This is a genomic window from Oxyplasma meridianum (assembly GCF_038024865.1).
GTDB classification, from domain to species: domain Archaea; phylum Thermoplasmatota; class Thermoplasmata; order Thermoplasmatales; family Thermoplasmataceae; genus Oxyplasma; species Oxyplasma meridianum.
In genome coordinates this window covers 1-115,343 of record NZ_CP133772.1, presented here as the reverse complement: position 1 = coordinate 115,343, position 115,343 = coordinate 1, and the positions used below count along the sequence as shown (strand labels likewise).

118 protein-coding genes, 1 tRNA gene, 1 other RNA gene, 5 pseudogenes and 1 CRISPR repeat array (1 of these 126 running past the window's edge) are annotated in these 115,343 nt (G+C 39.8%); of the genes and pseudogenes, 46 read left to right on the top strand and 79 right to left on the bottom strand.

The genetic code is table 11. The annotated features are described in order from the left end of the window. Nucleotides 1-2,230: a CRISPR direct-repeat array (repeat unit 31 nt; unit sequence GTCAGAAATTTACTCTATAAGAGATTGATAC); it reaches 2,907 nt to the left of the window's first position. A 4-nt stretch (nucleotides 2,231-2,234) separates the two neighbouring features. The 7 genes and pseudogenes from OXIME_RS00625 to OXIME_RS00595 form a co-directional block, all read right to left on the bottom strand. Next, nucleotides 2,235-2,354, bottom strand: a pseudogene (locus OXIME_RS00625) (DUF488 domain-containing protein); the annotation flags it as partial. Nucleotides 2,355-2,424: 70 nt separating this feature from the next. Then, a complete protein-coding gene (locus OXIME_RS00620) occupies nucleotides 2,425-2,787 on the bottom strand; it encodes a hypothetical protein (RefSeq protein WP_393971559.1) in 363 nt (120 codons plus the stop codon). Further along, nucleotides 2,784-5,363, bottom strand: coding sequence for a penicillin acylase family protein (locus OXIME_RS00615; RefSeq protein ID WP_393971558.1), 2,580 nt, complete (start codon nucleotides 5,361-5,363; stop codon nucleotides 2,784-2,786). The genes OXIME_RS00620 and OXIME_RS00615 overlap by 4 nt, the downstream gene beginning before the upstream one ends. Before the next feature lie 248 nt (nucleotides 5,364-5,611). Then, nucleotides 5,612-6,487 (bottom strand): fumarylacetoacetate hydrolase family protein, encoded by an 876-nt coding sequence (locus OXIME_RS00610; RefSeq protein WP_393971557.1) that lies wholly within the window; start codon nucleotides 6,485-6,487, stop codon nucleotides 5,612-5,614. 58 nt (nucleotides 6,488-6,545) lie between these two features. Next, nucleotides 6,546-7,472: an alpha/beta hydrolase gene (locus OXIME_RS00605; protein ID WP_393971556.1), complete on the bottom strand. Its 927-nt coding sequence runs from the start codon at nucleotides 7,470-7,472 to the stop codon at nucleotides 6,546-6,548. A 101-nt stretch (nucleotides 7,473-7,573) separates the two neighbouring features. After that, nucleotides 7,574-7,915 (bottom strand): hypothetical protein, encoded by a 342-nt coding sequence (locus OXIME_RS00600; RefSeq protein ID WP_393971555.1) that lies wholly within the window; start codon nucleotides 7,913-7,915, stop codon nucleotides 7,574-7,576. A 99-nt stretch (nucleotides 7,916-8,014) separates the two neighbouring features. Next, nucleotides 8,015-8,269 carry a hypothetical protein gene (locus tag OXIME_RS00595; RefSeq protein WP_393971554.1) on the bottom strand — a complete coding sequence of 85 codons (255 nt, stop codon included), beginning with the start codon at nucleotides 8,267-8,269 and terminating at the stop codon, nucleotides 8,015-8,017. A gap of 271 nt (nucleotides 8,270-8,540) precedes the next feature. Here OXIME_RS00595 and OXIME_RS00590 point away from each other — a divergent pair, with 271 nt between their 5' ends. The 4 genes from OXIME_RS00590 to OXIME_RS00575 all read left to right on the top strand — a co-directional run bounded on the left by OXIME_RS00590 (nucleotide 8,541) and on the right by OXIME_RS00575 (nucleotide 9,864). After that, nucleotides 8,541-8,705, top strand: coding sequence for a hypothetical protein (locus tag OXIME_RS00590; RefSeq protein WP_393971553.1), 165 nt, complete (start codon nucleotides 8,541-8,543; stop codon nucleotides 8,703-8,705). Nucleotides 8,706-8,720: 15 nt separating this feature from the next. Next, nucleotides 8,721-8,846 carry a hypothetical protein gene (locus tag OXIME_RS00585; protein ID WP_393971552.1) on the top strand — a complete coding sequence of 42 codons (126 nt, stop codon included), beginning with the start codon at nucleotides 8,721-8,723 and terminating at the stop codon, nucleotides 8,844-8,846. 193 nt (nucleotides 8,847-9,039) lie between these two features. Beyond that, entirely contained in the window at nucleotides 9,040-9,273 is a 234-nt protein-coding gene (locus OXIME_RS00580) for a hypothetical protein (RefSeq protein WP_393971551.1), read from the top strand. A 30-nt stretch (nucleotides 9,274-9,303) separates the two neighbouring features. Further along, on the top strand, nucleotides 9,304-9,864 hold the full coding sequence (locus OXIME_RS00575; protein WP_393971550.1) for an OsmC family protein: 561 nt from the start codon (nucleotides 9,304-9,306) through the stop codon (nucleotides 9,862-9,864). Between the two features lie 509 nt (nucleotides 9,865-10,373). Here OXIME_RS00575 and OXIME_RS00570 read toward each other — a convergent pair. From OXIME_RS00570 to OXIME_RS00555, 4 genes and pseudogenes are all read right to left on the bottom strand, one after another. Then, nucleotides 10,374-12,014 carry an APC family permease gene (locus OXIME_RS00570; protein ID WP_393971549.1) on the bottom strand — a complete coding sequence of 547 codons (1,641 nt, stop codon included), beginning with the start codon at nucleotides 12,012-12,014 and terminating at the stop codon, nucleotides 10,374-10,376. A 106-nt stretch (nucleotides 12,015-12,120) separates the two neighbouring features. Continuing rightward, nucleotides 12,121-12,545: pseudogene (locus tag OXIME_RS00565) on the bottom strand (transposase). Between the two features lie 75 nt (nucleotides 12,546-12,620). Beyond that, entirely contained in the window at nucleotides 12,621-12,773 is a 153-nt protein-coding gene (locus OXIME_RS00560) for a hypothetical protein (protein ID WP_393971548.1), read from the bottom strand. A gap of 84 nt (nucleotides 12,774-12,857) precedes the next feature. Continuing rightward, a complete protein-coding gene (locus tag OXIME_RS00555; protein ID WP_393971547.1) occupies nucleotides 12,858-13,022 on the bottom strand; it encodes a hypothetical protein in 165 nt (54 codons plus the stop codon). Between the two features lie 456 nt (nucleotides 13,023-13,478). On the opposite strand from OXIME_RS00555, the gene OXIME_RS00550 reads away from it, so the two are divergent. The 4 genes and pseudogenes from OXIME_RS00550 (at nucleotide 13,479) to OXIME_RS00535 (ending at nucleotide 15,949) form a co-directional block, all read left to right on the top strand. After that, the gene (locus tag OXIME_RS00550) at nucleotides 13,479-14,474 is read left to right on the top strand and encodes a proline racemase family protein (protein ID WP_393971546.1); all 996 of its coding nucleotides are present in this window, start codon (nucleotides 13,479-13,481) and stop codon (nucleotides 14,472-14,474) included. Nucleotides 14,475-14,812: 338 nt separating this feature from the next. Further along, nucleotides 14,813-15,502, top strand: a pseudogene (locus OXIME_RS00545) (transposase). Beyond that, the gene (locus tag OXIME_RS00540) at nucleotides 15,417-15,626 is read left to right on the top strand and encodes a hypothetical protein (RefSeq protein ID WP_393972272.1); all 210 of its coding nucleotides are present in this window, start codon (nucleotides 15,417-15,419) and stop codon (nucleotides 15,624-15,626) included. Before OXIME_RS00545 ends, OXIME_RS00540 begins: the two are co-directional and overlap by 86 nt. 89 nt (nucleotides 15,627-15,715) lie before the next feature. Next, on the top strand, nucleotides 15,716-15,949 hold the full coding sequence (locus tag OXIME_RS00535; protein ID WP_393971545.1) for a hypothetical protein: 234 nt from the start codon (nucleotides 15,716-15,718) through the stop codon (nucleotides 15,947-15,949). Nucleotides 15,950-15,955: 6 nt separating this feature from the next. On the opposite strand, the gene OXIME_RS00530 is transcribed toward OXIME_RS00535, so the two are convergent. Next, on the bottom strand, nucleotides 15,956-17,200 hold the full coding sequence (locus OXIME_RS00530) for a nitrate/nitrite transporter (RefSeq protein ID WP_393971544.1): 1,245 nt from the start codon (nucleotides 17,198-17,200) through the stop codon (nucleotides 15,956-15,958). Nucleotides 17,201-17,506: 306 nt separating this feature from the next. On the opposite strand from OXIME_RS00530, the gene OXIME_RS00525 reads away from it, so the two are divergent. Beyond that, nucleotides 17,507-18,046: a hypothetical protein gene (locus OXIME_RS00525; protein WP_393971543.1), complete on the top strand. Its 540-nt coding sequence runs from the start codon at nucleotides 17,507-17,509 to the stop codon at nucleotides 18,044-18,046. A gap of 119 nt (nucleotides 18,047-18,165) precedes the next feature. Here the strand turns inward: OXIME_RS00525 and OXIME_RS00520 are convergent, their stop codons facing one another. Next, nucleotides 18,166-18,675, bottom strand: coding sequence for a DUF4382 domain-containing protein (locus OXIME_RS00520; protein WP_393971542.1), 510 nt, complete (start codon nucleotides 18,673-18,675; stop codon nucleotides 18,166-18,168). A 229-nt stretch (nucleotides 18,676-18,904) separates the two neighbouring features. Between OXIME_RS00520 and OXIME_RS00515 the strand changes: the two genes are divergently transcribed. Next, nucleotides 18,905-19,831, top strand: a complete 927-nt coding sequence (locus tag OXIME_RS00515; RefSeq protein ID WP_393971541.1) for a DNA adenine methylase — start codon at nucleotides 18,905-18,907, stop codon at nucleotides 19,829-19,831. A gap of 85 nt (nucleotides 19,832-19,916) precedes the next feature. On the opposite strand, the pseudogene OXIME_RS00510 reads toward OXIME_RS00515, so the two are convergent. After that, nucleotides 19,917-20,350: pseudogene (locus tag OXIME_RS00510) on the bottom strand (DpnII family type II restriction endonuclease). Nucleotides 20,351-20,412: 62 nt separating this feature from the next. Here OXIME_RS00510 and OXIME_RS00505 point away from each other — a divergent pair. Then, nucleotides 20,413-21,586 (top strand): annotated as a pseudogene (locus OXIME_RS00505) (IS256 family transposase). 280 nt (nucleotides 21,587-21,866) lie between these two features. Here OXIME_RS00505 and OXIME_RS00500 read toward each other — a convergent pair. Next, a tRNA-Val gene (locus OXIME_RS00500) sits at nucleotides 21,867-21,939 on the bottom strand. A 56-nt stretch (nucleotides 21,940-21,995) separates the two neighbouring features. Further along, complete coding sequence (locus OXIME_RS00495) at nucleotides 21,996-22,604, bottom strand: hypothetical protein (RefSeq protein WP_393971540.1); 609 nt, start codon at nucleotides 22,602-22,604, stop codon at nucleotides 21,996-21,998. A gap of 381 nt (nucleotides 22,605-22,985) precedes the next feature. Here OXIME_RS00495 and OXIME_RS00490 point away from each other — a divergent pair, with 381 nt between their 5' ends. From OXIME_RS00490 to OXIME_RS00470, 5 genes are read left to right on the top strand one after another with little or no spacing between them, the layout of a single operon-like run. Then, nucleotides 22,986-24,074 (top strand): site-2 protease family protein, encoded by a 1,089-nt coding sequence (locus OXIME_RS00490; protein WP_393971539.1) that lies wholly within the window; start codon nucleotides 22,986-22,988, stop codon nucleotides 24,072-24,074. Nucleotides 24,075-24,131: 57 nt separating this feature from the next. Further along, entirely contained in the window at nucleotides 24,132-25,175 is a 1,044-nt protein-coding gene (locus tag OXIME_RS00485) for a DNA double-strand break repair nuclease NurA (protein ID WP_393971538.1), read from the top strand. Next, a complete protein-coding gene (locus tag OXIME_RS00480) occupies nucleotides 25,156-26,688 on the top strand; it encodes a helicase HerA-like domain-containing protein (protein ID WP_393971537.1) in 1,533 nt (510 codons plus the stop codon). Before OXIME_RS00485 ends, OXIME_RS00480 begins: the two co-directional genes overlap by 20 nt. A 1-nt stretch (nucleotide 26,689) precedes the next feature. After that, complete coding sequence (locus OXIME_RS00475) at nucleotides 26,690-27,832, top strand: metallophosphoesterase (protein WP_393971536.1); 1,143 nt, start codon at nucleotides 26,690-26,692, stop codon at nucleotides 27,830-27,832. Further along, entirely contained in the window at nucleotides 27,829-30,534 is a 2,706-nt protein-coding gene (locus tag OXIME_RS00470) for an AAA family ATPase (RefSeq protein ID WP_393971535.1), read from the top strand. Before OXIME_RS00475 ends, OXIME_RS00470 begins: the two co-directional genes overlap by 4 nt. Nucleotides 30,535-30,657: 123 nt before the next feature. On the opposite strand, the gene OXIME_RS00465 is transcribed toward OXIME_RS00470, so the two are convergent. Then, the gene (locus OXIME_RS00465) at nucleotides 30,658-31,320 is read right to left on the bottom strand and encodes a TIGR00266 family protein (protein WP_393971534.1); all 663 of its coding nucleotides are present in this window, start codon (nucleotides 31,318-31,320) and stop codon (nucleotides 30,658-30,660) included. Nucleotides 31,321-31,444: 124 nt separating this feature from the next. Between OXIME_RS00465 and OXIME_RS00460 the strand changes: the two genes are divergently transcribed. Continuing rightward, nucleotides 31,445-32,143: a glycosyltransferase family 2 protein gene (locus OXIME_RS00460; protein WP_393971533.1), complete on the top strand. Its 699-nt coding sequence runs from the start codon at nucleotides 31,445-31,447 to the stop codon at nucleotides 32,141-32,143. A gap of 23 nt (nucleotides 32,144-32,166) precedes the next feature. On the opposite strand, the gene OXIME_RS00455 is transcribed toward OXIME_RS00460, so the two are convergent. From OXIME_RS00455 to OXIME_RS00425, 7 genes are all read right to left on the bottom strand, one after another. After that, on the bottom strand, nucleotides 32,167-32,937 hold the full coding sequence (locus OXIME_RS00455; protein WP_393971532.1) for a hypothetical protein: 771 nt from the start codon (nucleotides 32,935-32,937) through the stop codon (nucleotides 32,167-32,169). 6 nt (nucleotides 32,938-32,943) lie between these two features. Beyond that, nucleotides 32,944-33,660, bottom strand: coding sequence for a hypothetical protein (locus OXIME_RS00450; RefSeq protein WP_393971531.1), 717 nt, complete (start codon nucleotides 33,658-33,660; stop codon nucleotides 32,944-32,946). Between the two features lie 225 nt (nucleotides 33,661-33,885). Then, complete coding sequence (locus OXIME_RS00445) at nucleotides 33,886-34,248, bottom strand: hypothetical protein (protein ID WP_393971530.1); 363 nt, start codon at nucleotides 34,246-34,248, stop codon at nucleotides 33,886-33,888. Between the two features lie 158 nt (nucleotides 34,249-34,406). Then, nucleotides 34,407-34,637 (bottom strand): hypothetical protein, encoded by a 231-nt coding sequence (locus OXIME_RS00440; protein WP_393971529.1) that lies wholly within the window; start codon nucleotides 34,635-34,637, stop codon nucleotides 34,407-34,409. Between the two features lie 245 nt (nucleotides 34,638-34,882). Continuing rightward, nucleotides 34,883-35,875 carry a BadF/BadG/BcrA/BcrD ATPase family protein gene (locus tag OXIME_RS00435; RefSeq protein WP_393971528.1) on the bottom strand — a complete coding sequence of 331 codons (993 nt, stop codon included), beginning with the start codon at nucleotides 35,873-35,875 and terminating at the stop codon, nucleotides 34,883-34,885. A gap of 114 nt (nucleotides 35,876-35,989) precedes the next feature. Continuing rightward, nucleotides 35,990-36,838 carry an SMP-30/gluconolactonase/LRE family protein gene (locus tag OXIME_RS00430; RefSeq protein ID WP_393971527.1) on the bottom strand — a complete coding sequence of 283 codons (849 nt, stop codon included), beginning with the start codon at nucleotides 36,836-36,838 and terminating at the stop codon, nucleotides 35,990-35,992. 1 nt (nucleotide 36,839) lies between these two features. Next, the gene (locus OXIME_RS00425) at nucleotides 36,840-38,006 is read right to left on the bottom strand and encodes a mandelate racemase/muconate lactonizing enzyme family protein (RefSeq protein WP_393971526.1); all 1,167 of its coding nucleotides are present in this window, start codon (nucleotides 38,004-38,006) and stop codon (nucleotides 36,840-36,842) included. Between the two features lie 560 nt (nucleotides 38,007-38,566). On the opposite strand from OXIME_RS00425, the gene OXIME_RS00420 reads away from it, so the two are divergent. Further along, a complete protein-coding gene (locus tag OXIME_RS00420; protein WP_393971525.1) occupies nucleotides 38,567-38,911 on the top strand; it encodes a hypothetical protein in 345 nt (114 codons plus the stop codon). A 76-nt stretch (nucleotides 38,912-38,987) separates the two neighbouring features. Further along, entirely contained in the window at nucleotides 38,988-39,359 is a 372-nt protein-coding gene (gene sepF / locus OXIME_RS00415; RefSeq protein ID WP_393971524.1) for a cell division protein SepF, read from the top strand. On the opposite strand, the gene OXIME_RS00410 is transcribed toward sepF, so the two are convergent. The 5 genes from OXIME_RS00410 to fdhF all read right to left on the bottom strand — a co-directional run bounded on the left by OXIME_RS00410 (nucleotide 39,343) and on the right by fdhF (nucleotide 45,541). Next, a complete protein-coding gene (locus OXIME_RS00410) occupies nucleotides 39,343-40,701 on the bottom strand; it encodes an MFS transporter (protein WP_393971523.1) in 1,359 nt (452 codons plus the stop codon). The two genes, sepF and OXIME_RS00410, sit on opposite strands and share 17 nt — an antisense overlap. Before the next feature lie 122 nt (nucleotides 40,702-40,823). Further along, nucleotides 40,824-41,183 carry a hypothetical protein gene (locus OXIME_RS00405; RefSeq protein ID WP_393971522.1) on the bottom strand — a complete coding sequence of 120 codons (360 nt, stop codon included), beginning with the start codon at nucleotides 41,181-41,183 and terminating at the stop codon, nucleotides 40,824-40,826. Between the two features lie 168 nt (nucleotides 41,184-41,351). Next, entirely contained in the window at nucleotides 41,352-42,200 is an 849-nt protein-coding gene (gene fdhD, locus OXIME_RS00400) for a formate dehydrogenase accessory sulfurtransferase FdhD (RefSeq protein ID WP_393971521.1), read from the bottom strand. Beyond that, the gene (locus OXIME_RS00395; RefSeq protein ID WP_393971520.1) at nucleotides 42,181-42,594 is read right to left on the bottom strand and encodes a DUF1641 domain-containing protein; all 414 of its coding nucleotides are present in this window, start codon (nucleotides 42,592-42,594) and stop codon (nucleotides 42,181-42,183) included. The genes fdhD and OXIME_RS00395 overlap by 20 nt, the downstream gene beginning before the upstream one ends. 4 nt (nucleotides 42,595-42,598) lie before the next feature. Further along, nucleotides 42,599-45,541, bottom strand: a complete 2,943-nt coding sequence (gene fdhF, locus OXIME_RS00390; RefSeq protein ID WP_393971519.1) for a formate dehydrogenase subunit alpha — start codon at nucleotides 45,539-45,541, stop codon at nucleotides 42,599-42,601. A 480-nt stretch (nucleotides 45,542-46,021) separates the two neighbouring features. Here fdhF and OXIME_RS00385 point away from each other — a divergent pair, with 480 nt between their 5' ends. After that, nucleotides 46,022-46,576 carry a molybdenum cofactor guanylyltransferase gene (locus OXIME_RS00385; protein ID WP_393971518.1) on the top strand — a complete coding sequence of 185 codons (555 nt, stop codon included), beginning with the start codon at nucleotides 46,022-46,024 and terminating at the stop codon, nucleotides 46,574-46,576. Between the two features lie 689 nt (nucleotides 46,577-47,265). On the opposite strand, the gene OXIME_RS00380 is transcribed toward OXIME_RS00385, so the two are convergent. The 9 genes from OXIME_RS00380 to OXIME_RS00340 all read right to left on the bottom strand — a co-directional run bounded on the left by OXIME_RS00380 (nucleotide 47,266) and on the right by OXIME_RS00340 (nucleotide 52,929). Then, nucleotides 47,266-47,844, bottom strand: a complete 579-nt coding sequence (locus tag OXIME_RS00380; protein ID WP_393971517.1) for a hypothetical protein — start codon at nucleotides 47,842-47,844, stop codon at nucleotides 47,266-47,268. Between the two features lie 281 nt (nucleotides 47,845-48,125). Then, a complete protein-coding gene (locus OXIME_RS00375) occupies nucleotides 48,126-48,611 on the bottom strand; it encodes a MogA/MoaB family molybdenum cofactor biosynthesis protein (RefSeq protein WP_393971516.1) in 486 nt (161 codons plus the stop codon). After that, the gene (gene moaC / locus OXIME_RS00370) at nucleotides 48,611-49,054 is read right to left on the bottom strand and encodes a cyclic pyranopterin monophosphate synthase MoaC (RefSeq protein WP_393971515.1); all 444 of its coding nucleotides are present in this window, start codon (nucleotides 49,052-49,054) and stop codon (nucleotides 48,611-48,613) included. Before moaC ends, OXIME_RS00375 begins: the two co-directional genes overlap by 1 nt. Before the next feature lie 2 nt (nucleotides 49,055-49,056). Continuing rightward, nucleotides 49,057-49,302 (bottom strand): MoaD/ThiS family protein, encoded by a 246-nt coding sequence (locus OXIME_RS00365; RefSeq protein WP_393971514.1) that lies wholly within the window; start codon nucleotides 49,300-49,302, stop codon nucleotides 49,057-49,059. Continuing rightward, on the bottom strand, nucleotides 49,250-50,233 hold the full coding sequence (gene moaA, locus OXIME_RS00360; protein ID WP_393971513.1) for a GTP 3',8-cyclase MoaA: 984 nt from the start codon (nucleotides 50,231-50,233) through the stop codon (nucleotides 49,250-49,252). Before moaA ends, OXIME_RS00365 begins: the two co-directional genes overlap by 53 nt. 89 nt (nucleotides 50,234-50,322) lie before the next feature. Next, nucleotides 50,323-50,727, bottom strand: a complete 405-nt coding sequence (locus OXIME_RS00355) for a molybdenum cofactor biosynthesis protein MoaE (RefSeq protein ID WP_393971512.1) — start codon at nucleotides 50,725-50,727, stop codon at nucleotides 50,323-50,325. A gap of 79 nt (nucleotides 50,728-50,806) precedes the next feature. Beyond that, entirely contained in the window at nucleotides 50,807-52,063 is a 1,257-nt protein-coding gene (gene arsB / locus OXIME_RS00350; protein ID WP_393972225.1) for an arsenical efflux pump membrane protein ArsB, read from the bottom strand. A 56-nt stretch (nucleotides 52,064-52,119) separates the two neighbouring features. After that, entirely contained in the window at nucleotides 52,120-52,542 is a 423-nt protein-coding gene (locus OXIME_RS00345; protein WP_393971511.1) for a low molecular weight phosphatase family protein, read from the bottom strand. 3 nt (nucleotides 52,543-52,545) lie between these two features. Further along, nucleotides 52,546-52,929: an ArsR/SmtB family transcription factor gene (locus OXIME_RS00340; RefSeq protein WP_393971510.1), complete on the bottom strand. Its 384-nt coding sequence runs from the start codon at nucleotides 52,927-52,929 to the stop codon at nucleotides 52,546-52,548. Between the two features lie 130 nt (nucleotides 52,930-53,059). Here OXIME_RS00340 and OXIME_RS00335 point away from each other — a divergent pair, with 130 nt between their 5' ends. The 3 genes from OXIME_RS00335 (at nucleotide 53,060) to OXIME_RS00325 (ending at nucleotide 56,617) form a co-directional block, all read left to right on the top strand. After that, nucleotides 53,060-53,605 (top strand): cysteine hydrolase family protein, encoded by a 546-nt coding sequence (locus OXIME_RS00335; protein WP_393971509.1) that lies wholly within the window; start codon nucleotides 53,060-53,062, stop codon nucleotides 53,603-53,605. Nucleotides 53,606-53,907: 302 nt separating this feature from the next. Continuing rightward, nucleotides 53,908-55,809 (top strand): AMP-binding protein, encoded by a 1,902-nt coding sequence (locus OXIME_RS00330; RefSeq protein WP_393971508.1) that lies wholly within the window; start codon nucleotides 53,908-53,910, stop codon nucleotides 55,807-55,809. After that, nucleotides 55,796-56,617 (top strand): MBL fold metallo-hydrolase, encoded by an 822-nt coding sequence (locus tag OXIME_RS00325; protein WP_393971507.1) that lies wholly within the window; start codon nucleotides 55,796-55,798, stop codon nucleotides 56,615-56,617. Before OXIME_RS00330 ends, OXIME_RS00325 begins: the two co-directional genes overlap by 14 nt. Here the strand turns inward: OXIME_RS00325 and OXIME_RS00320 are convergent. After that, nucleotides 56,614-57,591, bottom strand: a complete 978-nt coding sequence (locus tag OXIME_RS00320) for a PhoU domain-containing protein (RefSeq protein WP_393971506.1) — start codon at nucleotides 57,589-57,591, stop codon at nucleotides 56,614-56,616. The genes OXIME_RS00325 and OXIME_RS00320 overlap by 4 nt on opposite strands. Before the next feature lie 122 nt (nucleotides 57,592-57,713). Continuing rightward, nucleotides 57,714-57,899 carry a DUF1059 domain-containing protein gene (locus OXIME_RS00315; RefSeq protein ID WP_393971505.1) on the bottom strand — a complete coding sequence of 62 codons (186 nt, stop codon included), beginning with the start codon at nucleotides 57,897-57,899 and terminating at the stop codon, nucleotides 57,714-57,716. 135 nt (nucleotides 57,900-58,034) lie between these two features. Between OXIME_RS00315 and OXIME_RS00310 the strand changes: the two genes are divergently transcribed. Together OXIME_RS00310 and OXIME_RS00305 are read left to right on the top strand one after the other, a co-directional pair. After that, nucleotides 58,035-59,492: a cobyric acid synthase gene (locus tag OXIME_RS00310; RefSeq protein ID WP_393971504.1), complete on the top strand. Its 1,458-nt coding sequence runs from the start codon at nucleotides 58,035-58,037 to the stop codon at nucleotides 59,490-59,492. Then, nucleotides 59,489-60,430 (top strand): cobalamin biosynthesis protein, encoded by a 942-nt coding sequence (locus OXIME_RS00305; protein WP_393971503.1) that lies wholly within the window; start codon nucleotides 59,489-59,491, stop codon nucleotides 60,428-60,430. The genes OXIME_RS00310 and OXIME_RS00305 overlap by 4 nt, the downstream gene beginning before the upstream one ends. Nucleotides 60,431-60,448: 18 nt before the next feature. Here OXIME_RS00305 and pyrF read toward each other — a convergent pair whose 3' ends face one another. Continuing rightward, nucleotides 60,449-61,105 (bottom strand): orotidine-5'-phosphate decarboxylase, encoded by a 657-nt coding sequence (pyrF, locus tag OXIME_RS00300; protein WP_393971502.1) that lies wholly within the window; start codon nucleotides 61,103-61,105, stop codon nucleotides 60,449-60,451. A gap of 40 nt (nucleotides 61,106-61,145) precedes the next feature. Then, the gene (ftsZ, locus tag OXIME_RS00295) at nucleotides 61,146-62,291 is read right to left on the bottom strand and encodes a cell division protein FtsZ (protein WP_393971501.1); all 1,146 of its coding nucleotides are present in this window, start codon (nucleotides 62,289-62,291) and stop codon (nucleotides 61,146-61,148) included. 151 nt (nucleotides 62,292-62,442) lie between these two features. Between ftsZ and pyrE the strand changes: the two genes are divergently transcribed. Beyond that, the gene (gene pyrE, locus OXIME_RS00290) at nucleotides 62,443-62,940 is read left to right on the top strand and encodes an orotate phosphoribosyltransferase (RefSeq protein WP_393971500.1); all 498 of its coding nucleotides are present in this window, start codon (nucleotides 62,443-62,445) and stop codon (nucleotides 62,938-62,940) included. On the opposite strand, the gene OXIME_RS00285 is transcribed toward pyrE, so the two are convergent. The 8 genes from OXIME_RS00285 to OXIME_RS00250 form a co-directional block, all read right to left on the bottom strand. Further along, a complete protein-coding gene (locus OXIME_RS00285) occupies nucleotides 62,941-63,594 on the bottom strand; it encodes a translation initiation factor IF-6 (RefSeq protein ID WP_393971499.1) in 654 nt (217 codons plus the stop codon). A gap of 2 nt (nucleotides 63,595-63,596) precedes the next feature. Further along, nucleotides 63,597-63,872 carry a 50S ribosomal protein L31e gene (locus OXIME_RS00280; RefSeq protein WP_393971498.1) on the bottom strand — a complete coding sequence of 92 codons (276 nt, stop codon included), beginning with the start codon at nucleotides 63,870-63,872 and terminating at the stop codon, nucleotides 63,597-63,599. 10 nt (nucleotides 63,873-63,882) lie between these two features. After that, nucleotides 63,883-64,038, bottom strand: coding sequence for a 50S ribosomal protein L39e (locus OXIME_RS00275; RefSeq protein ID WP_393971497.1), 156 nt, complete (start codon nucleotides 64,036-64,038; stop codon nucleotides 63,883-63,885). Next, nucleotides 64,035-64,385, bottom strand: coding sequence for a DNA-binding protein (locus OXIME_RS00270; protein ID WP_393971496.1), 351 nt, complete (start codon nucleotides 64,383-64,385; stop codon nucleotides 64,035-64,037). Before OXIME_RS00270 ends, OXIME_RS00275 begins: the two co-directional genes overlap by 4 nt. Before the next feature lie 10 nt (nucleotides 64,386-64,395). Next, nucleotides 64,396-64,848 (bottom strand): 30S ribosomal protein S19e, encoded by a 453-nt coding sequence (locus tag OXIME_RS00265; RefSeq protein ID WP_393971495.1) that lies wholly within the window; start codon nucleotides 64,846-64,848, stop codon nucleotides 64,396-64,398. Nucleotides 64,849-65,041: 193 nt separating this feature from the next. Then, complete coding sequence (locus OXIME_RS00260) at nucleotides 65,042-66,655, bottom strand: hypothetical protein (RefSeq protein WP_393971494.1); 1,614 nt, start codon at nucleotides 66,653-66,655, stop codon at nucleotides 65,042-65,044. Between the two features lie 6 nt (nucleotides 66,656-66,661). Then, nucleotides 66,662-67,438: an ABC transporter ATP-binding protein gene (locus tag OXIME_RS00255; protein WP_393971493.1), complete on the bottom strand. Its 777-nt coding sequence runs from the start codon at nucleotides 67,436-67,438 to the stop codon at nucleotides 66,662-66,664. Nucleotides 67,439-67,485: 47 nt separating this feature from the next. Beyond that, complete coding sequence (locus OXIME_RS00250) at nucleotides 67,486-68,475, bottom strand: VIT1/CCC1 family protein (RefSeq protein WP_393971492.1); 990 nt, start codon at nucleotides 68,473-68,475, stop codon at nucleotides 67,486-67,488. Between the two features lie 124 nt (nucleotides 68,476-68,599). Here OXIME_RS00250 and OXIME_RS00245 point away from each other — a divergent pair, with 124 nt between their 5' ends. After that, nucleotides 68,600-69,973, top strand: coding sequence for an acetyl ornithine aminotransferase family protein (locus tag OXIME_RS00245; protein WP_393971491.1), 1,374 nt, complete (start codon nucleotides 68,600-68,602; stop codon nucleotides 69,971-69,973). Between the two features lie 2 nt (nucleotides 69,974-69,975). Here OXIME_RS00245 and OXIME_RS00240 read toward each other — a convergent pair whose 3' ends face one another. Continuing rightward, nucleotides 69,976-70,494: a hypothetical protein gene (locus OXIME_RS00240; RefSeq protein WP_393971490.1), complete on the bottom strand. Its 519-nt coding sequence runs from the start codon at nucleotides 70,492-70,494 to the stop codon at nucleotides 69,976-69,978. A 180-nt stretch (nucleotides 70,495-70,674) separates the two neighbouring features. Between OXIME_RS00240 and OXIME_RS00235 the strand changes: the two genes are divergently transcribed. Beyond that, nucleotides 70,675-71,271, top strand: a complete 597-nt coding sequence (locus tag OXIME_RS00235) for a hypothetical protein (protein WP_393971489.1) — start codon at nucleotides 70,675-70,677, stop codon at nucleotides 71,269-71,271. Nucleotides 71,272-71,284: 13 nt separating this feature from the next. Here OXIME_RS00235 and OXIME_RS00230 read toward each other — a convergent pair whose 3' ends face one another. Further along, complete coding sequence (locus OXIME_RS00230; protein WP_393971488.1) at nucleotides 71,285-72,100, bottom strand: MqnA/MqnD/SBP family protein; 816 nt, start codon at nucleotides 72,098-72,100, stop codon at nucleotides 71,285-71,287. Nucleotides 72,101-72,244: 144 nt separating this feature from the next. Here OXIME_RS00230 and OXIME_RS00225 point away from each other — a divergent pair, with 144 nt between their 5' ends. Continuing rightward, nucleotides 72,245-73,180 carry a carbamate kinase gene (locus OXIME_RS00225; protein ID WP_393971487.1) on the top strand — a complete coding sequence of 312 codons (936 nt, stop codon included), beginning with the start codon at nucleotides 72,245-72,247 and terminating at the stop codon, nucleotides 73,178-73,180. 3 nt (nucleotides 73,181-73,183) lie between these two features. On the opposite strand, the gene OXIME_RS00220 is transcribed toward OXIME_RS00225, so the two are convergent. Both OXIME_RS00220 and OXIME_RS00215 read right to left on the bottom strand, forming a co-directional pair. Continuing rightward, nucleotides 73,184-73,828 (bottom strand): phosphoribosyltransferase, encoded by a 645-nt coding sequence (locus OXIME_RS00220; protein ID WP_393971486.1) that lies wholly within the window; start codon nucleotides 73,826-73,828, stop codon nucleotides 73,184-73,186. A gap of 161 nt (nucleotides 73,829-73,989) precedes the next feature. Further along, complete coding sequence (locus OXIME_RS00215) at nucleotides 73,990-74,517, bottom strand: methylated-DNA--[protein]-cysteine S-methyltransferase (RefSeq protein ID WP_393971485.1); 528 nt, start codon at nucleotides 74,515-74,517, stop codon at nucleotides 73,990-73,992. Between the two features lie 291 nt (nucleotides 74,518-74,808). Here OXIME_RS00215 and OXIME_RS00210 point away from each other — a divergent pair, with 291 nt between their 5' ends. Further along, nucleotides 74,809-75,627, top strand: coding sequence for an SPFH domain-containing protein (locus tag OXIME_RS00210; RefSeq protein WP_393971484.1), 819 nt, complete (start codon nucleotides 74,809-74,811; stop codon nucleotides 75,625-75,627). Here the strand turns inward: OXIME_RS00210 and rsmA are convergent. The 12 genes from rsmA to psmA all read right to left on the bottom strand — a co-directional run bounded on the left by rsmA (nucleotide 75,620) and on the right by psmA (nucleotide 83,527). Beyond that, entirely contained in the window at nucleotides 75,620-76,354 is a 735-nt protein-coding gene (rsmA, locus tag OXIME_RS00205; RefSeq protein ID WP_393971483.1) for a 16S rRNA (adenine(1518)-N(6)/adenine(1519)-N(6))-dimethyltransferase RsmA, read from the bottom strand. The genes OXIME_RS00210 and rsmA overlap by 8 nt on opposite strands. Continuing rightward, nucleotides 76,351-76,899 carry a DUF655 domain-containing protein gene (locus OXIME_RS00200; protein WP_393971482.1) on the bottom strand — a complete coding sequence of 183 codons (549 nt, stop codon included), beginning with the start codon at nucleotides 76,897-76,899 and terminating at the stop codon, nucleotides 76,351-76,353. Before OXIME_RS00200 ends, rsmA begins: the two co-directional genes overlap by 4 nt. Before the next feature lie 17 nt (nucleotides 76,900-76,916). After that, the gene (locus OXIME_RS00195) at nucleotides 76,917-77,222 is read right to left on the bottom strand and encodes a hypothetical protein (RefSeq protein WP_393971481.1); all 306 of its coding nucleotides are present in this window, start codon (nucleotides 77,220-77,222) and stop codon (nucleotides 76,917-76,919) included. A 6-nt stretch (nucleotides 77,223-77,228) separates the two neighbouring features. Then, nucleotides 77,229-77,525: a 50S ribosomal protein L21e gene (locus OXIME_RS00190; RefSeq protein ID WP_393971480.1), complete on the bottom strand. Its 297-nt coding sequence runs from the start codon at nucleotides 77,523-77,525 to the stop codon at nucleotides 77,229-77,231. Further along, nucleotides 77,526-78,689 (bottom strand): tRNA pseudouridine(54/55) synthase Pus10, encoded by a 1,164-nt coding sequence (locus OXIME_RS00185; protein WP_393971479.1) that lies wholly within the window; start codon nucleotides 78,687-78,689, stop codon nucleotides 77,526-77,528. 4 nt (nucleotides 78,690-78,693) lie between these two features. Continuing rightward, on the bottom strand, nucleotides 78,694-78,825 hold the full coding sequence (locus OXIME_RS00180; protein ID WP_393971478.1) for a DNA-directed RNA polymerase subunit P: 132 nt from the start codon (nucleotides 78,823-78,825) through the stop codon (nucleotides 78,694-78,696). After that, nucleotides 78,818-79,075, bottom strand: a complete 258-nt coding sequence (locus OXIME_RS00175; RefSeq protein ID WP_393971477.1) for a 50S ribosomal protein L37ae — start codon at nucleotides 79,073-79,075, stop codon at nucleotides 78,818-78,820. The genes OXIME_RS00180 and OXIME_RS00175 overlap by 8 nt, the downstream gene beginning before the upstream one ends. Before the next feature lie 6 nt (nucleotides 79,076-79,081). Further along, nucleotides 79,082-79,864, bottom strand: a complete 783-nt coding sequence (gene rrp42, locus OXIME_RS00170; protein ID WP_393971476.1) for an exosome complex protein Rrp42 — start codon at nucleotides 79,862-79,864, stop codon at nucleotides 79,082-79,084. Then, nucleotides 79,865-80,605, bottom strand: coding sequence for an exosome complex exonuclease Rrp41 (gene rrp41, locus OXIME_RS00165; protein ID WP_393971475.1), 741 nt, complete (start codon nucleotides 80,603-80,605; stop codon nucleotides 79,865-79,867). It lies immediately after the preceding gene. Continuing rightward, nucleotides 80,605-81,276 carry an exosome complex RNA-binding protein Rrp4 gene (rrp4, locus tag OXIME_RS00160; RefSeq protein WP_393971474.1) on the bottom strand — a complete coding sequence of 224 codons (672 nt, stop codon included), beginning with the start codon at nucleotides 81,274-81,276 and terminating at the stop codon, nucleotides 80,605-80,607. Before rrp4 ends, rrp41 begins: the two co-directional genes overlap by 1 nt. Nucleotides 81,277-82,058: 782 nt before the next feature. Next, nucleotides 82,059-82,757, bottom strand: coding sequence for a ribosome assembly factor SBDS (locus OXIME_RS00155; protein ID WP_393971473.1), 699 nt, complete (start codon nucleotides 82,755-82,757; stop codon nucleotides 82,059-82,061). 68 nt (nucleotides 82,758-82,825) lie between these two features. Then, on the bottom strand, nucleotides 82,826-83,527 hold the full coding sequence (gene psmA, locus OXIME_RS00150; RefSeq protein WP_393971472.1) for an archaeal proteasome endopeptidase complex subunit alpha: 702 nt from the start codon (nucleotides 83,525-83,527) through the stop codon (nucleotides 82,826-82,828). Nucleotides 83,528-83,951: 424 nt separating this feature from the next. On the opposite strand from psmA, the gene OXIME_RS00145 reads away from it, so the two are divergent. Further along, complete coding sequence (locus OXIME_RS00145) at nucleotides 83,952-84,803, top strand: TatD family hydrolase (RefSeq protein ID WP_393971471.1); 852 nt, start codon at nucleotides 83,952-83,954, stop codon at nucleotides 84,801-84,803. 280 nt (nucleotides 84,804-85,083) lie between these two features. Then, the gene (locus OXIME_RS00140) at nucleotides 85,084-85,743 is read left to right on the top strand and encodes a hypothetical protein (RefSeq protein ID WP_393971470.1); all 660 of its coding nucleotides are present in this window, start codon (nucleotides 85,084-85,086) and stop codon (nucleotides 85,741-85,743) included. A 15-nt stretch (nucleotides 85,744-85,758) separates the two neighbouring features. On the opposite strand, the gene OXIME_RS00135 is transcribed toward OXIME_RS00140, so the two are convergent. Beyond that, complete coding sequence (locus tag OXIME_RS00135; protein WP_393971469.1) at nucleotides 85,759-87,573, bottom strand: hypothetical protein; 1,815 nt, start codon at nucleotides 87,571-87,573, stop codon at nucleotides 85,759-85,761. 206 nt (nucleotides 87,574-87,779) lie between these two features. Between OXIME_RS00135 and rnpB the strand changes: the two genes are divergently transcribed. Next, nucleotides 87,780-88,089: RNase P RNA component (gene rnpB, locus OXIME_RS00130), an RNA gene on the top strand. A gap of 12 nt (nucleotides 88,090-88,101) precedes the next feature. Here the strand turns inward: rnpB and OXIME_RS00125 are convergent. Further along, nucleotides 88,102-88,731, bottom strand: a complete 630-nt coding sequence (locus tag OXIME_RS00125; RefSeq protein WP_393971468.1) for a helix-turn-helix transcriptional regulator — start codon at nucleotides 88,729-88,731, stop codon at nucleotides 88,102-88,104. A gap of 104 nt (nucleotides 88,732-88,835) precedes the next feature. On the opposite strand from OXIME_RS00125, the gene OXIME_RS00120 reads away from it, so the two are divergent. The 3 genes from OXIME_RS00120 (at nucleotide 88,836) to OXIME_RS00110 (ending at nucleotide 91,474) form a co-directional block, all read left to right on the top strand. Then, on the top strand, nucleotides 88,836-89,027 hold the full coding sequence (locus OXIME_RS00120) for a hypothetical protein (RefSeq protein ID WP_393971467.1): 192 nt from the start codon (nucleotides 88,836-88,838) through the stop codon (nucleotides 89,025-89,027). 13 nt (nucleotides 89,028-89,040) lie between these two features. Continuing rightward, nucleotides 89,041-89,829, top strand: a complete 789-nt coding sequence (locus OXIME_RS00115; RefSeq protein ID WP_393971466.1) for a glycosyltransferase — start codon at nucleotides 89,041-89,043, stop codon at nucleotides 89,827-89,829. 85 nt (nucleotides 89,830-89,914) lie between these two features. After that, entirely contained in the window at nucleotides 89,915-91,474 is a 1,560-nt protein-coding gene (locus OXIME_RS00110) for an ABC1 kinase family protein (protein ID WP_393971465.1), read from the top strand. Between the two features lie 19 nt (nucleotides 91,475-91,493). Here OXIME_RS00110 and hsp14 read toward each other — a convergent pair whose 3' ends face one another. From hsp14 to OXIME_RS00080, 6 genes are all read right to left on the bottom strand, one after another. After that, nucleotides 91,494-91,874, bottom strand: coding sequence for an archaeal heat shock protein Hsp14 (gene hsp14, locus OXIME_RS00105; protein WP_393971464.1), 381 nt, complete (start codon nucleotides 91,872-91,874; stop codon nucleotides 91,494-91,496). A gap of 441 nt (nucleotides 91,875-92,315) precedes the next feature. After that, nucleotides 92,316-92,504, bottom strand: coding sequence for a hypothetical protein (locus OXIME_RS00100; RefSeq protein WP_393971463.1), 189 nt, complete (start codon nucleotides 92,502-92,504; stop codon nucleotides 92,316-92,318). A 142-nt stretch (nucleotides 92,505-92,646) separates the two neighbouring features. Continuing rightward, nucleotides 92,647-93,588 (bottom strand): methylmalonyl Co-A mutase-associated GTPase MeaB, encoded by a 942-nt coding sequence (meaB, locus tag OXIME_RS00095; RefSeq protein ID WP_393971462.1) that lies wholly within the window; start codon nucleotides 93,586-93,588, stop codon nucleotides 92,647-92,649. 9 nt (nucleotides 93,589-93,597) lie between these two features. Beyond that, on the bottom strand, nucleotides 93,598-94,047 hold the full coding sequence (locus tag OXIME_RS00090; protein ID WP_393971461.1) for a cobalamin B12-binding domain-containing protein: 450 nt from the start codon (nucleotides 94,045-94,047) through the stop codon (nucleotides 93,598-93,600). Beyond that, complete coding sequence (locus tag OXIME_RS00085) at nucleotides 94,016-95,734, bottom strand: methylmalonyl-CoA mutase (RefSeq protein WP_393971460.1); 1,719 nt, start codon at nucleotides 95,732-95,734, stop codon at nucleotides 94,016-94,018. Before OXIME_RS00085 ends, OXIME_RS00090 begins: the two co-directional genes overlap by 32 nt. 296 nt (nucleotides 95,735-96,030) lie before the next feature. Next, nucleotides 96,031-96,525, bottom strand: coding sequence for a hypothetical protein (locus OXIME_RS00080; protein ID WP_393971459.1), 495 nt, complete (start codon nucleotides 96,523-96,525; stop codon nucleotides 96,031-96,033). Nucleotides 96,526-96,982: 457 nt separating this feature from the next. On the opposite strand from OXIME_RS00080, the gene rpe reads away from it, so the two are divergent. Continuing rightward, entirely contained in the window at nucleotides 96,983-97,642 is a 660-nt protein-coding gene (gene rpe / locus OXIME_RS00075) for a ribulose-phosphate 3-epimerase (protein WP_393971458.1), read from the top strand. Nucleotides 97,643-98,016: 374 nt separating this feature from the next. On the opposite strand, the gene OXIME_RS00070 is transcribed toward rpe, so the two are convergent. Beyond that, complete coding sequence (locus tag OXIME_RS00070; protein ID WP_393971457.1) at nucleotides 98,017-99,000, bottom strand: alcohol dehydrogenase catalytic domain-containing protein; 984 nt, start codon at nucleotides 98,998-99,000, stop codon at nucleotides 98,017-98,019. Nucleotides 99,001-99,150: 150 nt separating this feature from the next. On the opposite strand from OXIME_RS00070, the gene OXIME_RS00065 reads away from it, so the two are divergent. The 3 genes from OXIME_RS00065 to xerA all read left to right on the top strand — a co-directional run bounded on the left by OXIME_RS00065 (nucleotide 99,151) and on the right by xerA (nucleotide 102,346). Further along, on the top strand, nucleotides 99,151-99,882 hold the full coding sequence (locus tag OXIME_RS00065; protein ID WP_393971456.1) for a hypothetical protein: 732 nt from the start codon (nucleotides 99,151-99,153) through the stop codon (nucleotides 99,880-99,882). Nucleotides 99,883-100,114: 232 nt separating this feature from the next. After that, a complete protein-coding gene (locus OXIME_RS00060) occupies nucleotides 100,115-101,374 on the top strand; it encodes an RNA-guided endonuclease InsQ/TnpB family protein (RefSeq protein ID WP_393971455.1) in 1,260 nt (419 codons plus the stop codon). A gap of 126 nt (nucleotides 101,375-101,500) precedes the next feature. Further along, entirely contained in the window at nucleotides 101,501-102,346 is an 846-nt protein-coding gene (gene xerA, locus OXIME_RS00055; protein WP_393971454.1) for a site-specific tyrosine recombinase/integron integrase, read from the top strand. On the opposite strand, the gene OXIME_RS00050 is transcribed toward xerA, so the two are convergent. After that, nucleotides 102,343-103,392, bottom strand: coding sequence for a polyprenyl synthetase family protein (locus OXIME_RS00050; protein WP_393971453.1), 1,050 nt, complete (start codon nucleotides 103,390-103,392; stop codon nucleotides 102,343-102,345). The two genes, xerA and OXIME_RS00050, sit on opposite strands and share 4 nt — an antisense overlap. Before the next feature lie 110 nt (nucleotides 103,393-103,502). Between OXIME_RS00050 and rnhB the strand changes: the two genes are divergently transcribed. From rnhB to rimI, 5 genes are all read left to right on the top strand, one after another. Beyond that, nucleotides 103,503-104,156: a ribonuclease HII gene (gene rnhB / locus OXIME_RS00045; RefSeq protein ID WP_393971452.1), complete on the top strand. Its 654-nt coding sequence runs from the start codon at nucleotides 103,503-103,505 to the stop codon at nucleotides 104,154-104,156. Between the two features lie 47 nt (nucleotides 104,157-104,203). Beyond that, nucleotides 104,204-104,902: a tetratricopeptide repeat protein gene (locus OXIME_RS00040; RefSeq protein WP_393971451.1), complete on the top strand. Its 699-nt coding sequence runs from the start codon at nucleotides 104,204-104,206 to the stop codon at nucleotides 104,900-104,902. A 35-nt stretch (nucleotides 104,903-104,937) separates the two neighbouring features. Continuing rightward, complete coding sequence (locus OXIME_RS00035; RefSeq protein WP_393971450.1) at nucleotides 104,938-106,803, top strand: ATP-dependent DNA helicase; 1,866 nt, start codon at nucleotides 104,938-104,940, stop codon at nucleotides 106,801-106,803. 68 nt (nucleotides 106,804-106,871) lie between these two features. Continuing rightward, the gene (locus OXIME_RS00030) at nucleotides 106,872-108,668 is read left to right on the top strand and encodes a chloride channel protein (protein ID WP_393971449.1); all 1,797 of its coding nucleotides are present in this window, start codon (nucleotides 106,872-106,874) and stop codon (nucleotides 108,666-108,668) included. A 49-nt stretch (nucleotides 108,669-108,717) separates the two neighbouring features. After that, the gene (gene rimI, locus OXIME_RS00025; RefSeq protein ID WP_393971448.1) at nucleotides 108,718-109,176 is read left to right on the top strand and encodes a ribosomal protein S18-alanine N-acetyltransferase; all 459 of its coding nucleotides are present in this window, start codon (nucleotides 108,718-108,720) and stop codon (nucleotides 109,174-109,176) included. Nucleotides 109,177-109,186: 10 nt separating this feature from the next. On the opposite strand, the gene OXIME_RS00020 is transcribed toward rimI, so the two are convergent. Continuing rightward, the gene (locus OXIME_RS00020; protein WP_393971447.1) at nucleotides 109,187-110,392 is read right to left on the bottom strand and encodes a methionine adenosyltransferase; all 1,206 of its coding nucleotides are present in this window, start codon (nucleotides 110,390-110,392) and stop codon (nucleotides 109,187-109,189) included. 166 nt (nucleotides 110,393-110,558) lie between these two features. Between OXIME_RS00020 and purH the strand changes: the two genes are divergently transcribed. Further along, nucleotides 110,559-112,061: a bifunctional phosphoribosylaminoimidazolecarboxamide formyltransferase/IMP cyclohydrolase gene (purH, locus tag OXIME_RS00015; protein ID WP_393971446.1), complete on the top strand. Its 1,503-nt coding sequence runs from the start codon at nucleotides 110,559-110,561 to the stop codon at nucleotides 112,059-112,061. Nucleotides 112,062-112,094: 33 nt separating this feature from the next. Here the strand turns inward: purH and OXIME_RS00010 are convergent, their stop codons facing one another. Together OXIME_RS00010 and OXIME_RS00005 are read right to left on the bottom strand one after the other, a co-directional pair. Next, nucleotides 112,095-112,985 carry a presenilin family intramembrane aspartyl protease PSH gene (locus OXIME_RS00010; protein ID WP_393971445.1) on the bottom strand — a complete coding sequence of 297 codons (891 nt, stop codon included), beginning with the start codon at nucleotides 112,983-112,985 and terminating at the stop codon, nucleotides 112,095-112,097. Further along, entirely contained in the window at nucleotides 112,963-115,263 is a 2,301-nt protein-coding gene (locus tag OXIME_RS00005) for a DNA topoisomerase I (RefSeq protein WP_393971444.1), read from the bottom strand. The genes OXIME_RS00010 and OXIME_RS00005 overlap by 23 nt, the downstream gene beginning before the upstream one ends. Between the last annotated feature and the right edge of the window lie 80 nt (nucleotides 115,264-115,343).

Here is a 115,343-nt window from a genome sequence, read left to right as displayed (position 1 = left end):
AAGAGATTGATACACAATCATCGAGAATTAAAACACAAATATGGCCATCGTCAGAAATTTACTCTATAAGAGATTGATACGTCTGTGAGCCTGCGGGAGCAAGCGCCAGAATCGTGGTCAGAAATTTACTCTATAAGAGATTGATACGCATACTGAGTTATCAAACCTGCTCCCGCCAGCAACGTCAGAAATTTACTCTATAAGAGATTGATACCCTTGTGGTCAAAGGTTTCATCAGGGCTTTTACTCTGTCAGAAATTTACTCTATAAGAGATTGATACGCAGCGTGGCGGGCTCTGTCATAGGAGACATCGGAGGTCAAAAATTTACTCTATAAGAGATTGATACCTGAAGGACCTCACTTTCATATCCTGGGATTCGGTTGGGTCAGAAATTTACTCTATAAGAGATTGATACAAAATTAGAGTTTGATCACTTACACGGCCTCATGTTGTCAGAAATTTACTCTATAAGAGATTGATACTGATCAAACCACCTCTCTAATTTCACACAATTTATCGTCAGAAATTTACTCTATAAGAGATTGATACTGAAAAAAGATTTAGAAAATCCTGTCATAGGAGGGATGTCAGAAATTTACTCTATAAGAGATTGATACTTTTTCCTTAATTCCTTTAGTATAAATTTAGCATACGTCAGAAATTTACTCTATAAGAGATTGATACGTTGTATCATTCATAAGTATATATAACATTATTGGTCAGAAATTTACTCTATAAGAGATTGATACCAATATTGTGCAGGAATGCGGTTGGGTGCATAAGGGTCAGAAATTTACTCTATAAGAGATTGATACTTGTTTCAATGGATCTAAAAGATATGATAGTAGAATGTCAGAAATTTACTCTATAAGAGATTGATACTAATAATTTCCTTTATAATCCATATCATGTTTTATTGTCAGAAATTTACTCTATAAGAGATTGATACCCTATTACAATCACAAATATTATAACAGCAAATAAAGGTCAGAAATTTACTCTATAAGAGATTGATACAAAATCAGTGTGTTTAAAATCAGTGTGTTTTAATTCGTCAGAAATTTACTCTATAAGAGATTGATACTTATATTTTAATGATCGTGTAATTTCCAATTATAATGGTCAGAAATTTACTCTATAAGAGATTGATACATTTTACACGTGAAGTTGAAAATGAAATAGAACGATGTCAGAAATTTACTCTATAAGAGATTGATACAATGAATTTGTTAATTCCAGATGCACAAATATATCTGTCAGAAATTTACTCTATAAGAGATTGATACACCACTACCACCAGTGCCACCACCACTACCACTACTTGTCAGAAATTTACTCTATAAGAGATTGATACATGTTATCACGCCCACGGCTAACGTTGTTGTCAGCGGGTCAGAAATTTACTCTATAAGAGATTGATACTGCTTTTTCTCTCATCTTTATGAATTTTTTTAATGTGTCAGAAATTTACTCTATAAGAGATTGATACGTATCAAATTTAACTTTCTCGAATACAACTAATCCGTCAGAAATTTACTCTATAAGAGATTGATACATTTATTAGTTCATTTTTATATGGCACATAGCCATATGTCAGAAATTTACTCTATAAGAGATTGATACAAACCTCCCGCACTATTTTTCTTCTTAACGGTTGAAAGTCAGAAATTTACTCTATAAGAGATTGATACGGAGGATCTAAAAGATAGTTTAGTGTGGGGGATCGAGTCAGAAATTTACTCTATAAGAGATTGATACATAACTCTGAAGAGGTTAAAACAATGAGTGCAAAAGTCAGAAATTTACTCTATAAGAGATTGATACAGCAAAACATTCCGATGAGATTGCAAGAACTCTATACGTCAGAAATTTACTCTATAAGAGATTGATACTATTTTACTATGCCATTACATTTACTAACGGGGATATGTCAGAAATTTACTCTATAAGAGATTGATACCAATAATCGAAAGTACAATCGCTTGTAATCGGGATCGTCAGAAATTTACTCTATAAGAGATTGATACGATTATGAAAAAGTCTTAGATTATCTATTGGATAATGTCAGAAATTTACTCTATAAGAGATTGATACTAATCAAATTTTATTAAAAAATCATCCAGCTGGAAGGTCAGAAATTTACTCTATAAGAGATTGATACTAATCAAATTTTATTAAAAAATCATCCAGCTGGAAGGTCAGAAATTTACTCTATAAGAGATTGATACTTATCCAGAGATCTATATGTGCTTTGCTCTTTGAAATCCCCCTGGGCCATAGTCTTTCCACGAGTAACCGGTAGCCATCAGTTTCAGAGTAGATCTCATATATTCTTTTCATTAGAATATTCATTATTTAATAAAATGTTCAAACAGATAAAGGTTTGGGATCATCCTAATTTTTATTCTGAACTAAATAGATCTCACCTTTTATGTTCATCCTTGGTAAAAGACCCACCGAACATGGCACCAAATACGCCTAAAATAAAGATTACAATAATGGTCATGGCCAGTGGGATCAGATACCCCCCAGGAAAGCCTATAATCCCTGCAACCAGATTTCCGTTTCCCATTCGATATCCAGCGTCGTAAGAGAAGATTGCAGAAAGCATACCGATTGCAGAGAAAATCCCAGCCAAGATATAGAGTGATCTTGATCTGAGCGTGAAGAATCCAAATGCTGCAGCAGGTATGGCCTGCAAATACCAAAGTCCCGTGAAAGCAAGCAAAAACGATGTTACAATGAGAATAAGAAGGGAGAATATGATTTTATAAGAGGAACTCATGGGCCTGCGCCTCCTGCATACATATAGAGAAACTGTTTTGGTGCGTTGACAGGAATAAGAGTGTAGTATGTGCCGTCATTCCATGCTACAAATGTGTTGTCGTAATACTTGCTCAGAGGATTTTCGGAGATTCCCCCGGGATATATTCCCATTGCCGTTTCAGGATGGCTCAGGTTTACAACCATTCTCCATGATGGGCCAAAATCTGAAATGGTCCCGTACGCTGCATTTATAGTATTTCCATCACCTGCTGCAGGGAGTTCTTCTGTATTGTACTGGCTTATTCCAAAAAGGCTTGAGAGGTATCTTTTATGAATGTTTCCCCATTCCCATGCATTTGAATAATTTCCGTATTTTTCATCCAGATATGACACGGTCTGGGTAAATGCTTCCAGCGAAACTGTTGTAAGGTTCCTTGTCTGATTATTCAATGGGTTGTCAAACCATGAGGAGTTTGGATCTGTCATTGTCCAATTTATGAGGTCTTCTATCAATGGACCATGATAGGTTGAATCTGAACCTAAGAAGAATGCAGTCTGGTTGAGGCCTTCTGATGCATTGATACCATACTTCTGGAGATATGGCATGAAAACATCCCTCAATATGTTCTGTTGCCAGTAGTAATATATGGTTGCGGCTGTGGAGTTTGTTGTCATATTGCCATTCCATGTACTCAGTACCTTATACGCTCCGGTGTTCTCAAGATCACCAAATTTAAGTGACTGGATCAGTGCCGGAAGAAGTATATTGGTTGTGAAATCATGTATGGTCAGTTGAATGCTTTCCATTTTTTCAGTGTTAATTCCATGTGTATCATTCAATAAGGTGTATATTTCATCCGCCCTGTAACCGGATTCGTAGTCCCAACCAATGTAGTATGGGTAATTGTCTGAAACAGTTATCTGATTGGCAGAAAACACAAATCCTCTGGTGGGATCGTAGAGGTGTGGTTCCTCTGAAATGGGAACAAAACCGATCCAGTTATATGCACCTGTTCCTGGCAGTATTCCTCTTGGATCCCCCTCTTTTATGATGGGATAATCGCCGTATGGAAAAATACCAATGTTGCCCTGTGAATCTGCTACCGCCCAGTTCTGTATTGCAACCTTAAAGTAAGCTGTGAGATTTGACACAAACTGACATACTGTTGAGGCGGTATTTATGTGAAGGAAGAAGCTCAGTTCATATGATGGTCTCAGCCCAGTCCAGTCCATTGCTATGGTGACGTTATTTGAGTTTTCAATAACAACTCCGTTATCTGATCTCTCCACTGTGATCACCTTAGGAGATTCACCCTTAACCGGAATTGTCTCATTTATGGTCTGGAAATGTTGCCATGTACCATTTGACAGATACTCATACCTGTCAGTTGCATTGACTTTTTCAGCGTAGAAATATGTTTCCTGAATCTGGCCATTTGTTGCTCCCCATGCTATTTTCGAATTGTGCCCCAATACAATTCCCGGGAAGCTTGGAAAAGTAACCCCTATTGCATTTTCTCCCGGAGATACCAGCTGAAAGCCCATCCAGATTGATGGTACAGTGGTGGTAAGGTGTGGATCATTGGCCAGCAGTGCTGACCTGTTTGATGTTTTTACACCGTTTACGGCCCAATCGTTACTGAAGTCCCTTGAATCCTGTTCTGACATTGAGAAAACAGTCCTGCTGTTATCTGCCCCAAGAATTGATGCAGTTTCTCTTCCTATGGAGTTGTAAGTTGAGAGGAAACTTGACACAGATGACTCTGCTGAAACGTTGGGGTATTCATATGATGGAGTGTAAAGGGAAAGATTTGAAATGTCCCCGGACACATTGTAAACAGAAGGATCAAGTGAGTTGGGTACAATTGGATTCTGGATACCAGCTGGGTATGCCGGATAAAGTGCCTTTATTACTTTCTCTGGCATCTGCTGCAGGGCGTAGTTGAAATAAAGAGGATCTGTACCTCCTGCGCTATTTTCCCAGATGAAAAGCTGCTGTATGGCAAAAATATCGGTTATATTCCAAGTAAGGGGAGTGAAATCTAATACCTTGAAAAGAAGCGGCATATTGGCCTGACTCAGATTTGATATATAGGCGTTAATTCCATCAACGAACTCTGTTGTAGCTCTGTAAGTGAGTCCGGTTTTTGAGAGATTTGCTACCTCTTGCTGGGCTATCTGGAAATCCTCAAGCTGTCTGAAAAATATATCCGATGACAGTTCCGATGCACCTATGAGACCTGAAAGTGTTCCAAGGGCTTCCCGTTTTATAACCTCCATCTGAGCTAAACGATACTGTGCTTCAAGATACCCCTGTTCATAATACATTCCCCAGGTGGTGTTTGAAGCAATGCCTATAAATCCGTCAGGCTCATTGAATACTGTAACTGAAGATCTGGATCCGTTTTGCGTGATATTAATTTCATGAATTCCAGTGGCATAGGGAGATATGTTTGGAGCCCATATTCCTGTGGCCGGATTCAGGAGTTTTTCAAGTGGTGGAAGAGGACCGAAAGGAACGCTAATAAGAACAAAAGCAACTGCAAGTACAAAAACAGAGATTATGAGTCTCTTTTTTGAAGCGAAAACTGACATCCAGAAAGATATAGAAGAGATTATTTAATAATTTGTTTGGTGAGAAAATTAAATGTTTGAAAGAGAGGATGCAAAGCTACGGATGATCTGAAAAGAGGTCTTTTAAATTGAGAATTCGTATTTGATGGATCTCAAGGGCTAAAATCTTTAGGAAATTGGTTGAAACCCCATCAATACGGTTAAAATGTCCTGTTTATAAATTGTGTAATTAATACTTTTATAAAAATATAATTTGAAACTAAAAAGATTCACTTTACAAATCTGTTTCTGATTTTTCCGATCTTCTCAATCTCAACTTCAACAACATCTCCATCAGATAGCCACACCCTTTTCTCCTCAGGAAAGCCTGCAATTACGCCGTCTGGTGTGCCCGTAGATATGACGTCCCCAGGTTCAAGTTTCATGTACTGAGATATATAGCTTATAAGATTCTTGCAGGAAAAAATCATGTTTGATGTATTGGAATTCTGCCTTATTTCACCATTGACAGTTGTCTTTATGGAGAGTTTTTGTGGTTCTGGTATTTCATCAGCTGTAACTATACATGGACCGGTTGGGAAGAATTTTTCACATGTTTTCCCAAGAAGCCACTGTGAGGTCTTACGCTGAAGATCCCTTGCAGAGACATCGTTTCCTACGAAGTAACCAAAGACATGCCCCAAAGCCTGGTTTTCAGGAACCATGTATGCCTCCTTGCCGATTATTAAGCCAAGCTCTCCCTCGTAATCCACCTGGTTTGAGTTAACAGGTAGGGGGATGTCCTCCTCATGTCCGGCAATGGAGTTTGTGAATTTGCTAAATATAACCGGGAATTCAGGAGGTTTGTCATTTGTCTCCTCTATGTGGCTCTTGTAGTTGAGTCCAATACACAGTATTTTCCCAGGTTTTCCAATCGCAGGAGCATATCTGAACTCACCCTCCTTCAGTGTCTTCAGTTCCGGTCCCCTGATGTTTATTTCAGTTTTCAGGGTTTTGAGATTCTCCCAGTTTCCAAGAAAACTGTTTATCGATTCAGAGTAACCCAATAGATCACTATTGCCCATAAGTGATAAAGGTGCCATACCTTTTTCCGTACTTACAGCCAACTCGGTTCTATTGTTCCAGAAAATTGTGGAAAGTTTCATTATTTGTCATTCTCTTTTTAATAATATGTTTTGTCATATATGATACAGAGCTTAATTATCAGGAATTAATTTTATTTCCGGCAAGATTCCACACCATGGTAACGATATTTTCTGCAGCTGGAATCATTGAAAAGAAGCTTGCAAAGCCATGTATCATTCCCCTGGCCCTTATGCCCGTTGCCTTTACTCCGGAGTTATACAATGTTGACAGGTACATCTCACCCTGATCTCTTAGGGGGTCATGCTCTGCAGTTACTATGATTGTCTCGGGGAGTTCTTTGTGATTCTTTTGAAGAATAGGAGAAAAATAAGGATTGAGGGAATCATTAACGGTATTCATATAAGCGTTTCCAAAAAATTCCATCTGTTTGGAAGTTAGGAAGTATCCTTCACCGTACTCTCTTAGCGATTCAGTGAAGAAATCAGGTCCCAGCACAGGATAGAACAATACCTGAAGTTTTGGGGGAGGTACATTGTTGTCCCTGATCATAAGACAAACAGAGGCGGTGAGATTTCCACCTGCGCTGTCTCCTGCAATTGCAATATTCTGGGGATCTATTTCCAATAATCCTGCGTTTTTTCGAACCCACAAATATGACTGATATGCATCTTCTACTGCCGCAGGGAACTTATGTTCAGGTGCAAGCCTGTATTCCACAGATAAAACTTTGCAGCCAGATGAATTGGCAATTTTCCTGCATAGTGGATCAAAAGATTTTATATTGCCGAAGACAAAACCTCCGCCATGAAGATAAATTATAAGGCCTTTTCCGGCATTTTTTGGAATGTAGAATCTCAAGGGAATTTCAAAACCGTCATGAATGAATGACATGTCCTTGACCGCAAGAACATCTTCGATTTTTGTTGGAAGAGGGTTCTCATCCATCATTTTCCTGATCTCCTTTATATCCATTTTTTCATAGTCAAATTCTCCCAATGAATTCATCATTTCAATAATCTTTTTTATATCTGGATCTACAACCATGATTATCACATTAGCATTGAATAAAGATTTAAAAGTTTATGCAGGCCTCATTTAAAAAGGCATTACGATTATTAAATAAAAAAGTATAAAAATGCATTAACTCAGAAAACAAGCGGCACATAGTCGTCGTTTACAAGTGCTGCCAGTCTTTCGCCACCGGGTTTGAGTTCCACACCTCTCTTGATAATTGGATCGGATATGTTCATTTGCTCTGCAATAAATTTGCAGGCCGAATCTATGTTATGGTTTTTAATGAGAAAATCTATATTATCCTTTATTTCAGGGTTCTCATCAAGAAGTAGTTTCTCACTTGGTCCCTGAAGAATTACCTTTACATCTTGGAATCTCTTAAATTCTGCTGATCTTCTGGCAACCATTAAGGCCATTCTTGCTCTATCCATTTCTCCCGTTATTATATAAAATACTGTTTTTTTCATTTCCATTATGGCATATTCTTTAAAGGCTTAAAACTTTGATGCTATTCACCTTTAAACATCATTACCATATGGATTTTCTTTATGAACATTTAAGGATTATATACTTCACTGACCGTTTTCTTTCAACTCTTTTAGAAATTTGGCATATTCTCTGTCGTTGAACTCAAAAATAACCGGACCGACGTATCCGCACTGATTACATTTATATTTCCCTGTAATGAAGCCGACTTCAAAAACCAGGTTTTCTGATCCACAACCTGGGCATGCCTTGTGAATTCTCCCAGTATCCGGAAATGATCTTTTTGATCCTTTGTTGGATCCATTTCTGTTTGCATTTTTATCTGGTAAATAGTCACTCAAACCCATCACTCAACTTTTAAAATTTATGCTTATGGGATAATTGTTTTTATGCCTTTATTGATTAAAAACTTTCCCATGAATCTTTTGTAAAATCTCTATCTGATCAAGTTGTTTCAATCAAAGCCCTTCTGTTGAAAATTTTGTTGACAATCACCATGATATCCTGAATAGTGACGCAGCCATAATGGAAGGAAGCACTTTAGGCAATGATGGAGGGCCTGTTCTATCGCTGGTTGTTAAAAGACTTCTCTATGCATAATTAAATGAAGAAGTGTCGTCGTCAGATATGCATTCCTCAAATGCTGCAATTGTTCCCAATTCTGCATGGAATTTAATTCTGGCTGATGGAAGGCTATACGAAGGATCCATGGGTAAAATACCTGGCTTTTATAAAAAACTCAGGCCTCTGACAGAGATAGAGAAAATGATTCTCTAGGAATGCCCTTTCAATGTGCAAGAGTACATGGGATCATTTGGGCTTAAATATCTCAGAAATGAGAATAGAGATGATCTGGTAATGGCCCTATTCGGAAACCCAACTTTCAATGTTGACGGCTTAATGGCAGATTATACCTGAGAAGGCAGTAAAACGGTAATTCCCACAAAAACAATTGCCAACATGGATTTTCACCTGGTGCTTATCGGGACCCTAAGGAAATTTTCACCATTTTGAGAAATCTTTAAGGGACACGAGATTCAAGGGAGAAATTATTCCAATAAGTCTTAAATACCATGTAAGAACTTCAAAAAAATCGGTTCTTGCCATATCTATGATGGCCTCAGCAAAACTGGTTTATGGGAAAAATCCAATTGCCATGATCAACAGACCTGGTACTCAACCCATGGATCTTTTTACCAGGAATCTTGGGATAAAGGAAGCTGTTAGTGCGATAGGCGTCGGAGACCAGCATTCAGGATTGCATTCACCAGGTGAGATGGTAAGCATCGATAATTTCTTCAGAGGGGTGAAACACACATACAGTTTCCTGAAACAATTCACATAGCGGGTCAAATTGTTTCTGCAAATTTTAGAAATGGGTGAAACTGAAAACGTTAAATCAAAACATCATATGCTATCTGGAATTATTATGGGAAAGAGAGTAAACAATGTAGATCTTGAATTATTAAAAGCAAATGCAGCAAAAGCATCAGAAAAAGAGGGGCATTTTGATATTGAAAAACAGATCAATGGAGACTTTCACATGAATGGAAGCCCTATGTTCACTGCTGAACTTATGTCTGAAAATGCAAAATTCATAATGGGTGCAGATGAACCAACTGTTCTCGGCGGTATGGGCATACATGCGACCCCCCTCAATTACCTCATGTTCGGGGTTATGTCCTGTTTTGCCTCCACAGTTGCAATTCAAGCTGCCAGAAAAGGAATCACCCTGGAGAGGTTAAAGGTGAGAGGACATTTATATTATGACATCGGGCCAGTGTTGATGGACTCAGATTATCCCATAATTAAGGCAATGAAGCTGGAAATTGATTCGGACAAAGATCTGCAAGAGGTCATAAAACTTTCAGTAAAGGTTTGTCCTGCACTGTTTGCAATAGCAAATCCCATTAAAACAGAAGTTGTACAGATCTGATCATTTCTGATCATTTATTGGAAGATCAGAGATAACAGCTTAACTTAAATGCCGGGGCCTAAAGTCAACATTGTACTATTGATTCTGGTTTCTTCATAGGCTGTATAATCATTGATTCCTAATGATTAAATATATATGTTCCTATTTTTTAGACTGTTTTCGTATTGGGAATCATGTTTGAATAAATCGACATTCTCAATTTTAGTTGACATCATCAATATATCTAAGGTTTTAGTCTCCTTGGGGTTTATCCGCCTATAAATTACTTTCAACAAAATATGGCAATTAAATATAGATGAGACATTTGCTGTTTTTGATTCCTTCTCTCCCATAATGCTTTTCCTACTGGGTCATTTCAATGTCAGAATAGGATATATCGTTCCGCAGCGATTTACTTTAAATTAAACATTTCACGCAGTCCTTCTGTTTAATGAGGATTCAATTTAATCATCAGAGATAAAAATATTTTATGGGGTTTTATCAATTCACCCCCACTTTTCTTATCTTTTTTAAAGCAATGGTTCCTCCTTTGGTGCATTTGCTATGAGGGATTCCATGTCCCCAACGGGTGTTTTTGGGGCCATAATCTGTGATATGAACCAGAATATAACACCATAGACAATAACAACAAACGCATCCACAGGGAAATGTAGTATCCCCAGACCTCCGGTAGCTATGGAACCAATATAGGAAAGGATGAGTAATCCAATTAAATAGAATGGAATCCATATGGAGTTTCTCAACCCCAGGTTTTTCCATTTAGCCTTATATGCCTGATATAAGAATATTATACTTCCCACAAGCGTTGCCGTAATTGCGTAGAGGGTGGTAGGATATGTGGCCCAGTAAACAAGGAGAGAAGATACAACAAATGCGATGAGAGACCATGCCCTGAAAAAAGGAACCTTAAATGATCTCTCTATGTTTGGGTGCAATCTTCTTATAATTGGTATTGAAGCGGCCACCAGAGCAAAGTTGACAACAGCTGCAACAACAACAAAATTCACCAGAGATTCCCAGCTTGGAAGCGGGATTAGGAATAAATCACCAACAATTGCAACGAGAACTATTGCGTACACCGGCACCCCTCTTTTATCGGTTTTTCCCAGTTTTTCGGGTATTGCCCCCTCTCTGGAGAATCCAAATATGATCCTTGAGCTTCCAGTGAGATAAACACCAAAAGTTCCCAGTGGGGAATATATTGCAAAGAGTAACGCAAGGAATATGAGACCTGAAATTATTAGGGCTGGATCTCCTGTAAGCGAAGCCAGGTTCTCTTTCATTAGATCTGCAAGGGGTGAAGATAGATTAGAAACTGCGCTCCAATCACCAGGAGCAACACCAAGTGAGCTCCAATTCACGGAACCAACTATGACAATGGACATGAGTATGTAGAATATGCTTTGAACTGCAAGTGTTACCCCTATTGCAATTGGCAGATTCCTTTTTGGATTCTTGATCTCACCTGCCATGTCAGCAACCTGCCTGTAACCTCCAAATGAGAACAGTATTCCTGTCGCCGGTATCGCAATAAAAATCCCCTTCCAACCGGTTGATGGTATGAATGATGGAATGGTAAAATTGGATGGGTGAAAGATTAAGAGAGGCACCATTATAATTAGAATTATAACGCTGGCGATCTTTACCCAGGTTAGTGCGCTGTTGAATTTCCCCATCTTTGAAATTCCGGCGAGATTTATGAAAACAAAGATTATTGTGATGAGGATAGAGAGGCCTATACCGTACGGCGTAAGGAAGCCTTTGCTGTAGAGTGCAGGGATGTAATAGGCTGCGTATTCCGAAACGGCAACTGCCTCAATTGGTGGAATCATAACTGCCCATAAAAACAAAGCCCAGCCTGAAAGAAAACCACCATATGTCCCATATGAGTAGTAAGAGATCCTTGCGCTTATTCCTCCACGGGGAGCCATGGATGAGAATTCTGCATATGGAATCGTAACTATAACTATCATTACTGCAGCAATAAGCCATGATATTATTACCGCAGGACCAGCATAGGCAGTACCATAGGCAGCTGCGAATAGAATGCCTGAACCAACTGCACCACCTATCCCAAACAGGGCGGCGTCGAAGAGAGAGAACTTTCTTTTTAATACTGATCCTTTTTCAATATCGACCTCATCAGTCATGTTTGTATTAAGAGAACACCATACTTAATATTTTTGAACCTCTTCAACGTTATGGAGGTAATTTCAATCCACCTGCAACCAGATTGAGGATGGTGTCCCTGTATCTCTAATCTTTGAATCCATAATAATTTTTGAACACTGTCTTGAACTTGTTATTCAGGCCTTCCGCAACAGAGGAATTTATTTCTGATATCATTACCCCAAGAATGCCATATATGCGTCGCTTTATAATCTTTCCCGACTTCTCTATATTTGGCATCCTTAATCTGTATGCCAATGATATCAATTCTATATGATAGCTTTTAGCGATGGCTACATTCACTTGGTCTAATTTATGCAGGAAAATCATGATATGATAAGCATGAGATGTCTGGGGATCAAAGGATTTCACCACATGAGTAGATTCTTCTCTTTCTCTGAGAGATCAGGGGAATTCTTCCACCATTCATATATTATATGCTTGAGCATCTTATTATTTCCTGCTTCCCTCTGCCTTATTCTGTCCCGGGTGACATTCAATGTCCTGATCATGTGGAAATGATCAAAAACTATTGATTACTCATGGAAATACTCTTTAGCACAGGATGTGTACGATGGGTGCATATTCTAGGTTACGCGTTCAATGTTCTTCCCATGGATGGAAGGATGCTTCACCATAAATTTTCCAGATACACTGGAACTTTTTCCTTCTTCTATTGGAATAACCCTGCTATTTTTTATGTCGTAAAAGAGAGGGACGTATACATGATGCTTCTCCATAAAGAATTAGTCTATTTCAGGAACATTAATTTTTAAAAAATTCTTATTCTTCCCAGCCTCCTCCACATAATGTTTGAGAATTCTTCAAACCCCTCCTTCCACTTTTAGGAAAAGTTCCTTCCATCTGTGGAAATGCGCCACAGATTCACTATGCTTCCTCCACAGTTCTGCAATGTTTGTTGCTTTGAACGATTCCAGTACTATCTGTTCCTTCACCTGAATTGTGAATTTCTCAGGCCCTTTATGCACCACTCCCTCCGGGATTTAGGAGGAAATTTGTAAAACACATCTGGAATCACCCTATATCTCTCCAGCAGTAAAATATATCTCTCGTAAGTGTCTAATAAATAAGGGTAGCACATCAAGTTTATATGACAGTGCAATTGGCCTGAAAGCAATTGCATACAACCTAATGGTGATATCCAACATTTAATTGAGAAATGGAGTTAGGGAGATAATGACAATCGTCACTTTCTAAAACACGAGACACCCGATTATTTAATAATTGTAACTATTGTTACATTTATTGCGAGTTTTATACCTATTTTCATCACCAGTAAGAATATATTTTAATTTTTATATATATTAACATATTCATATTTTAGCAACATAATAAAAAGGATCTATCATAAACCTTCCAAAACCATCAATACATTTAATTGCATAAACCACAAAATATATTCAGTTTGATTTTATAAATAATATATGAACACAGTTTTTAGCAAAGCATTCGATGTTATTGATACCCATACAGAAGGTGAACCTACAAGAATCATGTTCTGGAATGAACCAATCGGGAAATATAAAAACGCCCTTGAATTAAGAGAAAATTTTAAAAGAGAACATGACAATGTTAGGAAACTCCTGATGCTTGAACCGCGAGGACATATTGACCAATTTGGAGCAATAATCTTTCCTCCAATTTCAGAAGAAAATGATTATACACTTTTATATATCACCAATGACGGGTATCTGGATATGTGTGGACACGCAACTATTGGTGTCAGCACTGTTTTAGCATCCCTGGGGTATGTCAAAGTTTCTGAACCTGAAACAGTCATAAGGTATGATACTGTATCAGGGAATGTTGAAGCACATGTGCATATAAATAATAATAATGTAGAATCGGTCTCAATAATAGATGTGAATTCCTATTATGTGGGTAATGGAAACATAGACATAGAAGGTAAAAGAATAAGGGTTGACATTGCATATGGGGGGAACTATTATGCCATAGTTAATTCAAAGGACATAAAAATTCCAGTAGAAACTGAAAATATTGAAAATCTTATATCAACGGGAAATGAAATCAGAAAACAAACGTACCATATTATTAAAGATATGGTTCCAGACAATGGAGAAAATCTTTACCCACTTGCCATGATAACTGATGATAAAAAGGAGTACAGGGCTGTTGTGATATTTTCCAATAAAAGCTTTGACAGGTCTCCATGTGGCACAGGTACAGCTGCCAGAGCTGCACTGTTGCATGAGAAAGGAATACTGAAGGAAGGAGATTCTTATGTACACAGATCAATAATAGGAAGCCAGTTCCAGTGCAAGATTATATCCGTAAAAAGAGAGGGAAATAAAAATTTAATAATTCCAGAAATAACAGGAAGTGCCTGGATAACTCAGTTCACAAAGATTGTTGTATCGCCTGATGATCCATTTCAATCTGGATTTATGCCAAAAAAGTGAAAGTTATTCAATAATGTTTAATGTAATGATAAAAATATATCTTGGATATAATTTTAATAAGAGTTTTTGGCGTATGGGACTTTTATGTGTGTAATTTAATCTAACATTTATTTATATTTTTTCATGTGTGATTGCCAGAGGTATTCTGCACTACTTGGATTGAAGGTTTCATGTAAAATGGAGAGATCCCATCTCCATTCAACGAAGAAGACTGTAAAGATATGAATAATTCATTAAAAGGGATGGAAACGCACCTTTCCGGAATGCCAGGGGCAATGCATGAGTATATGACCATCTGCATGAAAGAATATGAAGAGACCTAGAATTTGGTGGAATTCATGGCATTCATCCATGCATTCCATCCTAGAATATCCTGTCAGAAACATGGCATAAGAGAGGCCATGCTTTCATGGACAGAGAGGATATTTAGATTCTCATTGAGATTTGAAACAAGGCCCATAAAAATTCTGCAGAATCTGGATGTTCTCAATTTCACTCATATAACGAAAATATCATGGAAACCGGCATGGAAACCAGCATGGAACACCATTGATCATGCAGTCAAACGGGGAAGAACAAGGAGGATCAACCATCAATCAGTAGTTGGCGTAGATGAGAGGTCTTACAGGAAAAGACATAAGTATATCACACTGGTCTGCGACATGGAAAAGAATGACGTTGATTACATTACATTTGAAAGGAGGATGAAATCACTTGATGAGTATTACCATACGCTGACAGAAAAGCAGATTTCATCAATAACTGCAATTTCAATTGACACGTAAGGCTTTTTCATATCCTTCAATGAGAAACAGGTTACTGATGCAGATTCAAAGATGGTGTTTGATCGGTTCCATGCGATGAAGCATATGGATGAGACGTTTAATGCAATAAGAAAAGATGAGAACAGGGAACTGTTGAAGTCTGGTGTGATGGACCTCAATGGAACAATGTATATATGGCTGTATTCAGGGGAAAATCGCCAGAGAAATAAAGGGAAAGAGATACAACAGGATCAGGTATTCTGATCTTAAGACTGGAAAAGCATATTACATGAAGGAGAACATAAGGAATCTCTGGACATTGCCCTTTGTGAAAGATGGGGGAAATACTGGGAGACCTGCTATAACTGTATCATCCACTCATCCATAGATTCAATGAAGTATGTTGCAAGGATGATGAAGGTTCATATAGGGAGAACTGAACTATTTTGTTCAGAGGATCACAAAGGAACGTGCCTAATGGATCAACTCCAGGATCTATCTAATAGAGAAGATGGCATTATGGTACAGAAACATGGAACACCTGAAGACTGTAATATATTTCAGATGCTGGAATTTAAAGATCTACTCATCAACCCACATGAAAGTTCCATGAGACATATTTTTAATATTGTCGTTGGAATAACTGCAAGATCCCCGAGGATAAGTTCATTGTTTATACCGGAATCATTTTTTCTGAGTAAAAGTTCATAGGGGCACTCAATTGTCTGGGATCTTTAACCTTGATTTTGAGAGAAGAATATTCATTAAAATGCCGAAGAGTGAAAGACCAAGCATTATGATAAAAACTCCATTCCAGCCAAGGTCAGATATGAGTGAAGACGTTACCAGTGGACCTATTGCATCAGCTGAGTTGGAAATGAGGCCCATCCCAAAAGCACCAGCACTGACTATTGCCAGTGGAAATATGTTTCCAGGAAGAGCCCAGTAATTTGGTGGAAACATCATTAGAAAACCATTAATCACCGCGGCAAAAACAAGATCATAAAAAGAAAAACGACCAATAGTGATCATTAGAATTATGCCTGCTGCCATGAGAATGTCCGCAATGGTCATAATTAAAAGTCTTGAATTCAAAATATCACGATTAGATGTTTTTCCTTTTGAAAGATGATCGCCCAGAACAGATCCAATAAAGGCTGCAATAAAACCTGACAGCCCCCATGCCACTATGAGGGTTCCTGTTAGCCCTGTGGAATATCCCAGATGATAAGAGTATGAAGAAAGATATCCCCCTATGCTGAATAGCACCCAGCTCAATGGAAGCTGAATCAATCCCATAATTATGACCAGGGGATTCTTAAGTGCATTGGCATGTTTCGATCCTTCTGCCCGGGCAATTGCTTTCCTCTGTGATTTTGAATCCTTTGCAAATATGAGATATAAAGCAGCCCCTGCCACCATTATGATACCGGTAATGTAGTAAGATTGTTGCCATGTGAATGATTTCAAGATTTCAGATAAAAGGCCACCAGCAGCGCTTCCCAGGCTTATCGCCCCAAGCGCGAATGCCAGGGATCGCGCCCTTTCGTCTGGAGGAAACCACCCCTCCAGTTGTATAGAGAAAAGTGCTAGCATCATGATCATTAGACCCTGGAGGAAACGCAATGCAATCAGGATGATGAGATTATAAAAAACAGGTATCAGGAACTGCGGAACTATAAGGAATATCTGAGCAACCAATACCCCTGTCTTGAGGTGTGTATCAAATATTCCCCCATGCCCCAGAAAAAAAGCAACAAAAAGTCCTATAGAAAAAGAATCGATTCCCAGAACAGTTAATGTGCTGGAACCGATACTGAAAGAAGATGCCATCTTTGCGGAAAGAATTCCAAAGGAAGTCAGCGAAATGAAACTTGTTGTCATTAAAAGGCCGGCCAATCCTGCCATAACCCACCTGTATGGAGATTTTTCCTCAGGAGTCAGTGATATATTATTTGACAACTGTTTTGCATATGCCCAACATATTTAATGATATTGAGCAGGAAAGCCCCTTCCAGAGGGTAGAGGATGAAAGCGGAATCCGCGCATGTGGAGATTCCACCAGCAACCTTTGAAGCAGAATGCCCCTTTAGTGAGAGATTAGGTGTCAATAACTGTTAATCGCCATTACATGGCAAAGATTCTTTCATCCACGCTAACTTATAAATAAAACATTAATTTTCCCCCGCATATTTTGGCTGTCTGCAACCGAAAACAACTGAACGCATGCAGGGTAATTTTATAAGGAGTTCTTCTTTTTATGTATTCATGCCAGAACCAGAATCTGAGGATCAGGGCAATAGAGTCATGGTCACCGGCTTTGACGATATAATTTATCAGTTCGAGAAGTACACAAAAACATCATCCACAATAACTCTATCAAACAGTATTGGATACAGTGAAAGTTGGGATGCAGCCAGGAATGGAGACGAGATAGTTTATGGAACTGAATCCAGACAGAATCAAATCTTCAGATCGCACCTGCTTGATTTTATTTTGGGATCTAAGATTGTATCAATTATACTTAGAAGTTTCACGGATGTTAAGGACAGGAAAACAGGGTGGCCGTATAAGGAACTCCGCGGTTACTACATAACTCATAAAAAACACAATGGAAATGAGAGGATCATCATAAGACAGCTTACTGCACAGGAAATGTTCAGCGCAAGCAACACGGATTACAGGACAGGGGAAATCCTGAAACCTGAGGACTCTGTTATTTACTGTGACAGTCAACGATGCATAGATTCTGATCAGAAACCTGTTATGATCATAGGGCTACTCAACATCAATGAAGAAGATGACTAAGCCTTTTGTTGTTGAATATCCAGATATGGGGTTAGAAATGACAATCCTAAACGCATAAAAATAAAGATGGCAGAAATATTTGGGAGTTTGTATCATATTTTAAAAAATAAATTAATGGATTAATTCATCACGAACCCCACACTGGGTGTGAATATCTTCGAGTTGAGGTTCAGATCCTGATTCAGGTTAAAGTCTATTACTATGCCTGTGGTTGAATGAGAGCTCACAGTGAATGGGTGATTTATAAATGCGAACTTTGATGCCAGTGTGAAAGTAACATTTGAACCCAGAACCTCAACTTTAACGTTGTTTATGAACAGCCTTATTGTTGTATATGTTCCGGAATGAAGTGTTATGTTGGTAAGCAGAGATGCATTTGTTGTTTTCAGGCCAAGTATGTTTATTGTGGTGGAAGGGACCGTGTAGTTGGTCCATCCAGATGTGTTGCTGTGCATTTCAACTGCACTGAATGAGATATAAACCCCTGTCACTCCGCTTAGCATAGGAGCATCGGCAACATAAACTGCCATATGGCCATCCGATGTTGTATTTTTGTAGTAGAGGAAACCTCCAATACCTGCCGCTAGTATTACTATTATTACTATTGATATAGCAACTTTAATTGACATATTCATTCATAGATCAGTTGTTTTTAAAATATTTGGTACAAATGATCATTTTTGTAGGAAATTTAGGCTTATCCTTCGTTAAATTATTTTTTTAGACATTCTTTCCAGTATTCTTTTTAGAATCCCTAGAAATTTACAGCAATTTAAGTACACGATCGGATAAATAGTTTAATAAAATTTAGATAGCGTTAATAAAAATATTTAAATATAAAATAATTATGATTAAATAATGTTTATTCAGAATACGATAGATAATAATATAGATGCAAAACCATTTTTAAAATGGGCAGGAGGAAAATCACAATTACTTAATGTCTTAAATAAAGAGTTTTCAACAATAATCAATAAAAATTATGTTATTGATAGTTATGTAGAACCATTTATTGGAGGTGGTTCTCTATTTTTCTTTTTAAAATCAAAATATAAAATAAACAAATCATATTTATTTGATATAAATTCTGATTTAGTATTATCATATAATGTAATAAAAAATTATCCTTATGATTTAATAGAAACATTATCTAATATCAAAAATGATTATAATAAAAGTAATAATAAAAAAGATTTTTATTATAATATAAGAGAAAAATTTAATATTCAGGGAAAAAATTTTTCTTATGATAAAGAAAATTCTATATTAAGAACTTCATATTTGATTTTCCTTAACAAAACATGTTTTAATGGACTATTTCGACAAAATAATAAAGGTGAATTTAACGTTCCATATAGTAAGTATAAAAATCCTGAAATTTTTAATATAGATAACATTTTAAAAGTAAATAAAGCACTAAAAGATGCAGAAATAATAAATAATGATTTTGAAAAATCATTAGATTATATAAATAAAAATACAATTGTTTATTTTGATCCACCATACAGACCATTAAATAAGACATCAAATTTTTCATCTTATTCAAAATATGGATTCAATGAAAATGATCAATTAAGATTATATGATTTTATAAACAAAATAAATGATAAAGGTGCTTATATAATTTTAAGTAATTCTGATCCTAAAAATGAAAATAATAATGATAATTTCTTTGATGAATTATATAAAAATTATACTATAAAAAGAGTAAATTCTAGAAGGGTTATAAATAGTAATGGAAATAAAAGAGGAAATATAAAGGAATTAATAATAACAAATTTTTAAAATATATTTTTCAATAAATTTATCATTTTTGTATTTATAACATAATCAAATTTATTTATATTTTCAATCATTTTATTTTTATTTGTTAACCGGTAATATCCATCTGTAACCATACAAATTGTATATTATTTTTTATATAAGTATCATTCATTGGTATATAACTTTCCATTATTGAAATAGGCTTGCTTCCATTTGTATTATAAAAATTTGATTCTATAACAATATATGGAATATTATCTTTATAAATTATAAAATCGTGTATTTTATCCTTTAAAATTTTAGTTCTTGCTTGTTTTTTTATTGTATATTTTTTATTATCAATAATGCTTTTAAGTTTTTTGTATATAATTTTTTCGTATATTGTTCCGCTTCTGTTTTTTTTGCATTTGAATCCATTCCTACCTGCACACCAAAAAAATATGCATATAAATCTGATGTTAAATCAAAAATATTTAAAATTCCGGTTTTATCACAAAATTTAACAATTTTATGGATATTTTCATTATCGTTATTTCTGATAGTGTACAGATTTTGCTGTAAATTTAAAACGGTCTTGTATAATTATGTTGAAGGTGATAAAAATACAAGACCAAGAAGTAATAATGCAAGGACTCATAAATAGTTACTTATATGACGGAAAAGAAGGAAAAAAGAAATTCATTACATGGGTTTTAAACAATGTAATGGATGAAGAGGCTAATCAGATGATAAAGGCTGAATTGTATGAAAGATCTGAGAATAGAAAAGCATATAGAAATAAAAAGAAGAAGATCACTGAATACAATTGACGGAAGAATAATATTAGAAAAACCACAGATAAGGGAATTTCTTTTAAAAAAAGTATTTGAAAGATATTCAAGAATAGAAGAAGCAATGAAATCAGTAATATCAGTAATATTAGAATCTTATATTAATGGTGTATCTACAAGGAATGTTAAGAAAGTAATAGAATCATTAGGTGTTAGTAATATATGGGCATCATATGTATCTTCATTAACATCTAAAATTGATATAAAGGTAAAGGAATTCTTGGAAAAGAAAATAGCATCAGAATTTAAATTTTTATAATATAGATGCTACTTACTTTAAGATAAGGGAAGATTCAAAATATAAAAACAAAGCATTATATGTTAATAGAATAAGCAATGAAGGCTATAGAGAGATATTATCATTTAAATATTATCATTTAAATTTTCAAATTATATGATTCTCAATCATACATTCAATGGGAATCATTCTTTGATGATCTGAAACTAAGGGGATTAAACAATATAGAGATGGTAATATCAGATAAGCATAAGGGCATAAGGAAAGCAGTAACTAAATCATTCATAGGTTCATCATGGCAATATTGCCATGTACATTTTATGAGGAATATAATGAAATTAATACCTAAAAACAGATATGATGATGTATCATTGATAATAAAAAAGGTTTAGATAATGAATATTTAATATCAACAGCGCAGGATAAATTAATAGAGAATGGACTTAATAAAGCAAGTGATATGTTTGAGAAATACCATGATTCTTTATACAATTATCTTTATTATCCTAAAAATATGCAAAAGAGGTTAAGAACAACTAATGTAATAGAAAAATAATAGAAAGATTAAATGAAAGAATTCAAGAGACGAACTATAAAAATAAGGGATTTCCATGAGATAATTCTGTACTTAGATTAGTATATTCAATTATAATGGATATAAATGAGGAATGGTTAACAAGAAAATATATAAATATGGAAATAATGTAATTTTGTATAAGACCATTTCAAATTTACAGCAATTTATGTACACTATCTATTAAATTTTTACCTTATCAATTTTTGCAATTAATTTTATCTTTTTTACCATCTAGTTTTATATTTTTTATTTTTTATTTTATCCATTTTATACTTTTATTTTTTACTTTTGCTAATTTTATATTAGAAGTGGTATAGTTAATCCAGTTATATGATTTATAGTTTATTATTTATATATTAATTGTAAATATCACAAAATAAGAAGTTGTTATCTATATCCCCAAATGTTAAATGGGCTTGGCCGGATTTGAACCGGCGGCCTCCGCTGTGTGAGAGCGACGTCATAACCGCTAGACCACAAGCCCATAACCACTGATCGTTTAAGTTTTAATAAATAGTTTGATCAGTCAATGTCAAAAGATCAGCACTTTCCTTCTTTTATTACGTCAGCGAATAGTGTTACATAACCTGTATCTGCCACTGCCGTAGCAGATTTGAACACCGATGGATTTGGGCTGTAGCCAGTAAGGGTTGTACCTGTCTGCTGATCCCAGTCCGTTACCTGAGTCTGGTCGTATTCTATGCAGTATTCTGCCGAAGGTTTTACCGAAACAATACTTGCAGAGAAACCGCTTGGTTGGAAAGATTCGGAAAAACCGCCCTCTAGCATTGACCATTCCTGACCGGGAGAAAGGGTAAAAATGAAGCATACTATCTTCTTTCCGTCCTTAAATTCTGCAATGCAAAGCGGAGCTGAGTTATTGGCTGTCCCTTTGTCTGGAAGGGGAGAAACGGAAACTGCAAATTTTTCATTGAACTGAGGATTATTAATATATACTGGCCAGAAGGCGTTTCCAAAATAGTATGAGTTACGAAAAAGGAGGAATGATTTTGTAGTTGTGAAGTAATTTTTAAAAGACCATTTTACAGTTCCTTGCGTTACGTTATACCATGCCCATGAAACATTTACATTTTCGCTGTTTATTCTAATTTCATCGGTTAAGAGTATTCCACCATGGAATCTTTTCATCAATGAATGTAGATTATTTTTAGATAAATTCTTATCGGTTCAAATTTGTTTGAAGAGAAATAGAATGTTATTTAAAAAAAGAGGCAGGTTTTTTTAAAATAAATATTAAACGAATACATTTTCTTGGATTTCTAAAAGTTTAAGATATAATTTTCACTTTCACCTTGTCCTGGTAAATAGTATACGTGATTCATGAACATATATGACGAAACAGGACTAAAAATTGCTTATCCATGGGCCTCGGATACAGTATATGGCGTGTCACCTTGCAGTGAATATCCGATCAGCGGAAAGCAAAAAACTCCCCAGTGGGTCAGTGGAATCCTGAAACGTGATTGATTCCCGTTAAACTGGGGAAAAGTGAATATTAAGGGGAATATTATGGATTCAACTCAAGAGAATATCAGAGTTCAGAGCGATGACTTGTCTTATGTTGTAGGCTTTGTCAAATCAAAGGTCAACACCTACGATATTCAGGCAGGTCCAATGGACATTAAATTCTATTACTTTGAGAGCGACAACCCCAACATAGAGAAAGCTTTCGATGAAATAAGGACTGAACTTGTTGATAGGGGTTATATACCTTTTCTTTCACATGATGGAGAAAATTTCATCGGCGTGACCAGAAAACCCAATGTGAAATACAGGGGAACAATTGTAAATATAGTAATGCTTGCGCTTACACTGGCTTCAACAATATATGTTGGATCAGTTTATTCAGCTGCATTTGTTGCCCCTTCCCCAAATGCCGAGTACATTAGACTGTTGTACGGACTTGTGTTTTTCTCGCTCCCGTTAATGGGCATACTGGGAATTCACGAACTGGGCCATTTCATTGTTGCCAAAAGGCATCATGTAAAAGCCTCACTGCCGTTCTTCATACCTTTCCCTGTGGGTCTTGGAACATTTGGAGCATTTATATCGCTCAGAGATCCAATACCCAACAGAAGAGCCATGACAGAAATAGGGGCAGCAGGGCCAATATTTGGCTTTCTCACCGCTCTTCCACTGATCTTCGTTGCACATTATGTAGGGACTCTTTTCCATCCAGTTGCCAATGCGGTTATCCCTTTTCAGATTAGATATCCACTGGTATATAATCTCTTCGGTCTTGTACCCACATCGTCACATCCTATCTTTCCAATGGTATTTGCAGTCTGGGTTGGAATGTTTGCAACAGCAATGAATCTCCTCCCTGTTGGCCAGCTTGACGGTGGTCATGTTCTAAGGGGAGTCATGGGGAGGAGTGCAATATACGTGGATTATGCGTTCCTTGCGTTTCTTTTTGGACTTGGTTTTCTATATACCGGATGGTGGCTTCTTGCCATATTCGTTCTGATTATAGGTATTTCACATCCACCTGCACTTGATGACTATTCCAAACTAAGGCAGAGAGACATTCTCATAGGGGTATTTGCGCTTGCAATGTTTATATTGACCTTTACTCCAATACCTCTTCTGGCATCCTGACAACAATATGCAAAATAATAATAGGGAGCTTTTTCTAATTGTTTCTGGAATAGACAGATGGATGATACATACGGACAATTCCTGGACTACCTGAAGAAAAACAGCAGCAAAATAAGATCTTCCATGATTCTTGATGAGAGCAGTGATCTCAGAAAAAGACTGGAACCCATGTTCCACGAAATGTACCATCATCCGCCCCCCTATAGTTTTAAGCCCTTGAAAGTTGCAGCCACCGACAGCAGTGAATTTATCAGGGAGCTTTATAACGGCAAGAAAATCTTTCTCATAAGGAGCTTTACGAAAATGGGAAACCGTGTGTGGAATCACTTCATCTCTGAGGTAATTGACGTGGATAGAGAAGTTTTGAGAAACTTCACAATACTGCTTATGGAACATTCAGAACACCTGTCAACTCTCAAAATGATGGGGGAAGATAGACCGGATTACATACTTCTTGACGGTTCCCTGGTTGGCAGAATGAGGCACAGGAACCAGAGAATCAAGGCAGAAAATTATGAGGATTTCATGGAAGAGTATTTCGAAACACTTTCGAAACTAGTGGAATCCTGCATAAATAGAAACATTCCGCTGATTTTTGTGGCAAAGAGTTCAGAATCCAGAATACTTAGGGATTTTATAATTAAGAAAGCTTTCCCGGGGGGAGAGGTAAACCATTTGATGACAATGACAGATCATGTGATTGTCAGATCCCTTTCAAAAAGAGTTGGTTTTACTTCCCCCATTAAAATAAGCTTAGGCAATTCCGGATCAAAGGCAGGTAAGAAGATTGGAATTGCAACTTTTCATATAATGCCTCATCTCAGGGATGTGCCTATAAAAATTGATATAGTTTTGCCGGAACTTCAGAATGATCTGCATCAGGAACCGGAGATTGTTCATCTTCAAAGTGATCTAATAGGATTTCTATTCTGGGGTTATTCCGGACTGAAGATTCATAATATCTGGCTTGCAGAGGTTGACAGAAGCGTGAAATTCAATCACAGGGAAATTGAGGATCTTTACATGAAAACATTCGAAAGGGAGGTTGGCATAGAGTTCTATGAGACCAGGGGTGAGAGACGTGCACGAATCAGGATCTGAACTTGGGTATACGGTAGGTGAAAACAGTTCCGAATATTTTCAGTTTGTTTTGAAACCGGGATGCGCCATCAGGAGATGGGAGTATGTGGAGATAAGCTACCCGGATCACTCAATTGTCGGAAGGGTGGAACGTATAGCTTCCAGGAGCGATCTTCTCAAGGATAACCTTGGCTATGAAGGTGTTGAACGCTATGTTAAAAACGACATAAACGAGATTGTGGACATATGCACTGGTTCAACCTTGGGTACGGTGGAAAATGGAAAGCTTACTAAATCCAGGTATCTAATAAGACCGGGCACACTTGTGAAGAGAGCCGGGGTCAAAATACTGACTGAAATTTTCAATCCCCCTGAGGAAGGTGCCCTCAATGTGGGCACCCTTATTGGCAGAGAAGATGTCCGTGTATCGGTGAATGTGAACGGATTGCGAAGACATCTGGCTATTGTTGCCCAGACAGGAGCCGGGAAGAGTCACTCAGCAGGTGTAATAATGGAGGAACTGATGAAGAAGGGTGCTTCTGTCATAGTCCTTGATCCACATGCTGATTACGTCCTCATGCGGCAGGGAGAAGGTGGCAGGTCATACTCTCCATTCATAAGGATATTCAGGACACCACTCAGCACAGGTAGATACTCCCGGGACAATGTTGGAATTGTTGAAGACTTCACCCTCAGATTCTCGGATCTGGAACCTGATGAAATATCCGACATAATGGGCATAAAGGAAAACTGGACAAACCTGAGAAAGATAGTTGAGGATATGCATTCGTCCATGAAGGGACTTAAAGACCTTGAGGATTTCATGATGTCAACAGAGAAAATACCTCCAGAAGACAGGAAGAAGATCTCAGCCAGGATAAGATTCATAAAAAAGATAAAGAGCATATTTTCAACACGAACAACGGGATTAAAGGATTATGTTTCACCAGGACAGCTTTCCATAATGGATCTTTCCGGAATGGATCAGTATCTTGCCAACTACTTTTCTTTCAGAGTGATAAATGAGATAATGGATGCAAAGGTCTCCTATGACTATGAATATCCAGTTTTCATCTTTATTGAGGAGGCCCATAACTTCATTCCACCCGGAACAAACACAAAAATATCCCAGACCATAAAGAGAATTGCTTCGGAGGGAAGAAAATTTGGAGTATTTCTGGTTGTGATAACACAGAGACCTGGAAAAATTGATCAGGATGTCCTGAGCCAGTGCAATTCCCAGATAATTCTCAGGGTTACCAATCCTCTAGACAAAAAGGCTCTGATGGATTCAGCAGAGAGCATAAGTGATGCAATAATAGAGGACCTTTCTTCTCTTGAAACAGGAGAGGCAATACTTGTAGGGGAATTTGTGAGGATTCCAATTATTGCAAAGATAAGGGAGAGGGAAACAAAGGAAGGTGGGGGAGATGTTGACATTGCATCACTCCTCATCAGAGCCAGAGAGGAGAGAGACAGGAACATCAGCATAGAGGGAGACAGGGAACGTGTGAAAAACATTTTTGGAGGATGATATGGTAAGATTCATGCATTTTTCCGATACTCATATAGGCAACAGGCAGTACTATATGGAGGAGAGGGAGCAGGACTTCATGGATTCATTCTCGGAAGCCGTTTCAATAGGTCTGAAGGAAAAAGTGGATTTCTTTATCCATTCAGGCGATCTTTTTGACGTATGGAATCCAAGCAACCGTTCGCTCGCCTTTTTGAGGGATTCAATGATAGAACTCAAAGAGAAGGGGATAAAAGTTTACATGGTACTGGGTGATCATGACAGGCCTAAAAGAGTGGATTACCCTGCCGCTGAAATATTCGATTTCCTCGGGATAACTGTTCTGGGGAAGGATGGATTTCAGGGCATGGATCTTGAAATAAATGGTGAAAGCCTCTTTCTGGGAGGTATTTCAAACATGAAGGGCATAAGGAGAGACCGGTTGCCTGAAGAGTACAGGAAAGCTTCCTCAGCAGCGGAGGGGAAGAAGAATTCAGTACTCATATCTCACCAGGGAGTAACTGGATTTGGGCTTATAGATGAAGCCTGCGAAATAAAGAAAGAGGAGATACCTGGCAATTTTTCATATCTGGCATTCGGCCACATACATGAGGGTGCAACTTCAAGGATAGGAAACTCACTATTCTCCTATGCCGGATCTTCTGAGATATGCAGCACAAACGAGATCCAGTCCTTCCTTAAAAGGGGGAAGGGCGTTAATCTGGTTGAGATAAGCGGAGGAGAGGCTGAACTGGACCGAATACCTCTGAATTCTGTCAGGGTACAGGCGTCCATAAAGGCTGATGGAAACGATTATATGGACAGGATAGTGAAATTTCTTGACGGTTTTCAGAATAAAATCAAAAACAAGAGGCCCATAATATCAGTTGAAATATCAGGGGATGTAGATCGTGGCCATGTGAAAACGGATCTTGATTCACTTTCAGAAAGGGCCATAATAAGAAAGCCGGTTTTCCAGTCATTGGAAATGCATATGGAAAGGAGGCCGGATCTCACCATGATCGATGACTACTTCAAGGCATATTTCAGGGATGATGAGATGGCTCTACTTGCAAAGAAGATTTTCGAGAGCACACAGTCAGAGGACAAGGAACAGACATTGAAACAGATACGTGAACTTTTTGGGATTGGCGGTGCACAGTGAGAATAGACAGAATTATCCTGAATAATTTCATATCTCACCAGGCGACAGATACGCCTTTCTATGATGGGATCACCATGATAACAGGCCATAACGGTGCTGGAAAATCCAGCATAATAGACGCAATTGTATTTGCACTTTTTGGCCCGAAGGGCGAATATGTCAGGGGAAAAAAGGCAGAGGACCTGATAAAAAAAGGTAAAATGTTTGCATCGGTTGAACTCCATTTCAGCATGGGAGAGAACAGGTACACCGTATTCAGGAGAGTTTCCATGAAGAAGAACGATAATGCTGCCTATCTGGATCATAACGGAAGTCGTATTATTGATACCATCTCAGGAGTGGACCAGGAGATAGAGACAATACTTGGAGTGAGCAAGGAAATCTTTATGAATTCGGTCTTTGTGAAACAGGGTGAGATGGACTCCCTCATTGATGAAGATCCTGCAAAAAGGAAGGAACTCTTCAGCAAACTCATAGGAATCGACAGACTCACAAAAAGCTCCAGGATTGTTGGGGATCTGGTCAAAGAACTGGAATATGAACGGGCAATTCTACAGGAATCGGTTAAGAATATAGATCCCATCAAAAACTCCATTAAAGAGATGGAAAGGCAAAAACATGATCTGTATGGAAGCCTTGCCGTGATCAGAGAGGATCTTGATGATGCACGAAAAATATTCTCCGGTATTGATGCCAAAAGAACTGAGTTGCTGGGAAAGCAGGCAGAACTCAATTCAGCCAGGTTGGAACTGGATAAGATCAACTCTGAAATCAGTGAAACAGAGATAAGGTTGAAGCATGCAGTATCAGAAATAACCAGGCTTGAAAGTTTGTTGAAAAACCAGGAAACAATTGCGAAAGACCCCCTGTATGCAAATCGTGAACTGGTATCCCGTTATTTTATGATTCAGAGCAAACTGCAGCCAATAAAGAGGGAACTTGACAAGGCTGAGAAGGATAAACAGGAACTGCGGGAAATAGAGAAAAAAATATCAGGCCTTAGGAAAGATCATGAGGAATTTCTGCGAATCTCTTCAGAAATAGAGAGAATACGGAATGAAGTTGAGAAGAGGGAGGGGATAAAAAACGATTTTATTCACTATTCAAAACAGTTGGAGGAGGCAAAGAAGGATCTGGAGATTCAGACAGCGAAGATGGATGAACTGAGGAAAAGCCTTGTATCTAAAATTGAAAATTTGGAGACCCTGAAAGATTCCACCATGGTCAATGAACTGAGAAAAAATGTCACAAAGCTGGTTTTTGAAAAAAAGTCTTTGATTCAGCAGGAAGAAAATACCATCAGAGATGCCAGGGCAAGAATGGAGGAACTACAGAAAAACAGATCTATGATTGAGGGCAAAAGTGTATGCCCTGTTTGCAAATCAGATCTTGACCAGGAACATTATAACAGGTTGAAGGATGAGTATGAACAGAAAGATAGAGAATACAGAATTATTATTGTAGATTCAGAGAAAAGGCTGAAAGTACTCGATTCAGAATTGGATGCTCTTAAGAAATATGAATCTGTGGTTCTATCCAGAAAGCTGGACGAATTTTCAGCATTACTTTCAGGAATAGAGAAAAACAGTGAGAATGCAAAGAACCTTCAGATGAGGATAAACCTCATATCTGGGGATTACGGAGAATATCTGAAGTTGAAAGCACAACTGGATGAGGCAACACTGAAACTGAAAAATTTAGCGGTTTCAGAACAGAGTTATTCCAACTATGATGCCATGATCAAGAGGTATGATCCTTCAGCACTTGATAATATTATAGCATCTGATCAAACTGAGGTAAGATCAATGGAGGGGGAGTTGGGAGTTATATTAGAGACCATTGGATTCATGCCTCCTGAAGATGCCCTGCAGAAGATAAGGGAAATCGATATGGATTACAGGCGCTTTGAAGGATACCGGCAACAGATGGCTGCTGAAAAGGCCACGGAAATGAGTATCACCCATACCTTGAAAACACTTGGTGAAAGATCAAAGGAGAAAACTGAAAAAATTGATTCCTTAAGAAATGTTACACTGGAACTGCAGGATATTGAGAAACGCAGAAAGAGTGCATGGGATTCTGTGGATGAACTTATTAGAAGGGAATCCGGAATAAAATCAGAAATTTCATCCCTGGAGAAAAACATTAAAGATAAAAATGACAACCTTGCGATTCTGGAGGAATCAGAAAAAAAATATGGAAAGATTTCTTCAGCTGTAACAAAGCTTGCGCGGATAAGGGATGCCTTCGGTAAGGACGGCGTCCAGGAGATAATGAGAAAGGATTCTGCGGAGAGGATAACCAACCGTGCAAGAAGTTATGTGAGCTCCTTTGGACTGAACATAGATGACATGAAGATTGATGAGAACTTTGACATAAGTGTTACACAGAATGGGATGGATCAATCCCTTAACACCCTGAGCGGAGGGGAAAAGACATCTCTTGCCATCGCTGTTAGATTGTCAATAGCACGTTATTTAACCGGAACTATAAGCACAATAATAATGGATGAACCCACCACTTACCTTGATGAAGAAAGGAGAAAAGACCTCAAGGACATAATACAGTATTCCCTGAAGAATGAGAACCTTGTCCCTCAGATGATCATAATAACCCATCACAGCGATCTTGCTGCTGTGGCAGATGCATCTTACGAGATCACAAACCGGGGTGGAAATTCTTTCATAAGGGAGATGGCATAATCTTTTTGTGATTTAACCAAAAGTCCTGATTCTGCTAAATTTTAAATTATGCAATCCATCCATATCCCAGAAAATAGCCAGTATGGTGTTAGAGGATAAAAGTTGGAATGTATGAAAGTGAGGCTACCTTCTGACAACCATCTTTGCCGCCAACTGCTGCAGGGATATGGTATGCAGCCATACTCTTCCTGGCCCACGCATTGTTGCAAAGAAGAGCCCTTCGCCCTCCATTCCGGCAAGCACCATGGTTTTTAATCCACCTATCCTGGAGACTGAATACTGAACGGTTTCATCAAAGGCAAGCACATGGCTCATTTCAGCTTGGATTTCCTCACCATCTGCAAGATCCATTTTCAGCACATGTCCATGCCCGTGAAGCATAAGAGATCCGGTTCCGCTGAACCGTTCTAAAAAGAGGCCTTCACCGCCCACCATACCCTGCCAGATGCCAGCAAACTTGGATGAATATGATATGGTTGAATCCATGCAGAGAAATGCGTTGAATTCTGCAAGAACACTGTTTCCTGTCAGATCTATCCTGAGTATCTTTCCAGGAAGAAAACCCGCCGATCCAAAGCTTCCGGGGCCTTCCACCTTGAGTAGAAATACTGCCGAACCTGCCAGCATGTGTGAAAACGCTCCCCTGAGACCTCCACTCTTGGTATCTAGCCTGGTGCCGGGTGTCCTGAATATGAGATGACCTGGTTCTACGAAAGCAGATTCTCCTTCTTTTAGCTTAACTTCAAGATACTGTACCTCGTTTCCAATGATTTCATAATCTGTCATTATTTTTGGTAAAATACTATATTATTTAAAACTTGGTTGAATCTCCATTTTGAGCTTATGCACCCATGTGAACCTGGTTCGTGAAGAGATTAATATATGCGTGATTTAATTATGTTGCGTATAAATGATAGATGATACAGGTACCGGAAACTACCCATTCAATTTCAAGCTTAGCGCCGTGATTCCCACCATAAACGAGGAGAGCACCATAGGGGAGATCATAGACGATCTGAAGAATTCAGGGGTACTTGAGATAATAATAGTGGACACAAACTCCACTGACAGAACAAGAGAAATTGCAAGAGAGAGAGGGGCAAAGGTCATTGATCAGCCAAAGAAAGGTTATGGTAGGGCATACAAGACTGGACTGAAGGAGGTGACAGGAGACATAATAATCTGCATGGATGGAGATGGCACATACCCGACGAATATGGTTAGGCCATTTGTTGAGATTCTTGTTTACGATAAAGTCGACTTCATTTCAGGAGACAGGATGAAGCTCAGGACAGATAAGAATTATACAACGTTGCACTACGTTGGAAACAGCATACTTAACAGAGTTGCAGGACTGCTTTTCAAAATCTCAATTAATGACTCACAGAGCGGCATGTGGGTTTTCAGGTCTGAACTCTATAAAATGATGGGGAAGCTCAGCGACAAGATGTCTTTTTCCGAGGATATAAAGATTGAGGCAATCAGGCTAGGGACATTTATAGAGATACCTATCAGGTACGGCGTGAGAATAACAAAACCTAAACTTAAGACCTGGAGGGATGGGTTTTCCAATCTGTTCAACCTTTTTGTGAAGAGGGTTAACACCTAGTATTATATATAAATGAAGATGATTCAGTAAGGCTTTTCAAAATTTATTGATTTCAGGGCATCCTTCACCTTGTTCCCGTCAACCGGAACCTGCGTATAAGCATCTTCCTTTATTTTTTTGAAGTTTGCAATGAACTCCTGATCTGTGGTGAAAAAATTAATGCATATGTATTTTTTTCCTGCTGAATTTCCATAAAGGATTAGACTTATGAGATTTGCAAGGGTTAATCCATTTTCTCCCACATCTTTTGAGAAATAACCATGAAGTTTCTCTCTTATTTTTACAACGTCCTCACCATCTGCAGAATTCACAGGCACCAGATATGAAAAATTTTCCTTTATCTTGGTACTCAGGAAGTCTGTGAGAGAGGCAGGAATAATCTGAAGATACTGCCTTATATGAACGCTGTCCATCAGCAAAATGTAAGGTTTTGCCCGTTCAATAAATGAGAGGCTAAAACTTCTGTAACCGCCGTCATTCGGGAAGGTGGATTCTTCAATTTTTTCCTTAAAGCGTTCAAGGAGTTTACCCCTTTTTTCTTTGTCTGCCTGATCCCATATGGTTGAACTGCCAGGATTCTCAATATTTCTAAAAAACATTGTTCCAAAATCCTTTGAAAATTTGCCCGCATTTTTTAAGATCTTTCTTTGACACATCCTGTTAACGTTGCTTTCAAGTGCCAACCCTTGTTTACCGTATCTGTTAAAGAACTCCATTGCATTATTGTGCATTGGTCTGTCCCCATAAATGATGTCCAGAAATATTTCAGCATCAACTATGTTAGCTATATCCATTCCGGATCACTTCCGGTCTGGATATATAGATACAGACTTTGTAGCTTCAAGCGCTTTTCTTATTCTTCTGGACCATCCTATATTGAATGTTCCTGAAAATGTTGCCAGATGAGACATCTTTTCCAAAATGTCATCATATTCCAGGACACCTTCCATATATGCAAGGATTATCCCACCGTAGGCAACAGATACCAGTCCGGTCATTGAAATGAGATTCCTTGACTTTTCCACAGTCTCGTGGGATATGGCTATAACCATTCTGCTCATTACATTTATGAACATGTTGAAATATGAATAGAAAAGAGCGTCTGCTTCAGTCCAGATATCTTTGTCTAGCATATCACGGAGGACGTTAAATCTGTTGATCCATAGAGTCTTGACAGTACGATCATAACAGGCAACCATTATGGTCTTGACTTCGCTTGCTTTGATCGTTGATATAAAATCAGAGATTTCCCTGAACCTGTGATCGATTTCATTTATGGATTCCTGGAGTTCTCTGCTGTCATCCATGGTGAAATCATAAATATTCTTGGAAATCTTTATTTTGCTGAAAATTAGATCTGCCATTCGTTCATAATCGGTTCCAGATTTGAGGATATACTTATTGTAAAGTTCTTCTGCAGTTCCCGTCCATCTGCTGTGTCTTTTTTTCAGACTCTTCTTTAGATCGAGAAGGGGGACAGGGACAAAGATATTCTCCTCCAGGTTGAAAGCAGCCATGAAGTCTAATACACATATGGTTAAAATTATTTCCTGAAAAGTGATACTAAATGTTAATATATGCCATGGTTAAAAGTAGTTTATTAATAAGAATGCCAGAAGGCTGATCTTTACTAAGATAATAGTTCAGAGAAGCAGAAAGAGAAAGAAGACCATACAGGGATTTGTCATAGGGGTAATTACGGTACATGTGCCATTTGGTCTTGAACCTGCTGATAAAAAATCTCAGGTTGACGAAATGGTGAATAGGCTTGAGAAAATGATTATAAGAAAAGATGAAAAGTTTAAAAATTCCCCGTTACCTCTGTAATCTGTCAGGAAGTGGTTAATGGTGACGCCTGGTGCATAGTAGGCAGGTGAGAGAGTTGGGTCACCTTCTGGGAAGCTGTAGTTGACGTTCACTGCCACCTGGCTTATCACCGCGTTTGCAATCGGAACCCCATTAAGCATAACGGTTGCAGATGGGAACAGATTATAGTTGCCTGTGGTGTGTATGGTGAACATTGGAATCTGCTCAACGGATGTCTCAAGATTCCCGTAGGCACCTGTGACACTCAGAGTGAGTTTTTCGACGTTTTCTGGAGCCATTACTGCATACTGGGAGAAACCCCATGGTGCTGAGATAGATCCGGATGGGTCAGTTACATAGAAGTATTCAAGTTCACTGCCTCCAGTTGCGGGACTTTACTGAATAAAGGATGGATGGTATGTGAACATACCCGAACTGTTGGCCTGGAATGTTTTTATCATCTCCCGCTGTAAACAGTCACGTCATATATGCCACCTGTGCTTCCATATTGCCTAAATATCTGGAATGTATATGAGGTGCCATTGTAAAGAGTGTAGAAAGAAATGAGGGCGATAAGATCAGGTGTCACTGTCATTGACCCAATCTGCTGAGACGAACCGTTAAATGCTGCTCCCTGCACGCTCTCAAGACTTCCCCAAGGAAATGTCTGGGAAGAATCTGCTGCCACGAGTGTATACGACCCCTGAGAACTGAAAACTATTCCAAAAAAAACAGAATCATTACCGCTGCAACGATAACTGTCACCATACTTCTGATATTCGTTTGATCACCAGAAAAAGATACGTCCATGTGGAATTTATGTAGTTGGAAACAGTGTTAAGTAACAGTGTTTCTTTTTGTGCAGTACAATTTCAGATTGAATTTTAGGTCTCACAGTAGCATCTGTTTCCGTGAATGAAAATATTGGAGACTTTAGATAAAGCCAAGCGAGTCACGGAGGAGTTCTGCTGGTTTCCTCTTTATATCAGCTTCCAGCTGTGATATGATGAAATCCCGGTCCTTTGCAGTCAACTGCAACCCCATCTCTCTGGAACCTATCACAATTCCACCCACGCAAACATGGTAACCGTAAAAGAACTTGGGCCTGCACCTTGAATTTGCTGTTATTGTATTTGTGAAAAATTTTCCTGACCTTACAGTCCCGCCCAGAACCGACACCTCCGGGCACACCCTGAAGTTAACCATTGCTGCATTGATCACTGAGGCTGCATATTCGCCTGCCTCCTGCAGAATTGAAAGAGCGGTCTCGTCTCCGGAAGATGCCATCGTGGATATACGGGGGGCAAGGAGTGCTATGTGTCTCTTGTCTTTCTTGCCTTCCAGTGAACCCATTACATCCCTGAAGTCGTTCTGGAAATATTCCTCTACCAGTTTTACAAGGGAGTCGCCCTGCAGAATGCCATCCTTTTGTCTCTGAGCAAGTGTGATGCACCTCTTTGCCATCCAGGAAGCTGAACCCTCGTCTCCAGCAAACCATCCCCATCCACCTATTCTGTTTATTTTGCCTTCCTTCTGATAAAATCCAACACTTCCCGTCCCAGGGGCAAAAATTATTCCATCCTGGAACATGTTGCTCATTCGGTAAGCTAAGTATCCATCATTCTCCAGTGTGTATGGATGATTACCCATTACGTTCCTCACTATTCTGTTGCCCAGCGCTGTGGCTTCCTTTGAATCACCTGCACCGGCTATACCCAGTATGACATACCTGACCTGCGACAGATCCATGCCTGCCTGGGTCAGCGCCTGATCCATTGCATCATTTATATTATCCTCTGAGACATCCTGAGAGACTGTAAGGAAATTGGATGGACCGGAAATGCCTGAAGAGAGGAATGTTTTATCCGCTTCATCGAAGAGGATTGCACATGTCTTTGTTGCTCCGCCGTCGATTGAAAGAATCATATGCCGATTTCATATCAAGCCCGTATTTAAAAACTGTGCGGGCAAAAAAGATTCATGAATGAAATTTTTGTCCCAGAACTGTTTGATTATTTTGATTATTATATAATACAGATATTAAAAATCCTCATCCAGAGAAAAAACAGAACCACCCATATCATCCGTCAGAGGATTCCCGGATGTCCTGGCGGTGGTAACAAACAGTCTATCCATTTCCGGCCCCCCAAATGCACATGAAGTTACATTTTTTGCAGGAATTTTTATGGTCCTGATCCTTTCTCCCTTTCCCGGATCCCATTTTGAAATGCAACCTCCGCCCCAGTGCGCTACCCACAGGTAACCTCTGGAATCTATTGTCATACCATCCGGTTTTCCTGAAAGAGGGCCGAGATCCACTGCTGTCCGTCCATCCCATATTTCAAATTTTCCCGGGGAATAGTCATAAACATCAACTTTCCTTGTTGGAGTATCTATGTGATAGAACAATTTCTTATCAGTATCCCAGCAGATCCCGTTTGATATTGTGAGATTTTCCAGCAGAATCTTTACTTTTCCATGTCTGTCCATGGCGTAAAGTTTTCCAATTTTTTCCTTTTCTCCTATATCCATTGTTCCTGCCCAGTAATTTCCGTATGAATCGCATTTCCCGTCATTGAATCTGACCTTCTGTCCTGCAATGTCGATTTTTGCCATGGTTGAAACTGATCCATTTTCAGGATCCATCTTTATAAAACTGTCACTGCTTGTTCCCATAAATCCACCCTTACCGTCCGGGTACAGTGATGTCACTATGTCAGTGGTTTCCACGGTACTTATTAAGCCGCTTTCCCAGTCCATATAGTGGAATCTTCTGGCCGGGATATCCACCCAGTATAGCCTTTCTCTTCCTGCATCCCAGCTCGGGCTTTCTGCCAGAGTGTCCATTTTCTGTGTTATGTTTTTCAGCATGGGTTCTTCTCCAGTCAATTCACCTAAAGCCTCTCTTTTCCCATCCCTCAGAGAAGAGATTGAAATCCCTGTCCTGCTCCTCTGCTATATACTCCTTAACCTTCTCCTTTATTCCAATGCCTATTCCAGGCCTGTTGCTGACTTTTTCATACCCATTTTTCACTTCAGGTCTGTTATCCACTATGTCCCATGCCCAGTCAGGATAGGCAAACTCATCGAACATCTCCTGTATTTTCAGGTTTGGAAGAGTGGCATCCAGCTGCATGGTGATAAACGTATTGATTGGACCTTCAGCCTGATGGGGGGCCACAGCTATATTGTAGGATTCTGCCATTGCCGCTATCTTCTTAGTTTCAAGAAGCCCCCCTGTGTTTATGACATCTGGCTGTGCAATATGTAGAGCACCAATTTGGAAGGGGCGGGTGAAATCAAATCTAGTTATAAAACGTTCTCCTGCAGCAATTGGAACACTGGTAGATCTGGAAAGTATTGACATGCCCTCTACATCTTCTGGAATAACCGGTTCCTCAAACCATCCTATGTTCTCAAATTTTTCCAGGTATTTTGCAATTTTCAGTGCTGTGGATCGGTTGAATCTACCATGCCCTTCTATTAAAAGTTCAGTTTTATCTCCCACAGCAGAATGTACGGATTCTATTATCTGTTTTGATGAATTGAATTCATCCTCGCTGAGGAAACCTGACCCTGCACCAAATGGATCGAACTTGAGTGCCCTGTATCCCTTGCTTACAGCATTTCCGGCAAGCCTACCCCAGTCTTCAGGCTTCTGTGCAGATGTGTACCAACCGTTTGCGTATAACTTTATTGAATCTCTAATTTTGCCTCCAAGGAATGTATAGACCGGTGCACCGAAGTGTTTTCCCATCAGATCCCATGATGCAACTTCAATGCCACTCATAAGACCTATGCTTACCAGATCCTTGCTTCTGTTGAATGTCCTGAGCATCCAGCGATTAATGAATTTCTCAATCTCCAATGGATTTGATCCAATGATCATGTCGCCAAGATCCTTCAGCCTTTCCTTAACCGAGAACTGTGCGCTGTATACTGTGGCTTCACCTGTTCCAATTGAACCATCGGGAGTTATAATTTCCAGAAATACCCATTTCTTCCAAGGATTTTTCACAATGTAGGTTCTCACTTCTGATACTTTTGGTTCATACATAATTGGTATTCCTTTGAGAGATTATAGATTTACTCTCCTAATATCATGAAATCCATGGAAACTTGGAATTTTTCCATTTTAGGAATTGTTATTATGACCTGAAAAATTTATGTCAAGATTGCCCTAAGATTCCATCTTTCTGATTGATACATTTATATCTTACACATTAAATTCCTAAGGATGCGACTTCAGGTTATGGCAGTCTAGAAGGTGGTGTTCAATGATATTCAGAGAAAAAAAACCATTACCGTATAAGCCAGAATAAGCTAGCTGATGTAGAAAAGGATTTTTATCCTATCTCTTTGTAGGGAGGTACCATATAAGACTTTGAAGAGATGGATATGAAGGCTTGAAAATAATCAATCCGCAATATAATTTGATAAGATAAAACCAACCTTTTTCCTGAAGCACATCTTTTTAAAGTTTTTCCCAGATGCCTAAATACCTTCCTTCAAATAGATAAATGGAATTTCTAATTTAAATTCTTTTCTTAATGTGTATGAAATTCTTCGGTAAAACAGTATAATAAACTATAAATTACGTTTAGGTATAGTTGAATTATGCTAGAAAAATACCTTATAATTATACTGTCTGGACTTGATCAGAAGGGTAAAATGATTGTAGGCCTAAATTTTGCAAAGAATGTTTCCAGGAAAAAACTGGCTGATGATGTTAAAGTGGTATTTTTCGGTCCAAGTGAAGAGGCGCTTGCAGAACATGATCCGGATGTGGACAACCTGATGCATATGCTTACTGATCTGAATGTTATTCAAATTGCCTGCAACGGATATGCTGCTGCAAAAAATGTTACTGAGGACATAGCAAAGATAGGAATAAGACTGGAAGACGTATCAGATACCATTACCAGATATGCAGAACAGGGTTACAAGATCATAACATTCTGATCCCTGTTTAATTATTTACAATAGATCAGATAAAAAAAGTTTATATCTATTATAAATATGTTTCAAAGAATAATAAATGGCTCTTCTGAGAAAAAAATCGCAATCGGGTTCTGATCGAGGAAAAATCGAAGGAAGAAAGTTTATTGATCTGAATAATTTCAGGTTTTCAGATGAAAAACCGGACGTAACAACGACCCTTAAGGTTGCAGAAATTTACCGCTTTGAGGACGTAAGGCGGATAACTGACCATGTTTATGGAGGCAACATAGTTCTGCTTGACTGCAGCAACATTTCAAATGATGACTTACTCATGAGAAGGGTGATCGAGGAGGTCAAAGCAATTGGAAGGGAAGCTAATGGCGATGTTGCTGGTTTGGGTAAAAATATAATTGCAATAACTCCCAAGGGAATTGTAATTGACAGGAACCGTATCAGGGCACCTTACTGAGTGATTTTCCAGTTTCATATCCCTTCCCAAGTTCTGGCGTATGGAGTTGAAATACTGAGATCAGGAATCCTCCAACAACTATAACTATAGCAGCAGTAATAAAATCGAAACCATACCCTATTTCCAAGGCAACAAATCCAGAAATAGCTGATCCAGCTATCTGCCCAATTCCAAGAAATGAGTTGTAGAGACCGATTGCTTTCCCCCTGTTTTCCGGAAGGGCCAGCTTTGAAATTGATGTGACCCAGGCTATGCTTATGAAACTCCAGAAAAATCCCATGAAACCGTAGAGAAATATTGAGATATATAGCAACGGACCAATTGGCAGTACAAGAAAGGTAAGAACCGATGCAATTGATATTATGGTTATTCTGGACAGAAGAGAGAATGATATGGTGGCCCTGAGTCCCATGACCCTTACTGATGCCCCAGCAAACTTGAATGCAATTGTAGAGAATATATTGTTCAACAGATACATTATGAATATTTCCATCTCCGATGCCTTCAGCTTATCTATTAAATAAACCGGAAATGGGACAAAAAAAAGCTGGAAACCTAACATAAGAATACACGTCAGAAAAATGTAGTTCCTTGTTCTTGGAAGTAGAGGCTTCCCCCTCTTCATGTTTTTGAACTTGAAAATATGTATCACATTTGAGGGGAAATACCTAAGCCTTTCAACCATCCTGAAAGAATATATATTGTTCAGCCTGGATCTTCTCAGCTTTCTTATGGATTCTGGAAGGATTATCAGGGCAGTGATTCCCGCCGAGAGATAGACAAAAGCTGAAATGACATAAAAAAGCGGGAGTATAATCATTGTGAATGAGGCAAAAACTGTTATGATGACTGTGCCTGCCAAAAGCCCAATAACAAGACCGATATAAGAAACGGTATTGAATCTGGCCATGACCGTGGGCCATTCTTTCTCCTCTGAATTTTCCAAAATCAGAAGTGTTGAAACCGGTGTGGCTGCCATTGCCACAATCTGGAAGATTACCAGCATACCGATGTATGTCCAGAGCATATGTGCAAAAATTACCAGAAGAAGTGCGAAGAAAGAACCTATGAAACCTATAACAATGAATATCTTCCTCTTGCCCAGGGAATCCGAAAGATTTCCCCAGAATATGAGTGCAGGAACAGATGCAGACGAAGATATTGAAGATGCGATGCCTACAAATTCAACATTTGAGTGAAGATATATTACAACGAAAAGAGGAATCAGCGGCGATGTCAACCCCCCAGAGATATTGGACAGAAGATAACTCAGAAACCATAGGTACTTGGGTTTGGCCTTTTTCACAACAGCCGTATTCACATTACCAACTGAGCTCCCCATGGATCCGATCCACCAAATTTCCAAGCAATGTCAGACGAACTATTTAATTTTCTTTATGCTGAAGACCGAAAGTGAAAATTTTAGATCTGAAATGACCCGTTCATTACTTTGATCAATTTCCTTTACAGTGTTTTTTTCTCTCCATCCTTAGGCTTGTTTCCCCGTGTATGGTTATAGTAGAGACGCCCCATTGCAGAGCTAAGGTAATAGCCAACAAGTATCAAAGTAAAATAAACGAAAACATTCAATGAAATTATCCGAGATATTGCCAAAATAGATGCATAATATGCCGCTAGAAACCCTATGACAACATAAGTGGATTTTTTCCTCCGATTTATCTCTTCCTTGGTTTCCCGATTTTCCAGGTTTAACTGAGATACTTCAATGTAACCGAGTCCCCAGCACTTTTCGCAAACGTCAAGGTGGTCATCTTTATCCTTGACCCATCCTTTACCTCCGCAGGCATCACATATCATCCTCATGTTGCCTCACCGGTTAATAATGTCAATTATATATCTAAACTATTCGAATTTAATTTATATAGAATAAATAGTTAAGTAGAAATTCAAAGTTATGAGAATACCTTCTAACCCTTAACATAGATGAAGCGGGGAAAACTTTTTTTTTCCTAACAAGCATGGTTATTGGGTTCATATTCTGGATACCCTGTTTTTGTGAGTATAGATATTGAATCTGTTCTCTCTCACAAAACATATTAGTGTGATTCCGAAAGTTTCCGCTGTCTCCACAGCAAGGCTAGATGGCGCAGAAACCGAACTTACCACTGGTATACCGGCTATTGCGGCTTTCTGAACTATTTCGAATCCCGATCTTCCACTTATCTGCAATATGTGGCATTTTTCCAGATTGCCTTCCAGGAGAGATTTCCCAATGACTTTATCAACTGCATTATGCCTTCCAACGTCCTCTGAAGTGGCAATCATTGTTCCATCTTCATTGAAAAGGGCTGCACCGTGTATCCCGCCGGTTTCGGTAAACATTTTCTGGCTTGAATGCATCTTGCCTGGAAGGGAGAGAATCAGGTTGGGCGTCACAGAATTGAAGCTGTGCTGAATTCTGGCTCCCTTTATAAAAACCTGATCTATGCTTGTTTTACCACACAATCCACAGCTGGAATATGAAGGGAAAAATCTATCACCATTCAGTTCAAAAGATATTCTGGAAAGCCACACTTCCAGTATATTTGATTCAATTTTTCTGAATTTTTGAGTATCAAAATCAGATAGACTGTTAATTATTCCCTCCGTATAGAGGAGACCTGCAGCAAGATATTCATCTTCCCCAGGAGTCCTCATTGTGACAGCAAACCTGGAACATTTTTTGGATTTGCCGCTGCATATCATTATTTCAAGGGGCTCCTCTGCAGTTATGGAATCTTCTGATTCCAGGAATACGCCTTCCGAAAACTTTGTTATGGATACTTTACCAGGCCTAAATATACCATTTTCATTAAAAAAATTACTTCTCATCTTCACCATGGGGCGCCAGCACGGAAAGCAGTTTCAGGGCAACTTTCAATCCCGTGTTTATTTCAGGATCTTTTATTATTTTGAGAAGTCCCATCATCCCTGTAACATTTCTGTCAGTATCAGGGATTTCCTTAATCTTTGATGCAGATCTTTCCAGTGTTTCTGAAAGCCAACTGGAATCCATGTTAGAAAGAAATTTGTATATGCTTCCAAAATTGTTCACCAGATTCTGGTTTTTTTCTGTCTGCATAATTTCTGTGAGTACTGAGAATACTGCTTCTCTATGTTCCATCAGTGACCTGATGAAAAGCATTGTTGTTTCGTATTCAGTTTTATCCTTTTCCTTTGCTGAATCTGAAACAAATTTCTCATCTTCCTGAACGTAGTTTAACTGTTTGGCCATTTAATCAGTCCTCCACAATTTGTTTATAATCTTTCCTTTGCCATTTCTTCTCTACTGCCACCCCATCCTGGGGATTTGGGTGCCCAAATCTCGGATTTGTTCTGGGAAGAGGAGAACCTGTCCCTTTGTCTTTTAGTTTTTCTATCTTTACGTAAAGGTCCTTGTATGAGGGAGTATGCGAATCTGGATCCATAGTTCTTCCCGTAAGTATGTTAACTCCCTCATCCCCTATTGCATTCATTGGCATGTATAGTTCTTTGCCTGAGACCCTGTCAGTAACAAGAACCCTTTTCTTTACTGAACCGTACTTTGAGGTCACCCTTACATAGTCTCCTGTCTCAATGCCTCTCTCCCTAGCAAGTTCAGGTGAAACCTCCAAAAAGGAAGATGGAACTTTCTCAGAAATCCCAGGGCTCTTGTAGGTTTCATTGCCTTCATGGAAGTGCTCAAGAATCCTGCCGTTATTCAGGTGCAGGTCAAATTCTGCCTCCACTGTAACCATGGGCCTCCATTCAAGAGGATAGAGAAAAGCCTTTCCGTCCGGGAAATGAAAATCTTTGAGGTAAAGGATAGGTGTATCTGTGCCGTCTTCATTCATTGGCCACTGGAGAGATTTAAAACCCTCAAGTCTGTCATATGATACATGCTGGAATATTGGCGCAAGCGATGCGGCTTCCAACATAATCTCTGATGGATGTTTATAATTCCAGTCTGCCCCAGCAAGCCTTGCAATATCCTGAACAATCTCCCAGTCCGGTCTGCTTCCCTCCACTGGTTCAAACACTTTGTAAAGTCTCTGAATCCTTCTTTCTGTATTGTCAAATGTCCCCTCCTTTTCCAGGCTTGCGGCTGCAGGAAGAACAACGTCTGCATAACTGGCAGTTTCAGAGAGGAATAAATCTTCCACAACTAGAAAATCCAATTCTTCAAGTCTCTTTCTGATGAAGTTGGAATCAGATCCAGTTTCAACAAGTTCTTCCCCTATTACATACATCCCTTTGATGTTGCCATTTTTCACTGCCTCCAGGCATGTGTTGTTGTCGAAACCTGGTTTTGAAGGAAGTTGGGTGTTCCATGCTATTTCGAATTTTTTTCTTGCGGAATCGTTATCAACTCTCTGGTAACCGGGGAAATAAGCATTCATTGCACCGAAATCGCTTGCCCCCTGCACATTGTTATGCCCCCTTAGAGGGTATGAACCGCAGCCCGGCTTGCCATAATTCCCTGTGACAAGAAGGAGATTTGATATGGCAGTGGATGTATCGCTCCCATAGTCCTGCTGGGTGACACCCATAGCCCAAAGTATACACATTGTCGGAGACTGATGAATGGTTTCTGCAACCTTAATGAGTAAATCCTTCTTTATTCCAGTTGTCTTTTCGGCAAATTCCATAGTGAATCTGTCAAGACTCCTGTAATACGCCTCAAAATTGTTAACTTTTTCTTCTATAAATTTAGTGTCGTGCCATTTATTGTCTATTATATATTTTGTTATTGCAGATATCCATACAAGATCAGTTCCCGGCGCAGGATGCAGGAAGATGTCTGCCCTGTTTGCCATTTCGTGTTTTCTAAGATCAGCAACAATCAGTTTCTGGCCATTCATCTTGTGTGCCCTCTTCACCCTGGTGGCAATGACAGGATGGGATTCTGCAGTATTGGATCCCACAATAAGGATGAGTTTAGATTCATAAATATCCCTCATTGATCCTGAATCCCCTCCATATCCTACTGTTCTCCAGAGACCTGTAGTGGCTGGGGCCTGGCAGAATCTTGAACTGTTGTCAACATTGTTTGTATGAAATATCTGCCTTGCCATCTTCTGAACGAGATAGCTCTCCTCATTTGTCCCCTTTGATGATGCAATAAACATTAGAGAATCTCCGCCATATTTTTCTTTAATCTCTGTGAGTCTGGATGCAACTTTAGATAAGGCCTCCTCCCATGTTGCCTTTCTGAATTTCCCATTCTCCCTTATCAGGGGAGTGGTAAGTCTCTCTTTGCTGTTTACAAAGTCCCAGCCGAATTTACCCTTTATACAGGTTGATATTCCATTTGCGGGAGATTCTGGCGAAGGCTGTACCTTCAGTATCTTTCTCCCCTTCGTCCACATTTCGAAGGAACACCCCACTCCACAGAATGTACATACTGTCTTTGTCTTCTTGATCTGTGATTCTCTCAGTTTTGATTCTATGTTGCTTATTCCCATTATGGGACCCATTCCAATGAAAGGCTCCAGAGACTTTACAGACTTTATCATCATCTGTTTCGTGTTGTCAGAAAATGATGTGAAGAAGCCAGCCTCCCCCAGCATAGGCTTCTCCATCAGTGCATTTACCGGGCAGACTGTTACACAGTGTCCGCAAGATACACAGGATGAATCGTTTATGGGAACATCGTTGTCCCATATGACTCTTGGAATTTCCCTGTTCCAATCTATTGAAAGTGTTTCGTTAACCTGAACTTCCTGACATGCCTCCACACACCTTCCACACAGTATGCACTGGTTTGGGTCGTATCTGTAGAATGGATTTGTTTCATCGACTTTGTAGGGTTTTTCTTTAAATGGATATTTCTGAATGTCCATTTTAAGTGAAAGCACCGTATTGTGGAGATCGCAGTCTCCGTTGTTGTTCTCGCATATTGTGCAGTAAAGATCATGATTTTTAAGAATAACGTTGGTTGCCTCAATCTGTGCCTCTTTTACTCTTCTTGAATCGGTAACTATTTTCATTCCATCCACAGGTTTCAGTGAGCATGATCTTGTAAGCCTCCCTTCTGCCTCCACGATGCAGACATCACAAGTCTCTATGGGTCCAAGATTCTCTTGGTAACAGACATGAGGCACTTTGATGTTGTTTAATTCCAGAAATTTTAAAAAGTTAACATTTTTATTTATCGAGTAGTCCTTTCCATCTATATTCACTTGCACATTATTTTCATCCATAGAAATCCACCTTCAATATTTACAGACAAAATGCTGCAAAGCTACAGGATTCAACTAATAAACCAGTAGATTATTGTATTTAGATTTTGTTATGCCTTATTTTGGAAGGAAAATATTTATTAAATACCATAAATAAGATTTAAGTGACAGGATGCTACAATTAAATTATCCAATTGAAGTTTCATGACATATTTTTCAATCAAATCTTCTGCTTCAAATAGAATGTATGGATACAATAGATGCTAAGGAAAACTGTTCTTTTTTATATTCCAGGTTTAATGATGAGAAATTTCAGGTTTGTCCGTAGATTTGAAAAACATACATATGTTGAGTAATCTAATACTTCATTCATATATACGGATAGAGATTTCTATTATACCATGATTAATTTAGTTATCTTATAGATATGAAACCACTTTGGGTGAGAACGGTTAAGTTTTTTTGCAAACCATAAAAGGAACTATGAGATTCTCATGTGGAATGAAAGCTACTGTTTTTGTAAAGATGAGTGAACGATTTCCTGGAAAACACAGGTTTCTTGTCAGAGGCAAGCAGATCATTGACTATGAACTTGAAAAGATAAGGCTTTCCGGTTGCTTTAATGAAGTTATTGTGATTTCAAAGGACAGATACCTGACAACAAAAAATGCCAGAATTATTAATGATACCACAAATGGTACACTCATCAATTCCCTCTTATTTGCCCTTGAAGAGGAGATGGATTTTATGGCCTTCGCGGGAGACATGCCCCTAGTCTCGCCTGAATTCATCAGGAAAATGTGCGAAGTATATAATGGAAGACCAGTTGTGCCCCGCTGGAAAAATGGCAAAATTGAGCCCATGATGGCTATTTACAACAGAACCATAGTTCAGGATTTAAAAACTTACATAAATTCCGGGAAAAAAAGCCTCCGTGAGTTTATACTCAATTCAGATTTTGAGACAATAGATATACCTCAGACAAAGGAAATGGAGTATTGTTTCTTCAATGTGAATTACCCCGAGGACCTTATGGAAGTTGAAAATCTTCTCTGAAATTTTGTGCCATTATTCAATACATAGAAGGAAAGTATCTCTTTATAAAATAGGTCGACATAGGCTGATTACAAGATAATGAAAATTTTGTTCAACCAGATGGAAATATTCTTAGATTAAAGCTGCTTTAATCATTTGTTAAGGGCAACTTGAAAAATATTCAGAGGAGGACACTTTTTAAATTATCCAAGATATCAAACATTAACAGCCACAGATTGCCCCAAGCAGGTGATGAAGGCAAAACATTTATTATTCATGTAGGATCTTTTTTTATGCCATCCTTGGTGATGTTCGCGACCACTTGATACCCTTAATTGGCATTTGGAATATATCATTCTGGGATGTCTTATGACCCGTTGATCAAATATTACAAAAATACTTTCATCGCATGTAATGATGACCTAAATTAAAGAGGAATAGTTGAAACAAACCTGTAGACATTTTAGAATGGCAATAAAGGAGGCTTTTAAATTGACAAACGGAATAATCAGTGCTTCATTTTTTAGTTTTACTTCATTCCTCCATCCTGTTTTCCCATCTATATTAATGCCAAATAATCAATCCCGAGATCATAATTGGCTTTTCTAATTTTCTCTTCTATAATAAAATTTTCCACAACAGATATAAGCGGAATTACAATAACTTATCTGAATTTTATAACAAAAAAAGAATAATTAAAAAAAAATAGATTACAGTGGTAGTGACATTCCTAGAGCAAATGTCGTCACTGCTGCAAACATAAGGTACATGAGCCATGTTCCAGTGACTAGGTGCCAGAATCCCTTTATCCTTGTCCAGCTGGCAGATTTCAGCAGGCTGGCTGGTATGTCAGATATGTACACTAACGCCAGAAGAACGAAAAGGATTCCAACAGGTATGTCACCAGCCTTGAAGAATACGAAAGCTCCTGTTATGGAGATCCACAGGAAGGCAATAGCCATATACCCATCTACCGTAGTATCTCCACCATAGTACCTGTTGATACCAAGCGCAAACCAGTGAACACCGTATGCAGTAAAGGCTGTAGCCGCCATATACAGAACTGGACTCCCCTGAAAAGCATTAAATACAGTCAACCCCAGAAACAGATATGTTCCGGCAAGAAACTGCATAAATCCGGGCATCCAGACCCCCCATTGACCAAGAACCTTGCTTACCTTATCGCTCATTTCCCGCGGTATCCTAAAGAATTCCCATCCTCCATAGATAAAATAACCTGTCCCGAGGCCGAAGAATCCTATTGCCAAAGGTGGTAATGCTCCACTCATAAGGTTATAATCTATAGAAATATTTTAATTTAGCTATTTAAAGCGACATGATAGTTTTGTGAGGCATTTTTTCCACAGGATTATTCATAGATCTTTTTTGTGATCTTTTCTATTTTCCAAGTGATCTGGTCTTCCCATTTCTAAAAATCAGCTATAATCTTCTGAACTTCGGGTTAGATCAGATGCTTTACTCTTTATAACTCTTAAATGCCTCAATAAATTGGTTTTTCGTTTTGCAGCCCATATCTTGATGAACTCCAGATCACTTAACACTTATTCCTTTATTTTCGGTGCATTTCGGAATAAGCATGATCGGAAATTGAAAGGATTAGATCATTTGCGATCTTCTGGGCATCAGGTGAACCTGGAACAACATAAACCAATTTTTTATTGATGATGAAGAGAGATGCATCTGAAAGGATTGTAAGAGGCCCAGACATTTCATAACTCAGCCTCCTGAAGGTCTCGCCAAATCCCTTAATCTCCCGATCGCACTGTTTTCTCATCACATTGGCGGTCATATCATACTCTGTGAGACCTGTGCCTCCTGAGTAGACAAAAACATCAAATTCTCTGAAGTTGTCTGTGAAAGCCTTAAGGATCTCCGCCATGTCGTCCCTGACTATAGATCTTTTGCATTTCCTGCCTTTTGCTTCAAAAAGACTCTGCATCAGTTTCCCTGTTTCATCGTTTTCAAAAGTTCTTGTTGTGGAGACTGTAACCAGAAGATAGGAGAGGTCCTTTATATGAATGTCCTTATGGACCATCACTCTTCACCGGAAAGTGGCGTTTTCTCTTTCATCTCCACCATAATACTGCTTAATTGTGTGTGGGGATACTGACCCTTACTGTCCTTTTCCATATACTTCACCATATCCCATATTGTGAGTAGAGAGGCAGACACACAATTCAAAGCCTCCATCTCCACACCTGTTTTATACCTGGCAGAAACTACGCATGTGCATTTCACACCCTCTTCTTCAATGGTGAATTTTGAATCTGCATGCTCCAGTGCAATAATGTGGCAGAAAGGTATTGTGTCCGGAGTGTGCTTTGCTGCCATTATTCCGGCAGATCTGGCCGTGCTCAGAACGTCCCCCTTCTTCACTTCTCCTTTTTTGATTGCATCCAGAGTCTCCCTTTTGAGCTTAATAAAACCTGATGCCGTTGCAGTTCTTCTCACAATTTCTTTTTCGCCGATGTCGATCAAAATTAACCACCGCTCACTGGCGGGAAAATGGCAACCTCATCCCCGTCCTTCAGTTTGAATTCATGAGTTGCAAAGTTCCTGTTGACTGAAACCAGTATATCCCTTTTTGTCCTCTCAAAATCAGCGTATTTTTTTCTTATTGTTTCAAGAAGATAAGAAACAGGTGCACTCTCTTCAATAACAAAAGTTTCCTGATCAGTTCCCGTTATATCCCTGAACAGTGCGAAGTACCTTACCACTATTTTCATAATTCTCCTTCCAGTATGGTTCCCTGCTCCTTACAGCTTTAAGGTATATATCTGTAAGCTTTTCCTCTGAATTTTCATTTTTAATTTCCTTGAGTATATCTATGTAGTTGTCACTTCTCATAAGGCATGGTTTCAGAAGGCCGGTGGATGTTACCCTTATTCTTGTGCAGTGGTTGCAGAAATCAGAATTCATCATGGGCTTTACAAATTCCACGTCTGCATAGCCATTCTCTGTTTGGACAATATATCTTGGCCTGTTATGCAGTATATTATGTTTTATCTCCACAGCACTTTTGCTGATCTCATTCTCAAAAGGATTGAGATCAATATGATATCTCTGAAAATCTTCTGAATTTATCCCCTCTCTTGTTGTTTCATACTCTATGAACTGAACCCTCACCCCGAGTATTGCAGAGATGTTTACAAGCCTCTGAACCTGGTCTTCGTTTACACCCTTCAAAACAACAAAATTCAGCTTTATGGGATCAAAATGGGCTTTTTTTGCTGCCTTTATACCCTCTATGACCTTATCCATGGAATCAGTGCCTGTTATGAACTGGAAACTTTCTCTCTCAAGAGAGTGAAATGATATATTGACCCGATCCAGTCCTGCAGCCTTCAATGCCTCTGCATAAACAGGGAGCATGAAACCGTTTGTGGTCATGGATATGTCGCCATCTATGTGCTTTCTTGTCCTCCTCACTATTTCCACAATATCATTCCTGAGAAGAGGTTCCCCTCCGGTGAATTTTATCTTGTTGACACCCATCTTGTGGCCAATTTCAACAATTCTTTCTATCTCATCAGGTGTCATTTTCTCTGAGTGAACGCCCGTCCCTTCCATATGGCAGAAGAAGCACTTGAAATTACAGGTTGTATTCACCTGTATCCTCATGCTTGTTACAGGTCGGCCGTAATCATCAGTAATCATAATACAACTATTTTAGAATCCTTAATAACCTTTGTGTGACTGAAAAGATCAACATAATAAGCTTCGAGGTTTACAAAGTTGAAAGAGAATTAATGCCACTCCTTTTCTCCCTGTGCAGTGATATCCATTTTCCATATAGGCGCACGTGTCTTAATCTCATCGATTATGAACTGGCATGCCGTGAAAGCCTCTTTCCTGTGTGGGGAAGACACGCATATTGCCACACTGTCTTCTTTGATGCCCAGCCTTCCAAGCCTGTGCACAAGATTGACATCAGTTATTTGATAATTTTTAGTTGCCTCTTTTACGATCCTGTCCAGCTCTTCAACTACCATCTCCTCATATGCCTCATAAAAAAGCCACTGAATCTCCTTTTCTTCTGAATTCTTCCTGACAGTTCCAAGAAAAATAACTATAGCCCCAGCCTCTGGATTTCTTGTGTTTTCTATCAATTCATTGACATCAATTTTTTTTCTCTGGACCGAGCATTTCAAATTACCACCAGACCTTTAACATGATTCATACTGTGTATATAGTTAATTAATTTGCCCATGAGTTTTATGCGAAATTGACTCAAATCGCCGTTTCCACCCAAAGCGAGAGAAGAGTCAGTGTCAGCACCGGAAGTGCAATTATAAACCCAACTTTCATATAATATGCATAAGTGATTGTGACCCCTTTTTTCCTGTTCAGGGCATATAACCATAGGAGAGTGGCCAGTGATCCAATGGGTGTAAATTTTGGCCCAATGTCGTTTCCGATCACATTGGAGTAAATGAGTGACGACCCGCCGTGGATTGCTGCTATGCTCAGCGCCCCTTGCATAACGGAAGGTAGGTTGTTCATTCCGGCCGCCATGGTTGAAAACAGGTATCCTGACAGTATAATTTTCAGGGGACCTGGCAGTGCGGATATGTGAATCAGCAGAACCGATATGAGAAATGTAAATCCCTCCCTTCCAAGCCCAAAAACAACAAGATACATGCCAAAGGAAAACAGGACAATCTGCCACGGAGCTTCCCTGATAACCTTAAAGAGATCTATATTGGATCTGAAGTGGGAAAGCAGGAGAACCAGCATGGCAGCAGACATAGCCACAAATGCAATGGGTACGTTATAATAACCGCCGATTGAGTAGGCAGCAATGAGCACTATTATTGTTGGAAGCGCTATTTTGAATATATGCGGTTCTCTAACAGCTTTCCATGGATCCTCCAGGTCTTCCGCCTCATATTTGGAGGGAATTGATTTTCTGTAGTAAAGCCAAAGGATCAGGATGGACGCAGCTATTGATACCAGATCTGGGATGATCATCTCTCTGGCATAGCTGTTGAAGCTAATTTTGAAATAGGTGGTGCTGACAATGTTTACAAGATTGCTTACCGGCAGGGGAAGGCTTGCAGAATCTGCTATGAACCCTGTTGCCATTATGAATGGGATCACTGTCTTTTTGGGAAATTTAAGACTGGTGAGTATTTCATAGACGATGGGAGTGAGAATAAGCGCGGTTCCGTCATTTGCGAAAATGGCCGAAATAGCTGAACCCAGAATGATTATTGAAAGAAACAGTTTGACGCCGTTGCCTCCTGCGAACCTTGCAATCTTCAGAGCTGCATACTTGAATACTCCAGCCTCATCAAAAAGAATGGATATGATTATTATTGCGATGAATGTGAATGTTGCATTCCAAACTATTCCCCATACAATTAGAACACTTTCCAGATCAATTGTCCCCAGTGCAAGACTCACAACAGCACCGGCTATGGCAACGTATCCTATTCCAATGTTTTTAGGCCTTTTAAGAACCAGCACAAGTGTTGCCGCAAAGATTATTATGGAAACTGGAAACAGTATTCCCGGGTTAAACAGAATATTCAGCCCTTAAATTATTTCTTCCTATTAATCTGGGCTACTTCACCAGCAAGTTGTAGGACCTTTTTCTCTATGGTATCTCTGATTGATCTCACCTCATCCATGGTCTTTCCTTTTGGATCAGGGATATTCCAGTCCACGATTTTTTTTTGCATGGCAGCGAGAACCGGTGCAGGACATGCATCCTGCAGTGAGCAACCCATTATTATAACCATGTCTGCCCAGTTTATCAAATTATCGTCAAGCATCACAGGCCTGGAGTCCGTGAGATCAATTCCCCTTTCTTTCATAGCCTGGGCAACCATGCTGTTCACAGAGGATGATGGGATGGTTCCTGCACTCTTCGCGTTCATGCCAATATGCCTTGCAAATGCCTCAGCCATTTTGCTCCTTCCTGCATTTTCCACGCATACAAAAAGATAATTTTTCTCTTTCAAGTATTATTCAACTCCACAGGTTCTTTTCATGAAATCTCCAAAATTGCTGTCATTGATGCTGTAATATACCCATTTCCCTTTTTTTCTCTTCCTGATTAGACCGGAATTCTCCAGTATACCCAGGTTCCTGGATACTGTTGACTGCGGTATTTTAAAAAGATATTCAATTTCACAGACGCACTTCTCCCCTCTCAGGATGAGAAGAAATATCTTCAATCTTGTTGCGTCTGAAAGAGCTTTAATCTTCTTTTCAGTGTTTCTTATTTCATCTTCCTTAACAGGATCTTCAAATGTTCTGAGAAGTTTGCTTGATCCCTCTAAGTCCGCCTTGGAACATATACCAGCCTGAAGAATATGATCAAGTAACTGTTCTGTGGAATTATGCATGAAGTGTGATTGATTTCTTATAATTAAATATTTATATATCTGGATATACTGATTTGTAATAATTTTAATTGAAATTAAATTTTTACCCTAACCCAGGAAAACTAGATAAAACAATTGCGAATGGTCTGTTATGCCCCAAACAGCACTGGTTATAGTTGATGTACAGAAAGCCATGTTCCCTCCGGAAGATCCAGTCTTCAGTGGTGAGGAGGTTGTTTCAAGAATTGCCGATTTTGCAGGAAAGGCCAGAGAAAAGGAGATACCCGTAGTTCTTGTTCAACACTCAGGCCCGCCCGGGAGTTCCTTCGAACCAAACTCTGAAGGTTGGCACCTGAGAGATGAGATTCTTTCCGGTGAGTCTGAACCGGTTGTTCACAAGGACACTCCAGATTCCTTTTTCAACACTGACCTTGATCTCATTCTGAAAAGCATGGATGTGAAACGCATTATAATATGTGGGATTCAGTCAGAGTTGTGTGTTGACACTACCTGCAGATCGGGTTTTTCGCATGGATACAAAGTTGTTCTCCTCTCTGACTGCCACACAACCTGGAAGAGGGGTGATTTGGAACCTGAACAGCTTATTTCAAACACAAACAGCATAATTTCAGAATGGTTTGGTGAAGTTATGACTGCAACAGACGCAGAGAAGAAAATTCTTGATGTGACGGCATAAGGGGTCTGCTTATTAATAAATATTTCATATTTCCAATCTTTCAAGACAGAATGCCAGGCAGACACCGCATTACTTTGGATAACCCCAGGATTAATTGCCCTCTCTCGTTATGAATATAGTTAACTTTCCTGATTACAGTGTTATGGGATTTGATTTACACACATGCCGTTTAAGCATCGGAAAGATGATAACCTCCAATGGAGTCTGTTGCCATTGTTGATGGATTTCATATTTTTCTAAACCCCTGTGTGAATTCCAAACACTTCTAAAAAAATTAAGTATGTTTACAATATATTGAGATTATGGATGGCAACTATTCCTATATGCCTTCAAAAGATACTGTTGAAAATACCAATATCAACCATCTTATGAAGAGGTATGGATTCAGTACTGTAAAGGAACTTTACGACTGGGCTGACACCAACCGCAAAGAATTCTGGGATGCAATGGTTAAAGAATTGAATATAGTATTCTTTAAAAATTATAAAAGTGTTTTTGATGATTCCGGAGGGAGGGAGTGGACAAAGTGGTTCACTGGAGGTTCAGTGAACATTGTTTATAACACTGTTGAAAAATGGAAGAACAATGAAGGATATGCCATAAAGTTTGAAGATGAAAAGGGGAGAAAACGGCATATAACTTTTAAGGAAATGGATGAACTTACCGGAAAACTTGCCGGAAGCCTCCTTGATCTAGGTGTAAGGAAAGGTGACAGGGTAGGTATATACATGCCATTAAATCCGGATTGTGTGATTGCTTTCTATGCCATAATGAGAATAGGGGCAGTTTCTGTTCCCATATTCTCAGGCTATGGAAAGGATGCACTTCAGACCAGGATTGATGATGCAGGGATTGAATATCTTTTCACCTCAGAAAGCTATATGAGAAAAGGTAAGGAGATACCAATGGCAGATACTGCCAGATCTGTCAAAAATGTAAAGCTTATAATTTCAGAACCGGCAGATCTGAAAGAAGGTGAGGTCTCCTTTGCGGCACTTCTTGAAAGTGGAAATTATACAGGTTCTGTACACACTGACAGTGAGGACCCTGCAATAATGCTGTATACCTCTGGAACGACAGGTAAACCTAAGGGGACGGTACATGTCCACGGAGGAACACTGGTTAATGTTACAAAGGAAGTCAAGTACTATATGGACCTGATTCCGGGTGATACTCTTTTCTGGATCACAGATCTGGGATGGATGATGGGTCCATGGGCCATAATAGGATCAAACTGTCTGGGATCGTCAATATTCCTCTATGACGGTGCAATTGACTTCCCCAACCCTGACAGGCTATGGGATCTGATAGACGGAAACGGGATTACTCTTCTCGGCGTTTCTCCAACGTTGATAAGAAATTACAAGTTCAAAGGTATATCCAGAGAACTGAAAGGCATCAGAGTGTTTGGTTCCACGGGAGAGCCATGGGACGAGGAAAGCTGGTCATACCTTTTCAAGGTGCTTGGATCTGGAAAAGTCCCAATTGCAAATGTGTCAGGTGGAACAGACATTATGGGGTGTTTCCTTGCCTCAACTCCAGCTATTCCACTTAAACCCAGATGCCTTTACCGGGGGCTTGGCATGAATGTTTCTGTATTGGACGAAGGTGGAAATGAGATAATTGACCGCATAGGTTACCTTGTAGCCAGAGAACATACCCCATCCATGACCAGGGGCATCTGGAATCAGCCTGAAAGATACCTTCAAAGTTACTGGTCAAAATACCCAGGCCTATGGAATCAGGGTGACTGGGCAGAGATGGATGAGGAGGGCTATTTCTATCTGTACGGCAGGGCTGATGAAGTTATTAAGACCTCAGGAAAGAGGATTGGACCCAACGAAGTGGAAGATTCAGTTCTCAAGGTTCCGGATGCAAGTGAAGCTGCTGTGATAGGTATTCCCGATGCGGTAAAAGGTGAAGCCATTGTCGTTTTTTATACAGGCAAAGAGGGAGATGATACCATCACACTTATAAAGCGTCAGGTTGAGAAGAGCTTGGGCAAGTCTTTTTCTCCGAAATACATAATAAATCTTCAGAACCTTCCGAAAACCAAAAACGGCAAAATACTCAGGCGGGTTCTCCGTACAACGTTTCTTGGACAGGATCCTGGCGATATAAGCAATATTGAGGATAAATCTGTTATAGAACAGATCAAAGAAAAAGCTGCAGAGTTTAGAGGTACAAAAAATGGAATCGCCTGAATTTGATATTAAAATTCTTTCTGACGGTTCTTTTTCCCTTGATCCTGGAGCATTTTTCGGAACTGTGCCAAAATCCATCTGGAACAGGCATTTTTCTCTCAATACAATGGAAAGAGTGAAGCTGGCACTGAACATCCCATTTTTCATGGGGAGAAGGTATTCATTCCTCATAGATTCTGGAATCGGAAACAACTTTGATCCAAAGAAGGCTGAAATTTTCCAGTTCACCAAAGAATCAGATCTTCCTCAACAGGTGGGTAAATTCTCCTCTCCTGAAAAAGTTGACTTCATAATTCATTCACATTTGCACTTTGATCATGCTGGCCACTCCGTCTCCATGGAAAATGGAAAGAGACATTTTCAAAATGCAAGAATAGTGGCACAGAAAGAAGAGATCCATAATTTGAGAAATACAAACGAGATAACTAGATCCAGTTATGGAATGACAATGAACAGGTCTGACAGCAGGTACCTCTCTCTTATTGAGGGGAGCAGAAATATTAAGAGAGGCATAAGAGTACTCAGAACTGGTGGGCACACTTCAGGACATCAGGTTATTTTCGTTGAAGACGGGGCATTAAAAATAATGTACCCTGGAGATCTCATACCCACGGCCTTCCATATCAGGCCAAACTACATAACGGCAATTGACACTTTTCCTCTGGAGACCCTCAAGATGAAGAAGAAGATCATTGATAAAGCCATAAGAGAAAATTATGTATGTATTTTCAACCATGATGTGAATATACCAGCCGGGCGAATTACTGGAAGCGTTTCAAGGCCGGAAGTTATACCTGTGGACATCTAGATCTTTATACTGTCCTGTTCCGAGAGAATAAGATCCATGGCGAGTTCTGCGATATCAGTGGCGTATAGGCCAATTCTTGATATTTCTTCCAGGGTTGCTGCCTTTGTATAAATGTCCTTTATTGATCTGTCCATGAGCAGATCACTTCTCAATTTCAGAACCTCGTCCTTCCTGTTAATTATGCTATTAAGATTTGCATAGGTTCTTGAATAGAAGGCGGTTATTGCATCCATGTACATTGCCTGTACAGTCCCAAGGAAACGGGTTATTCCCTCTATTCCATCTTCCACATTCGCTGCAGCAACCTTCCATATTTTTGAAAGGTTTACAGCATGATCTGCTATCCTTTCAAGTATCCTGGAAAGTATGAGGGAAAAAGTTCTGTTTGTATCTGACCCCCCCTCCTTGATCACCTCTCTGTATATGTACCACTGGTACCTGTCAACATCATCGTCCCTTTTTTCTATGCTTTCAAGCAGTTCCTGGTCCTTCTTCCTTATCCCTTCTATGACGTCGGCAAGCATTGTTTCTACATTCAGGGACATCCTTCTCACCGAATTGTTAAGAGGAAATGTGGATGAATCCAGTACATTCTGAAGAACTATTGTGTTAGCGGACTCCTCGAATATCTCAACGCCCATAACAACCTTGGAAAATCTTCTTATCTCTTCCCTGAGATCCGGTTTCATATGTCCCTTGGTCCTTATGATCAGTGTTTTAAAATTGGAGATATAAAATGAAGTCATGGTTCTCTGCAGCAGATTCCCATCCTTTACCTCGTCTTCAATATTTATTGTTTTGACAATTTCTCTGTGTTCAAAAGATTTGCCGCGAATGATTAGGTTTCCATCTTCTTCCTCAAGTACAAGTTCAGACCCTCTTTTGAGTCCATTCTCTTTAGCCCACTTGGTCGGGAGGGATACTATAAATGTTGATCCTCCAGTCTGCTGCACTTTTCTTGTTACTGTCACCATAATTCAAAAGGCAAATAATATATATTTTATTTATTGTTTTAAAAAAATAGGTTTTCTATAAAGAATTATTATTTCATAACTTGTTTGTGGGAGGATATCCCCCATCCCTCTTATTCAAAGAATTAGAAGAGCTTCTTTCTTATGACGCCTGTGATCTTCTGCTTGAGTTCCGGAGAAACTTCCTGAATATTATGTGCCGCCTTTGCGTGATCAGATATTTTCATAAAGAGATCGTCATTGCTTTTTGACGAGGTTACAAAATCACAGTCCATGCCTATATCCTTACATTTGAAATGATAACTTGCCATTGTTCATCAACAATATACAATAAATAAGATCAACTTAAACCTTACCATCGTGGACCCATGCGAAATTTGTCACTGTTCTCTTTATGACCATAAAAATTTAGATATGCTGCATACATATTTTCTGTAAGATTTGAAATGAAAGATCCAGTTACCGGAAAAAGTGTGATACAGGTGCTTGGAACATCTTCCAACGCAGGAAAATCCACTGTAACCCTGGCAATATGCAGATTTCTTAGCAGAAAGGGTTATCGGGTTGCACCTTTCAAATCCATGAACATGTCTCTAAACTCAGTTGCAATAGAAGGGGGCTATGAGATACCAAGATCTCAGTGGCTTCAGGCCTTTGCGGCATCCACACCGCCATTAAAAGAGATGAGTGCCATACTGCTTAAACCTGAGGGAAAAAATGGTTCTCAGGTCATTGTAAACGGAAAAAGCATGGGAGTCATGTCAATAGACGAATATTACAGATATCTCGTTGGGAATGGAAAAAAAGTTGTGAAAGATTCCCTTGATTTTCTGTGTGACCGGTTCGATGTGGTAGTGGCTGAGGGGGCAGGTTCACCTGCGGAAATAAACCTGATGGACAGAGATGTTGCCAACATATATGTATCCACCATATACAATACACCTGCAATACTTGTGGGAGATATTGAGAGAGGTGGCGTTTTTGCTTCACTATTTGGTACAATGGAGATCATGCCCAGATCAGATCTTGTGAAAGGCATGGTCATTAATAAGATGAGAGGTTCAAAGAGTCTCCTTAATGATGGTATTGAGAAAATAGAGAGAATGACAGGGATTCCTGTGCTAGGTATACTTCCATACGTTGATGGCGTTTTTCTTCCAGGAGAAGATTCACAGGACTATGATTGTAATAAGCTTGAAAACCGTAAGATCTGCCTTATAAGGTATCCAAAGATGGAAAATTACAGCGATACTGATCCCTTCATCATATACGGGCTTGGATATCACAATGTTTCGGCATCCAATATAAATGATCTGGACATTGCAGAAACTATAATCCTCCCTGGATCAAAAAATGTGGAAAGTGATCTGAAATACATAATTGATTCCGGAATCGTAGAAAAATTGAATTTTGCCAGGAAAAGAGGGGTAACAATAGTGGGTATATGCGGAGGATACCAGATGCTTGGAAAGATCATTTCAGATCCAGAGAAGAATCAGATAAGGAGTGGAAGAATTGAGGGGCTTGGTTTCCTTGACCTTACTACGGAATATTCAAGGGAAAAAATAGTGGATTCAGTTGAATATTATCTGGAATATTGGGGAATTCCCGGTTCTCCAAAAGGAAAAGGTTATGAGATACATTATGGAACTGTTTTTTCAAATGAAAAACTGCATCTTCTCAATATAGGCGGCAGGAGGGAAGGGGCTGTGTCCCCAGACGGAAAGATTATTGGAACCAATGTTCATGGAATTTTTGAAAACAGGGATTTTATTCATTACATAACCGGCGAAAAAGTTCCTGATGTGAACTACAGTGAAGAACTTATGAGAAGGGTAGATATCATCACAAATTCTTTTATTGAAAACATGGATATGAGTTACATAGAGAGACTTGTAAAATGACTTTGAATTCACTTGAAATTAGCCTGTCCGTCCTGGTTGGATCACTGCTGTTGGATTTCCTCTTCGGGGAACCCAGGAGCTATATCCATCCAAATGTTGTAATAAGGAAGATAGGTGCATTCTTTGATCAGTTCTTCAGAGTCTGGAAGAACAAAGCAGCAGCAGGTTTCATTTACCTAATCTTTCTTTCTGCACTCTGCCTTACTCCGGTTCTGGCAGTTCTAAAAGTTCTGAGCCTGTTTTCAGTTATCTATGTCGTGGCTGCAATTATCGTGCTTAAAAGCTCTTTTTCCATAACAGTAATGGGCGAGGACGTAAAGCCCATCATAAGATCCCTGGACGATGGCAGCCTGGATGAATCCAGAATATACCTATCAAGGCTGGTTAGAAGAGATACTTCCAATCTGAAAGATTCAGAGGTGGCCTCAACAACTATTGAGTATATATCAAAGGGAATAGTGGATGATGTTTTCACCCCACTCATGTTTTTTGCAATCTTCGGCATCATTGGAGCCCTGTTCACCAGAGTAGTCAATGTTCTTGACAGCCTTGTTGGATTCAAGAACAGAAGAAACCGAGAATTCGGGAAATGGACTGCCATCACAAAGACGCTGGTGAATTACATACCTGCAAGAATAGGGTCATTTATAATATTCTTCAGTTCAGAAATGCTGAACTACAGGGTTCAGGGCGTATCTTCAAGGAAGGTTGCATGGATAGTTGACAGCGCAAACAATGGCTGGCCAATTGGGGCCTATTCCAGTGCTCTCAATTTACGAATTGAAAAAAGAGGTTCATATATAATAAATGAAACTGGTTATGAAGCCACTTCAGGAGACATTAAAAGGGCGTTGAAAATCTATTACCTCTCATTCTATGTTTTTCTTATAGTATTCGTTGTTCCAGTTATGGTTCTTCTATACCTTGCACACCTTTGAATGTTAAACCCTAAAAAACTAGGATGATCTATGGATCACAGATGATACAGCACTGTTGATCCTGCGAACTTCACCGAGGGGGTCTTCCGAATTATATATGGACCGTCCTGCGATTACATAGTCGGATCCGTTTCTTATGGCATCTGCCGGATTTCCACCCTGGACACCTATGCCGGGGGATAGAATCATGAGTCCTTTGCCAGCATTTCTTATTCTTCTCAGCATTACCAGATCATTGCCTGGTGCAATAACTCCGCTGATTTTTTCCTTCATCGCCATTTCAAGAAGATCCATGCTCACTGAGTTTATGAACTGGTCTGATCCGGGATGAGACATAGAAACAACGGCAAACACCTTCATCTCACCAGCAGCCTCAATTACAGCAGCTAATGAATCGGAACCGGTGAATGCGTGGGTTATTATCCCCCATCCTCCGTTTTCCTTGACGTTTGATGTTATGAGAGAATTTGTATTTGGTATATCCGCTATCTTGAGATCACAGATCACCCTCCCGTATGAAGATAGTTCCCTGATGATTCCAACTCCAGCAACCATCAGAAGAGGCCAGTTTATTTTAATGGCAAATATTTCCCTGTGAATTTCCCTGGCAAGTTCCATGGCCTTATCCGGGACTTTCAGATCCAGGGCAACAATCAGCCGGGAGTTATCAGTCATCTGTATGTTATGTTATTGAAGCATAAAAAAGATTGTGGAATCAGGATACCATATCCAGCCCGTCTTCGCTTGAGTAGGGGCTGAACATCTTCCCAAGATTTCTAGCCTGTGTCTTTCCAGAAATCATGTAGGGTGATTTCACACCTGTTATGAGCACCAGGACCTTGATCTCATCCCCCATGTTTTCGTTCACATTGGCACCCCATATTATCCTGGCATCCTGGTCGATCTTCTTCTGTATCTCGCTCACTGCGGTTTCAGCCTCGCTGACTGTCATGTTTGGTCCGCCAATCACTCTTATTAGACAGTTTCTTGCCTCAGATATATCAGCTTCTACTAGAGGTGACTTTATGGCATCATTAACTGCCTGCAGAACACGATCCTGCCCACCGTTGGAGGTACCGATCCCTATCATGGCTACCCCTCCGTCCTTCATAATTGTCTTTATATCTGCGTAATCAAGGTTTATTATTCCTGTTTTCGTTATGAGTTCTGTTATGCCCTTTATGGCTTCTGAAAGTACAGAATCTGCGTAACCGAACGCCTCTTCTATTGGTCTCTTTGGGACCTCTTTCAGAAGTTTGTCGTTTGGTATGGCTATGACAGTGTCAGAATACTGCGATACCTTTTCCAATCCCCGAAGGGCATTCTCCATCCTGAGGCTACCCTCTGCACTGAATGGAAGTGTTACAACGGAGATTACAAGTGAACCTGCGTCTTTGGCACATTTTGCAATTATGGGAGCGGATCCTGTGCCTGTTCCACCCCCAAGTCCGCAGGTAACGAAGGTTATATCGTTCTTTGCCACCATGTTCTGAATTCTTGGGAGGTCTTCCATAGCCGCCTCTTCACCAACTATGGGTGAGGCTCCAGTCCCTCTTCCTCCAGTGCGTCTCTTGCCGATTAGAAGTTTACCCTTTGATTTTATAGTCAGAAGATGAGCAGCGTCAGTGTTTATGGCCATTAAATCCGCGCCGTCTATTCCGATTCTCGACATCCTGTTAATTGTGTTGGAACCTCCTCCTCCACAACCTATTATCTTAATCCTGACGCGAAGCGCATGGGCTATTTCAGCTATTTCAAGATCTTCAGGTGAACTGTATTCACCCATTACTTTACTGTTGCTGTTTTCGTTGATTTCGTCATCCATTGCCGTCTTAAACAAAAGATCAATTTCGTTCCCCATATGTCTGATAAGATATCATTGCTAATATATATTTTTTTTCCATAGTGGAGTTAATGAACAATGCTGTCTTAAAAAGATGCTTATTATAGAAAATTATGTCCATCAATGTCGGACTCAGATATTATTTATACACTTTTGGCATAAAACGGCAATGATAAAGGATACATTGCTTAAGTGCGGAGCCATAAAGACAGGAGACTTCACACTTACTTCTGGAAAGAAATCAAAGTATTACGTTGACATAAAGGAATCAGCAACTGACCCTGCAATTCTTGCTGAAATCGCAGCAAAGTTCGCCTCACTTATAAAATCTGAAATTATAGGCGGAATGGAACTGGGCGCTGTTCCCCTCACAGTTGCAACCGCTCTGGAAACTGGTAAAAGATATGTTATAATAAGAAAGGAGAGAAGCCATGGGACAAAAAAGCTGTTGATTGGAACATTCAAACCTGGAGAGATTATAGATCTACTGGAAGATGTGGTGACTACGGGAGGATCTGTTCTAAAAGCTGCACAGACACTTAGGGATGCCGGGGCTGTAGTTGAAAGATCAATATGTGTGGTTGACAGGGAAGAGGGTGCATGGGATATGCTAAAAGAAAATGGCATTGAACTGATATCCATGGTTAAGATATCAGAAATACTCTGATCATGACAGTATGTCGTCAATCCTGCCGATTTCTATAGGTGTTGTATCTTCTCCCACAAGGACTCCTTTGCTGTTTGCAACAATTGATGAACCTACGTAGAGGTTCCCGAAATTTGCTGTTCCCGATTTGGCAGGAACCTTGAAGAAATTTGACAGAAATTTTATTTCATCATCTGATACTTCGGGAGTGGTGAGAAGACCCTTCTGTGTTAAAACTGCCGAACTTCCCACTGTTTTTATATCTCCAATAGTACCTTTGATAACCTCAACACCCAACGTATCTGAGATTTTTTTGACCGCTGCTGCGGTAAAGCTTTTATGAACCATTGCTCCATGATCGTTGGCCAGGATATCGTTTCCCACTGCATTCATCTTATCCTTAAGTGAGAGGAAATTCCTATCACCCACCGTCATTGTTGAACCGTCGTCAAAGTCGTTCTTGCCAATAATGATGCCGTTGGAGTTAAGAACCATCATTGTGCCGATCAAGGGGCTGTTATTTATAAGAATCTTTCTTGTTTCAACCCCGAGAATATCCTCAAAATCCTTTTCCACAAAATCTTCCGCATTGAATGGAAGGAAAGCTATATCCTCCCAGACCCTTGAATAAACTCCGATAAAATTGCTTCGAAGAATTGATATTTTTTTAATCATAATTATGGCAAAAGGACCTCTGTTGTGCCCTCCTGTAATTTTATAATCTTGAGTTGAAGGGAGGACGGAACCTTTTTTCTTCCACGTGACCATATCATTTCATTAACCCTGTTATCAACCCATATTTTTTCCCTTGTTGTCTTTGCGTGTTTTGCCACGTGTTCAATTATAATCTGAATTGCAGTATCAGCTCTTCTGTCCATCCTAACCAGTCTGGCTTTCCTGAGCGGTATTGTCATCATTATTTCACTGCTAACCTGATCCTGATTCTCAACCATGATATATCACCTAAAGTTTAAGTCCCCCTCTTCTCCAGTTTCTTCTCTTGGGGTTCTGGGTTACCTTTCTTGCGGTTTTGATCATTACCCATCCCGGAACCCTTCGGTTTTCCTTTATCTTCTTCATTAATCTTATCTTTCGACCAAGCTCTTTGTTTCTGCTCATTTACTTCTCCTCTCTATCTTTGTTTCCCTTTTGTTTTCCTGAAATTTTCCCAATATGTCTCTTATGTCCTTATCCGTGAGCAACCTGTTTATCCTTCCCATTCCAGCAAGGGATACAAGCTGATTTTCAACGTTCTCTGCAAGATCAGGCCTTACTAGCCTTACATTGGCCAATCTTTCCCGTGCATCAGGTGCAAGTATCTGCCTCAGTATCTGCTGTTTTCTTGCCCTTTCTGCTTCCTGCTGTGCACGGACCTCCTCTTCCCTGCTTCTCTGTGAGGAAAGGTTGCCCTGCATTTCCTCTAATTTCTTTCTTCTTAATTCTTCTAGTTCATCATCACTATCCATTTCATCTCACTTACAGGAATTTTTCAAAGGTTTTGTCTTTTTCGGAAAGCATGGTCAGTGTTTCCTTTGAAATTTTGTCTAGAAGAGAGTTGCCTTCTGGAGAAATGATTCTTCCTTCTTTTACCTTCTTAACCAGTCCCAGTTCTTCAAGTGTCTGAAGCATATGTCTCACAATGGATCTGCTTCCTTTGGCTGGATGGTATCTCTTGGACCCTCTGTCAACTCTCCCACCGTATTCTTCGCTCAATTTTGAAATTCCAATCGGCCCCTTTATGAAAACCTTCCTGAGAGTTGAAGCTAGCCTTGTGTAATACCAGTCAGGCTGTTCCCATGCCTTTTCCTTGTGTATGCCAGCCTTTGCGAATTCAACCCATTCTGGCAACTTAATTTTCTTGTTGTTCTTGAAGCCTTCTGCAAGATTTTTAAGCAGGACATCTGTTGGTACTTTTTTAACATCTACCATTTATCATCACGAGTGCAAGGTTTATTTATAAAGCATTTATAAGATTTATGCAAAGCCGACATGTTCAAAAGTTAGTGGATTTTATCCCGATTCTCCTGCTGCCTTTGTGGTGGAAATGGCATAACGGAGGATTTTATTATATTTCTGATTGCCTCCACGTCCGAAAGGATTGAAGGTGCCTTTCTGAAACTACCTATGGAGTTATACTGACAGTTCTTGCTGCCATGAGGAGACCCACAAAATTAACAGAACCGTTTATTGAGTAAAACACAACCGGATGCCCCATATAGGATCCAAAAAGTTCGTAAGTTCCTGCTATTGATATTGCAACAGGCAGCATGATGAGTATTATAGTGAATGCAAAAAGAATTGCCAGTCCCATATTTCCGCCAAAAGAATAGAAGTTCACAGTACTGGATCCATCTGGAATTTTTCTGTACAGGCGACGCATATTGAACAGTGAGGAGAATATATATGCTGACAGAAGGTCTAATATAATGATAAAATAGAGGTAAAGAGGAGAACCTGAATAAAAAAGTAATACAACAGTTATTGGTACGACGATAAAAATGAACACAGTTAGCCCCACGATATTTTTTGCGAATATTATCTGCCCGGTTTTTATAGGAAGGGATTTTAAAACATCAATTCCACTACCTTCTGAGATAACCATTACGAGAGAATAGAAGGACGAACATACCACCACCACTGAGATAAGTGAATAATAAACTGAACTGAAGCTAACACTCTGTATATCTCCATAGAAAAGTACTGATATGAGAGTGGGGAGTATGAAAAATACAGGTATGAAGAAAAGTACAAGATTCTGGGACTTACGGAATATTGTCCTGAATTCCTTCATGATCAGCGATCTGTAGAATCCATATGCCGGGAAATGAAACTCTTTCTTTTCAAAACCTGTCGAAAGTTTTGAAATTGTTGTGTTAAGATCATTGTAGATAATAGGGCCTACTTTCTTATAAAAAATATAAGTTAAAAAGGCGTATAAAAAAGTGGTCAGAATTCCGTATATGTACTGTGAAGCGTAAAAATAATGGCCATAGACAAGGTAAGGTATATTGGCAAAGAATACAAAGTAGGATTCCGGCCCTGAAAGGGATGGGATTACGAATGGAATGTCCTTTGGAAGGTATACGCTTATTTCAAAAAATAGAAAAATAGATATTACCACTAAGATCCTCAAGATACCTCTGATTGAATTTGAAAATGACCTCCTTTTTTCATTGAAATGAGAACTTACAAAGACTGAGATGGTGGATCCCGCAAGAAAACCAAATAATGTTATAATAAATGCCCAGGTTATTCCAAATACAATTCCGGTTATTGAACCAAATTTGGAGTAAAATAGAACAAGAGGAGGTATGATCACAAATATTGAGGCTGAACCTGTGTATCTGAACCATGAACTCCATAAAACTCCATAACCTGACCTGATTGGAAGCGAACTCAAGGGTTCAAGCAGATTGTTTGTCTTGATTGTATTGAAAAATATCAGAGAACTGTATATGCTGATCATCATGAGATAAACATAGAGGAGGAATGTGAGGTTTGAAAGACCCCTCATTGACCCTCCTGATCCGAAATATGGTTCTGAAAGAATTGTGGAAAATATGATGAAAGAAACAGAACTGGCCAGATATGATATTTTAATACTTTGGGAAAGGTATGATGTCGCCTCCTCTCCACCCTTTCTGAATCTTTTATTAAATCTGTTGGAATTTTTAATGGCGAGGTATCTCTGCTCGATCATTATGCGCTTTCCAATAAATGTCTTGGGACTCTTCACTTTTCACTACCTCAGCGTCCTTTTTAATGTCTCAATAACAGGTTTCAGATCCTCATCTCCAGTGAGTTTTAGAAAGATGTCCTCGAGATTCGACTGCTTTTGCCCCATCTCTGATCTCATATCTTCCATTGTCCCTTCTATCACTATTTTTCCGTTGAAAAGTATGGATATTCTGTTGCATACACTCTCCGCAACTTCAAGTATGTGAGTTGAAAATATAACAGTCTTTCCATGGGAAGCAAAGTCCTGAAGCAGATCCTTAAGAATCTTTGCTGATCTGGGATCCAGACCATTCATTCCCTCATCCAGAATGAGATATTCAGGATCATGTAAAATTGCAGATATTATTGCAACTTTCTGTTTTGTTCCAAAAGAAAGGGAACCTATGAAATTATCCACCTTATCGCTTATTCCAAATGCCTCCACCAGATTCCTTACCCTTCTTTCCATAACATCCTCCCCTATCCCCCTGACTGAGCATACAAAAGAAAAGTATTCAAGAGGAGTTAGAGATTCATAAAGCGCGGGTGTTTCTGGGACATATCCTACCGCTGACTTTACTTTTTCTCCGTCCATCATGGGATTGAGGTTCCCAAGTCGTACATATCCGGATGTCATCTCCAGCAATGAACAGATAATTCTGAGAAGAGTTGTCTTTCCGGACCCGTTCGGGCCTAGTATTCCATATATCTGCCCTGTGTCTATTGTTAAGTCCAGTCCGTTTAGCGCATAATTATCAGCGTATTTTTTGTATAGATCCCGGATTACTATTGGACCGGACATGGCAGTTTATAATCAGAACAGTAAATATACTTTTAGCCTGTCTTGATTCAGATCAATGTTATATGGAAGAATATATGGAAAAAATAACTCACAGAGAATGTTGCAGCTGCTGCTATCAGAGAAAGAGACATTGCCTGCATGGATGTTCTTAGAATCCTGAGCCCCATTGTAATGGCAACAATCATGTTGGAGAAACCCTGGCTAGCCGCCACAAGTATAACAGCAACAATAAGCGCCTCAATTCTTGGGAGAAAAATAAAAGGAATTATGGGAATGACTGCCCCCAATACGTATGACATGCCAACATTCAGAGCTGATTTTTTAGATTCGCCCTTGTATTGTTCCATCTTTTTTCCGTATCTGATCTTTCTCTCAAGTATTGATTTCTTGGTCAGTTCATTTATCTTGTACTCTGATTCTGACTTCTGCGAAAGATAGGCTCCAAGTGCCATACTTATTGCACCACCTATCCCCACAACGGTTCCTCCAAGTGCTATGTAAAAGTGATCGGATATTATCCCTGACAGACCAGCCAGTGAAGCCAGCACTTCCACCAGGCCGTCACTCATACCGTATATGAGGTCCCTGTTTTTCTGTATGAGAATATCTTCGTCACCAGCCTTCTTTGAGAAAACCTCCTCATGTTCTATCTCGTCCAAAATTATTTTTTGCAGCGGGTTTGAAATCTCTGCGTCGCTTCTGTTGTCCTCCAGAAATTTATTGTATTGAAGTATTGAATCTATTTCGCTGTGCTCCAAAAGCTTGATTGAGAGGTAATTCCCAATGAGTCGCCTTATCACAAGGAGTCCCCTTATTCTCCCAAATTTTGGCCTTATTTCATCCACCTTTATTCCAGATTTTTCAAGGCGCTGTTTCCAGAAATTGGAATGGCTTTTCTCAGTCTCAGAAAGACGTATAAGGGAATTTCTGAAACTGTCATCTTTCACCCTCCTTGAAAGTTTATCGTAAAATATCATGTCAGTGATCTCATTTCTATAGAAGACCACCTGATCACTTAAGTCTGGACTTTCAGCCATGTTAAATCGGAATTAATAAATCAGTATAAAAGCCTATCATTCTGTAAATACGAAAATCGTAATAATCTTTCGTTTTGCTTTCAATAAGATATATATTTCTTAGGCATATTTGTAGATGATAGTTATGATGGAGGAAAAAGTTTCAAACAATAAGGAACAGAATCTAGACAGTATAAAGATAAGAATCATGCCACCTGGGCCGGAGGCAAAAAAAATTATTGATTCAGACTCTGAATTTCTGGTTACAAGCACAAAGTCTCTGCCACTGGTTGCAAAAAGGGGCAGAGGATCATTCGTGGAAGACGCAGATGGAAACGTTTTTCTGGATTTTGCCAGTGGAATAAGCGTAACTAATCTTGGGCATATCCATCCCTATGTAACAGCAAAGGTTGAGGAACAGATCCATAAACTTTGGCATTTTGCCGGCACTGACTTTTATTACAAGGAGCAGGTTGACGCCGCAAGATCTATAGAGTCAATAACCCCCGGAACATTCAAAAAGAAAGTGTTCTTCTCAAACAGTGGAGCAGAGAGCAATGAAGCAGCAATAAAGATAGCCAAGATATTTACAAAGAAGCAGCAATTCATAAGTTTTATCGGAGGATTCCATGGAAGGACACAGGGAGCCCTCTCAATGACAGCTTCCAAGGCCATCCAGCAGAAGGGTTTCTTTCCCACTATGCCTGGTGTTCACCATGTACCTTACCCAAATCCATTCAGAAATGCATTCGGAATTGACGGTTATGAACACCCTGATGAGCTTGTAAACAGAACTCTTGATTTCATAGAAAAATATGTGCTGAAAACGTATGCACCACCTGAAAATGTTGCAGCTTTTCTTGTTGAACCAATACAGGGAGAAGGAGGTTATATAGTTCCCCCAAAGAACTTCCATAAGGATCTCAGGAAGCTTGCAGATGAGAATAATATTCTGGTAATAATGGATGAGGTGCAGAGTGGAATGGGGAGAACTGGAAAGTATTTTGCCTCTGAACATTTCGGAGTTGAACCTGAAGTTATCACCATAGCAAAAGCCGTTGCATCTGGAATACCCATGGGAGCTGTGGTGATAAACTCAAGACTGGATTTCCCAGAATCGGGACTTCACAGCAATACATTCGGAGGAAATGTCTTAGCAAGTGTAGCAGCAACTGCAACAATTGAGACCATGAAAAAGGAGAAAATTCTGGATAATGTTGTAAATCAGGGAATTTATTTCAAGAAAAGGCTCCTTGAACTTAAGGACAAATACAGTTCAATAGGTGATGTAAGGGGTATTGGGCTCATGGTGGCAATTGACTTTGTAAAGGACCAGAAAACAAGAGAACCGGATGTAAAGCTAAGAGACAAAGTGGAATACAAAGCTTTTGAAAATGGACTTATAACTCTTTCCACTGGAACCAGCGCGGTTAGGCTCATACCTCCGCTGAACATAAAACAGAGTGAGATTGATATGGGAATAGATGCCCTGGATAAGGCAATAAAACAGTCACTCTAACCTTATTCAATCTTAAAATTCATATAACCAATAAATTTGCTGAGTGGAAGGCCTTTTTCCCATTTCAGCATATAACTTCCCTTTTTTGTTTCATCTGCCCTTGGAAGTATGTTGTAAACGTATTTCATTCTCCCAAGGGGATCTCCGGGCATTGAAAACAGTCGCCATGAATCCCCTGGTGCATTCTTTAACCTGTAGGCATACGTGATGAAAAGACCTGAAAGTCTGCATTTCTCAATAAGTCTGTCGGCCTGTTCCTGTCTCTTGCCGGAAGATTCGGCAAAATGTATAACATCATGCTGGGAAGACTTGACTTCGATGATTAGGGAGACATCATGCCTGACAGCAATGAGATCTGCTCCAAGTGAGCCCGCTGCCCTTGTAACATAAAAAGGGCTTTCCAAAAGTGACTTTAAATCTCTGTTTGCATCGGGAGGAAGTTTCTTTGAAAATTTCTCTATATTGGATGCCTTACCTGATAGCAGGTTTGCCAGTTCCCTTTCATAGATGCTGCCGTTCAAATGAGTTTCACGGGCTATTCGTAAGTTTGTATTTTAAATTTGCCCATAAATAAGGATGGGGGGAGATCCCACCGTTTTAAATTTTCCACTGAACCTGAACATGGAGTAGTATGTAAAATGGCATTGCAAGGGTCCATAAACATATGCCACTGTTTTTATAGTAAATTAGATTCTCCGCGGGTGCCCCTCTTCGCAGTTCTCATCTCAACAGCAATACTCGTCGCCATCTTCCATATGATTGCACCGGATCACTGGGTTCCTTTACTGATCATTTCGAAAACGAGAAATTATAGCCGGAAATCTAAATATGGAATTGCCGTCCTGTTGGGGTTGGGTCATTCCGGATCCTCAGTTCTTGTAGCATTTCTAGTACTACTTGTTGGGATAATGGTCCTGAAATCTTCTGTGCACCTCCTTACGGATATATCAATACTTCTTATGTTTATCATTGCAGCATACTTTATATTAAACGGATTGAGAGAGGCAAATGAAAGCAATGATGAACTTATGTCCAGATCGGCTCTGGCGGTAAGTGCTTTTCCTGACCTGGCATATCTGCCTATTTTCATAGCTTCCTTTAGGTTGGGGAGTGTTGATACTGCTTATATAACCACAACTTTCATTGCTGTAACAACCCTTACACTTGCTGCGGTGGTGTGGTTAACCTCAAATCTCCCTGGAACCAAAAGGCTGAAAAATATGCCAGGAAGATTTACGGATTATCTCATAGGACTTATCCTGGTTATAACGGGAGTGGTAGTTTACCTGGGATTATAAACTGAAGGAAACTTTAGACTATTTCCATCTTAAAAGATTTCAAAAGATTCATCTCGAAGGATCTCTTATAATATAGATCCAGAGCGTTTCTTCCCTCTTCTCCGAAGTTTATCGTAAGATTATTAACATACATTTTTATGAACTTTCTTTCGAGTTCCATATCGTTGTATCTGGCATATTGCAGTGAATACCTTACGGCGTCATCCTCGTGTTCCATACCATATTTTATGGAATTTTCAAAGTCTTCTTTGAAACCTTTTATGGCTTCAGAACCAATTGATTTCTTAATGGCATTGAAACCCAGCGGGATTGGCAGATCTCCAGCGTACTCTTTCCACGCACTGTAGACATCATATACCTTTTTTAAACCCTTGTCCTGGTATGTAAGCTGTTCATCATGTATGAGAATGCCTGCGTCAGCCTCACCGTTTAAAACTGCTTCGCTAATCTTGTCAAACCTTACCTCTATGAATTTCCTGGGCATTGGGGCAAACATTCTGTAAAGGAGATATGAAGATGTGTATTTTCCTGGACTTGCGACCACTGCATTTTTAAGGTCCACATTCCCTTTGGCTACTACAATAGGGCCGTAGCTCAAGCCAAAGCTTGCACCTGATGTCGTAAGGGCGTATTTATCGTTAACCATGGCATAACCGTTTGCCGATATTGCAGTGACATCGTACTGACCAGTGGGTGCCTCATTATTGAGGGTTTCTATATCTTTTACCACCTGAGTGTACTGGTGTTTGCATTTTATTTTATTTTCCAGCATACCGTAGAACATAAAAGAGTCGTCTGGGTCTGGCGTATGTGCAATTGTAAGTTTCATAGCAAGATATGCCCTTATCATTGAAATATGTTTTTTTATGTTTTGAGGTATGCACAACATGGGCCTATGGAGAGAAAACGACTTTATTTCCTTATAGCATTTATTTTTATATCTGGCAGCAATAACATATTTTCAGGTGAAATTATGGAGAAATTTGTAATAGCATTTGGAGGGAATGCTCTCCTCAGGAATGGCGATGTACCTTCTTTCCAGTCACAGTATGAAAGGGCTGTTGAAGCTTTCAACGGCATCTGGGAAATACTTGAAGATAATAGTGTGGTCATAACCCATGGCAACGGGCCACAGGTAGGAAACATCCTTTTGCAGAATGAGAATTCCAAGAACATAGTACCTTCAATGCCCCTTCATGCCTGCGGATCAATGTCCATGGGACTGATTGGCCATATAATGTCACTTGCTTACGACAGTGTAAGATTGCAACAGGGATATTCAAAGGAACCTGTGGTGATTATAACACGGACAGTGGTTTCAGATGACGATCCAGCGTTTTCAAATCCATCTAAACCTATAGGTCCTTTCTATAAAAAACAGGAAGCTGATTCTCTCATGAATGATCTGAAGTGGTCAATGAAAGAAGACTCGGGTAGAGGATGGAGAAGGCTTGTTCCATCACCTGCACCCATGGACATAATGGAAAGAAACTCCATCATAAGACTTCTTGCAGACGGTTTTCAGCCCATTGCCGTGGGAGGTGGAGGGATACCAGTAGTCAGGAGAAATGGCAAATTTGTTGGAGTCGATGCAGTAATTGACAAGGATCTGGCCTCTTCCCTTCTTGCCTCCATCATAGATGCACATAGCTTCATGATACTTACCGATGTGCCTTTTGCCTATACAAACTACGGAAGCAAAGACCAGGAGAAGATAGGGAGAATAAAACTTGATGAGATCCAGGATCTTTATAGCAGAGGATTTTTTGCATCTGGAAGCATGGGCCCAAAAATAAAGGCTGCTATGGAATTTGTCAGGAAGGGTGGCAAGCGATCCATAATAACTTCCATTGAAAATTCCAGGAAAGCCTCAATGGAACAGACCGGAACAATTGTTCTTCCTAACTGAGATTTATTTGGAATACTTCCCTTTTTCAAGTTTGAGTCTTCCGCTGTCTACAAGATCATTCAAAAGCATTGGCAGATCTACATCTGCAAAGGAAATGTTATAATCATCCTTAAGTATATTTTCGATGTCAGAAGCAGAAGATGGTACAACCATTGATCTTCCTATCAGGTTATCCAGGTCCTCGTAAACATTCCATGGGAAGATGAACCATGCCCATTTCTCTTCATTAATCTCTTCTGAATAGAAATCAGGCTTGAAGCTTGATCTTGTTATGTGCAGCATGGTGGAAGTTCTGATCTCTGCGGGTGATAGAGATTTTATATAGTCAAATGCAAGTTTCATGCTTTCCCCAGTATCGGTTATATCATCCAGAACTAGCACCCTCTTACCATTAATATTGGGATCTCCCTGTCTTTTCAGCACAGCTTTCCCATCCTTGGTAGCAGTAAATCCCCAGTGCTCTGTCTTGACCGCGTAGAGATCCTTAATCCATAACCTATCCGAAAGCATTCTTGCAGGCACCAATCCTCCCCTGGAAAGCCCTATTATGGCTTCTGGAATAAAACCTGAATTAATTACCTGTTTCCCGATGTTCCTGCACCATTTCTCGATCTCAGCCCAAGATACCAGTTTAGCTCTAAATTGCATGACTTATTACCTGCTCTGTATAGTTGCATCAGTTTAAATATTATTTTATAAGGGTTTGTGGAAAGTGGTTTTATTTTGAAAGCACTCTGGAATTGGTCAGAAACATTGATTCAGTTGTGCATGAGATCTTCCTAAGATTTTGTGATCCATGTTTCCGGACATTACATTTCCATTAGAGATTTTTCGTGATCAAGGAGTTGCTTCTTTACATGTATGCCCAGGCCATATCCCCCCAGATCTCCACTTTTCCTAATGACTCTGTGACATGGAATTATGATTGGGACGGGGTTCTTTCCACATGCATTTGCTACCGATCTTACAGCCTTTGGTCTGCCAATCTTTTCTGCAATCTGGCTGTAAGTCATGGTTGAACCGTAAGGAATTTTGCTTATTGCATCCCATACCTTCATCTGGAATTCAGTTCCATGTATATCAAAAGTGAAATCCTGATGTGAACCGTCAATTGCCTTTACTATACCCCCTATGTATTGATGGTTGCCTTCATCCTTCTCTATGATTGCATCCGGGTACATCTTTTTAAGATAATTATGAATCGAATCTTTTGAACCCATCAGGGTAACTCCACAGATGCCTTGTTCAGTGAATATTACGAGAACGTTGCCGAATTTAGTTTTTCCAGATGAATACCTTACGGTCTGTACGGTTTTTACTTCTTTAAAATCTTTCATAATTCTTATAATGCCTTGCTATATTTAATTTCCTTTTTTGGACATATCCTGAGCATTTAACTTTTTGGAAGAAAAGTCTTCTTTTTCAGGACTTATAAAAAGCAAAAACATCCCAGTTTGTCAGAATGAGTGCATCTTAAATGCATAAGTCTTTCTGCCTCAACGATTGCTGGCGAATCCATAAAGTCTATAATACCTCTTCATCCACAGGTAATATGTTCTTCAGCCTGTATATACTTAAAATAAAATAAAAAAATTCTTATATAGCCTTATTTCAATACCATGAATCATATGGCAGCAATATCAGGTATAGAGATATTTTTAATTATTATACTGTTTATAGTTATAATAATACTTCTTTCAGGATTACACATACTGAAGGAATGGGAAAGGGGTGTAGTTCTAACTCTGGGTAGATTCACCGGGCTGAAAGGGCCGGGAATAATTTATGTAACCCCAATAATCAGCAGAATGACCGTAGTGATGTCCACCAGGATACAGGCGGTGTCGTTTAAGACAGAATCAACCTTTACCAGAGATAATGTTCCACTGAACGTGGATGCTATCATGTATTTCCAGATCATCGATCCGCAAAAAGCTGCACTGAATGTTGAAAACTATGCGACTGCAACTAACTTCTCTGCACAGACAACATTGAGGGAAGTTCTGGGTAAATCTCTTTTCGATGAAATTCTCTCTGAAAGGGAAAAGATAGGAGAATCAGCCAGAGAAATAATAGATGAGAAAACAGAACACTGGGGAATAAAAGTATCATCTGTTGAGATAAGAGATGTGATTGTTCCACAGGCACTTCAGGAGGCAATGTCCAGACAGGCTTCTGCTGAAAGAGAGAGGAGATCGAGAGTTACTCTTGCACTGGCTGAAGTGGAAGCGGCACAGAAAATGGTTGAAGCGGCTAACCAGTATACTGACAACCCCACAGCATTCCAGCTTAGATGGCTGAATATACTATATGAAATCGGTCTGGAAGGAAAAGGTACATTGATGATGGTTCCTATGAATACACCGGCAGCAGGACTTGCTCCAATGACCAATATGGGAATTGCAGATACAATAAAGAAAGCTATGGGAAATACAGATTCTAGCTGATTTCCATTATTTTTTTCAGATCTTCTATTGTTAGAATGTCTGCCCTTTTATTCATCAGTTCTTCTGGCAGGTTTTTTATTATATTTTTCAGTTTCTTTCTCCTCTGGGAAAAAATTTCAGTTAAAATTTGGTTTGTAAGATTAGGTGGATATTCCCATTTTACCGGATTTGGTTCGATTGAAACAATGGCAGAATCCACTTCAGGAACTGGATAAAAACTGCCTCTTTTAACAACCTTTTCAAGCTTTACTTTATACCTTAAAGCCGTGGAGATTGAAAGCCTTGAATATTCATCAGTCCCAGGCTGTGCAACCATTCGCTTTGCAAACTCCAGCTGAACCATCAGAATTGATCTCATGAAGTGGAACTTTTCCAGATGGAAAAGTATTGGAGATGAGATATGATATGGAATATTTCCTATTATGAAATCATAGGTTCCGCCGCTGAGTTCAAGAAAATCATTTTTTTCTATTTTCAGTGATCCTCCATTCAACTGAGTATCAAATTTTAGTTTAAGAATTTCGTAAAATTGGTGATCAGGTTCTATGGCGTTTACAATAGAACCTTTTTGAAGAAGTATCTCTGTAAGAGTTCCAGGTCCCGGTCCGATCTCCAGGACGGATCTTCCCATGATATCTCCCAGTAAGATGACTTCCTTGAGAGCTATGTTTTTGTCTTTTAAGAGTACCTGCCCGTATTTTTTTGGATAAAGATTTATAGAGGTCATTTTGCTACGAAAAGCTTGTATTTTTCATATCTTTCTTGGAGTTCTTCAATTATCCTGCTAGCTATCATCTTTTGCGGATTGTGAAGCGTCTTAACCCTTTCTGTTAGATCTTCGAATGATTTGAACGGTTCTTTTTTCCTTTCTTCCAGTATGTTCCACATTGTCTTGTTTCCGAGACCCGGCAATAATTCCAGAGTATGTTTCCTCGTGTTAATTGGTTGGGATTCGTTGAAGAATTTAAGGAATAGCTGCTCTTTCTGGTTTATGATCAATTCAAGAGTAAAAGGTAGTTCATTGACACCAGCACTTGTGAGATCGGAGTATGAAATACGCCTTCTGACAGAAAGAATCTTATCACGCTTCTCTGGGTTTTTTCCTATGTACACTCTCTCCCCAACGACTATTAATGCATTTGGCTTTGGTATAAGTTCAAGCAGCTTGAGCTCTGATTCACCTACAGCCAAGGCCAATGGGGTTTTATGATAACTCTTATCTTCACTTCTACCTTGCGGTAAATAATCTAAAATATATGCATATTCTTCCAAAGCCATTACCTCGGTCTCTATAGAGAATTAAAATAGTCCACGAGTGTATTTAAATCTTTTTCCGAGATTATTACTCCGTATGAAGAGACAATTGTTGTAATTTCTTCCTTGTTTGCCGGTTTCAGATCAATCAGTTTGACAACGACTTTTTCTGGGATATCCACGAGTTTTCTTATTTCACTAACTGATTTTTCAGCCACTTTTTCATCTATTTTAGAAAATCCCTCAACGTATTGAAGAGCATCTTTCTCAAATTCTGTTGAGGCATCCTTCCTTGAAAGTATTTCCAGTGTCTCAGGTATGGAAACATATCTTTTTTTCATGTAAAATTAACCTTCTATTTTCTTAAGGTGCACAGGTGAAGAAAGAGCCTTTTTCTCAACTCCCCCTATCTTCAAGGATAGGAGATAGCATTCTCCCTGTTTTCCAACTATCCTGCCTGTCAGTCCATGGAATCCATGATACGGCATACCTTTGTGAATTGATGGCTCTATCTTGACTGCTGCAAGATCGCCAATCTCGAATTTGTTGAGCATTCTGTTTACATTTGGCATGCCCTTTTCTTTCAGTTTCTTGGTTAGTTTCATTCTGGAACCGGCTCTTGAGCCGTGAGACATTTTTGTCATTTATTCATCACTCCTGTTAATCCTTACTACATCCAGTTCTATTACTCTCAGATCGGATCCGTAAACAGATGAAAGAGACGGAACAGTCCTTCCATTGTCACCATTGACCAGTTCCTTGATATAAGTGCCTGATTCTGCTGTTATCTCCACCTCTCCGGATGAAACATCGCAACGAATAAGCTTTATATCATGAACCGTCCTCTCTCTTACAAGATCAGACCTGCTACCGGATACTCTTAATGGTGTCCTTTGATATATAACTTTTCCAATCATTTCTTTTATTGATTCCTCCAGTTTTCTGCAATCAAGGGATTCACTGCAACCGACTACCGCATGGTAGGTTTTTGAGTATTTTTCACCCTTTATTTTTCTCACCGTATTTATGTCGGAAAGTGAGAGCCCCATTATCTCAACGCCTTTCCCTGAATTATTAACCGTATTCTGAAGATGTTTCAGATCAATTTTTCTTTTTTTTGGATCTTCTGCTTCAATTACAAATTCTCTTCCATTCCCCAACATTCTAACGTCCACGTCTTCTCTTCCTGCCCCGTGAAGATAGTAGTTTTTACAGTCTGAAAATTCGGTCAGGCTGGACCCGATTATTGATTCAATTGAATCCCCGTTGCCTGTTTTATGTATCCATCTTGTCTGAGGTATATCGCGCCTGTATTTTTTGTAAATACCACTGATAAAGAGACTCTTCACCTGCATTTTAACACTATCGTATTTTGTGTTTATGAGAAATGTTATTTCCGGTTCGTTGAAAGACACTTCCTTCTGGAGCCTTGTGGAAAGAAACTTTCCAAATTCCCTGTTGAACTCTTTTTTTATCGATTCCCCATGATCGCCGAAAATGGATTGGAACTCTCGTTCATAATCCAGATCATCCTGTTGAAATACTGACCCCACAAGGAGGGTTGAGAATTCAAATCCGGAAGATTCCTGTATACACATTTGGGCATATTTTTCCATATTCAGGAAAATGCCGTGGCATATTGAGCATTCCACTTCACTGACTACTTTTACGTTTTCCGGAAGTTTTTTTCCCATAGAAGCTATTATGGCTTCGCCTCTCTGAATATTGGTAATGCCATGACCTTCCATAGCAAATGCCCTCCCCAGGCATCTTATGCAGACGTTAAAAAAAGAACCTGTTGAATTCAAATTATTATCTTGCTATAATTGTTTTCTCGATGTTCTGCCTTTCCTTGATAAATACACGGGAACCGCATTCGCATTCAATTTCAGCGGTTCCGAATGACTTTTCAAGTGGTCTTGCACATCTTATGCATTTATACATTCTGGCTTATCTCCGTTACAATCTTTTGGCTGTACTCAGGATTATATGAACCTCCGGCGAATTTATATTTGCAACTTCTGCATTGCCATATTCCTGATGCAACCCTTTCGACTTTCTTTTTCTTGCAGGACGGGCATGTGTAAAGTAATATTTTTTGCTTGTTTATTTCGTTCCAGGCTTTCCTTACTGTGACCCCGTATCTGGGACCGAAACGACCTGCTGCTCCAACTTTTATAGTTCGTCTTGACATTTTACATCACGAGAAATATTTCTTCCTTAGTGTGGCACCCGTATCACTTGATATCTTTATAGCTTTTTTTATCTCATCAAATGTAAAGCTTCCTGTGTCACCCTTCTGCATAGCCCGTATATGTCCATCCTCTGTTGTTGTAACTGTTACCCTTGCAGAACCAAGCTGTTCCTCCTCCAGATCTGGATCACATATCAGATTATCTCCAATTTTTACCATGGTAACTGAGATTGGAATCTGATCAACAGGCAGAGGGATATCTTTCCCACCCTCTTTCGAGGCAGGTATGAATGCCGTTCTCAAAGCTGAAACTGCAGCAAGCGTACATGCATCTATCAAATTTCCGTCGAAATCCATTATGTTGATATCAACGAAAACTATCCACACCTTCTTGCCGGGATCTATTACAAGTTTCTGGGTATCGATCATCTTGCTTTCTCTTATCCCCCTGTCAACGACTCTGGCAATTTCAATTGAGGTTTCGTTGGGTGGACCTGCTTCAAACGTTGGAAATGCCATTGGCAAAAGCTCGACATTGGTGGTAAGTACCCCAGAATTTGGGGTATCTGGAAATGGCTCTCCGGATTCTATCTTTACACCGGCCAGTACTCTTGTTCTTCCAAGCTTGACCATTGCTGATCCTGAAGCTCTTGGGACATAATTGGTTGTTATTGTGGCTTCCCTGAAATCCTGTAGCCCTCTTCCGTCGCCTCTCTTACCGTCCTTTAACTGTTTTATAATAAAGCTTCTCTTAATTTCCGAAAGCACTCCCAGTGCATCTCTTGGCATTTACTCACCATCTCCTATGCTTTCAACAGAATATCTATTTATAAGGGCATTACGCTGTATTTCTGCTATATTGTCAGTCGCTTTCATGATCATTCCCGATGCCTGTTCAAATTCTTCCAAGCTTAAATCCCCATCCATTTGAATCAGCACTATTCTCTTGCTTTTGGATAAAACAGCAATTGGAAGATCAGCCTGCCCAAAATTATCCTCCTCCTTGGAGAGATCAAGAACAACTTTTCCCTCTACCTTTCCTGCAGTGCATCCAACCACCATATCTCTCATGGGAATACCTGCGGATGCCACCGCGACTGATGCTGCAGTTAAGCCGGCAATTCTAGTACCTGCATCAGCCTGCATAACTTCAATAAAAACGTCTATCTGTGCCCTGGGAAACTGCTCCACCATAATGGCGGAACTCAATGCCTCAGATATGACCTTTGATATTTCTACTGATCTTCTATCAGGACCTGGCCGTTTTCTCTCATCCACACTGAATGCAGCCATATTGTATCTTGCTTTCACTACAGCTTTCTCAATGTCCTGTGTGTGCTTGGGATATGCCTCTCTTGGTCCGTAGACGGCCACCATTATCTTATTTCCGCCCCATTCAATATAGGCTGATCCATCAGCTCTTTCCAGCAAGTTCGTTTCTATTTTTATTGGTCTAAGCTGTTCCGGGGTTCTCCCATCCAGCCTTATTCCATTTTCATCCAATAATTTAATGTTACTTTCTGATCCCATTATTTCACCGACTTTTCTTTCAGGTATTTTTCCATTCTATCTGTAAGCCCAATTGTGTGTGCTTCCTGCTCAACGATACTTATTGCAGCTATTGCCTCGATCACGTCTTCAGGCGTTCCATCGATCCATATAAGTCCGTTTTGCCCTACAACTATCCGGGTATTGGTGGCATCTTTTATCATGTTTACCATGGAACCGCCTTTCCCTATGATCCTTGGTACTTTAGGAGCTGGAATTGATGTTATGTGCCCACCTTCGAGTTTCCTAAGTCCAACGTCCTTAAGTGTTATCCAGCTTTCCTTTATTTCGTTGAGAGCCATGATCTTGGCATAGACATAGTCTCCCACCCCAAGAAATCTCTTTATGTCACCTGAGGTTGTTCTCCATGGAGTGTCGTTCATATGAAGAAGAGTGTTATATGTTGAGTTTATATCAACGGGCCACATTGACGGACCCACCTCAAGAACTTTTCCTATAACCTTATCCCCTCTCCTTGGGGTATATCTTCCGGAAAATGGAACCACATCAATTCCCTGATCATTCTTCTGTATAATACCAAAGTATGAAGAACAGTACATGCCATCACTATTTTTATAAACCCCATTTCTTGGTTTTCCCAGATCCTCACTTATGAGATCGCCGGGCATAACTATTTGCTTAATTTCTGCCATTATTTCACCTCTCTATTGTTCATGGATGGTTCAAGCAGTTAAATTTAAAACTTTCTGTTTATGATATTGTTTAAACATATATTATAAAATTTAAATGAATCTGCTCAAAAGCACCATTACTCTAACCCTTATCATCACCTGACAATATCCCTATATGAAGTACATATATTATTTTTTTCAGCAAACCATGAAGGAAAAACGTCTCAAATACACAACGTCCAATGGCACATAAAGAGTCTGCAACCCCATTTTACAAACATTTTCAAGCACGAAAGCCACTGATCCTGCCATGTGGATGAAGTGATCAAGATATCCAATAATCCAATGCATGCAGGATTATGCACGTATACTGATCCATGAGTAACTAATGCAAATGAAATTCTCAACAGAAGACTGATTGGAAAGAACTTCTATGCAAAATTGGCAATATCTCCGTTCTGCAACCCAGGAAAGGGAGGGATAAAGGCATATACTGATTGCCAGGGGACAGGGATGCACCTATATTAGATTAACGGGGGAGATCAAAGAGGGGAAAGTAACTAATAGTTCACGTAATGGTTCAAGAGTTCATGCAGGGAGATCACTGATACACCTGAAGAGGCAACATTCAGGATTGGATGGGCCTTAAAACTTATAAAAAATCTATCACAAAACCCCCGGACAGTGAAGGAAGAATGCGAAAAGAAAGAAAAAGCGAGAAACTTCAATCGCTTACTGTGCAGATCATGTCATGTTAAGGCACTGTTTAATCTTAAAAAGAATTTTTGAAATAATCGGGAAGCCTATTTACCTTTCATTATTTTAACTTCGATATTGTCCTTGGCTTTCCTGGTAAGCGAGCTGATTATATCTCCTTGAATACCGGAGGGCACTTCAATCACACCAACCCATGAACCGTCCTTTCCCCATTCCTCTTTTATGAGATATCCGGTCCTCACTATATCACCGTATACCTTGCCATATGCGTCTCCAGTGAGTTTTATGGCGATCTTGGTTTTCTCGAACCTTATGGGAATCAAAACCCTTATGCCTTTTAGTACAGCCTGTATCTGATCGCCAGCGCTCTTGAAAGGATCTATGTGAATCTTTGCTTCATCTATTGCCTGTGAAATCCTTGCTGGAGGGTGAGGGGCATTTGTCTGCGGGTTTATAGACTCCCTGGAGATAATATCTATTATCTGCTTCCTCTTCTTCTCCAGCATTGCATGTCTCTGCTCTGTTGTTAACTGTATCTGCCCTCTACGTACTATCTCTATGGCAATTTGAGCCACATCTGTGGTTTTGAAAACTTCTTTTAGAGTCTCTTCCCCTGCTTTTTCACCTTTGTTGGCATCCTTGAATATTTCATCCAAAGCAAGATCGGTTTCTAAATCTACTTTACCCTCTTTTATTCGATCTGTTGCATCTGGATCAACTAATATCTCAAACTTATGCCCATGGGATTCAAACCGCGCTACTATAGAATCCTCAAGCTTAACCATGGCGAGATAATATCAAGATAGAATTAAAATTATTTCATTCAATTATAGGAAATTTACAGGATAAATTATTAGAGGTATTTTTCTACCTCTTCCTTTGTAAAAATTCTGATTTTGTTTCCAACGCTAATTGTTGCAACTTCTGGAGGTTTAAAGTCTGCCGGGTCTTCCACTGACGCCTTGAGAGCTTTTATTCCAAGAGTTACTGCATCTGATTCCGACATATCATCCTTGTACTCTTTTTCCAGATAATTGTTCACTGCGTCTTTTCCTATGCCTATAGCAGCTGCTTTGTATTCATTTATAGTTCCTGCAGGATCGCAGTCAAAGAGTCTGGCCCCAATGGAATCTGTCCCCGCTATTATCATGGAAACGCCATATGGCCTTACTCCTCCATATTGTGTATATTGCTGCATCTGATCTGCAATCCTCTTGACCAGATTCTCTATGTTAACAAGAGAACCATAAGTTATCTTTTCCTGCTGAGCCCCAATTCTAGCAAAGTCTATGAGAACTCTTGCATCTGCAACAAGCCCAGAGGTAACTGTTGCCACTGTATCATCAATAAGCTGTATTTTCTCTAGCGAGTTCTGTTCTACCAGCTTGCTCCTTACTCTCTTGTCAGACAGTAGAACTACTCCATTTTTGAATTTTATCCCTATAGCGGTAGACCCTTTCTTAACTGCTTCTCTTGCATATTCAACCTGAAATAGTCTCCCGTCTGGAGAAAAAACAGTGATAGCTCGATCGTAAGCCATTTGACCTTGTTGCATTTAATTCACCTTCATTCCTTAGGTCTTTTAAATAATAAAAGTTTTCTTAGATCAGTTGGAATTTTATTTAGTAATGTAATTATTTTTTAAGGCATTATTCACGTTTGTATTCGTCAAAAATAGACCATCCATTGAAATAATAATAGCAAAACGTTATTTCCTCCTTTTTTTCTGGTATGATTCTTGCTTAAACGATTGCCAATGGAACCTCCATGGACATAAATTTCTCTAGACCAGGAGTAATCTCACACCAATATTCAGCCATTCAACTTTACGGGCACAGGCACTTATAGATCAACAGGTGAACCGATTCACTACAGTTCTTTCCGCCAGTTGGCAAAATACTATATCATAGATATACATGGGCATTTAGCTTTAATCCCCTCCCTTATGGAATGAGGATTGTCCAATTATTAGGTTAAAGATGACAGAAAAAAAATTCCCCATAGTATTTGACAATCACATGCATCTGAGAGAAGACGGTTTCTTTATGGATGCTGTCAGGGAATTCTCCAAGGCAGGCGGTACTGCCTTCAATCTTGTAAATATTCTAGATTATAGAGTGAATCCATCAGATTATTACGAAGAAATTTATCACAGGACACTAAGGATAAAAGAAAAAATAGAGAGAGAAACAGAAATAAGAGTACTTATTAGCCTTGGCCCATACCCTCTTGACTATTTCTACTTCAGGGATGCAGGACTTGATCCCATAGAAAATATGAAGAAAGGACTCGATATGGCAGCAAAGATCATCAGGGAAGGGAGGGCGGATGCCATTGGTGAGGTGGGTCGTCCACATTTCCCGTGCGAAAATAATATAGTTGATTCTTCAGATATGATGCTTTCGTATGCATTTGATCTTGCAAAAGATCTATCTTGTCCAGTTATACTTCACACTGAAGATCTGGAAGAGGAGGGATATTCCTCTTTGGAGAAACTGGTGTTAAAATCAGGATTGAACCCGGTAAAGGTTGTAAAACACCATGCGTATCCCTCTGATCTATATTTCAGATCCAATCTTACACGATCAATTCTAGCTACCAGGAAAAATGTTAGGGATTCCATAGCAGCAGGGAAAAATTTCATGTTAGAGACTGACTACGTTGACGATAAATACAAACCGGGGAAAGTCATACCCGCAAACTCTGTGCCACTCCGGGCAAAGCTTATAATGGGAGAGTATGAAAACAGCTATTCAATACTTGAGAATATATTTATTACAACTCCGGAAAAGGTCTTTGGGAAAGGTTCCATTGATGCCAGAACCAAATGATATTTACAGGTAGTTATGATCGCGAAAGTTAATTGCCTTGTAATGTGTTTGAAACGAAAAGGAATGCAATTGGTTTAACAGAGAGCACAGTATATTGATAAGTGCAAGGAAATGCATTCCAGAATTCATGCCTTTAGAAAGTGGAGTAAAGGATGCCTGATTGATGAGGAGATTGATCATAACTCGTTAAAGCACAAACATACAATCGCTTTCCATGGAATGCATGTCAGAATTATTCCACAAGAAATGATTTTTATATCCTCGTTATCTATGTCAAACCATGAGCTTAACTCCTGCACAGGTGGACAAAATAAGTGAGGAACTTAAGTCCGTGCTGAGGGTTGAGGTAAAATCCAAGAAAATTAAGAAGATTGAGTCCAATTTTTACAAGGTCATTGTAAATGCTCTGGAATCCCTGAATTCAGATGCGGAAGATTACCTGTCTAACCAGGATATAACAGGGTATATTCAGACAAAGGAGAGAATTTCTGAAATTGAGAAGGATTTCAAGGCATTCTTCCAGAGGAGGTTCGAAAAGATTGCAACCTATTCCATATATGATTTGGAAACAGAACTTATGAATTTACTTACGCCGGAAGAGAAAGAATTCATCACTAAACTGCATAATGCAATGCAGGATGAATACGATCATTTACTCATGAAGAGGAGAGAAAAAAAACCTGAGATTAAAGATGATCAGAAAACTGAGCCTGATCATAAAACCGAGGAGGTTGAAAATGTAAATTCGGGCTTAGACAGAGATATTGAAAACGATAAAGATTCATATATTATTGTCAGAATAATAGGAGATCAGCCCCCGATTGCACAGGCCGAAAAGAATTACTATCTTCATGATAATGATCTCGTATATCTGCCTAAAAAATTTGCAGAGATACTTATATCAAGAAACTCCGCTGTAAAAATAGATATTAAAAATTAAAAAATGGATGGTATTTCAATGCTTTTTCCTGATTAAAAGTCCTGCTAGAATCCCTATGATAACCAATGCAGCAATTCCGCCCACAATTTCATAGTCTATTATGGTAGAGGATGGTGGAGTTACAGAAGGTGTACTGGATACCACAATAGTGTGATTTGAGAAATGAGGTATGTGTATGATCAATACTGTTCCAGAATTTTCCTGTATCGTGGTATAGTAGGCCGATATGGTGGAATTTACATTCAGCGTTCCGTTAATTGAGCTTAGTATTGCAGATTTACCGTCAAATGTTACATAAATTTTACCTGTGTTTGATATGAATTTATCTGAAATATAAATTGAAATGCTAGTTCCTTTGTGCTGGCTTGATCCTACCTCCACAGTTACTTTTCCTTTCTGCACTGAAGTAATATTCATTCTCAGGGAACTGTTGAAGAATATTGACATGTTTGATGAACTGCCGTTATAATTGCTGATATCCATCTGCCCGGCTAATTTTCCGCTGGTGATGGAATTCATAAATCCCGCTTCCAGAGAACTGTTTACCATCTGCAATCCAGGAGGGGAAACCATGGAGATACCTGCAAGTCCGGATGTAGCTACTGAGATTTTATTTCCGGATATTGTAACCTTTCCTCCCCTGATTGACATGATGCCGAAGTAACCATGTCCCGATACTATTACAGATGTTCTCGAAACAAGATAAGAATGGTTTAACCCAAGAGTTACGTTAGCTGCAATACTGCTGTTTTGAAACGCTTCCGAAACATTCATTGTTTTATTGAACCCGTAATTTATATTGTGTTCTGAAATCTTGAGACCAGGAGAGACGTTGAACGTCATAGTGCCATTGTCCACGAAGAAATTGGATTCTATAGAGGGATTGTTGTGTATTACATATGTGTAAGAATTATTTGCATAAAAGAATATGCTTCCAATATTCAGAGGTTCGTTGATTTTGAATGGAGGCACCCGTGAAGAAGCCCCAATTGTCCCATTGCCATTTGCACTAATGTTCTGGAATATATCAGTATTGTTTCCAATGCGTGAGGTAAAGTTAGATATTACATGTGTGCTGCTGTTGAATGTAAAGTTTACAAAGCTACCTGACATAAGTCCTGTTGTTTCGTTGTATTTGAATTGTTCATGGTTCTTATGTTTGCTGAAATAGTTTTTCAAAATGCTCTTGAAATTGCCGTTTGAAACAAATCCCGCGACCAGAGAGTTGTCATTTTTGGCTGTGATGGTAGTGTTGTTGTTAGAAAGTGTCGTTTTGCCATTGGTAAATAGGTAGCCCAGAAAGCTTCCATTTGAAATCTCAAATACATTCATCGAGGTGGAACTCTGATTATTCATATCAGAACTCAGCATGTTGCCTACCTGTGATTGAAATTCAATTTTCAAATTGTTCTTTAACTCAATTGGTTGAGATGTCAGATTGACCACGATTTTAGCTTCTGAATTTAATCCGCTTTCTGAATTTAATCCGCTTTCTGAATTTAATCCGCTTTCAGTTAAGACCACAAGAGTGTGCATCTGTTCCATTGAGATCACCGTCATGTTTGAAGTTGATATCTTGTCGATTCCCACATTGCTTGGAATTTTAAGATTATTAACTCCATCAACTGTAATATTGTAAGCCAGCATTGATGTGATCCCATCGCTGCTGTATGTCAGGTCCCTAAGCGTTGAGTTGCCTGCCAGTTGGAAATTGTAGTTTCCCATTGGCGCCTCTCCGCCAGTATTTACAGGCTGCCCTGAAGCTGCCATTGAGACACTACTCAGCACCAGAACCGACAGTATTCCAAAGATTACTATTTTGCTAATCATCCTCTCATAATCATTAATGCAGGATAACTTATTTTTGGTACAAATGTTCACCAATATAAAAGAAACACAGAAATTCACCGTTTGTGAATGATTTCTAAGAACCATATCTGCAATTTTTGTAATTGTTTGGACTTTTAGATCTGCCACTGCGTGCATATTTGGTTTTTAGACAAATATAAAGAATGTATAAGCAATTCTATTCTGGGGAAAGCCTGAGGGCAACTGACGCTCCAATGGAGTGAGGAAAGTCCCCTCTCCGCAGTGGAACCCAGCCGGCGCAAGCCGACATTCCGAGAGGGATGGTAAAGAGAAAAGAAATAAACGGTTCCGGGTAAAGTATGATAAGAAAATTTGACGTTTCCCGGAGTACCGATGGGAACTCTCCCTGGGTGGAGAAAGTCTAAACAGACCCTATGAGACCACTGTGAGGGTCAGGTAAGACGCAGGCCTATGGCCATACAGTCGAATGTTGCCACCCTGCAAAGGTGAACAGAAAGGGGCTTATTCCAGGCATTCCCCCTCAATCTTTCAGAATTTTATGAGGAATCTGCATGCCTTGGATCCGTCTATTACCCTGTGAGTTACAGCTATTTCTGCATCTGTTGTGGATCTGAACATGTCGCTTTCTGCTTTGCAGGCTTCACTGTAGCGCGAAGATATTCCAAGTATAGGGCAGTTGAATTCCACCAGTTCATATGTATTGTTATCAATCTTTTTCCAGTTTGACAGATAACCGTCCTCGTCTCTCATTTTGCTGAGCGTAATGATCTTCTCGCCCGGATTCAGACCATCCAAGCATTTCCTGTAAGGTATGATCATTTTTCCAGTTCTCATGCGAAGCAGATTCACCACGTGATCCCTTCCAAGTTCTTTTTCTATATAAGCCAGGGCCTCCACAGCTATCTCAGAGTAGTTTTTTGGAAGCAGATCTGTCCCGTTCTCAGTTAAAGAAAAAAAACACCTGGGCCTCCCCCTCTGCGTGGAGATGTACCTTCTTTTTGCAAGCCCATCCTCCTCAAGCCCGGCCATATGTTTCAGTGTCGCCACCTTAGAGATTCCAAGTTTTTTGCTGAGATCGTCCAGAGAAAGCTCCCTTTCCTTCTTCAGCTCCAGGATTATGGTTGATTTTGTATTTCCTGATTTGATCAGATTATTCATTACAAGAACATTTAAACTTATTATTTTAATAAATTGGTTTATCACTTAGATTGATCAGAACGGGCCATGTGAACTTTATATTTCAGGAAAACCTACCATTATTCATGTCAGATAAACCCTGCGATGTAAAAGGTTGCACAGAAACCAGTTTCAAAACCGTACCTGCTGACCTGGCAAGAAAAGCTTTCACTTTTGATGACAGCAAGACAAAGGTGCATCTCTGTAAATCACACTATAAGGAATATAAGAAAAAAACAAAGCAGGATAGAGAAGTTGACCGAATGGACTGGGTCTGACCAACGGTAATTTATGTCGATTCCGGAATCTGGTATTTCAATAATTGTTACTGTAAAAAACGAGGAAAAAAATATTGGCAGACTTCTTGAAAGCCTTTCTAAACAGGATTGCCTTTTTGAGATTGTTATTGTAGATTCTGAAAGCAAAGACAGAACCGCCGATGTTGTGAATTCATTCAAGGATAGAATTCAATACATAACTTATATACGAAAAAGATCAACCAGAGGCGAGGGGAGGAACATAGGTGTATCAAATGCAAAATTTGACTATGTCGCATTTACAGATGGAGATACCGTGGCCGGAGATCAGTGGGGATGCCGTATGCTGGAATCACTGAAGAAGTATGACATTGTAGCAGGCAGAACAGTACAGAAAGGATCTGATCATTATTCAAGACTCAAACGGGTAGAACTTCTAATGGACGGCAAAGAGATAACCGCACCATCTGCAAATCTGGGATACAGGAAGAAACTTTTTAACGAGCTTGGAGGTTTTGACGAGACCATGATCACTGCTGAAGACATAGATCTCAATCTGAGGGCGGTTATGAAAGGGGCAACGTGGAAGAATGATGATTCATGCATAATATACAACTATACGCGAGATGATTTTGCAGGATTTATGAAACAGGCCTTCTGGAACGGCTATGGGAGAAGACAGCTCAAAAAAAAGCATGGAAGTGCCATGAAGAAACTGGCAAGCCCTTCTATCTTCACAGGAGAATATATGAATTTCCTGTATGTGATGAGATTTTTTCCTGCTTTTGCCGGATATATTTCCTGCATGATCTTTTCACCATGATTTGAATACGGAATATGCCTGGCAGGTTACTTCAATATTTCATGTTATCGCGAACAGTTATAATTTTTGACTGTATATGGTATAGATGACCCACACGCTGGAAATCCAGAAAGGAATAAGGAGATCAGAGTTAAAGGTATTCGTAAAACTTTTTCCGGTATTCAGGCGCTATATAAAAGATCGGGATCACGCAAAGAAGAATCCCGATGGGGAATGGAATTACAGGAGAGAGATAAATGGAAAGAAAGCGGTTGATGCTTTCATAGATCTTGGGCCGACATTCATCAAACTTGGGCAGGTTTTATCCGCACGACCGGATCTCCTACCACGAGAGTATATAAAGTCTTTTGAAAGGCTTCAGGACAATGTTCCCGCGGCGCCTTTCCATATGGTGAAGCCCATCCTTGAACGAAATTTGGGAAAACTGGGGGAGGTGTTTGAAGAGTTCAACACAACCGCCATATCGGGTGCATCTCTGGGACAGGTTTATACTGCCAAATACAGGGGAAAAATGGTTGCGGTGAAGGTAAACCGGCCCAATGTGGAGAATATTCTCAGACGTGATCTTATAGTGATAAAAAGGCTCCTCAAACTTGCAAAGGGGAGAATTGAGAATTTCCTCTACATAAGTGTTTCAAATGTCATAAATGACTTCGACAGCAGGATATATGACGAGATAGATTACAGAAAAGAGGCAAAAAATTCCAGAGAGATAGCGGCCAACATCCGTAAGAGAGAAAATGCCATTATTCCAGAAATACTGGATGAACTTTCCTCAAAGGAGGTTATGGTATCGGAGTATATTGAAGGGACAAAGATCACTGATTTAGAAGGACTTAGGAAAAAGGGAATCGATCTGAAGGACCTTGCTTTCCGCCTTGATCTGGTATTTATGCGAATGCTGTTAAGGGACCATATATTCCACGCTGATCCTCATCCGGGGAACATATCAGTAACAGACGACGGAAGACTGATTATTTATGACTACGGGATGATAGGTGATCTGGACGATAAAACAAGGTTTTCACTTCTCTCCCTCTACGATGGGCTAGTTATATCTGATCCAGACGTTATTATAGATGCCCTGCTCAACCTCAAAGCTCTTTCTCCGGCAGCAAACCGGGGGGTAATAAGAAGAAGTATAGAGATTGCAATAGGTGGACTTGCTGGAAGAAATCCTGAAGATGCTGAGATTTCTGAACTGCTTGACATAGCAAATGACGTTATATTCGAATTTCCATTCCGACTTCCAAGATCCCTTGTGCTCTACATGAGAATGTCTTCACTTCTTGAGGGTATATGTATGCAACTGGATCCTGAATTTAAATTCGTGAGGGTATTGAGAAAGATGCTCTATCAGGAGGGGCTTCTGGACGAGCTATACAAAAAGCAGATGGAGGAATATATAAGGAAATCGTTCAAATCCATAGAAAAGGGACTTGATGTTCTTCCCTTACTGAAACGCAGGCTTGAGGCGGAGAGCGAACCCACTCCAGTAAGGGAGAGCAAAAATGTTCCTGCCTCTGTATTCCTGGGCGCCATACTCATAAGCTCCGTCTTATTCTACCATACACGGCCGTTGGTATCCACAGTAGTTGCATTTCTTGATCTTATTGGATTCGTATACCTGATCATAAAAAAATAAGGTTTGACGGATTGGATTTTTACTCAACCTTTATGGACTTTATCCCTTTTGCCGGTATCCTTATTGTAAGTACTCCGTTGAGATATTTTGCTGTGAAATTGGCATCGTGGTCAACTTCAGCTGGAAGCCTAATATTCTTCACCACTGTGTCCGGCCTCTGATCCATGAATACCATTCCCTTTGTCTCAGTCTTTCTGGTGGCGTTTATAGATATTGAATCCCTCCCAAGCTGGACCTTCATATCCTTCTTGTCGAAGCCAGGCATATCAGCCTCAATTACTATTTCACCGTTCTCTTCGTAAACTGTTACCGGGGGATAGAGATATGTCATAATTTCCTTTGCTCTCTCATTGATATTTTTAATCATTTCTCCGCCGAAATATTTAAGTGGGTTATACATAGTTGCACCGGACAAAAATTTTTAGAAGTTATATAAAGTTTAACATTCTTGAACGCTACAATTTTACACTGTTACCGTTCTTAAAACCTTGCGCATTGTTATGCACCAGTTTCATTCCCAGCTTAAGCAGTCTCAGTCCAACCTGCTTCAGGCATGGCGGGTGCATGCCTGAGGTACAGATATTCATTCTTCACAAACTGCCAAGATGCTGACCCACTCACGGGCAACTAATCTCCGCAAAGATCAAGACCACGCAGGGTTATTGCAAGAAATGCAAGTTTGTTCCTGTCTCAGTCCAGATCACTGTTATCGCATCTAAATATCTTTCAGGCAGGGTGCCTTAATTTGCCACTGCATGCATGAAATTGGGATGAAGTTCCTCTCTTTTTCAATTATATTGTTTTTCTTTCCCACTTGTATTCAATCATTTTCTAAAATCCACTATATGGACCTCTGTTCATGTATTCCGGAATTTCTTTCCTCTATTATTGCCTTTTTTATTATTTTCAGATCCTTAAATACAAAATATATATGGAGGTTATTGCTAACCAGTTTTTCCCATGCCATGTGCATTGCATCCTCTATCCTGTTGATCTCACTTTCTGGTATCCTGAAAAAATTGTTCTGCATTCTAACACACCTGATCTTTCCTTCTCTGTCCCACATTCTCAGTGTTGTGGGATGGATCTACAATATCATGCATCTCTCATGGTGTAGAGTTTCTCCACATAAACTGATAGAATATCATAGTATTACTTAATAATATTATCCTTTAACAGTCCAAGCCCTTGAGAATTTTTCTTGCTGCAGAATATGGGTCTATTTTCGATTCAATGAGACTGTCGATCTCACCATTTTCTAGTATCATTTCATTGAATTTGCGGTTTATAATTCTTGTTACCTCGTCCTGCATTACAATTCGCATCTCTTCTTTATACCGCTTTCTCCTGAAATCCGGGCTAGATTTCGCAAGGGCGGTATGATTCTTTATTCCGCTGATCAGGGGATCGTAGCCTTCCATTGTGAGAGAATTTATTCCATATACCGGAATTTTCCAGTCTCCCTGGGTGGTGAAAGCAAGTGTTTCCTCCAGATCTTTCATTGCTATGAAAGATCCCTCCCTGTCTATCTTGTTTACCACAAATATGTGTCCAATCTCCATTATACCTGCCTTTATAGCCTGTATCTGGTCACCCAGACCGGGACCCAAAACAACTATAACGGTATCTGCAAGATTTACAATATCCAGATCTGCCTGGCCTGCTCCTACTGTTTCTACGATTATGAAGTCATTTCCTGCGGCGTCAAGTATGTCAACTGCGTCCCAGACAGCCCTTGAGAGACCGCCGTTCAACCCCCTGTTGGCAAGGCTCCTCATGAAAACTCCATATCTTGATAGATTTTCCTGCATTCTTATCCTATTTCCAAGCAGGGATCCACCACTGAATGGGCTTGAGGCATCCACCGCAAGCACAGATACCTTGAAGTTCTCTGATGAGATCATTTTGCAGAGATTGCCAATCATTGTACTTTTTCCTATTCCTGGGGGGCCAGTAATTCCTATTATTCCAGCATGCCCTGTTTTTGGATAAATACCCTTGATTATGAGATTTCTCTCCATGTGCATGCTTTGTGTCTCCACCATGGATATGGCTCTTGCAACACTTCTTGTGTCCGATCTTCCTATTCCTTCCAGTATGTTTTTTAATTCCAAGAGAGGCACCTATCTTGATATCTTCTTCTTTCTTGCTTCAGCAGCCCGCGTTGTAACGTGATCAATAATCACGCTCAGTGGGGTTCCTGGTCCATAGTTTCCGGTCACACCTATGGCTTCCAGTTCCGGTTTGTCTTCATCTGGGATTGTTCCCCCACCCACCAGTGCTATATCATCTATACCTTTTGATTTCATTATATCTGCAACTTTCCTGAAAACTGTCAGATGTGCACCGTTGAGAAGACTCAGTGCAACAACATCGACATCTTCGTTGACTGCCGTCTCTACCACACTTTCAGGTGTTGGGAGAAGGCCGGCATAAAGAACCTCCATTCCGGCATCCCTAAATGCCTTTGCCAAAACTAAAATACCGCGATCATGACCATCTATGCCAGGCTTGGCCAGCAAGACCTTTACTGGCTTATCCTTAAACAATAACCGGTTCTTTCCACTCTCCAAAGATGTTCCTCCCGACATTTGATATCTCTTCCAGTGTTGCGTATGCTTCCACTGCTTTTATAATATACGGCATTGCGTTTTCATCAGGATTCCTAAGGGCCTTCTCCAGATCCTGAAGTGATTTTTTTACCTCAAGATTATTCCTCGTCTCCTTTAGTTTCTTTAACTTGTTGATCTGATCTATCTGTGCTTTATGGCTTATCTTAAGTGTGCTAATGGGTTTTTCATTCTTTTCCTCATAACGATTAACACCCACCATAATCTCCTTTCCCTGTTCAAGACGTATCTGCCTCCGGTAAGATGTTCCGGCTATCTCCTTCTGTATGAAACCTTTCTTTACCGCTTCCAGGATTCCTCCCAACCTTTCTATGGTATCGAAGTACCTGTATGCTTCTTCCTCCATCCTGTCTGTCAGCCACTCCACATAATATGAACCCCCCAGCGGATCGATTACATCCGGTATGCCTGTTTCGTCGGCGAGTATTTGCTGAGTTCTCAGTGCAATCTTTACTGCCTCTTCAGAAGGTAGTGCCCATGCCTCGTCGTAAGAGTTTGTGTGCAGGCTCTGTGTGCCACCCATTATGGCTGCCATGGCCTCAACTGTGGTCCTGACAATATTGTTCAGGGGTTGCTGCCATGTAAGCGTGTATCCTGACGTCTGTGTGTGAAATCTAAGAAGCAGTGTTCTCTCCTTTTTCGATCCGTATTTTTCCCTGAGTACTGTGGCCCAAATTCTCCTAGCAGCCCTCATTTTTGCAATTTCCTCAAAAAAGTTTATGGATGAATTAAAGAAGAAAGACAGCCTTGGCGCAAAATCATCAACATTAAGACCTGCCTTAATGCCCATATCAACATAATAGAAACCATCTGCAAGTGTAAAAGCCAGTTCCTGGACAGCACTTGAACCGGCTTCTCTTATATGGTAGCCGGATATACTTATATAATTCCACTTTGGAACATTTTCAGTGCAGTATACCATCATATCCCTAATGAGTCTTATGTGCGCCTCAGGAGGGTAAATCCACTCTTTCTGAGCTATGTATTCCTTCAGAATGTCAGCCTGAACCGTGCCTGCGATTCTCTCAAGTGGAATCTTCTTCTTTTTGGCCACTGCTATATACATCGCAGTGACCACAGCTGCTGGTGCGTTTATTGTCATCGAGGTACTTACCTCAGACAGATCTATGCCCTCCAGGATCTCTTCCATATCCTGAAGTGATGATACGTTGACACCGCATCTTCCGATCTCTCCATCCGATCTTGGATTATCGGCATCAAATCCATAAAGTGTTGGCATGTCAAAAGCGATGCTTAGTCCAGATTCTCCGTGTTCTATAAGATATTTTAATCTCCTGTTTGTATCTTCTGGAGTCCCGAACCCGGAAAACATCCTCATTGTCCACTTTCTGCCACGATACATGTTGGGGTAAATTCCCCTTGTGTATGGGTATTCTCCTGGCATACCCATCTTTTCTGTGTAATCTTTTGAAAGATCATCTTTCGTGTAAACCTCTTTCAGATCTATTGATGATGAATTTGTATATTCCTTCTCCCTGTAACCGGTTTTTCTGTTCCATGGTTGGAGTGTCCTGGACTTCCATTCACTGTATGCTTTATTCTCTCCAGATTTTTTGCTTTGAATCTCCTTTAACTTAGAATCCCAGTAGTTCTCTTCCCTCTTTTCCATATCCTATCATTTAAACCTTGAATTAATAATTTTCCGAAAGAGTGATCATTACGGTTACCAGATTCAGCCCGATATCTGTCTATTGATCATTTGAACCAATTAAAACACTCTTAATTTATATCCCAATTTATACGGTGACCCCTTGAAAGCCCTTCTGAACCAAATGCTTTGGAATTAACCTCTGGCGCCATACAGTCCGCCCACAGCAAAAAAAAACTAACAATTCTTTATCCATTTTGAACGGAATCGGGCACGTAACTAAATGGTTCTATGTTTGAAATCTTATCATGATAGGTTTACCAGTAATCCTTATTGACAAAGTCATCATAAAGTTCCTCAAGTCTGGCCTTGTTTTCCATTTCTCTCTTTGCGAGAACCTTCAACGTGTTACCAAGTTCTTTTCCCGCATATTCGTGGGACATAAGATCGAGGATATGGTGGAAATCCTTTGACATTTTCATTGCCGAAAGCATAACACTCTTAAGATCATTTGGGTTTATATTATCAAGATCGGCTTCTATGATATGATCCAGCATTTCGTAGTCTCGTCTCTCTATTTTCAAGGACTGTTCATCAAAGTGCCCGTTCTTTATTGCCTTAAGTATAAGAGATCTGTCCTCGCTTTCACTTTTTTGAAGCCTTTTCAGCATCAGCTTGACATGATCCACACTTGATCTTTTATAAAGGTCTTCGTATCTTTCATTTATTTTCTCCTTTAATCTTAGGGCCTTCCTCAAAATATCATCCTTTACAGTAGCCTCATTTTTTCCCGATATTGTTTTTATTGGCATTTTATCACTTCTCCACTAAACAATAAATAAACATACTAAAGATTTAAGGTTTTCTAATTTTTTATTACGAATATCGTGATTTGGATTGAGTGCAAAATAATGTGGATTTATGAATCAATAAACGTGGTTTTGATCAATGAAACACATACCTGTAAATGTTCCTTCCTTGATTGAGAATCTATAGAACACCATGACAGCTACGAAGCTAGGAGAATGAAGATAGGCTTACCCATAATGGCGGATGAATAAAAGCCCATGCGGATGTAAATGCAGCATAAAACATGGCCAAAAAAGCAATTTCGAAGGCTTTTTTGGACCAGATACATGTATTAGGATACACCCACTAAATTTAAGAACTGGAAAGGTGATAAAGATGATAACTTTCAAAAATGGATACTAACATAGTTAATGCGAATCATAACCTTATATTAGTTGCAGATATGAACCCTGGATCTGATTGAGAGAAGACAAGAAAATTGAAGTTTCACCGTCTGTAATATCTGGAGATCTTGCCAACCTTGGTTCACAGGTAACATTATGCGAAAAGTCTGGTGCTGATTCATTCCACCTTGACGTCATGGACGGGCATTTTGTGCCAAATTTCACTATGGGTCCTGATCTCATAAAAGCTGTAAGAAAGGTCACAGAAAAGAGAATAGACGCCCATCTTATGATAGAAAGACCTGACAAATACTACAGGGTATTCCATGATGCTGGTTCAGATATTCTTCTCATTCATTATGAGGCACCGATTAGCCTTAAACTTCTCTTTAACAGAATGGCCAAAGAGAACATAGATTACGGACTTGTGATAAATCCCGAGACACCTTTCAGCCATGTCAAAGACCTGGTAGATGGATGCAAAATTCTTCTCATTATGTCTGTGCATCCAGGTTTTTCTGGGCAGAGTTTTCTTGAATCGTCAATTCCAAAGATTAGAGAGGCAAGAAAATACATTGATGATAACGGAATCGACTGCCGCATAGAGATAGATGGAGGCATAAATTACGAAAACGGGAAAAAGGCAGTGGAGGCTGGAACGGACATACTGGTATCAGCTTCGTATATATTTTATAACAATATAGCAGGAAGCATAGAGAAATTGCGGTCCATATAGTTGACTTTTTAGACATAAGTGCTATTGTACGCCTCCTAAAGCCATAATTCAGGGCTTTGAAGATGATTCTAGGTATAAAAGTGAGGTATAAGTTTGATTTTAAGAATTAACCGCATAAGTTCACATGACTGGTTGCGTTGATTCTCTCAACAAAAAGAGGTCTTCCCTGCAAGTTGAGTTGGGATGTGTGTATGGGTGCTGTTTGATCCTAAATCATACGCATAACATGCCGGCCATGAAAATTAATTTTGAAAATAAAAGAGTATGAGATGGAGGGTGCTGGGTTGAACCCATGAAGTTTAAGCATCAGAAAGATGATAACTTCCAAATTAGCCTTTTAACATGGTTAACTGATTTCATAACCTGACGATGGATTACCTGTTGTTTTTGAAAATTATCCTTCCGTCTCTTTTCTCTTCATATCTTTTCATAGCTTTAACGTAGTCTCCAAGATAGAGGGTTTCTGATACCTTGACTTTGAGTTTGAATTTTTCCGCTATTTCAATAACCTCATGGAAATCTTTTCTTGTGCCACCTGTGGAACCTACAATACTGTATTCCCTACTATATATCTGAGAAATATCAATTGACGCTTCTTTTCCTGTCTGGACCCCAAATGTTACCAGTGTGCCTGAACTGTCCAGGTGGCTGATTGCACTGTTCCAGAAACTTGACCCTATGGAGTTTACAACAATATCCGCTTTGAGGTCTTCTGGAATGCTCTCAGCAGAGTATGTTTTATGGGACCCGAAATCACCAGTCCAGTCTTTCCTGGTTACAGCGTGAACTTCCATTCCCATAATACTCCCAAGCTGAGTAAGAAATGTTCCAGTATTTCCTGAAGCACCGTAGACAAGAAGTTTTTTTCCTGCTTCAGCACCTGCCCTTTTCAATGCCCTGTATGCGGTTAGAGCTCCTACGGGAAGACTCACAGCAACTTCATCGCCTATGCTATCTGGTATGGGGAAAAGATTGTATGATTTCACTGCAACCATCTCTGAATACCCTCCGTTGCTCACCACACTCCATATTCCGCCATTAATGCACAGATGTTCATTTCCACTGAGGCATTTTGGGCATGTTCCGTCATACACCCTGTTGTATATGACCACCCTATCCCCCTCCCTGAATGTTCCATGATTCTTCATTACAGTTCCCATTGCTTCTGCCCCTGGAATGTGTGGCATTGGACTTACGTTATATATTATCCTCCCATTAATCAGACCATAATCAACCGGATTGAGACCTGACATGATAACTTTGACCAGGACCTCATCATCCCTGGGAACCGGATCTGGCACATCTTCAAACTTAAGGTTTTCGACACCGAGAGGTTTCCTCAAAACTAGAGCTTTCATTCCTGTGAATCCCTTTACCACTTATGAACGTTTTCAACTTCCACCGGCAATCCATGAATTGAGTTTCATATTTTCCTTATATATTTTGCGCTTTACATTTAAGGTTCATTATTAATAAGTATTGTTAACATCTAAATTTCAGTGATAAAGATGGAAGATAGGATATTAATAGTATTTACAGTAGCAGTCATACTTGCAGGGATAGGTGGAGGCATATGGGTTGTCCACCAGCCTGACATGGCCAATGCATCCCCTGTTATTGACCATAACCCATACAACATAACCCTGGTGATACAGCATGGCGTAATATTCAACGCCAGCACTGGAACACAGCCATCTTACTTCATACTGCAGAATGGATCACTTCATGACGCCTCCAACCTGTATCTGCCTGCCGATCGTGTCATAAATCTCATACTGATAGATTTCGACAATGGACCATCTCCACTGATGAATCCCAATATGAACACTGTTCTTGGAACCATGGGCGGCCATGTGAATGTTACAGGCATAGGCAATATACAGAATATACCTGATATCAACCATAAGATGACAAAGGCACAGTTCATGTCGTATTACAATAATAATGATTCCAGTGCCCTCAGAACCCTCTACTCTGAAGTCAACTCCCCGTCATTCTTCAGCAATTCAACATCAGTGAGCAGCCTTCCATCTGGAAACATTGCACATACATTCACAGTGAGTTCATTGGGGCTGAATATACCCTCACAGCCGGAGACTGTAACGCATGCACAGTTTGTAATAACCAGTGGTGGAACAGCAGTATGGCAGTGTGAAGCTGAATGCGGATCGGGATCACTTGGCCTTAACGGTGCAATGGCCACACCCGGATGGATGCTTGGCACAGTTACGGTGACCTAATCTATCTTTTTTAATTCTTAATCTTGGACTTTTTGATCCTGTCAATCCTTTTTAAATGTTCCCCACTGCTGTTTTTTTTGAAGTAATGGAGAATTAAATGATTCTTATAATCGGTTATTCAAATAACTATATATATACTTATTATATATTATAATATTATCAATGAAAGCGCTTCACTGTTATTCAATGAAGATGTATTCAAAAAGAGAGAATCACTCTATTGAGGTTGGTTATGAATATCATTAGAACGGAAGAGATATACATCAAATCTAATGATATAATATCAAAGATGTGTCATTATTCAAATAATCTATACAATCAAGCAAATTATGTGCTTAGACAACAATTTTTCAATAAAGAGAAGCTTTCAGATTACAACCATTTAGTAAAATTGTTTCAGAATGAAAATGAAAGCGATAATAATAATTATAGAAAACTACCGGCACAGACAGCACAATGGACAATAAAGAAAGCCTTTTCAGCTTGGATCTCTTTTTTCAAAGCAGAAAAAGAATATAGAAAAGAATATGGAAAACATCTTAAAACCTTTTTTGGAAGACCAAAACCGCCAAAATACAGAGGCAAAGATGGAGAGTTCATTCTAATATTCACAAACCAGCAATGTAAGATAAAGAATGGAATATTAAAATTTCCAAAGATAATGAGTCTGGAGGTGAAAACGAGATTAAATCATGTAAATTTAAGAGAGGTAAGAATAGTTCCTCAAGGTATAGGATACAAGATAGAAATAGTATATTGGAAGGAGATAGAGAATGTAAGGGAACAAAAGGAACAAAATAAAGGAATCATAGGTATAGATATTGGTGTAAGGAACATTGTAACTATTGTAGATAGTATTGGTAATAGACCAATTGCTATCAAGGGTGGTGCTGTGAGACCCATTAATCAGTATTTCAATAAAGAATACTCGGAACTAAGATCCATAAGTGATAGGCAGTTAGGAAATAAATACATGACAAAAAGAGAAAAGAGATTATTCATGAAGAGAGATAGAAAAATTAAGGATGTTATGCATAAGATGAGTAGATTCATTATCAATTATGCAGAAACAGATCATATAGGTACAATTGCCATAGGCCATAATGAAGGATGGAAACATCGCGTTGAAATAGGCAGAATAAACAACCAGAAGTTTGTACAGATACCTTTCAATACGCTTATACAGCAGATGAGATACAAAGCAGAAGAGAAGGGAATAAATGTTTCTGTAATAGATGAATCACACACAAGCAAATGCAGTTTTCTAGATCAAGAGACAATAAAACATCATGATAATTACAAAGGAAAAAGAATACTTAGAGGACTATTCAAACCGGAAAATGGAACAATAATCAATGCAGATGTAAATGCAGCATACAATATAACTAAAAAAGCATTCCCAGAATCATTTGAGGATGGGATAGAGGGTGTTGGGTTGTATCCACGAAGTTTAAGGATCAGCCGGATCATAACTTCCAAAGGTTTTTGTTAACATGGTTGACAAAAACCATAACCTGACATAGTATATGCAGCCGGAAATTCTCATCATGCTGTGGCTTTCAGCTTCTCTCAGAAAGGCATGAAAGTTTCGAGTAAACAGAAGCAGGAGGTCTGAGAAATGGACAAAATGGAGATTGTTGAAAAATTTACCTTTTATATGCGAGGGGAGAGGAAGAGTCTATACACCATAAAAGAGTACAGATCAATGGCCACCATGTTCCTCAATTTTACCAAAAAAAAGCTTAAAGATACTGGCCCTGAGGACATAGAAAATTTCAAACACTACCTTGCAACTGAAAGAAAATTTTCCAAAAACAGCCAGTACATAGCTATTCATGCATTAAAACTTCTATTCCGGTCAAATGGCATAACTCCTCCAATAAATCTTATGCCGCCAAAGAGATCATTAAAGATGCCCAATTACCTGAGTGAAAAGGAGGCGGGTTCGCTTATTGAAACTTCTAAAAAGGATCTCACAACCAACCTCATTGTTTCTCTCCTCCTTTACACTGGCCTTAGAGTTGGGGAACTTTGCAGAATTAATATAGAGAATATAGACACTGAAGAAGGCATAATTACAGTAAAGGGCGGAAAGGGCGACAGAGACAGAATAGTGATAATCCCGGAGATCTGCAAGAATCTTGCCCACGAATACCTTATGAAACGTTTTAAAAGGACCACGGGAGATAATGCCTTTTTGATAAGCCAAAAGAATACAAGGTTCCATCCATCAACGATTGAGAGAATTGTAAAGAGAGTGTCAAAAGAGGCAGGTATCCAGAAAAAAGTAACACCGCATGTTCTAAGGCATACTTTTGCCACAACTGTCCTCAGAATGGGAGGAGATATCAGATTCATTCAGCAAATTCTTGGCCATGCAAGTGTCGCTACAACACAGATCTATACACATGTTGATGAAAACACCCTAAAGGAGATGTATAATAAATTCGGGCCTAAATTTTAGTTCTGCCTTGTTATTATATAATCAGCGAACCACTTCAGAAAATTCTTTGTCTCAGATTCTCCATCAACTAATTCAAGATATGATTTACTCTTCTCTGCAAGTTTTTTCATCATGTTTATGGAGTAATCATATGAACCTGATGATTTGACGATATCCTTAAGCTTTTCAAAATCCTCATCGCTTATGTCTCCATTTTTCAGGCACTCATTTATGAATGGCATGTATTCCGGCGAATATTCCATCGCTTTGATCATCAGGAGTGTCTTCTTCCCTTCGTTAACGTCATTCTTCACTGATTTACCTATTGTCTTCTCGTTCCCATAAAGGCCAAGAATATCGTCCTGAAGCTGAAAAGCAAGACCCAGAAGATAGCCATAGTAGCTGAGAGGTTTCAGGTTTTTCTCTGAACCGCTTAAAACTGCACCCATCATCAGTGGTCCCTCTATTGTATATTTGGCAGTCTTCCAGAGATGAAGACGCATCAGATCCTTCTGCCCGAATTCCTCATCCATTGCGGAATTTATATCCAACAACTGCCCGTAACCGGTATATTCAACTATCTCTGCAAGAAGATCTGTAGCAAGCAGAATCTCCTTATGCCCGAAACCGGATCGTGTTATGGCTTCATTTGCAAAACTGTCGGCCAGATCTCCGGCAACAATTGCCAGATTTTCGGACAGCCTTTTTCTGTCCCATGTGCCTTCTGGAATGGATTCCCTTACACCGGCATGAAAACTTGGTTTTCCTCTCCTGGTCTCACTCTGGTCCATAACATCGTCGTGAATCAGTAAATAGGATTGCGTCAGTTCAATTGAAATGGAGGCCTTTGTGATTCTCTCATCAAATCCCCTGAAAAGATTATAGCCTGCAATTGTTAGTATGGGCCTCACCCTCTTTCCCCCGTTCATTGTGAAATCTCTAATTCTTGCAACCATATCCCTGCTGACTGGGTCTCTGCATTCATCTAGTTTCATCTTGAAGAAAGAATCCAGCTCCCTGTCTATCATTTCCCGGTTTTTCAAAAGATAATTCTCGTTTCTATCCAATACTATATCACATCGATTTTTGATTATAAAACAAGAGCATTTAATTTTTTTCGAACTTTTTGGAAAGAGTAAATTTTACTATTATCCTTACATTTTCTTTGAGATAGGATTTGATTGTTTCAAATAATAGAAGAGAGTGTCAGTGTGGCATTGATGAGGCTGGGAGAGGCCCAGTTATTGGCCCCATGGTGATGGCAATGGTATGCGGCGATCCAGCGGAGTTGAAAAAAGCGGGAGTCAGAGATTCAAAAGAACTTACGCCGGCAAGAAGAGAGATGCTTTTTGATCGCATGGACCGCCTTAATCTACATAAGTCATTGGTTGTTATCAGCCCCGGGGAAATAAACGACATGATGGAAAGGATTACCCTCAATGAGATTGAACGCCATTTTGCACTTCAACTCCTTCGGGATGCAGAATGTGATGTTTATGTGGACTCCTTTGATGTAAATCCTGAAAGATTGAGTAAATCGCTGAGTTTGGAGAGCGGGAAAAAAGTCTTCTGCGCGCACAGAGCGGATTCAAACTACCCTTCTGTCTCCGCAGCATCAATTGTGGCGAAGGTTATCAGGGACCGCGAAATAAGAGCTCTGTCTGAAAAGTACGGAGAAATAGGTTCCGGGTATCCGTCTGACCCAAGAACGATAAAATTTCTTCAGACATCCATTGAAAACAGAGTTGACTTATCAAAGATTGTGAGAGTTAAATGGAAAACCTACCAGAATCTTATTTCATCTTCCAAAAACTGTAGGTTAAATTTGTGATATTCAGAAATAGTTAATGTTCATATATTATCCTGAGTTATATCACCGTGCCTAGCAATTTTAAACCAAGAGATAATGACGAATTAGCTGATGACTACAATGAGAGAGGGATTTCATATTTCAACCTGGCAAAGTATCCTGAGGCCATAAAGGAGTTTACAAAAGCCATAAAGGTGATAGGCAATGAACCGGATTACTATTTCAACCGGGGGCTTGCATATTACTCGCTTAAGATGCTTGAACAGGCAATTGAGGATTATAAAAAGTCCATTTCTCTTCTTCCTGACCATGCCGACTATTATAACGCACTGGGCGCAGCCCAGGAAGATCTTGGAGAACTTAATGACGCTGAAGAATCCTTCTCGCGTGCAATAGAGATAGAAAAGGATGTTCCTGATTACTATTACAATAGAGGGAATGTTCTATGGAAAAAGAATAAGCTGGAAGATGCTCTCAAAGATTATGACAATGCAGTCAGATTGAATCCAATGGACCAGATATTTGTCTACAAAAGGCATGAAATACTGGTTCATATGAAGAGATATCAAGAAGCGCTGAATGATATAAACAGATCCATACAGCTTTCCCCAGAAAACTACCAGTATTATCTGGTAAAGGCTGAATTGCTGGAAAAGATGGAAAAATACAGGGAAGCCCTGGAGTCCCTGGAAGAGGCTTCCAGATACCTCCCTGATCCGGAACAGTTGAGTCAGAGAAAAGCAATGCTTTTGGAGAAAATTAAGTAAAATCCCGGGAACTTATTCTTCCATGGGTGATTATTTTGGTTGAAAATTATGGTCTCAGGGACTACCAAAAGAGCATCATAGATTTTGTTTTTGAAGAGCTGAAGAAAAAGCAGTCTGTTGCCATAGAATCCCCAACTGGTTCAGGGAAAACAATAATGGGCCTTCTTTCGGCCATACGATCCAACGAGAACCAGGGAAAGAAAATTCTGTACCTAACAAGGACAAATTCCCAGCAGGAACAGGTCATAAATGAGTTAAGGTCCATAGGTAACCGTGATATAAAAGCGGTTGTGATACAGGGAAGGAGCAACATGTGCCCCCTTTACAGGGAACTTGAAACAGAGGGGGAATTTGATTCTGAATCCCTCTCCAGATTCTGTTCCATGAGAAAAAAGAAGGTCATGGAGGGGGATAAGGATGCCTGCCACTATTTCAACTGGAAGGTAAGAGATCCTTCTACTTCACAATATTTATTTTCACAGCTTCCCACAGCCGAGGAATTTTACATTTACGGAACGGAAAATAACCTCTGCCCTTATGAATCGGTTAAGTTTGCGCTTAAGGATGCCAATCTGGTTATAGCCCCCTATGCCTTTTTCCTCAATTACGGCGTTGCCAACAGATTTCTCAACCACTGGGGAGTCTCCAGAGAAGAACTGATCATCATACTTGATGAGGCACATAACCTCCCGGATCTTGCGAGAAATGCATCTTCCTTCAGAATATCCACAAATCTGGTAAACTCTGCAGAAAAGGAAAGCCTGGACTATGGGGATATTGAACTGATGGAGAGGATACGATCAACCGATCTCATGGAAATGATCAGAAATACCATAATGGATCTCATTCGTGACCGGATAGGCGAGAGAGATGAGGTGCGTATAAAATTCCAGGATCTCAGAGAAAATATGATGATCGCAAATTCCATGTCCTCAGAAAAGTACGGTAACCTCATTACATATCTGAATATATTCGGGGAATATATTGCCGGTGAGAAGGAGAAGAAGGGACATGTCCCCAGATCTTCAGTGTTCTCCCTTTCCAATTATCTCATGTCCTGGGAAACGGTTGACGAGGAGAAATTTGTTGCAGTTCTTTCAAAGCAGAGAAATGGACAGATAGAGGCTTTTTGCATGGACCCTTCTGTTCTTCTGAATCCCCTGAGGGAATCTAGGACAATACATATGTCCGGGACTCTCAGTCCAATAGATGTCTATCTGAATGTAACCGGTTTTCAGGATTCATCCAGCAGGGTTATACCATACATGTTTCCCAGAGAGAATCTTTCAGTCATGTATTATGAAGGGACCACAACAAAGTACGATGAATTTGATGAAGGTGGCGCTTCAAGGCTTTATGAACAGATAAGATCCTTAACCTCAGCCATACACAGAAACACAATAGTATTCTTTCCCTCGTATAATGTTCTTGATAGGATATACAGTATGGGATTCCCCTCAGATGTCATGGTTGAGTCCAGAAACAAGACACAATCGGACCTCATGGAAATGATAAGCAAATTCAGAAAGGGGGGAAGAACACTTTTTGCAGTTTCTGGAGGACGCATAGCTGAAGGTATGAATTTTCCCGGAAACCAGCTTGAGTTTGTCATAATAGCTGGAATTCCATATCCAAGGCCAGACGCGAAGCAGGATTCTATATATAGATACTATGACAGAGTTTTTGGGAAAGGGTGGGAATATGCAGTAACCTATCCCACAGTGATAAAGATTAAGCAGGAGATCGGCAGACTGATTAGAAACGAGACAGACATCGGCATGGCTATGATACTGGACAAGAGGGCAAGGTATTTCAAAAAGTACATACCTGAAATGAAATTGTCGCAAACTCCTCTGCAAGACTGCCAGGATTTTTTCATGGAAGCGGCCAGGAGACAGTGATTTAAATTTCGTCTTCTTTGGTGCTATGAGAAATAATATTAACTAACCTTTAATAAAGGATTGTTGAAATGCAGGAAGGCAGGGTACTTTTAGAACGGCTTAGAAAATTGCTGCTTTCCAGAAGTACAGCGAAATGGGTTATTGTTGGAATTTTTATAGGCATAATCGCAGGATTTGGTGCACTTGCCCTGTATTTCAGTATAAAACTTGTAACTGAGTATATGCTGGTTGGACTTACAGGTTTCACCCCCCCAGTAAGTGGTGCGTCGGGAGGGGTTCCCAACTATGTCATAGGACACTTCAGAATGTTTTTGATTCCAGTCTCTCTTGTCCTGGGCGGTCTTATTTCAGGCTTCATTGTTTACAGATTTGCCCCGGAAGCGGAAGGACATGGAACCGACGCAGCCATAAAGGCGTTTCATGAGAATAATGGAAAGATAAGGAGGAGAATACCTATTGTAAAGATGGTTGCGTCTGCAGTGACAATAGGTTCCGGTGGCAGTGCTGGCAGAGAAGGGCCAACGGCTCAGATTGCCGCAGGTTTCGGTTCTTTCGTTGCTGATACATTCAAGATGAGTGATCACGATAGAAGGATAGCAATGGCCGCGGGGATAGGTGCTGGAATAGGCAGTATATTCATGGCACCGCTTGGAGGCGCTCTGCTAAGTACTGAAATTCTATACAGGCATGACTTTGAGGTTGAAGCACTGATACCCTCCATAATAGCCTCAGTTGTTGGATACTCCATATTCGCTTATCCCTTCCATTATGTTCCACTCTTCACAATACCCCAGGGCACGTTACTTGGTTTTTCACACCCAGAAGGACTTTTAGTTTACACCGCTGTAGGCATTCTGGCTGGCCTGGGAGGTATTCTTTACGTAAAGGTGTTCTATGGCATTCAAAAACTTTTCTCCAGGATGAAGCGCGTCTCGAAGTACTTCAGACCTGCAATTGGAGCTCTTGTAGTTGGGATAATTGCCATGTTCTTCCCAGAGGTCCTTGGACTTGGTTATGGATGGGTTCAACAGATCTTTTACAATAATCTTGTTCTTTTACCACTGTATCTACTCATTATCCTTTTCTTCCTGAAAATTGTTGCAACATCATTTACAATAGGATCGGGCGGATCGGGAGGAGTTTTTGCTCCGGGGATAGTTACTGGTGCATTCTTGGGTGCTGCCATAGGCATAGTCATACATCCCTTCTTTCCCTTCCTCAATGTTACTGAAATTACCATAGTAAGCATGATTGCTTTCTTCGGAGGCGTTTCAAAAGCTCCAATTTCAGTACTTATAATGGGTACGGAGATGACGGGCGGTTTTGCTCTATTCCTTCCCCTGATGCTGTCAACAACCGTGGCGTATTTCGTGTCAGGGATGAAGAATTCCATTTATAGCGCCCAGGTAGATGACAGATCATCATCACCTGCACACAAGCTGGAATATGATAGGCCAATAATGGATGATATCCTTGTAAAAGATGCCGTGAAGACCAATTACCTTTCGGTTTCCCCTGAGAGTACACTTAAAGAGGCCGCAGAGGTGATTAAAAAAACACTTACAAATAGCGTCATGGTTAAGGATGGATCAAAACTTGCAGGCCTTCTTTCAATAGAGGATATTCCTAAGGATGTTGACCAATCCACCTCACTGGTAAAGGACTACATGAATACAGACCCCATGACGATTTCTCCAGAAGAAAATATTCATAACGCCCTTGATATCCTCACGAAGGTTCCAAACGGAAAGCTTATCGTTACAGGCGATGGCGGGGTTGTTATAGGTACCATAGGTTTTTCGGAAATTGCAGATGCTTATAACCGTGAGATAAGGCGACTGAAGAAATTGAAGGCTTCGCAGTGAATCAACACAAGGTATAAATTCATGAAGAAATAGGAGGGATAATCAATAAATGGTAACGACAAATTCAGATCTGGGAACAGTAAGGAATTTCAAGGTGAGTGATGTTGACAGAATACTTGAAATAGCCAGTAAATCACTTTCGGAATACTATTCAGGAAGCCTGATCATGGACCTGTTCCAGACCTGGCAGGAAGGCTTTTTTGTCTATACTTTGAATGGAAAAGTTGTTGGATTTCTTGTTGGATCTAAGTTCTCCCAGACTGAAGCCAGAATTTTGATTCTTGCAATTGAGGAAAGATACAGGCACTTAGGATTTGGAAAAGCTCTCCTTTCCTCTTTCATAAAGGTATGTGAAATGGAAAACCTTATGAGCATGAGGCTGGAAGTCCGTACAGATAACAAGGATGCAATAAGGTTTTATAAAAAAAATGGGTTTGTTGTAACATCAACCCTGAGGGGATATTACAGTGACCTGTCTGATGCCTACCTTATGTGGCGCATCATCTAGGCAATTCCAATCAGAATACCGAGATCTTCCCTTCTACAAACATTTTTGTGAGATCGCTTATGTGATCCAGCCTGTTGTCGGCTATGGCCGTTATATTATTCTTGTGCTTTGAAGGATCAACTCCGTCTGCATAAATGACCTGAACGCTTGCCACATGAGGATCATCTATTCTTCTGCCTATCTGTGATACTATTCTTACCATGACCTCGGTTATGTCTCCTCCTTCTTCCTTCACTATGTCTTGGGCAATTAGGTTTGACATGACATTGTAGAGTTTTCCCACATGTGTTACCGGGTTCTTACCTGCTGCAGCCTCCATACTCATTGGCCTGTATGGCGTTATTATTCCTGTTACACGGTTTCCCCTTCCAACGGATCCATCGTCTCCATTCTCCATTGAGAGGCCTGTGACTGTCAGGTATTCCCCTACTTTTTTGCCGTCTTCCTCATCTGCCGTGTTTATGAATACGTTAACCTCCTTGTCGGTTATTTCATTAGAGTGTTTCTTTACCATCTCTTTAAGTTCTTCCTTTATTGCGAAATACTCATCCGCATCTTTAACGAACTTGTCAACGTATGCAGCAGCTATTGTGAGATTAATGACGTCCTTCTGCCTGAACCCCATGACCTTTATATCGTATCCTATTGCCGGCATCCTGGATTTGAAATCTTTGCTGTTGAGAAGCTTTTCTGTGCTTAGCACAAGATTCTCAGTATCAGAAAACGGGGCAAAACCTACTCCGAAAGATGTGTCGTTTGATCTGAGCTTGGTTGTATCGTAAATATCGATCAGGTCTACCGATCCATGTCCAATTCTGCAGTCTATCATGACATCGGCGTCAAAGTCCAGGTGTTTGAACTCCTGTTTCAGGAACTCCTTTGTTGCCTTAGTAGCTATTGACTTGAATGGAATTCTGTCGTTTCCAACCTTTGTGGTGGCTCTTCCACTAAGGAGTATATATGTGGGTTCCAAGACAAGCCCTCCTTTGAATTTAGGTGCAGATTGCCCACCCACAACCTCTACCTGGTCTGTGTTGTGATGCAGTATTTTTCCATATTCCTTCAGGTAATACTTACTTAAAGATCGACTCACAGCCTCAGCGATGCCGTCTGATACACTATCGGGATGCCCTATTCCTTTTCTTTCTACCAGTTCCACTTCTCTTTCTATTGTGGTTTTCTGTTTGAGACTTTCTACTGAAATGTTTCTTACCATTATTTTGCCTCTTTTCCACCCTATATAAGTATAATAATAAAATTTTTGTAGGAAAGCCTGTAAAATTACCAGACCGATAAGAATATTACCGGGAGTAATGTAATCCACACGGGAAGAACTTAATGCCTTCGGCAAACGTTTTATTACGCTGAAATATAGCAGTCCAATGAGAGCACTTTTCAGCGTTTATGATAAATCAGGTATTGAACAGTTCCTCAGTCGTTCACGCAAATATATTGAAGAAGTTTATGCCACCGGGGGGACCTTTAAATTTTTACTGGAAAAAGGGTTTGATGTGAAGAATACAGAGGATATTACAGGTTTTCAGGAACTTTTAAATGGAAGGGTTAAGACACTGCATCCAAATCTTTTTGCAGGCATACTTTCCACGCGGGATGAGACATCAAATAAGGATCTGAAGTCTTATGGAATTAAGGAGTTTGATCTCGTAGTATCAAACCTCTACCCGTTTGAAGAGGCTTCAAAAACTGGAAACATCCATAATATGATCGAAAACATTGATATTGGGGGAGTCTCTCTTCTCAGGGCCGCTGCAAAAAATTTCCAGTATGTTACTGTTGCTTCCTCCGTCAACGACTATGATCTCATAAGCAATGATCTAATCAATTTCGGCAAAGTAAGCCTTGAAACAAGAAAACTTCTGGCAATGAGGGCGTTTTCCAGGGTTGCATCTTATGACATAAGCATATACAATTCAATGTTCAGGACACTCTTCCACAGGGAACCGAATACACTATTTGCAAAAGGATTAAATGGTAGGGAGCTCAGGTATGGAGAAAACCCAGATCAGAGGGGATATGTCTACACAGACGGAACAAAACTTGGAATTGCAAATTCTGAACAGATTCAGGGTAAAGAACTTTCCTATAATAACTTGCTTGACGCAAACTCTGCATATGAAACGGCCTTGGAATTTGACAGAACGGTTGTTGTTGTTATGAAACACAACACTCCCTGCGGTGTCTGCCAGAACGACCAACTGGCAACGGCCATGGAGAGAGCGGTGAATGCCGATAAGGAGAGCGCCTATGGATCTGTTATTGCCATGAACAGGGAAATGACCGCCGACGCTGCGGCTAAAATTTCGAAGCTTTTCGTGGAGGTAATAGTAGCCCCATCCTACTCCAGCGAAGCACTGAACATACTCGCCAAGAAGAAGAATCTAAGGGTCCTTAAAGTGAATATGGACAGAGACAGGTCTCTGAGGTTAAGGTCAATCTCAAATGGTTTTCTTGTTCAAAGCCCCCTGACTGCACATTTTGAGAAGCTGGAACTTCAGTCTGGATCACCATGCTCTAAAGAGACCCTGGATGATCTTCTGTTTTCCTGGAAGGTTGTTACACACTGCAGGAGCAATGCAATAGTTCTCGCAAAAGATCTTGTTACGACTGGAATAGGTGCCGGGCAGACCTCAAGAATCGAAGCATTAAAAATAGCTGTTGAAAGATCGGGTGGAAAATCTTCAGGATCAGTACTCGCCTCTGATGCTTTCTTCCCTTTCGAGGATAATGTTGAACTTGCGGGAAAGTCAGGAATTTCAGCCATAATTCAGCCAGGGGGTTCTATACGCGACCCGGAAGTTATTTCAAAGGCTTCTGATCTTGGAATATCAATGTATTTCACAGGGAAGCGGGTTTTTCTCCACTAAAACACCTTTTCTTAGCGATTTAACAGTGATTGATCACCTGAAGAATGAAAATGCAATAAGGAAACCAAGTATTGCCCCGCTGTTTATGAATGGAAGCCCTGGAGCTGGCCTCTTTGCAAACGCATAAAGAATTATCATCCCTACGATTGCCCCTGCCATTGGAATAAAAGCAAAAGCATAGAAATTGCTAAAACCATATAATGCTGATGAAACTACCAGAATACTTGGGAAAGCTATATCTCCAAATCCTATCATCAGTGTATCTGACTCTCCAGATTCTTTCCCCTCTTCTTTTCCTTCCTCTCTCCTGTCAAATTCCATTTCCTTGTACTTAATTCCACGTTTTGACGGAATTATAAAGAGCATAGGAAGGCTTTCATCAACTGCAACTCTTGCAAGATCTACCATATGTTTTGTCTTGTAAACAGCAATATAGTCATAAACTGCAAAAGCTGCCAGAAACACAACAGCTGCCCACACACCTATTATTACCCCCCATATTGCTGCAATTCCCGTGGAAAGTATGAAACCAGATGCATTTACAACATACCATTCGTTCCTGAATATTAGCAGGTATACCATGACCGCAGGAAGGGCCAGGATAAAGATGATGTATTCAAGTTCTGTCTGGGCTATTACCAGCCCTATAATTGAGGCAATGAAGAACGTAACGTATGCCATTGAAAAGATGAAAACTCCTCTTATTATGTTCATGTGTTTTTTTCTTGCAAGATAAAGTATAACAAAAGTGAATGCTATGGCAACAAAAATGTAGAGTATGACATACTGGAAACCACTTGAAGACGTAGGTGCCGCTACGCTGGGTTGAACCTGGTAAAGAATTTCAGAAACAAATATAGCAAACAGGGATGTTATTACGAAAATACCTATTGAAAACAATTCAGGTAGGTTTTTTCTCTTCATGATCCACCTTCTCTTTCTTCTTGTTGAACTGACAGTCCATTTTTGGACAGAATTTCCATACCCGCCTGTTACGCATTGAAACAAGTATTGGACTTTTGCAGTATGGACATACATCACCTGTGAACTTTATAACTCCCATCTGCGGAAGGGGATAGGTTACAGTGCAGTCCGGGTAGTTTGAGCATCCCAGGAACCTTTTTCCATATCTGGACTGTCTCACTACCAGATTGCCAGAATCCGACGGGCATTTTCCCATATTATCCCTTTCAATGTTGAAGGAACATTTTGGATCAATACACCTGATTTCCGGTGACTGACCCCGCCTTATTACTTTAATCTGGGGTAGTCCACACTCAGGACATGTTTTATCGGTAGGCTGTATTAAGCCATTTATATTCCACCTAAAATCGTTCTTGCACCCTTCTGTAGTGCATGTGATTCGAATATTGGACCTATCTTTTATAAGTACAATGTCAGAATCTTTGTGTTCAGGGCATTTACCTATTGCATCGCCCATATTTATTGATCTCTTAATTGTCCTATTTATGAGTTCCTCCTTGTCCTTTAAGGCTTCAAGAACATTGTGAAGCATTTTCCTTGAACGGTTAACAACCTCATCTTTACTCATTTTCTTTTCGGAAATACTGTCCATTTCAACTTCAAGTTCTGCGGTCATATCTGGCTCAGATATCTTTGAATCAACGGTAAGGACGGATTCTATCAAACCCATACCTAGATTTGTAGGCCTTACAGGGTTTCCCTCTATGAAACCTCTTTTCTGAAGTTTGTCAATGATATCGTGCCTTGTAGACTTTGTACCAAGGTTAAGTTTCTCCATCTCCTTGATCAGGGATGCAAGATCGTACCTCCACGGCGGTTTAGTCTGGTCCTCTTCCATGTCCCATTTTTCGGCTTTCACCTTTTCCCCTTGGGCAAGTTCAGGATGGAATGACTCCTGCACTCTGGTATATGGATAAATCTCAAGCCAGCCGGGATCAGTTATCTTAATCCCCTTTGTATTGAATACCTCGCCTGAAATGTCTATTCGGGATGTGGACACATCCCTTTCCCCCTCCTTATACAGCGTTGCCAGGAACCTTCTGGCCACAAGATCGTAAACCTTCTGGAAATCTCCCGTTAGTTTCCCTTTCTGTGGAGCATTGACCGGGTATATAGGAGGGTGATCTGTTGTCTCCATCCTCCCCCTTGATGGCCGTATCTTCTCCTGGGAGAGTACCATATTGACCTCCTTTGAAAGATGTGTGTCCTTGAGTTTTGCAAGAATGCTTTTAAAATTTATGGATTTGTGATATACTGTATTGTCTGTCCTGGGATAGCTGATCAATCCCTGTGTGTATAGGCGTTCTGCAATATTCATAGCCCTTGAAGGATTCACCCCTATTCTTGACGCTTCCCTCAGGAATTCTGTTGTATTGAAAGGGGCAGGTTTGTATATTTTTTCCTGTTTCCTTTCATATTCAAGAACTGTGCCATCCTTTCCGTTGACTACTTTGAAAATCCTCTCTGCTTCAGATTGATCAAAAATGTCGCCCTTCTCGTGAATTCCTGTGAAATGACCATCTTTGTTGAACTGTACTTTAACTCGCCAGTAAGGAACAGGCTGAAATGCACGTATCTCCTTTTCTCTCTTCACTATGAGAGCAAGTGTGGGTGTCTGGACTCTCCCTATGGAGAGAAAGCTTTTCCCCAGCCTTTTCGATGCAAGTGAGAAAAATCTTGTGAGTACCGCACCCCATATGAGATCAATCTCCTCCCTTGCTCCTGCAGAATCCGCAAGTGCGTAGTCCACGTCTATTAGCTGGTCAAATGCAGATTTTATTTCATCGCCTGTGAGAGCACTGAACTTGGCCCTCTTTATGATCTTATCTGAGAGAAATTTTTCAGGGATTAGGGCGAGAGCCTCTGTTCCAATAAGCTCTCCTTCACGGTCATAATCGGTAGCAACTATTAATGAACTTGATTCAGCTGCCAGTTTTGTCAGTGAATTGTATGAACTTTTATTCTTCACATTCTGAATAATCTTAGAATCAATGAGGGCGTTAAGGTCAACTGAAGACCAGTTTTTCATTTCAGGGGGGAAGTTTATCTCAACAATGTGACCGCTCAATGCAACAAGATATGTTTTATGGCCGTTCTCATCAAACTCCATGTAACTTAATCCCTTTTCTCTCTTCTGCTTTGACTTTCCGTCAGACAGGAAGTAGGCAATTCTTCTTGCTGCATCAGCCTTTTCGGCTATAATAAGTGTACTGTTCAATGAATCATCACTTTCTTTAAATTTCCGTTTAAGGGATGGAGGCATTACCACCATCCTATTTAAATTGAACCTCTGTGTAA

Bases quoted from the DNA above. Each gene is read 5' to 3' on its own strand.
- OXIME_RS00535 (WP_393971545.1), top strand. From the start codon at position 15,716: ATGGATCAACTCCAGGATCTATCTAATAGAGAAGATGGCATTATGGTA.
- rrp4 (WP_393971474.1), bottom strand. From the start codon at position 81,276: ATGGCAGAAATTAAGCAAATAGTTATGCCCGGCGATCTCATAAGTGAG.
- OXIME_RS00610 (WP_393971557.1), bottom strand. From the start codon at position 6,487: ATGAAACTTTCCACAATTTTCTGGAACAATAGAACCGAGTTGGCTGTA.
- psmA (WP_393971472.1), bottom strand. From the start codon at position 83,527: ATGCAACAAGGTCAAATGGCTTACGATCGAGCTATCACTGTTTTTTCT.
- OXIME_RS00110 (WP_393971465.1), top strand. From the start codon at position 89,915: ATGACCCACACGCTGGAAATCCAGAAAGGAATAAGGAGATCAGAGTTA.
- OXIME_RS00070 (WP_393971457.1), bottom strand. From the start codon at position 99,000: ATGAAAGCTCTAGTTTTGAGGAAACCTCTCGGTGTCGAAAACCTTAAG.
- sepF (WP_393971524.1), top strand. From the start codon at position 38,988: ATGGCTCTTCTGAGAAAAAAATCGCAATCGGGTTCTGATCGAGGAAAA.
- OXIME_RS00320 (WP_393971506.1), bottom strand. From the start codon at position 57,591: ATGGTGACAGTAACAAGAAAAGTGCAGCAGACTGGAGGATCAACATTT.
- OXIME_RS00420 (WP_393971525.1), top strand. From the start codon at position 38,567: ATGCTAGAAAAATACCTTATAATTATACTGTCTGGACTTGATCAGAAG.
- OXIME_RS00190 (WP_393971480.1), bottom strand. From the start codon at position 77,525: ATGACAAAAATGTCTCACGGCTCAAGAGCCGGTTCCAGAATGAAACTA.
- OXIME_RS00445 (WP_393971530.1), bottom strand. From the start codon at position 34,248: ATGGCTCCAGAAAACGTCGAAAAACTCACTCTGAGTGTCACAGGTGCC.
- OXIME_RS00475 (WP_393971536.1), top strand. From the start codon at position 26,690: ATGGTAAGATTCATGCATTTTTCCGATACTCATATAGGCAACAGGCAG.
- OXIME_RS00255 (WP_393971493.1), bottom strand. From the start codon at position 67,438: ATGTCCGGTCCAATAGTAATCCGGGATCTATACAAAAAATACGCTGAT.
- OXIME_RS00425 (WP_393971526.1), bottom strand. From the start codon at position 38,006: ATGTATGAACCAAAAGTATCAGAAGTGAGAACCTACATTGTGAAAAAT.
- hsp14 (WP_393971464.1), bottom strand. From the start codon at position 91,874: ATGTATAACCCACTTAAATATTTCGGCGGAGAAATGATTAAAAATATC.
- rrp41 (WP_393971475.1), bottom strand. From the start codon at position 80,605: ATGGGATCAGAAAGTAACATTAAATTATTGGATGAAAATGGAATAAGG.
- OXIME_RS00245 (WP_393971491.1), top strand. From the start codon at position 68,600: ATGATGGAGGAAAAAGTTTCAAACAATAAGGAACAGAATCTAGACAGT.
- OXIME_RS00060 (WP_393971455.1), top strand. From the start codon at position 100,115: ATGAATATCATTAGAACGGAAGAGATATACATCAAATCTAATGATATA.
- OXIME_RS00010 (WP_393971445.1), bottom strand. From the start codon at position 112,985: ATGAAGAGAAAAAACCTACCTGAATTGTTTTCAATAGGTATTTTCGTA.
- OXIME_RS00550 (WP_393971546.1), top strand. From the start codon at position 13,479: ATGAACACAGTTTTTAGCAAAGCATTCGATGTTATTGATACCCATACA.
- OXIME_RS00560 (WP_393971548.1), bottom strand. From the start codon at position 12,773: ATGGAGAAGCATCATGTATACGTCCCTCTCTTTTACGACATAAAAAAT.
- OXIME_RS00620 (WP_393971559.1), bottom strand. From the start codon at position 2,787: ATGAGTTCCTCTTATAAAATCATATTCTCCCTTCTTATTCTCATTGTA.
- OXIME_RS00140 (WP_393971470.1), top strand. From the start codon at position 85,084: ATGAGCTTAACTCCTGCACAGGTGGACAAAATAAGTGAGGAACTTAAG.
- OXIME_RS00340 (WP_393971510.1), bottom strand. From the start codon at position 52,929: ATGCATAATTCCACAGAACAGTTACTTGATCATATTCTTCAGGCTGGT.
- OXIME_RS00385 (WP_393971518.1), top strand. From the start codon at position 46,022: ATGAAAGCTACTGTTTTTGTAAAGATGAGTGAACGATTTCCTGGAAAA.
- fdhF (WP_393971519.1), bottom strand. From the start codon at position 45,541: ATGGATGAAAATAATGTGCAAGTGAATATAGATGGAAAGGACTACTCG.
- OXIME_RS00380 (WP_393971517.1), bottom strand. From the start codon at position 47,844: ATGAGTGGAGCATTACCACCTTTGGCAATAGGATTCTTCGGCCTCGGG.
- OXIME_RS00490 (WP_393971539.1), top strand. From the start codon at position 22,986: ATGGATTCAACTCAAGAGAATATCAGAGTTCAGAGCGATGACTTGTCT.
- OXIME_RS00485 (WP_393971538.1), top strand. From the start codon at position 24,132: ATGGATGATACATACGGACAATTCCTGGACTACCTGAAGAAAAACAGC.
- OXIME_RS00020 (WP_393971447.1), bottom strand. From the start codon at position 110,392: ATGGTAAGAAACATTTCAGTAGAAAGTCTCAAACAGAAAACCACAATA.
- OXIME_RS00365 (WP_393971514.1), bottom strand. From the start codon at position 49,302: ATGAAAATAGTGGTAAGGTACTTCGCACTGTTCAGGGATATAACGGGA.
- OXIME_RS00460 (WP_393971533.1), top strand. From the start codon at position 31,445: ATGATAGATGATACAGGTACCGGAAACTACCCATTCAATTTCAAGCTT.
- OXIME_RS00280 (WP_393971498.1), bottom strand. From the start codon at position 63,872: ATGGTTGAGAATCAGGATCAGGTTAGCAGTGAAATAATGATGACAATA.
- OXIME_RS00155 (WP_393971473.1), bottom strand. From the start codon at position 82,757: ATGGTTAAGCTTGAGGATTCTATAGTAGCGCGGTTTGAATCCCATGGG.
- OXIME_RS00310 (WP_393971504.1), top strand. From the start codon at position 58,035: ATGAAAGATCCAGTTACCGGAAAAAGTGTGATACAGGTGCTTGGAACA.
- OXIME_RS00085 (WP_393971460.1), bottom strand. From the start codon at position 95,734: ATGGAAAAGAGGGAAGAGAACTACTGGGATTCTAAGTTAAAGGAGATT.
- OXIME_RS00230 (WP_393971488.1), bottom strand. From the start codon at position 72,100: ATGAAACTTACAATTGCACATACGCCAGACCCAGACGACTCTTTTATG.
- OXIME_RS00305 (WP_393971503.1), top strand. From the start codon at position 59,489: ATGACTTTGAATTCACTTGAAATTAGCCTGTCCGTCCTGGTTGGATCA.
- OXIME_RS00465 (WP_393971534.1), bottom strand. From the start codon at position 31,320: ATGACAGATTATGAAATCATTGGAAACGAGGTACAGTATCTTGAAGTT.
- OXIME_RS00515 (WP_393971541.1), top strand. From the start codon at position 18,905: ATGTTTATTCAGAATACGATAGATAATAATATAGATGCAAAACCATTT.
- OXIME_RS00195 (WP_393971481.1), bottom strand. From the start codon at position 77,222: ATGAAAAAAAGATATGTTTCCATACCTGAGACACTGGAAATACTTTCA.
- OXIME_RS00330 (WP_393971508.1), top strand. From the start codon at position 53,908: ATGGATGGCAACTATTCCTATATGCCTTCAAAAGATACTGTTGAAAAT.
- OXIME_RS00605 (WP_393971556.1), bottom strand. From the start codon at position 7,472: ATGGTTGTAGATCCAGATATAAAAAAGATTATTGAAATGATGAATTCA.
- OXIME_RS00225 (WP_393971487.1), top strand. From the start codon at position 72,245: ATGGAGAAATTTGTAATAGCATTTGGAGGGAATGCTCTCCTCAGGAAT.
- OXIME_RS00270 (WP_393971496.1), bottom strand. From the start codon at position 64,385: ATGGATAGTGATGATGAACTAGAAGAATTAAGAAGAAAGAAATTAGAG.
- pyrF (WP_393971502.1), bottom strand. From the start codon at position 61,105: ATGACTGATAACTCCCGGCTGATTGTTGCCCTGGATCTGAAAGTCCCG.
- OXIME_RS00030 (WP_393971449.1), top strand. From the start codon at position 106,872: ATGCAGGAAGGCAGGGTACTTTTAGAACGGCTTAGAAAATTGCTGCTT.
- OXIME_RS00410 (WP_393971523.1), bottom strand. From the start codon at position 40,701: ATGGGGAGCTCAGTTGGTAATGTGAATACGGCTGTTGTGAAAAAGGCC.
- OXIME_RS00145 (WP_393971471.1), top strand. From the start codon at position 83,952: ATGACAGAAAAAAAATTCCCCATAGTATTTGACAATCACATGCATCTG.
- purH (WP_393971446.1), top strand. From the start codon at position 110,559: ATGAGAGCACTTTTCAGCGTTTATGATAAATCAGGTATTGAACAGTTC.
- OXIME_RS00265 (WP_393971495.1), bottom strand. From the start codon at position 64,848: ATGGTAGATGTTAAAAAAGTACCAACAGATGTCCTGCTTAAAAATCTT.
- pyrE (WP_393971500.1), top strand. From the start codon at position 62,443: ATGATAAAGGATACATTGCTTAAGTGCGGAGCCATAAAGACAGGAGAC.
- moaA (WP_393971513.1), bottom strand. From the start codon at position 50,233: ATGATTACTGATGATTACGGCCGACCTGTAACAAGCATGAGGATACAG.
- OXIME_RS00335 (WP_393971509.1), top strand. From the start codon at position 53,060: ATGCCCCAAACAGCACTGGTTATAGTTGATGTACAGAAAGCCATGTTC.
- OXIME_RS00275 (WP_393971497.1), bottom strand. From the start codon at position 64,038: ATGAGCAGAAACAAAGAGCTTGGTCGAAAGATAAGATTAATGAAGAAG.
- ftsZ (WP_393971501.1), bottom strand. From the start codon at position 62,291: ATGGGGAACGAAATTGATCTTTTGTTTAAGACGGCAATGGATGACGAA.
- OXIME_RS00575 (WP_393971550.1), top strand. From the start codon at position 9,304: ATGGGTGAAACTGAAAACGTTAAATCAAAACATCATATGCTATCTGGA.
- OXIME_RS00215 (WP_393971485.1), bottom strand. From the start codon at position 74,517: ATGAAAGATTTTAAAGAAGTAAAAACCGTACAGACCGTAAGGTATTCA.
- OXIME_RS00315 (WP_393971505.1), bottom strand. From the start codon at position 57,899: ATGGCAAGTTATCATTTCAAATGTAAGGATATAGGCATGGACTGTGAT.
- OXIME_RS00375 (WP_393971516.1), bottom strand. From the start codon at position 48,611: ATGGTCCATAAGGACATTCATATAAAGGACCTCTCCTATCTTCTGGTT.
- OXIME_RS00520 (WP_393971542.1), bottom strand. From the start codon at position 18,675: ATGTCAATTAAAGTTGCTATATCAATAGTAATAATAGTAATACTAGCG.
- OXIME_RS00100 (WP_393971463.1), bottom strand. From the start codon at position 92,504: ATGCAGAACAATTTTTTCAGGATACCAGAAAGTGAGATCAACAGGATA.
- OXIME_RS00570 (WP_393971549.1), bottom strand. From the start codon at position 12,014: ATGACTGATGAGGTCGATATTGAAAAAGGATCAGTATTAAAAAGAAAG.
- rimI (WP_393971448.1), top strand. From the start codon at position 108,718: ATGGTAACGACAAATTCAGATCTGGGAACAGTAAGGAATTTCAAGGTG.
- OXIME_RS00615 (WP_393971558.1), bottom strand. From the start codon at position 5,363: ATGTCAGTTTTCGCTTCAAAAAAGAGACTCATAATCTCTGTTTTTGTA.
- OXIME_RS00080 (WP_393971459.1), bottom strand. From the start codon at position 96,525: ATGCCAATAAAAACAATATCGGGAAAAAATGAGGCTACTGTAAAGGAT.
- OXIME_RS00250 (WP_393971492.1), bottom strand. From the start codon at position 68,475: ATGGCTGAAAGTCCAGACTTAAGTGATCAGGTGGTCTTCTATAGAAAT.
- OXIME_RS00325 (WP_393971507.1), top strand. From the start codon at position 55,796: ATGGAATCGCCTGAATTTGATATTAAAATTCTTTCTGACGGTTCTTTT.
- OXIME_RS00395 (WP_393971520.1), bottom strand. From the start codon at position 42,594: ATGGCCAAACAGTTAAACTACGTTCAGGAAGATGAGAAATTTGTTTCA.
- OXIME_RS00065 (WP_393971456.1), top strand. From the start codon at position 99,151: ATGGAAGATAGGATATTAATAGTATTTACAGTAGCAGTCATACTTGCA.
- OXIME_RS00600 (WP_393971555.1), bottom strand. From the start codon at position 7,915: ATGGAAATGAAAAAAACAGTATTTTATATAATAACGGGAGAAATGGAT.
- xerA (WP_393971454.1), top strand. From the start codon at position 101,501: ATGGACAAAATGGAGATTGTTGAAAAATTTACCTTTTATATGCGAGGG.
- OXIME_RS00525 (WP_393971543.1), top strand. From the start codon at position 17,507: ATGCCAGAACCAGAATCTGAGGATCAGGGCAATAGAGTCATGGTCACC.
- fdhD (WP_393971521.1), bottom strand. From the start codon at position 42,200: ATGGTGAAGATGAGAAGTAATTTTTTTAATGAAAATGGTATATTTAGG.
- OXIME_RS00220 (WP_393971486.1), bottom strand. From the start codon at position 73,828: ATGCAATTTAGAGCTAAACTGGTATCTTGGGCTGAGATCGAGAAATGG.
- OXIME_RS00120 (WP_393971467.1), top strand. From the start codon at position 88,836: ATGTCAGATAAACCCTGCGATGTAAAAGGTTGCACAGAAACCAGTTTC.
- OXIME_RS00580 (WP_393971551.1), top strand. From the start codon at position 9,040: ATGATGGCCTCAGCAAAACTGGTTTATGGGAAAAATCCAATTGCCATG.
- OXIME_RS00450 (WP_393971531.1), bottom strand. From the start codon at position 33,660: ATGGCTGCTTTCAACCTGGAGGAGAATATCTTTGTCCCTGTCCCCCTT.
- OXIME_RS00455 (WP_393971532.1), bottom strand. From the start codon at position 32,937: ATGGATATAGCTAACATAGTTGATGCTGAAATATTTCTGGACATCATT.
- OXIME_RS00125 (WP_393971468.1), bottom strand. From the start codon at position 88,731: ATGAATAATCTGATCAAATCAGGAAATACAAAATCAACCATAATCCTG.
- OXIME_RS00175 (WP_393971477.1), bottom strand. From the start codon at position 79,075: ATGTCAAGACGAACTATAAAAGTTGGAGCAGCAGGTCGTTTCGGTCCC.
- OXIME_RS00405 (WP_393971522.1), bottom strand. From the start codon at position 41,183: ATGAGGATGATATGTGATGCCTGCGGAGGTAAAGGATGGGTCAAGGAT.
- OXIME_RS00495 (WP_393971540.1), bottom strand. From the start codon at position 22,604: ATGAAAAGATTCCATGGTGGAATACTCTTAACCGATGAAATTAGAATA.
- OXIME_RS00135 (WP_393971469.1), bottom strand. From the start codon at position 87,573: ATGATTAGCAAAATAGTAATCTTTGGAATACTGTCGGTTCTGGTGCTG.
- OXIME_RS00285 (WP_393971499.1), bottom strand. From the start codon at position 63,594: ATGATTAAAAAAATATCAATTCTTCGAAGCAATTTTATCGGAGTTTAT.
- OXIME_RS00115 (WP_393971466.1), top strand. From the start codon at position 89,041: ATGTCGATTCCGGAATCTGGTATTTCAATAATTGTTACTGTAAAAAAC.
- OXIME_RS00540 (WP_393972272.1), top strand. From the start codon at position 15,417: ATGGAACAATGTATATATGGCTGTATTCAGGGGAAAATCGCCAGAGAA.
- OXIME_RS00180 (WP_393971478.1), bottom strand. From the start codon at position 78,825: ATGTATAAATGCATAAGATGTGCAAGACCACTTGAAAAGTCATTCGGA.
- OXIME_RS00210 (WP_393971484.1), top strand. From the start codon at position 74,809: ATGGCAGCAATATCAGGTATAGAGATATTTTTAATTATTATACTGTTT.
- rsmA (WP_393971483.1), bottom strand. From the start codon at position 76,354: ATGACCTCTATAAATCTTTATCCAAAAAAATACGGGCAGGTACTCTTA.
- rrp42 (WP_393971476.1), bottom strand. From the start codon at position 79,864: ATGCCAAGAGATGCACTGGGAGTGCTTTCGGAAATTAAGAGAAGCTTT.
- OXIME_RS00435 (WP_393971528.1), bottom strand. From the start codon at position 35,875: ATGATTCTTTCAATCGACGGCGGAGCAACAAAGACATGTGCAATCCTC.